The 115,343-nt window shown below is 44.5% G+C and carries 102 protein-coding genes, 5 tRNA genes, 1 riboswitch and 1 other annotated feature (1 of these 109 cut by a window edge); of the genes, 86 read left to right on the top strand and 21 right to left on the bottom strand.

Going from position 1 to position 115,343, the window contains the following annotated elements:
• The coding region (locus AC787_RS34205; RefSeq protein WP_200930765.1) for a hypothetical protein at positions 1 to 222 on the top strand (222 nt) is incomplete at its 5' end.
• 120 nt (positions 223 to 342) lie between these two features.
• Here the strand turns inward: AC787_RS34205 and AC787_RS26355 are convergent.
• Together AC787_RS26355 and AC787_RS26360 are read right to left on the bottom strand one after the other, a co-directional pair.
• Positions 343 to 1,200, bottom strand: coding sequence for an SDR family oxidoreductase (locus tag AC787_RS26355; protein ID WP_054027915.1), 858 nt, complete (start codon positions 1,198 to 1,200; stop codon positions 343 to 345).
• Between the two features lie 96 nt (positions 1,201 to 1,296).
• A complete protein-coding gene (locus AC787_RS26360) occupies positions 1,297 to 2,316 on the bottom strand; it encodes an alpha/beta hydrolase (protein ID WP_235561126.1) in 1,020 nt (339 codons plus the stop codon).
• A gap of 373 nt (positions 2,317 to 2,689) precedes the next feature.
• Here AC787_RS26360 and AC787_RS26365 point away from each other — a divergent pair, with 373 nt between their 5' ends.
• Positions 2,690 to 4,141, top strand: coding sequence for an amidase family protein (locus AC787_RS26365; protein ID WP_152970754.1), 1,452 nt, complete (start codon positions 2,690 to 2,692; stop codon positions 4,139 to 4,141).
• 73 nt (positions 4,142 to 4,214) lie between these two features.
• Here AC787_RS26365 and AC787_RS26370 read toward each other — a convergent pair whose 3' ends face one another.
• The 5 genes from AC787_RS26370 to AC787_RS26390 all read right to left on the bottom strand — a co-directional run bounded on the left by AC787_RS26370 (position 4,215) and on the right by AC787_RS26390 (position 9,844).
• Positions 4,215 to 4,430 carry a YrzA family protein gene (locus tag AC787_RS26370; RefSeq protein WP_054027917.1) on the bottom strand — a complete coding sequence of 72 codons (216 nt, stop codon included), beginning with the start codon at positions 4,428 to 4,430 and terminating at the stop codon, positions 4,215 to 4,217.
• Positions 4,431 to 4,483: 53 nt separating this feature from the next.
• Complete coding sequence (locus tag AC787_RS26375; RefSeq protein ID WP_054027918.1) at positions 4,484 to 5,857, bottom strand: sugar porter family MFS transporter; 1,374 nt, start codon at positions 5,855 to 5,857, stop codon at positions 4,484 to 4,486.
• Between the two features lie 225 nt (positions 5,858 to 6,082).
• The gene (locus tag AC787_RS26380) at positions 6,083 to 7,426 is read right to left on the bottom strand and encodes an AraC family transcriptional regulator (protein WP_054027919.1); all 1,344 of its coding nucleotides are present in this window, start codon (positions 7,424 to 7,426) and stop codon (positions 6,083 to 6,085) included.
• Entirely contained in the window at positions 7,401 to 8,852 is a 1,452-nt protein-coding gene (locus tag AC787_RS26385; RefSeq protein WP_054027920.1) for a sensor histidine kinase, read from the bottom strand. Before AC787_RS26385 ends, AC787_RS26380 begins: the two co-directional genes overlap by 26 nt.
• Positions 8,849 to 9,844 (bottom strand): sugar-binding protein, encoded by a 996-nt coding sequence (locus tag AC787_RS26390; RefSeq protein WP_054027921.1) that lies wholly within the window; start codon positions 9,842 to 9,844, stop codon positions 8,849 to 8,851. Before AC787_RS26390 ends, AC787_RS26385 begins: the two co-directional genes overlap by 4 nt.
• Positions 9,845 to 10,003: 159 nt before the next feature.
• Here AC787_RS26390 and AC787_RS26395 point away from each other — a divergent pair, with 159 nt between their 5' ends.
• From AC787_RS26395 to AC787_RS26405, 3 genes are all read left to right on the top strand, one after another.
• Positions 10,004 to 11,731 carry a hypothetical protein gene (locus AC787_RS26395; protein ID WP_054027922.1) on the top strand — a complete coding sequence of 576 codons (1,728 nt, stop codon included), beginning with the start codon at positions 10,004 to 10,006 and terminating at the stop codon, positions 11,729 to 11,731.
• Between the two features lie 255 nt (positions 11,732 to 11,986).
• The gene (locus AC787_RS26400) at positions 11,987 to 14,743 is read left to right on the top strand and encodes a glycoside hydrolase family 2 protein (protein ID WP_054027923.1); all 2,757 of its coding nucleotides are present in this window, start codon (positions 11,987 to 11,989) and stop codon (positions 14,741 to 14,743) included.
• Between the two features lie 422 nt (positions 14,744 to 15,165).
• On the top strand, positions 15,166 to 16,551 hold the full coding sequence (locus AC787_RS26405) for a M48 family metallopeptidase (protein ID WP_054027924.1): 1,386 nt from the start codon (positions 15,166 to 15,168) through the stop codon (positions 16,549 to 16,551).
• A gap of 66 nt (positions 16,552 to 16,617) precedes the next feature.
• Here the strand turns inward: AC787_RS26405 and AC787_RS26410 are convergent.
• Together AC787_RS26410 and AC787_RS26415 are read right to left on the bottom strand one after the other, a co-directional pair.
• Positions 16,618 to 16,694: transfer RNA gene (locus AC787_RS26410), tRNA-Pro, on the bottom strand.
• 8 nt (positions 16,695 to 16,702) lie between these two features.
• A tRNA-Thr gene (locus tag AC787_RS26415) sits at positions 16,703 to 16,778 on the bottom strand.
• Between the two features lie 93 nt (positions 16,779 to 16,871).
• Here AC787_RS26415 and AC787_RS26420 point away from each other — a divergent pair.
• On the top strand, positions 16,872 to 17,993 hold the full coding sequence (locus tag AC787_RS26420) for a glycerate kinase (protein WP_054027925.1): 1,122 nt from the start codon (positions 16,872 to 16,874) through the stop codon (positions 17,991 to 17,993).
• A gap of 66 nt (positions 17,994 to 18,059) precedes the next feature.
• On the opposite strand, the gene AC787_RS26425 is transcribed toward AC787_RS26420, so the two are convergent.
• Positions 18,060 to 19,379 (bottom strand): hemolysin family protein, encoded by a 1,320-nt coding sequence (locus AC787_RS26425; RefSeq protein ID WP_054027926.1) that lies wholly within the window; start codon positions 19,377 to 19,379, stop codon positions 18,060 to 18,062.
• 254 nt (positions 19,380 to 19,633) lie between these two features.
• Between AC787_RS26425 and AC787_RS26430 the strand changes: the two genes are divergently transcribed.
• The 14 genes from AC787_RS26430 (at position 19,634) to thiI (ending at position 35,847) form a co-directional block, all read left to right on the top strand.
• Entirely contained in the window at positions 19,634 to 20,404 is a 771-nt protein-coding gene (locus AC787_RS26430; RefSeq protein WP_054027927.1) for a DUF1836 domain-containing protein, read from the top strand.
• A 74-nt stretch (positions 20,405 to 20,478) separates the two neighbouring features.
• Positions 20,479 to 20,563: riboswitch (cyclic di-GMP riboswitch) on the top strand.
• Between the two features lie 1,264 nt (positions 20,564 to 21,827).
• On the top strand, positions 21,828 to 22,406 hold the full coding sequence (locus tag AC787_RS35450) for a methyl-accepting chemotaxis protein (RefSeq protein ID WP_414731007.1): 579 nt from the start codon (positions 21,828 to 21,830) through the stop codon (positions 22,404 to 22,406).
• Positions 22,407 to 22,558: 152 nt separating this feature from the next.
• Entirely contained in the window at positions 22,559 to 24,340 is a 1,782-nt protein-coding gene (locus tag AC787_RS26440) for an HSP90 family protein (protein WP_063847674.1), read from the top strand.
• Complete coding sequence (locus AC787_RS26445; RefSeq protein ID WP_054027929.1) at positions 24,337 to 25,392, top strand: hypothetical protein; 1,056 nt, start codon at positions 24,337 to 24,339, stop codon at positions 25,390 to 25,392. Before AC787_RS26440 ends, AC787_RS26445 begins: the two co-directional genes overlap by 4 nt.
• Positions 25,393 to 25,453: 61 nt before the next feature.
• Complete coding sequence (locus AC787_RS26450) at positions 25,454 to 26,365, top strand: prenyltransferase (RefSeq protein ID WP_054027930.1); 912 nt, start codon at positions 25,454 to 25,456, stop codon at positions 26,363 to 26,365.
• Between the two features lie 29 nt (positions 26,366 to 26,394).
• On the top strand, positions 26,395 to 27,123 hold the full coding sequence (locus AC787_RS26455; protein WP_054027931.1) for a DUF6081 family protein: 729 nt from the start codon (positions 26,395 to 26,397) through the stop codon (positions 27,121 to 27,123).
• Between the two features lie 23 nt (positions 27,124 to 27,146).
• The gene (locus AC787_RS26460) at positions 27,147 to 28,550 is read left to right on the top strand and encodes a sensor histidine kinase (RefSeq protein WP_054027932.1); all 1,404 of its coding nucleotides are present in this window, start codon (positions 27,147 to 27,149) and stop codon (positions 28,548 to 28,550) included.
• Positions 28,543 to 29,241, top strand: coding sequence for a response regulator transcription factor (locus AC787_RS26465; RefSeq protein WP_054027933.1), 699 nt, complete (start codon positions 28,543 to 28,545; stop codon positions 29,239 to 29,241). Before AC787_RS26460 ends, AC787_RS26465 begins: the two co-directional genes overlap by 8 nt.
• A gap of 84 nt (positions 29,242 to 29,325) precedes the next feature.
• Positions 29,326 to 30,036 carry a TIGR02206 family membrane protein gene (locus AC787_RS26470; protein ID WP_054027934.1) on the top strand — a complete coding sequence of 237 codons (711 nt, stop codon included), beginning with the start codon at positions 29,326 to 29,328 and terminating at the stop codon, positions 30,034 to 30,036.
• 51 nt (positions 30,037 to 30,087) lie between these two features.
• Positions 30,088 to 31,692, top strand: coding sequence for a DUF2339 domain-containing protein (locus AC787_RS26475; protein WP_054027935.1), 1,605 nt, complete (start codon positions 30,088 to 30,090; stop codon positions 31,690 to 31,692).
• A 170-nt stretch (positions 31,693 to 31,862) separates the two neighbouring features.
• Positions 31,863 to 32,465 (top strand): nitroreductase family protein, encoded by a 603-nt coding sequence (locus tag AC787_RS26480; protein WP_054027936.1) that lies wholly within the window; start codon positions 31,863 to 31,865, stop codon positions 32,463 to 32,465.
• A gap of 240 nt (positions 32,466 to 32,705) precedes the next feature.
• Complete coding sequence (locus tag AC787_RS35235) at positions 32,706 to 33,383, top strand: lytic transglycosylase domain-containing protein (protein WP_054027937.1); 678 nt, start codon at positions 32,706 to 32,708, stop codon at positions 33,381 to 33,383.
• Positions 33,384 to 33,475: 92 nt separating this feature from the next.
• Positions 33,476 to 34,624 carry a cysteine desulfurase family protein gene (locus AC787_RS26490; protein WP_054027938.1) on the top strand — a complete coding sequence of 383 codons (1,149 nt, stop codon included), beginning with the start codon at positions 33,476 to 33,478 and terminating at the stop codon, positions 34,622 to 34,624.
• Between the two features lie 2 nt (positions 34,625 to 34,626).
• Positions 34,627 to 35,847: a tRNA uracil 4-sulfurtransferase ThiI gene (gene thiI, locus AC787_RS26495; RefSeq protein ID WP_054027939.1), complete on the top strand. Its 1,221-nt coding sequence runs from the start codon at positions 34,627 to 34,629 to the stop codon at positions 35,845 to 35,847.
• A 110-nt stretch (positions 35,848 to 35,957) separates the two neighbouring features.
• On the opposite strand, the gene AC787_RS26500 is transcribed toward thiI, so the two are convergent.
• Positions 35,958 to 36,653, bottom strand: coding sequence for a TerC family protein (locus AC787_RS26500; protein ID WP_054027940.1), 696 nt, complete (start codon positions 36,651 to 36,653; stop codon positions 35,958 to 35,960).
• 139 nt (positions 36,654 to 36,792) lie between these two features.
• Here AC787_RS26500 and AC787_RS26505 point away from each other — a divergent pair, with 139 nt between their 5' ends.
• From AC787_RS26505 to AC787_RS26535, 7 genes are all read left to right on the top strand, one after another.
• Positions 36,793 to 37,455, top strand: a complete 663-nt coding sequence (locus AC787_RS26505) for a TerC family protein (protein ID WP_054027941.1) — start codon at positions 36,793 to 36,795, stop codon at positions 37,453 to 37,455.
• A 167-nt stretch (positions 37,456 to 37,622) separates the two neighbouring features.
• Positions 37,623 to 38,105, top strand: coding sequence for a hypothetical protein (locus AC787_RS26510; protein ID WP_054027942.1), 483 nt, complete (start codon positions 37,623 to 37,625; stop codon positions 38,103 to 38,105).
• Between the two features lie 39 nt (positions 38,106 to 38,144).
• Positions 38,145 to 39,986 carry a translational GTPase TypA gene (gene typA, locus AC787_RS26515; protein WP_054027943.1) on the top strand — a complete coding sequence of 614 codons (1,842 nt, stop codon included), beginning with the start codon at positions 38,145 to 38,147 and terminating at the stop codon, positions 39,984 to 39,986.
• Positions 39,987 to 40,166: 180 nt separating this feature from the next.
• A complete protein-coding gene (locus AC787_RS26520) occupies positions 40,167 to 40,478 on the top strand; it encodes a YlaH-like family protein (protein WP_054027944.1) in 312 nt (103 codons plus the stop codon).
• The gene (locus AC787_RS26525; RefSeq protein WP_054027945.1) at positions 40,475 to 40,747 is read left to right on the top strand and encodes a hypothetical protein; all 273 of its coding nucleotides are present in this window, start codon (positions 40,475 to 40,477) and stop codon (positions 40,745 to 40,747) included. The genes AC787_RS26520 and AC787_RS26525 overlap by 4 nt, the downstream gene beginning before the upstream one ends.
• Positions 40,748 to 40,764: 17 nt before the next feature.
• Complete coding sequence (locus tag AC787_RS26530; RefSeq protein ID WP_054027946.1) at positions 40,765 to 41,814, top strand: LCP family protein; 1,050 nt, start codon at positions 40,765 to 40,767, stop codon at positions 41,812 to 41,814.
• Between the two features lie 81 nt (positions 41,815 to 41,895).
• On the top strand, positions 41,896 to 42,138 hold the full coding sequence (locus AC787_RS26535; RefSeq protein WP_054027947.1) for a hypothetical protein: 243 nt from the start codon (positions 41,896 to 41,898) through the stop codon (positions 42,136 to 42,138).
• A 39-nt stretch (positions 42,139 to 42,177) separates the two neighbouring features.
• Here AC787_RS26535 and AC787_RS26540 read toward each other — a convergent pair whose 3' ends face one another.
• The gene (locus AC787_RS26540; protein ID WP_054027948.1) at positions 42,178 to 42,717 is read right to left on the bottom strand and encodes a YhcN/YlaJ family sporulation lipoprotein; all 540 of its coding nucleotides are present in this window, start codon (positions 42,715 to 42,717) and stop codon (positions 42,178 to 42,180) included.
• A 119-nt stretch (positions 42,718 to 42,836) separates the two neighbouring features.
• Here AC787_RS26540 and AC787_RS26545 point away from each other — a divergent pair, with 119 nt between their 5' ends.
• Positions 42,837 to 44,168, top strand: coding sequence for a PhoH family protein (locus tag AC787_RS26545; protein WP_054027949.1), 1,332 nt, complete (start codon positions 42,837 to 42,839; stop codon positions 44,166 to 44,168).
• Positions 44,169 to 44,290: 122 nt separating this feature from the next.
• Positions 44,291 to 45,583 (top strand): extracellular solute-binding protein, encoded by a 1,293-nt coding sequence (locus tag AC787_RS26550; RefSeq protein WP_054027950.1) that lies wholly within the window; start codon positions 44,291 to 44,293, stop codon positions 45,581 to 45,583.
• A 70-nt stretch (positions 45,584 to 45,653) separates the two neighbouring features.
• On the opposite strand, the gene AC787_RS26555 is transcribed toward AC787_RS26550, so the two are convergent.
• The gene (locus AC787_RS26555; RefSeq protein ID WP_054027951.1) at positions 45,654 to 46,760 is read right to left on the bottom strand and encodes a coiled-coil domain-containing protein; all 1,107 of its coding nucleotides are present in this window, start codon (positions 46,758 to 46,760) and stop codon (positions 45,654 to 45,656) included.
• A 73-nt stretch (positions 46,761 to 46,833) separates the two neighbouring features.
• On the opposite strand from AC787_RS26555, the gene AC787_RS26560 reads away from it, so the two are divergent.
• On the top strand, positions 46,834 to 47,991 hold the full coding sequence (locus tag AC787_RS26560; RefSeq protein WP_161807575.1) for a class I SAM-dependent methyltransferase: 1,158 nt from the start codon (positions 46,834 to 46,836) through the stop codon (positions 47,989 to 47,991).
• A 185-nt stretch (positions 47,992 to 48,176) separates the two neighbouring features.
• Here the strand turns inward: AC787_RS26560 and AC787_RS26565 are convergent, their stop codons facing one another.
• Positions 48,177 to 48,413, bottom strand: coding sequence for a DUF2626 domain-containing protein (locus AC787_RS26565; protein WP_053375484.1), 237 nt, complete (start codon positions 48,411 to 48,413; stop codon positions 48,177 to 48,179).
• A gap of 276 nt (positions 48,414 to 48,689) precedes the next feature.
• Between AC787_RS26565 and AC787_RS26570 the strand changes: the two genes are divergently transcribed.
• From AC787_RS26570 to ftsZ, 21 genes are all read left to right on the top strand, one after another.
• On the top strand, positions 48,690 to 49,340 hold the full coding sequence (locus AC787_RS26570; RefSeq protein ID WP_054027953.1) for an RsfA family transcriptional regulator: 651 nt from the start codon (positions 48,690 to 48,692) through the stop codon (positions 49,338 to 49,340).
• Between the two features lie 179 nt (positions 49,341 to 49,519).
• Positions 49,520 to 50,521, top strand: coding sequence for a ketopantoate reductase family protein (locus tag AC787_RS26575; RefSeq protein ID WP_054027954.1), 1,002 nt, complete (start codon positions 49,520 to 49,522; stop codon positions 50,519 to 50,521).
• Positions 50,522 to 50,533: 12 nt separating this feature from the next.
• Positions 50,534 to 50,923 (top strand): DUF3397 domain-containing protein, encoded by a 390-nt coding sequence (locus AC787_RS26580; protein ID WP_054028210.1) that lies wholly within the window; start codon positions 50,534 to 50,536, stop codon positions 50,921 to 50,923.
• Between the two features lie 148 nt (positions 50,924 to 51,071).
• Positions 51,072 to 52,712, top strand: a complete 1,641-nt coding sequence (gene bshC, locus AC787_RS26585) for a bacillithiol biosynthesis cysteine-adding enzyme BshC (protein WP_054027955.1) — start codon at positions 51,072 to 51,074, stop codon at positions 52,710 to 52,712.
• 20 nt (positions 52,713 to 52,732) lie between these two features.
• Entirely contained in the window at positions 52,733 to 53,995 is a 1,263-nt protein-coding gene (locus AC787_RS26590) for an adenosylhomocysteinase (RefSeq protein ID WP_054027956.1), read from the top strand.
• Between the two features lie 190 nt (positions 53,996 to 54,185).
• Positions 54,186 to 55,190 (top strand): DUF4349 domain-containing protein, encoded by a 1,005-nt coding sequence (locus tag AC787_RS26595; protein WP_054027957.1) that lies wholly within the window; start codon positions 54,186 to 54,188, stop codon positions 55,188 to 55,190.
• 145 nt (positions 55,191 to 55,335) lie between these two features.
• Entirely contained in the window at positions 55,336 to 55,773 is a 438-nt protein-coding gene (mraZ, locus tag AC787_RS26600; protein WP_054027958.1) for a division/cell wall cluster transcriptional repressor MraZ, read from the top strand.
• A 30-nt stretch (positions 55,774 to 55,803) separates the two neighbouring features.
• Entirely contained in the window at positions 55,804 to 56,754 is a 951-nt protein-coding gene (rsmH, locus tag AC787_RS26605) for a 16S rRNA (cytosine(1402)-N(4))-methyltransferase RsmH (RefSeq protein WP_054027959.1), read from the top strand.
• Between the two features lie 23 nt (positions 56,755 to 56,777).
• Positions 56,778 to 57,170 carry a cell division protein FtsL gene (ftsL, locus tag AC787_RS26610; RefSeq protein WP_235561141.1) on the top strand — a complete coding sequence of 131 codons (393 nt, stop codon included), beginning with the start codon at positions 56,778 to 56,780 and terminating at the stop codon, positions 57,168 to 57,170.
• Between the two features lie 99 nt (positions 57,171 to 57,269).
• Entirely contained in the window at positions 57,270 to 59,519 is a 2,250-nt protein-coding gene (locus AC787_RS26615; protein WP_235561127.1) for a penicillin-binding transpeptidase domain-containing protein, read from the top strand.
• Positions 59,520 to 59,655: 136 nt separating this feature from the next.
• Positions 59,656 to 61,596: a stage V sporulation protein D gene (locus AC787_RS26620; protein WP_054027961.1), complete on the top strand. Its 1,941-nt coding sequence runs from the start codon at positions 59,656 to 59,658 to the stop codon at positions 61,594 to 61,596.
• A 74-nt stretch (positions 61,597 to 61,670) separates the two neighbouring features.
• Positions 61,671 to 63,158, top strand: a complete 1,488-nt coding sequence (locus AC787_RS26625) for a UDP-N-acetylmuramoyl-L-alanyl-D-glutamate--2,6-diaminopimelate ligase (protein ID WP_054027962.1) — start codon at positions 61,671 to 61,673, stop codon at positions 63,156 to 63,158.
• Positions 63,155 to 64,570, top strand: coding sequence for a UDP-N-acetylmuramoyl-tripeptide--D-alanyl-D-alanine ligase (locus AC787_RS26630; RefSeq protein WP_054027963.1), 1,416 nt, complete (start codon positions 63,155 to 63,157; stop codon positions 64,568 to 64,570). Before AC787_RS26625 ends, AC787_RS26630 begins: the two co-directional genes overlap by 4 nt.
• 4 nt (positions 64,571 to 64,574) lie before the next feature.
• A complete protein-coding gene (gene mraY / locus AC787_RS26635; protein WP_054027964.1) occupies positions 64,575 to 65,531 on the top strand; it encodes a phospho-N-acetylmuramoyl-pentapeptide-transferase in 957 nt (318 codons plus the stop codon).
• A gap of 78 nt (positions 65,532 to 65,609) precedes the next feature.
• Entirely contained in the window at positions 65,610 to 67,049 is a 1,440-nt protein-coding gene (gene murD, locus AC787_RS26640) for a UDP-N-acetylmuramoyl-L-alanine--D-glutamate ligase (RefSeq protein WP_054027965.1), read from the top strand.
• A gap of 46 nt (positions 67,050 to 67,095) precedes the next feature.
• Positions 67,096 to 68,193, top strand: a complete 1,098-nt coding sequence (spoVE, locus tag AC787_RS26645) for a stage V sporulation protein E (RefSeq protein WP_054027966.1) — start codon at positions 67,096 to 67,098, stop codon at positions 68,191 to 68,193.
• Positions 68,194 to 68,795: 602 nt separating this feature from the next.
• Positions 68,796 to 69,701, top strand: coding sequence for a UDP-N-acetylmuramate dehydrogenase (murB, locus tag AC787_RS26650; RefSeq protein WP_054027967.1), 906 nt, complete (start codon positions 68,796 to 68,798; stop codon positions 69,699 to 69,701).
• 15 nt (positions 69,702 to 69,716) lie between these two features.
• A complete protein-coding gene (gene murA, locus AC787_RS26655) occupies positions 69,717 to 70,985 on the top strand; it encodes a UDP-N-acetylglucosamine 1-carboxyvinyltransferase (protein WP_054027968.1) in 1,269 nt (422 codons plus the stop codon).
• A 111-nt stretch (positions 70,986 to 71,096) separates the two neighbouring features.
• Complete coding sequence (locus AC787_RS26660) at positions 71,097 to 71,849, top strand: cell division protein FtsQ/DivIB (RefSeq protein ID WP_054027969.1); 753 nt, start codon at positions 71,097 to 71,099, stop codon at positions 71,847 to 71,849.
• 237 nt (positions 71,850 to 72,086) lie between these two features.
• Complete coding sequence (ftsA, locus tag AC787_RS26665) at positions 72,087 to 73,328, top strand: cell division protein FtsA (RefSeq protein WP_054027970.1); 1,242 nt, start codon at positions 72,087 to 72,089, stop codon at positions 73,326 to 73,328.
• A gap of 119 nt (positions 73,329 to 73,447) precedes the next feature.
• Positions 73,448 to 74,563 (top strand): cell division protein FtsZ, encoded by a 1,116-nt coding sequence (ftsZ, locus tag AC787_RS26670; protein WP_054027971.1) that lies wholly within the window; start codon positions 73,448 to 73,450, stop codon positions 74,561 to 74,563.
• 1,434 nt (positions 74,564 to 75,997) lie between these two features.
• Here ftsZ and AC787_RS26675 read toward each other — a convergent pair.
• Positions 75,998 to 76,681 (bottom strand): hypothetical protein, encoded by a 684-nt coding sequence (locus tag AC787_RS26675; RefSeq protein WP_063847676.1) that lies wholly within the window; start codon positions 76,679 to 76,681, stop codon positions 75,998 to 76,000.
• Between the two features lie 440 nt (positions 76,682 to 77,121).
• Here AC787_RS26675 and spoIIGA point away from each other — a divergent pair, with 440 nt between their 5' ends.
• The 3 genes from spoIIGA to sigG all read left to right on the top strand — a co-directional run bounded on the left by spoIIGA (position 77,122) and on the right by sigG (position 79,687).
• Positions 77,122 to 78,039: a sigma-E processing peptidase SpoIIGA gene (gene spoIIGA, locus AC787_RS26680; protein ID WP_054027972.1), complete on the top strand. Its 918-nt coding sequence runs from the start codon at positions 77,122 to 77,124 to the stop codon at positions 78,037 to 78,039.
• A 38-nt stretch (positions 78,040 to 78,077) separates the two neighbouring features.
• A complete protein-coding gene (sigE, locus tag AC787_RS26685; protein WP_054027973.1) occupies positions 78,078 to 78,800 on the top strand; it encodes an RNA polymerase sporulation sigma factor SigE in 723 nt (240 codons plus the stop codon).
• Between the two features lie 104 nt (positions 78,801 to 78,904).
• Positions 78,905 to 79,687 carry an RNA polymerase sporulation sigma factor SigG gene (sigG, locus tag AC787_RS26690; RefSeq protein WP_054027974.1) on the top strand — a complete coding sequence of 261 codons (783 nt, stop codon included), beginning with the start codon at positions 78,905 to 78,907 and terminating at the stop codon, positions 79,685 to 79,687.
• Between the two features lie 54 nt (positions 79,688 to 79,741).
• Here sigG and AC787_RS26695 read toward each other — a convergent pair whose 3' ends face one another.
• Together AC787_RS26695 and AC787_RS26700 are read right to left on the bottom strand one after the other, a co-directional pair.
• Entirely contained in the window at positions 79,742 to 80,170 is a 429-nt protein-coding gene (locus AC787_RS26695; protein ID WP_054027975.1) for a DUF3995 domain-containing protein, read from the bottom strand.
• Positions 80,171 to 80,186: 16 nt separating this feature from the next.
• Complete coding sequence (locus AC787_RS26700; RefSeq protein WP_063847711.1) at positions 80,187 to 80,753, bottom strand: TetR/AcrR family transcriptional regulator; 567 nt, start codon at positions 80,751 to 80,753, stop codon at positions 80,187 to 80,189.
• Between the two features lie 231 nt (positions 80,754 to 80,984).
• Here AC787_RS26700 and AC787_RS26705 point away from each other — a divergent pair, with 231 nt between their 5' ends.
• From AC787_RS26705 to AC787_RS26745, 9 genes are all read left to right on the top strand, one after another.
• Complete coding sequence (locus tag AC787_RS26705) at positions 80,985 to 81,266, top strand: YlmC/YmxH family sporulation protein (protein ID WP_054027977.1); 282 nt, start codon at positions 80,985 to 80,987, stop codon at positions 81,264 to 81,266.
• Positions 81,267 to 81,410: 144 nt separating this feature from the next.
• Positions 81,411 to 82,262, top strand: coding sequence for a peptidoglycan editing factor PgeF (gene pgeF / locus AC787_RS26710; RefSeq protein ID WP_054027978.1), 852 nt, complete (start codon positions 81,411 to 81,413; stop codon positions 82,260 to 82,262).
• Between the two features lie 3 nt (positions 82,263 to 82,265).
• Positions 82,266 to 82,985, top strand: coding sequence for a YggS family pyridoxal phosphate-dependent enzyme (locus AC787_RS26715; RefSeq protein ID WP_054027979.1), 720 nt, complete (start codon positions 82,266 to 82,268; stop codon positions 82,983 to 82,985).
• Positions 82,986 to 82,988: 3 nt separating this feature from the next.
• On the top strand, positions 82,989 to 83,438 hold the full coding sequence (locus tag AC787_RS26720) for a cell division protein SepF (RefSeq protein ID WP_054027980.1): 450 nt from the start codon (positions 82,989 to 82,991) through the stop codon (positions 83,436 to 83,438).
• Between the two features lie 10 nt (positions 83,439 to 83,448).
• Complete coding sequence (locus AC787_RS26725) at positions 83,449 to 83,715, top strand: YggT family protein (protein ID WP_054027981.1); 267 nt, start codon at positions 83,449 to 83,451, stop codon at positions 83,713 to 83,715.
• Positions 83,716 to 83,733: 18 nt separating this feature from the next.
• Positions 83,734 to 84,516: an RNA-binding protein gene (locus AC787_RS26730; protein ID WP_054027982.1), complete on the top strand. Its 783-nt coding sequence runs from the start codon at positions 83,734 to 83,736 to the stop codon at positions 84,514 to 84,516.
• Between the two features lie 96 nt (positions 84,517 to 84,612).
• The gene (locus AC787_RS26735) at positions 84,613 to 85,110 is read left to right on the top strand and encodes a DivIVA domain-containing protein (protein ID WP_054027983.1); all 498 of its coding nucleotides are present in this window, start codon (positions 84,613 to 84,615) and stop codon (positions 85,108 to 85,110) included.
• Between the two features lie 78 nt (positions 85,111 to 85,188).
• Positions 85,189 to 85,491, top strand: a binding site (T-box leader).
• A gap of 46 nt (positions 85,492 to 85,537) precedes the next feature.
• Complete coding sequence (gene ileS, locus AC787_RS26740) at positions 85,538 to 88,636, top strand: isoleucine--tRNA ligase (protein WP_054027984.1); 3,099 nt, start codon at positions 85,538 to 85,540, stop codon at positions 88,634 to 88,636.
• 144 nt (positions 88,637 to 88,780) lie between these two features.
• The gene (locus tag AC787_RS26745) at positions 88,781 to 89,119 is read left to right on the top strand and encodes a DUF5665 domain-containing protein (RefSeq protein ID WP_235561128.1); all 339 of its coding nucleotides are present in this window, start codon (positions 88,781 to 88,783) and stop codon (positions 89,117 to 89,119) included.
• On the opposite strand, the gene AC787_RS26750 is transcribed toward AC787_RS26745, so the two are convergent.
• On the bottom strand, positions 89,120 to 89,851 hold the full coding sequence (locus AC787_RS26750; protein WP_054027986.1) for a TraR/DksA C4-type zinc finger protein: 732 nt from the start codon (positions 89,849 to 89,851) through the stop codon (positions 89,120 to 89,122).
• Positions 89,852 to 90,080: 229 nt separating this feature from the next.
• Here AC787_RS26750 and lspA point away from each other — a divergent pair, with 229 nt between their 5' ends.
• The 16 genes from lspA (at position 90,081) to AC787_RS26830 (ending at position 111,125) form a co-directional block, all read left to right on the top strand.
• Positions 90,081 to 90,602, top strand: a complete 522-nt coding sequence (lspA, locus tag AC787_RS26755) for a signal peptidase II (RefSeq protein ID WP_054027987.1) — start codon at positions 90,081 to 90,083, stop codon at positions 90,600 to 90,602.
• Positions 90,583 to 91,521, top strand: coding sequence for an RluA family pseudouridine synthase (locus AC787_RS26760; RefSeq protein WP_082361158.1), 939 nt, complete (start codon positions 90,583 to 90,585; stop codon positions 91,519 to 91,521). Before lspA ends, AC787_RS26760 begins: the two co-directional genes overlap by 20 nt.
• Before the next feature lie 118 nt (positions 91,522 to 91,639).
• On the top strand, positions 91,640 to 92,875 hold the full coding sequence (locus AC787_RS26765) for an LL-diaminopimelate aminotransferase (RefSeq protein WP_054027989.1): 1,236 nt from the start codon (positions 91,640 to 91,642) through the stop codon (positions 92,873 to 92,875).
• A gap of 341 nt (positions 92,876 to 93,216) precedes the next feature.
• Positions 93,217 to 93,792 (top strand): bifunctional pyr operon transcriptional regulator/uracil phosphoribosyltransferase PyrR, encoded by a 576-nt coding sequence (gene pyrR, locus AC787_RS26770; RefSeq protein ID WP_054027990.1) that lies wholly within the window; start codon positions 93,217 to 93,219, stop codon positions 93,790 to 93,792.
• A complete protein-coding gene (locus AC787_RS26775) occupies positions 93,789 to 94,688 on the top strand; it encodes an aspartate carbamoyltransferase catalytic subunit (RefSeq protein ID WP_054027991.1) in 900 nt (299 codons plus the stop codon). Before pyrR ends, AC787_RS26775 begins: the two co-directional genes overlap by 4 nt.
• 26 nt (positions 94,689 to 94,714) lie before the next feature.
• Positions 94,715 to 96,001: a dihydroorotase gene (locus AC787_RS26780; protein WP_054027992.1), complete on the top strand. Its 1,287-nt coding sequence runs from the start codon at positions 94,715 to 94,717 to the stop codon at positions 95,999 to 96,001.
• A 59-nt stretch (positions 96,002 to 96,060) separates the two neighbouring features.
• Positions 96,061 to 97,206: a glutamine-hydrolyzing carbamoyl-phosphate synthase small subunit gene (gene carA, locus AC787_RS26785; RefSeq protein ID WP_054027993.1), complete on the top strand. Its 1,146-nt coding sequence runs from the start codon at positions 96,061 to 96,063 to the stop codon at positions 97,204 to 97,206.
• On the top strand, positions 97,193 to 100,417 hold the full coding sequence (gene carB, locus AC787_RS26790; RefSeq protein ID WP_054027994.1) for a carbamoyl-phosphate synthase large subunit: 3,225 nt from the start codon (positions 97,193 to 97,195) through the stop codon (positions 100,415 to 100,417). Before carA ends, carB begins: the two co-directional genes overlap by 14 nt.
• Positions 100,418 to 100,556: 139 nt before the next feature.
• A complete protein-coding gene (gene pyrF, locus AC787_RS26795) occupies positions 100,557 to 101,294 on the top strand; it encodes an orotidine-5'-phosphate decarboxylase (RefSeq protein WP_054027995.1) in 738 nt (245 codons plus the stop codon).
• A complete protein-coding gene (gene pyrE, locus AC787_RS26800; protein ID WP_054027996.1) occupies positions 101,287 to 101,934 on the top strand; it encodes an orotate phosphoribosyltransferase in 648 nt (215 codons plus the stop codon). The genes pyrF and pyrE overlap by 8 nt, the downstream gene beginning before the upstream one ends.
• 179 nt (positions 101,935 to 102,113) lie before the next feature.
• On the top strand, positions 102,114 to 103,841 hold the full coding sequence (locus AC787_RS26805; RefSeq protein WP_054027997.1) for a methyl-accepting chemotaxis protein: 1,728 nt from the start codon (positions 102,114 to 102,116) through the stop codon (positions 103,839 to 103,841).
• A gap of 177 nt (positions 103,842 to 104,018) precedes the next feature.
• Complete coding sequence (locus tag AC787_RS26810; protein WP_082361159.1) at positions 104,019 to 104,750, top strand: ABC transporter ATP-binding protein; 732 nt, start codon at positions 104,019 to 104,021, stop codon at positions 104,748 to 104,750.
• Positions 104,722 to 105,786 (top strand): efflux RND transporter periplasmic adaptor subunit, encoded by a 1,065-nt coding sequence (locus tag AC787_RS26815; RefSeq protein WP_321166178.1) that lies wholly within the window; start codon positions 104,722 to 104,724, stop codon positions 105,784 to 105,786. Before AC787_RS26810 ends, AC787_RS26815 begins: the two co-directional genes overlap by 29 nt.
• 3 nt (positions 105,787 to 105,789) lie before the next feature.
• The gene (locus AC787_RS26820) at positions 105,790 to 108,708 is read left to right on the top strand and encodes an ABC transporter permease (RefSeq protein WP_054027998.1); all 2,919 of its coding nucleotides are present in this window, start codon (positions 105,790 to 105,792) and stop codon (positions 108,706 to 108,708) included.
• Between the two features lie 8 nt (positions 108,709 to 108,716).
• Entirely contained in the window at positions 108,717 to 109,607 is an 891-nt protein-coding gene (locus AC787_RS26825; protein ID WP_054028214.1) for an ABC transporter ATP-binding protein, read from the top strand.
• 6 nt (positions 109,608 to 109,613) lie between these two features.
• Positions 109,614 to 111,125 (top strand): ABC transporter substrate-binding protein, encoded by a 1,512-nt coding sequence (locus AC787_RS26830; RefSeq protein WP_063847678.1) that lies wholly within the window; start codon positions 109,614 to 109,616, stop codon positions 111,123 to 111,125.
• 67 nt (positions 111,126 to 111,192) lie between these two features.
• On the opposite strand, the gene AC787_RS26835 is transcribed toward AC787_RS26830, so the two are convergent.
• Positions 111,193 to 111,705, bottom strand: coding sequence for a 2'-5' RNA ligase family protein (locus tag AC787_RS26835; RefSeq protein WP_054027999.1), 513 nt, complete (start codon positions 111,703 to 111,705; stop codon positions 111,193 to 111,195).
• Positions 111,706 to 111,846: 141 nt separating this feature from the next.
• On the opposite strand from AC787_RS26835, the gene AC787_RS34525 reads away from it, so the two are divergent.
• The 4 genes from AC787_RS34525 to AC787_RS26850 all read left to right on the top strand — a co-directional run bounded on the left by AC787_RS34525 (position 111,847) and on the right by AC787_RS26850 (position 112,418).
• Complete coding sequence (locus tag AC787_RS34525) at positions 111,847 to 112,011, top strand: hypothetical protein (RefSeq protein WP_162839330.1); 165 nt, start codon at positions 111,847 to 111,849, stop codon at positions 112,009 to 112,011.
• 109 nt (positions 112,012 to 112,120) lie between these two features.
• Positions 112,121 to 112,197 (top strand) — tRNA-Met (locus tag AC787_RS26840).
• A gap of 37 nt (positions 112,198 to 112,234) precedes the next feature.
• A tRNA-Ile gene (locus AC787_RS26845) sits at positions 112,235 to 112,311 on the top strand.
• A gap of 21 nt (positions 112,312 to 112,332) precedes the next feature.
• Positions 112,333 to 112,418 (top strand) — tRNA-Leu (locus AC787_RS26850).
• A gap of 163 nt (positions 112,419 to 112,581) precedes the next feature.
• Here AC787_RS26850 and AC787_RS26855 read toward each other — a convergent pair.
• Positions 112,582 to 113,097 carry an RNase H family protein gene (locus tag AC787_RS26855; RefSeq protein ID WP_054028000.1) on the bottom strand — a complete coding sequence of 172 codons (516 nt, stop codon included), beginning with the start codon at positions 113,095 to 113,097 and terminating at the stop codon, positions 112,582 to 112,584.
• Positions 113,098 to 113,441: 344 nt separating this feature from the next.
• Between AC787_RS26855 and AC787_RS26860 the strand changes: the two genes are divergently transcribed.
• The 3 genes from AC787_RS26860 (at position 113,442) to AC787_RS26870 (ending at position 115,239) form a co-directional block, all read left to right on the top strand.
• Positions 113,442 to 113,837, top strand: coding sequence for an RDD family protein (locus AC787_RS26860; RefSeq protein WP_054028001.1), 396 nt, complete (start codon positions 113,442 to 113,444; stop codon positions 113,835 to 113,837).
• A gap of 168 nt (positions 113,838 to 114,005) precedes the next feature.
• Positions 114,006 to 114,494 carry a hypothetical protein gene (locus AC787_RS26865; RefSeq protein ID WP_152970757.1) on the top strand — a complete coding sequence of 163 codons (489 nt, stop codon included), beginning with the start codon at positions 114,006 to 114,008 and terminating at the stop codon, positions 114,492 to 114,494.
• A gap of 52 nt (positions 114,495 to 114,546) precedes the next feature.
• Positions 114,547 to 115,239, top strand: a complete 693-nt coding sequence (locus AC787_RS26870) for a uracil-DNA glycosylase (protein WP_054028003.1) — start codon at positions 114,547 to 114,549, stop codon at positions 115,237 to 115,239.
• 63 nt (positions 115,240 to 115,302) lie between these two features.
• Here AC787_RS26870 and AC787_RS26875 read toward each other — a convergent pair whose 3' ends face one another.
• Positions 115,303 to 115,343: the 3' portion of an S-layer homology domain-containing protein gene (locus AC787_RS26875; protein ID WP_054028004.1), read on the bottom strand. 913 nt of this gene lie beyond the right edge of the window; only the last 41 of its 954 coding nucleotides appear in the window; its start codon lies beyond the right edge, outside the window — the gene reads right to left on this strand; it ends in the stop codon at positions 115,303 to 115,305.

Genomic DNA, 115,343 nt, shown 5'->3' on the forward strand with positions numbered 1-115,343 from the left:
ACTGGCGGCAACCGTACAGGAGGAAACCGCACTGGCGGCAACCGTACAGGAGGAAACCGCACTGGCGGCAACCGTACAGGAGGAAACCGCACTGGCGGTAACCGTACTGGAGGAAACCAAACTGGAGGAAACCGTACAGGAGGCAACCGCACTGGCGGTAACCGTACAGGAGGAAATCGCTCGGGTGGCAATCGTTCAGGTGGTCCAGGCAATCGACCTTAATCGATGCAGAAGACGCAAAAGATTAGGATAAGCATTGCTTGATCAAGAAAGCAGCTCATGACTCTACGAGAAATGAGCTGCTTTTCTATTCAAAGATTCATTGGAATGGGGAGCGTAATCTCACCCCTTACCCTTGCGCGTCATTTCAGCCAGAGCATCCCATTGCTTGTCGGTCACGTCTACTAAGCTGTTGAACTGGCCTGCTCCTTGCAGCCACTCACCACCGTCAATCGTTACGACTTCACCATTCAAATATTGAGCGAAATCGGAAACTAAATATGCGGCTAGATTGGCTAGTTCTTCTTTATCGCCAACGCGGTTTAAGGGAATACGGCTTATCATCTTCGCTTCGAGCTCAGGAGTAGGAGAGAGACGTGACCATGCACCTTCTGTTGGAAATGGGCCTGGTGCAATCGCAACTTGACGAATTCCGTAAGGTGCCCATTCAACAGCGAGCGACCTCGTAAGTGCTAGAACGCCAGCTTTTGCTGCTGCGGACGGTACGACATATCCCGAGCCGGTTGAAGCATATGTCGTGACGATATTCAGCATCGTACCGCCTCTTCCTTGTTCTATCCAACGCTTTCCTACCTCTAGTGTCGTGTAGAAAGTACCATGTAAAACAATATGTAAGATGGTATCCACTGCTCTTGGAGAGAGCCTTTCAGTAGGACTGATGAAATTACCGGCAGCATTGTTGACGAGGATATCGATTTGTCCAAAATGATTTTCAACAGCTTCAATCAGCTCATGCACTTGTGCAGGATCGCGTACATCACAGCTTTTGTAGTACACGGTGTTTGTCGGCACACTCATTTCTTCAGCTGCCTGTTTGAGTACCGCCTCGCGTCGGCTGGCAATGGCGAGTTTAGCACCTAGCGCAATAAATTTCTCACCCATGGCGCGGCCAAGGCCTGTCGCTCCTCCTGTTATGAGAATGACCTTTCCTTGCAACAGATCGTTTGCAAAAGGTCCCATTCTATAACCTCCTCTGAATTAGAATAATTCTGTCTGTTTATTCATATCAAGGAGGGATATAGGTTATGTGCAAAATAAAGAAGATGCGGTCAGAAACTATCCATTCATAACAAAACGGCTTAGAAATGCCGCCACTTTCTGTTCATAGGTTGTTGTATCAGTGCCATAGGACATACCATGTCCAGCGCCCTCAGCGATATAAATATCTTTATCAGCTTTACAGGCATCATAAAGCCTCCACACCATTTCGGTAGGTACAAAAGTGTCCGCGGAACCATGAATGAAGAACATGGGCAGCTTGTTTTTATCCAACTGCTTAATCGCAGATGCCTCTTCAAAGCTGTAACCTGCTTTAAGGCGGGTTAATAAGCTGGTTGCAGGCAAAATAGGAAATGCAGGCAGCTTGTACATCCGCTTTAGTTGATAAGAAAGCTGATCGGCAACGGAAGTATATCCGCAGTCCTCCACGATGACCTTGACTTGCTTCGGAACGTCTTCTCCGCTGACCATCATAACTGTTGCTCCGCCCATTGAAATGCCGTGCAGCACGATTTGTACTTTATCACCGTGTTTCTCTAAGACCTTGCGTATCCAAAGAAGATAATCCTTTCGATCTGGCCAACCGAAGCCGATGTAATCGCCTTCACTATCGCCATGACCTCGATCATCGGGCATCAGCACGTTATATCCCAGCTTCTCATAATAAAACTTTGCGAAACTGCCCATATCTTTCCCTTGCGAAGAATAGCCATGTGCTAGAATAACGGTTTTGGAGGTTAATGTCTTTGATGCAAGGTAATAGCCAACTAAGGAGATGCCGTCATTAGAAGTAATGCGCCACGTTTCATAAGCTTGTTTTTCTACCCATTCCACACCTATCGCCTCTACTGGCGTAGGGCCAGTATCATCTGCTAATGCAATTGCAGCTTGATCGTCGGTGTCCTTATCGCCATGAACTTGTGCTAAATCCTGATTGTTGCTTAAGAATGCTTTGGAGTTTCGTTTAATTGCGATGTAATAGAAATAATAACTGATCGCGGCAAGTAAGCCGAAAAAAAGGACCGCAAAGCCACCTATTCCAATTACAACTTTACTCATCAGCATTGTCATAGTCATTCATTCCTCCAAGTAGGCGGTTTATCTGTGAATTTGTTCTATGTGTCTATCATACTGAAGAAAGCTGCTTAAAGGGAGAGGATTGTTGAAGTAATTGTTTGAGTGTGGAGAAGGCAAAGGTATTGCTGACTTCTTTGTGCTGATCATTCGTTATTAGTGTTTCATTTCTTATGAAAATCATTCCTTTTCTACAATATTTCTAGTTCGAGCTTAAAATCATTTGACAGCCTTGAAATGTTAATTATAAAACGTAGTGAAATGCGCGAGCGAAGAGGAGGTAATCATACCATCACTGATGATGTCCTTTACCAATAAATAGTATATACTAGGCTCATATCGTACATATTCGGGTCATATGAGGGGATTAAAAGTTATGGAAATCGTAGAGGCAACCATTTCGTCCATTCAAGCGGCTTTGGAATCTGGCGAGATCACATCTCGCGAGCTTGTACTATTTTATTTTGACCGAATCGCAGCTCATGATAAAGATGGACTCACGATTAATTCGGTGCTTGAGCTTAATCCCGATGCTTTATTTATTGCCTCTGCTCTAGATAGCGAACGTGCTGAACAAGGGCCAAGAGGGCCGCTTCACGGCATACCCATTTTACTCAAGGATAATATTAATACGGGCGATAACATGCATACGAGTGCAGGCTCGCTGGCGCTTGCAAATTCATATGCGGGAGAAGATGCTTTCATCGTGAAGCGGCTTCGAGAAGCGGGCGCTATCCTATTAGGGAAAGTGAATATGACGGAGTTTGCAAATTTTATGACAGACGGAATGCCTTCCGGCTATAGCTCACGAGGTGGTCAAGTTCTAAATCCTTATAATATTTCAACGCCGACAGGTGGATCAAGCGCAGGCTCAGGCGTAGCGGTGGCATGTAATTTTTGTATGGCTTCGATTGGCACGGAAACTTCAGGATCGATCTTAAATCCAAGTAATTTAAGTTCAACCGTTGGCATTAAGCCGACAGTTGGACTAGTGAGCCGATCAGGCATTTTACCACTCTCGAACTCGCAGGATACGGCTGGTCCGATGGCAAGAACCGTAATCGATGCCGTACACGTATTAAATGCTTTAGTGGAGCATGATGCTGCTGATGCAGCAATGGGCGCGGGCTATTGGTACAAACAAAAAGATTATAGTGTTTTCCTCGATCCTCGAGGTCTTGAGGGCGCACGAATCGGCATTCCTAGAGATTATTTTTTTGAGGAATTGACGGATGAGCAGCTTGAGATATTTAACAACGCGGTAGAATTGATGCGAAAGCATGGGGCGGTCATCATTGATCCGGCAAATGTGAGAACGGCTAGGCAGATTGTTTACTCCTCGGTTGTGTTGAATGAATTTAAATCTTCGATAAATGCTTATTTGTCCAAGCTGCCACCAGGAGGCAAAATTCACTCGCTTAAAGACATTATTGCTTTTAATAACGAGCATCCTGTCGAGACGTTGAAATATGGACAATCCACGCTGCTGCGTGCAGAGACAACGACTTCCGGCACGCAGACCGAGCTGCCTTATCTTCGTGATCGCATCGCTGATCTCCGTTTATGCAAGGACGAGGGGATTGATGCCACGATGAAGGAGCATGAGCTTGACGCATTGCTTTTTCCCGCTGACTTTGGGGCAAGAATTACTTCGCGTGCAGGTTATCCTTCGATTGTAGTTCCAGCAGGTTATACAGCAAAAGGCGTACCATTTGGTGTTACATTCGCGGCAAGAGCATTTGAGGAACCGATGCTCATTAAACTCGCTTATTCATACGAGCAGTATAGCAAGGTTAGGCGTCCGCCTTCATTAAAGAGTTTTATTTAATTGGACAGGTAGAGAGACCATTCATCACGAAAACTTAAAAAAGCCTCCCGACAGTTGAAGTCGGGAGGTTTTCCTATGTTAATTTTTTCGCTTTAAAGTGAACAACCGCGCTATAAAGCATTTTTTCGATTTTAGGATTAAATACAGCATGATGGCTGACGTGGAATACCTCTAACAACAAACCTTTATTATTTTCGATTTGCTGATCGATCTTACGCTCCAACGTTTTCAAATCATACGCTTCAAAAAATTCGATCTTATTTTCAATTAAATCTAATCGGAAGTCCATTTTGTTTATCCCCTAAACATAGATTTATAACATAAACCTATTATACAGAGATATTACTTCGCCCACAAAGATTCAATTTCTTCAAGTGATTTTCCTTTTGTCTCCGGTACAACACGCCATGTAAACAAGAAGGCGAGCAGCGCCATACTGCCATAAATCCAGAATGTAACGGCAGGACCAGCTGAACTTAGCATCGGAGGGAATGTTTGTGAAACGAGATAATCAGCTGCCCAGAGCGCCATAGCTGCAATAGCAGTCGCTTTTCCGCGAATACGGTTTGGAAATATTTCAGACATGATGACCCATACGACTGGACCAAGCGAGATAGCGAAAGAAGCAACATACAGTAAAATGAAAATAAGTACGAGCGGGCCGGCAGCATGTCCAGTTTGAAAAGCGATGCCTATAACCAACAAACAAATCGTCATCGAAGCGGAACCAACAAGCAGCAACGCTTTACGTCCTACTTTATCGATGAGCCATAGAGCAACGAGGGTGAACACTAAGTTGATGAAGCCAACCAAAATCGTTTGGATCAGAGAAGCGTTTGTGCCAGCACCTGTTGCTTTGAAAATTTCAGGCGCATAATACATGACAGCGTTAATGCCTGTTACCTGCTGAAGAACAGCGAGTCCAACGCCTACAATTAAAGCAATTCGGAGCGCAGGAGAAAACAGTTGTCGAATTGAACCGCTCTCTTGTTCGAACGATTGCTTAATATCGATCACTTCTTTTTTGGCGAGCTCTTCTCCATGAATACGCAATAAAATCGGAAGAGCTGCCGCTGCGCGTCCTTGCTTGATCAGCCATCTTGGGCTTTCGGGCACAAAAATTAGCAAAATTAAAAACAACAAACCAGGAACAGCGCCAACGCCGAACATCCAGCGCCAAGCGGAGGCGATAGCCCATGCTTCATCACCAGAGCCAGAAATCCAAAGGTTTACGAAATAAGTAAGAAAAATACCTGTTACGATGGCAAGTTGATTTAGTGCAACAAGTCTGCCGCGATATTTGGCTGGGGCAATTTCAGCATTGTAGAGCGGACATAAAGTAGAGGTAATCCCGATCCCGATTCCACCGATTATCCGAGCAATAATAAAGGCAGAAAAAGTGTCTGGTATAGCTGAGCCAATCGAACTGATAATAAACAAGATCGCCGCTGCTATGAGCACCTTCTTGCGTCCGAAGCGGTCGCCCAAAACACCCGACATAGCCGCACCTACAATACAGCCAATGATTAAACTCGATACGGCCCATCCAACCTGAAGTTTAGATAAGTCGAAGTGATCCTCCATAAAACCAACAGCACCTGATACAACCGCTGTATCGAAACCGAATAATAATCCGCCAAGAGCGGAAACAATGGAAACAAGCGTCACAAATTTCATGCTTACTTGTTCATTTTTGTTAGTAATCGGCAATCCCATATTCGTTTCTCCTCTCTGTCAAACCTATCCTGTATGAAAACGAACTTTATTATATCATGCAAAAAGAGCGAGTCCGCGCGTTATATCCTTCACTAATAAGTGTTATTCCTGCATTAATTTTGGACTATCGAAGCATAGCGATTCGAATGATGAGAACTAGCATTTTGTTGTCATCTAAACACAAAAAAGTCCATGTCAAAGCAACATGGACTTTACTATTTTTGTTCATTTCGTTTGACCACGGTAATCGGAGGGGGTAACGCCGGTTACTTTTTTAAAGACGCGGCTAAAGTAATTTGGATCGTTATATCCGACCTCGAAGCATACTTCCTTCAAGCTTAGTTGTCCCGTTGCCATTAACGCCTTCGCCTTATCAATACGGAGGGCAGTAACATAATCAATAAACGTCGTACCCACCTGTTGTTTAAATATTTTACTGAAATAGTGAGGATTTAGATGGACGGAATCGGCTACCTCTTCAAGTGAGAGATCCTCGGTATATTTGCTCTGAATAAAACGTTGTGCACGGTCCAAAACCGTTTGTGTTTGTTTCTCGCGCTGCTCTCGTATACGCTGCATAGCCGAGAGAACATACGCTTCTGGAATAGCTTCCATATTTTCAGGTTGCTTGTTCACACGATCTAGAGAAGGTACTGCTCCATGTATTAATTCATCGAAGTGGCATATCTTACCGCATTGCTCATAATAATTGGAGGCGAATACTGCCTCAAAATAGGATTTGCGCAGCCCTTCAACACCTGAGCGAGTTTTTCCGATACCGACTAGTATATCCGCCTCCAGCTGACGTTCAGCTATTGTGCTTAGCTCTTCACCTAATGCGGTTCCGGCTGCTTTCCAGTCTGCGTCCACAAAAGCTTCATCATGGTTGATGAAGATAGCCATGTGGCGATCAATGAAGGAGCTTACGATACTATTCTTTATTGTTGTTTTGACAAAGCTTCTAATTGTATCGTATATCTTTTGTTTATGATTTGTTTTGACTTGTTCGGGAAAAGCGATCACGATAGCGCAGCCTTGTCCTAGTGGAAAGCTGAGCCATTCTGATAATTGCTCGATATCGGTATTTGTAACGTTATCGACCATAAACATCATAGCTAGTTCATTTTCTGCTAAGGGCATTAATTGAGAAACCTTTTGCCTCAGCTCTAATTCATCCGAACGTTTCCGTTTTTCTAGCTCGAGCTCTTGTATTAGCTGCTGAAGCGTATGCACCACCTGCTCGCGTTTGGCAGGCTTGACTAGATATTCCTTAACTCCAAGGGAAAGGGCTTCTTTGGCATAAGCAAAATAATCATAAGCAGTCACCATGACGAATTTCGCATCCGGCAATGTAAGCTTGATTTCGCGGATGGCTTCTAAGCCTTGAATGCCTGGCATATTTACATCCATGAGTACGATATGCGGGCGGTATTCCTCCGCCATTTCAATCGCTACACGTCCATTTTCGGCATGGATAATTTGAAAGGTATTTGGAAGCATGCGTTCAACGATCAATTCCAATCCTTCTCGTTCTAGTGCTTCATCATCTGCGATTAACAGTCGGTACATATACGTGGTTACCATCCTCTCTAGCAGGTATTCGGATCGTGACCGTCGTTCCTTTACCCAGCTCGCTTTCAATATCGATTAATTCATTTACACCATAAAATAATTGAAGACGCTTAAACACATTTTTTGTGCCAAGGCCAGTTGATTGTTCTGTGAATGCGCCAGATTCCATTCGCAACAACGATTGTCGAACCTCATCAGTCATTCCGCTGCCGTTATCGGATATTGAGATGTGTATATTATTCTGATCATGCTTTATTTCAAGACGGATAATCGCACCTTTCTCCATACGTTCAATGCCATGCACAAAAGCATTCTCTACGATAGGTTGAAGTGTGAGCGCTGGTATGTGATATTTCATCGCAGATGGATCGATATCCTTCACGAGCTGAATGCGGTCGCGAAAGCGCGCTTGCTGAAGGGTGAAGTATTCTTCGACATGAGCAACTTCGTCCCTGAGCGTGACCGCATGATCTAGATTGCGTAAGTTATATCTTAATAAATTTGACATCGAGACGATCAGATCGCTTGTTTTCTCGGCTCCTTCAATAAGTGCCAGCTTGGATAACACATTGAGCGTATTAAAGAGAAAATGTGGATTAATTTGGCTTTGCAACGCCTGAAGCTCTAATTCCTTGACGAGTCGATCCTTCTCCAAGCTTTCTTTTTCCTTCTCCATTAATCCGAGGAGATCGCTCGACATTTGCTCGAATGCGCCTGATAACACGCCAAGCTCATCCTTGGCTTGCTGCTGGTTTGAACTTTGCAGTAAGTGACCCTTTGATATCTGCTTTGCACGTGAAACGAGACTGCTTACAGGTCCGGTAATGCTGCGTGATATCCATATGGCAAGTAAAATGCTTAGCAGGGTGTTGGTTATGAAGACGGCGGCTCCGAGCAGGTACATGCGCTTATTTTCAGCTTGGATCTGTTCATAGATAGGTTCATAGATGTTTAATTCCATTTCGACCAGCTGTTGACTGTCCTCTCGAATGAAGTTTGCTGTCCTTTCGGCATTTTCGTAATGGATTAGCGAAGCTTTTGAACTCTCGGCTGAGACGGCAGTTAAAGCGGATTGCTGCTGCTGTAAGAAAGTATCTAGCATATGGGTATAGCTCGTTATGGTAGATGAGCGAGTGGAAGCCTCCGAATGAACTTGGAGCTTTAGGCGCATTTCCTTTAGCTCAATCAGATTTTGTTCATACAGCTCATAATTAATGTCACCAGGATTAAGTAAATAGTTATATAGCGCACTTAAATTGTTTTCAACAGACTTGGATGACTGGTTGTACAAGAGGATCCGATCCATCATTTGATTATAGCTTTGCTGAACCATGTTTCCACTTTGAAATAAAAAGAAGGTAATCAAATTAACGAGCAGAACGAGCAATGGTATGAAGATGAGCAGCTTAGTACGAATGGTCATGGGCTCTTTTCTCCACTTTCTGGATTTAAGGTTTGCTGGCCCTGGACAGTTGTTTTTGTAAAATGCTGCTCGGAAAGCACCTTGCCATGGAGGTAATCATTCAGCTGCGAAATGGCTTCATTGCCCATGTCGTAAGGCTGCTGGACGATGGTAGAATGAATGATTCCACTGCGGATAAGCTCTAATGTTTCATCTAACGCATCAAATGCAAATATTTGCAAGCCTTTTGGCCGAATGCTCTTGACAGCCTCCGAAATGCCTATCGCATCGAGTGCGCTTAAGCCAACCATTACATTCAGCTGCGGATATTGATTCAGCAGCTCCTCCGTTTCTCCTGCAGCCTGAAGACGTGAAATATTCGAGGAGCGAACCTCAACAAGGGTTAGTTCGGGATAACGTGAGATTACCTCTCGCAATCCTGCTAACCGCAGCTGTTGATTTGGCGCTTGCTCGTTTCCGATTAAAGCGGCGATTTGCCCACGATTTCCGGTTGATTTCGCAACCAATTCACCCATAACTTTGCCAGCATCCAAATTGTTTGTGCCGACATAAGAGAGCCGTCGACTGTTCGGAGCATCCGTATCGATCGTAATGACAGGAATACCGTAGTTTATAGCTTTATCGATCAATGCAGTATACTGGGGGTCGCTTAGCCCTTGCACGAGCAGTGCATCAGCTTTGGCTGCGATAGCTTTCTCTAGCAGCTTGATTTGCTCCGCCGGATTAATACGGAATGGTCCTGTATATTCAAGCTCCATCCCATATACAGCCGCTGCATCTTTTGCGCCTCGTTCAATCGATCGCCAATAAGGATTATCGATCTCTTGTGAAATGAGAACAACATGATAAGGAGGTTTCGGGTTGACCTCGCTTGTGAGAATAGGCTGCAACAGCGCTCTTATTCGCAGCGTAGAGAGAAAGAAGCTTAGCAGCAAGCTGGAGAATACGATAAACAGAATGGTTATGCCAATGTTCCATTTTCGATTGGACATCATACAACTCCCTTACAGCGTCCATTGATATCGGATTATTATACAAGAACAAATGAATAATCAAAAGTTGCTGCGGCATAGAAGGATATTGTAACTATACAATTTATAAGTAAATCATTATAATTTAGTAAAAATTAGGAAACTGGAAAGGGGTACATCATGGAGCATCAACCGCCGTCTACTCAAAGCAAGCTGCATAACCATTCGACTGATCCGGCCAGCCTGCCACAGAGAATATGGAAATTCAAGCTGCACTATCTGATCGTTATTCCTGCTCTCATGCTTATTTTTATATTTAAGCTGCTTCCATTTGCAAACGGTATAATGATGTCTTTCGTCGATTACAAAGTTTTTGTTGGCTTATTTGAGAGCACGTGGGTGGGCTTTAATCATTTTGCCCAATTATTTGACGATGAGATCTTTCGAAGGACGATTGTAAATACATTTGTCATAAAAGCGGGTTATATATTAGTTAGCGGTTGTATAGCATTCCTCTTGGCGCTTGCTCTGAGCAGTATTCGCTACAAGCTGTTGAGAGAGCTGTTCTCGTCTTTATTTCTTGTTCCTTTCTTTATTCCTTCTTTTGTTTTTGCGTTCATATTTGTTTATATACTGTCGGAAAGTACATCCCCATTTATAACCTCGGGGACACTAATCTTGGCAGATGCATCGTACATTCGTCCTACAATCGTGTTTATTGAAGTGTTGAAAACATGTGGTATTCCTATCGTCATTGCTCTAGCAGCAATTGCATCAAAGCATGCCTCAGTGAAAAGACAAAACAGTGAGCTTAAGAGCAGCATTAGCTACAGTGCGATGAATGTGATTCCAGCGCTTAAAGCAGTTGCTGCCTTTATGGTATTGCAGCTGTCTGCTATCATGTCCACTGATTATGAGCTAATCAGGAGTTTATTGAATCCATTGGTATCCGTGACAGGAGAGACGCTTGATTCCTATATCTTTAAACTCGGCTTTTTAATGATGAACGTAAGTCCTTCCGCCGCAGCTGGTGTTTTTCAATTTGTTGTTCAACTACTTTTTACGATCATCGCTTATTTCATTGTGAAAAAATTGTTTTTGAAACAATTATTTAGTGAACACACAGATGCTGTTATTAAAACAGCGAATAAAGGAAGAAGCTTAATCGGGATTGTAACAGCATGCCTTTACTCGATAGCTGTTCTATTTTCACTATATATGTTGTTCATCTACCCGTTTACGGGAGCGCGAGAAGCAGGGCAATCGGTGTGGAACTTCATATCCTTCTGGAATGTATTTTCCTATACAGTTATCAATTTTGTTGCTGTCATTATCTTTTTGTTGATGACCGTAACCCTTGCATATCCGCTAACAGTCAAACATTTGCCTGGACGCAGCCTATATAAGCTGTTTCTTCTTATTGTGATTTCGATGGGAAGCGGAATGATTAATGAGTATATATTCATACGGAACTTAGAGTTGGTCAATACGATTTTTCCGCAAATGTTTTTAGGATTTTTTAATCTAGCTGCGGTATTTGTTCTCAAAAGTATTTTCAACGGAAGGCATGCTGATTTGAAGGCTCAAGCCGAGGCGTCGGAAAAAGGTGAATTGCATACGTTCTTTACGCTCTTTATTCCGAAAATATGGAAGCCGCTGCTTGCGCTTGGGGTGCTTCAATTTGTGGCACTTTGGAACTCTTATTTACCATCATTCATCTATACCTCTCAACTCGAAAAGCAATCACCGATCATGAAATTAGTACAGTTAGCGAGTTCAGGCGAAATGGACAGCACATTAATGCTGCAGCTCGGCGCATTGTTAAGCTTGCCTTCGGTAATTTTATTTCTTGTATTTCGGAAATGGCTGACGTCCGAGGTGTTTATCGGACAGATAAGAAAACTTTAGAATCATGCTTAAAGGGAGCTGTGCTGAGGCCAGCTTCTTTATTTTGTTTTAATTCATGTTTCCTCATGCATTAGAGTAACTTAACAGTTAATCATATAACGGATAATTGAGGTGTTTTTAAAGTAATGGTTGACAAACGAGTTAATGAAGACGTATTCTTGTTACGAAATGGTTGTCATTTCAGTTTATTATTAACTTTATAATTAATCTTAATGAACGAAACCAAAATATCAAATGGAGAGGCAGTGATTAATAATGGCTTTAAATACGGTACATGCTTCACAGGTCAACATTCCCCGGGCTGAGTTTCCTCGGCCAGATTGGCAACGCTCGGAATGGTTGAATTTGAATGGCACCTGGTCATTTGAATTTGATCACGAGAACCGTGGCCTAAGTGCAGATTGGCAGAAGTCGAAGGGGCAATCCTTGAACGCGGAAATAACAGTTCCTTTCTCATGGTCAAGTCCTTTGTCGGGAATCGGAAGCAATGACAAAGGAATCGCTTGGTACGATAAGGAAGTGGAATGGACACCAGCTCTAGCTGATGCTAGAGTATTCCTTCGTTTTGGTGCGGTCGATTTTAAGTCCGACGTTTGGGTAAATGGGATCTCAATGGGTTCGCATGAAGGCGGTTACGGCAATTTTGAATTCGATGTAACAGATGTATGGTTAGTAAATAGCACGAACTCGATTACGGTTCGTGTTGAAGACTTTGATCATTCTTTCCAAGGCCGCGGTAAGCAAGGTTATGGAGAAATTCGGGGCATTTGGCAGCCTGTATGGCTCGAGGCTCGTCCACAAAACTATGTTCAGGATTCGAAGTTTAATACGAAATTGGATGGGACCGTTCAAGTAACGACAAGAGTTATGGCAAGCAGTGCAGGTCATGCGCAGCTTTCCTTCTCATTTGCAGAGGGTGAAGTATCACATCAATTCGAAGCCGAGCTGACAGAAGGAAACAATACGATCAGCACTTCATTTGTTGTCGCAGACCCAAAGCTGTGGAGCCCAGAATCGCCTTTCTTATATGAAGGCGAAGTGTCCTTGTCCAGCAATGGTCAGACAGATGCCATCAGCACTTATTTCGGTATTCGTGAAATTTCAACTGCAATCGTTGGCGATCGAAACTATCGCTGGATAACGCTGAATAGCAAGCCTGTTTATTTGAATGGAACATTAGACCAATCCTTCCATCAAACCGGATTTTTCACCTATCCATCCGATCAAGAGATGTTTGATGAAATTTTTCTTTTGAAACGTTTAGGATTGAATTTCGTTCGGATTCACATTAAACCAGAAGAGCCGCGCAAGCTGTACTGGGCTGACAAACTTGGAATCCTCGTGATGGAGGATATGCCATGTTTTTGGGGAGACCCGGATGAGCAGGCAAGACTTGCTTACGAGAGTGAAGCGCGTGAAATTATAGATCGTGACTACAATCACCCGTCTATTTTCTCTTGGGTCATGTTTAATGAGACATGGGGCTTGAAGACGGAAAGTGAATCCGCTTCCCTCACAACAGACGCTGCACATCCGCAAAATTATTTGCCGCAAACGCAGGAGTGGGTACGCTCAATCTATCAATGGGCCAAACAGGTTGATCCAACCCGGATTGTAGAAGATAATTCTCCATGTAACTATGATCATGTGGAATCGGATATTAACACTTGGCATTTCTATATCAATGGTTACAATGAGCTCCGCAACCATGTAACGGAGGTCGTTGATAAAACGTTCGTAGGCTCTACATTTAACTATACTGCTGGCAACGTGCAATCGGATGCTCCTCTAATGAATAGCGAATGCGGCAATGTATGGGGGATCGAAGGCGGAGCAGGAGATAGTGACTTAGCGTGGCATTACAGGTATATGATGAATGAGTTCCGCCGTCATGATAAAATGTGCGGTTTTGTATTTACAGAGTTTCGTGATGTTGTAAATGAATTTAACGGTTATTACCGCTTGGACGGCACCGACAAACATTTTGGTTACGAGTGGTTCGTTCCAGGCATGACGATTGCAGATTTGCATTCACCTGATTTTATCGTCATCGATGCACCTCCTTGTCAAACACTGGATAAAGGTGTTTCTGTTACCTTAGATCTACTGCGTTCTAGCTTCTCGGATCGTTACCATGGTCAATCGCTTCAGCTGGCATGGGAGCTGTCCTATGACAATTTAGGTGAGCGTGTCGTCGTACAATCAGGAATTGAAGCTGTGGACTGGAACGGATATGGCGTGAGCGCATTGCAGCCACTTACCTTAAAGATGCCTCAACAAGATGCTGTTGCGGTGTTTGCGGTACGTCTATTTTCTTCCGATAACAAAACGATTACACGCAACTTCGTTACGTTCGATGTTCGCAGCGGCCAAACAAATGGAAAATATGAGGTCGACGGCCAAATTATAAGCGTGCCGGTTGCAAGCTTCGTTGGTAGCGAATGGCCGCATAGCTGGAATTCGTTGCAGGATCATAAAGTGAATGGCGGTATAGCGGGTCAATTTACGTATGATGTGCAGCTTCCGTCCATTTCGGAGCAAACGATGATTTATGATATCGAGCTGTTTTTTGAAGCGGGCTCCAAGCGTCTGCTAAAACGCGATCTTGAGGAAAGCGTTCAGAAAAAGCTGGACATCTCCTTTATGCATGGTGCGCTTTCTGATCCGGAGTACAACATGAATTCTTATTTTATGACGGATTCGGATCGCCATGAAGCTAAGCTGAACGTCCTCATTGACGGACAGCTGGTTGACACGATTGTACTGACAGATGATCCAGCGGATAGCCGCGGCGTTCTGTCATGGCACTATCAAGCGGTTTCCAACAAGCTGGAGGATGCAGGATCATACGGCTACCTCTGCAAAATCATTCTGCCGAGCTCTCTTACGGCAAAGCTGAACAAAAACCGCAGCTTTAAGCTTCAGTTAGAAGTTGAGCAGGGCGGGTTGACGCTTTACGGACGCAATGCCGGTCGTTATCCGATCGATATTATCGTTCACCACAAAGGTTAATTCATCCCATATGAACCGTCATTTGCTACTCCTTCCATGATGATTTATGATAAGAAAAGTTACGAATTTGTTAACGGATCTGTTGAAAATAATCAAATTGGATCTTGTAAAATAGAGGGAGTAGACGAAGAGGGGGTATATATAGATGAACGTTCCTGCAGGTGTTTGGATTTTTTCGGGTATTATCGTTGTATTGCTCACATGGTTGACACTATGGGTCACGAAGAAAGCCTATTCGAAAAAATGGGATGAATCGGATCATTAGTTTTAATGATAAACTAATATTAGTTATGGATAAATCAAATGAAAGACTCTTTGGCTAAGTTGCTGAAGAGTCTTTATTTATGTCTGGAGGAGGTTATATAATAACTTTGGGAATTCGTGTATAATGTGGGTATTATTTTTGAAGGGGATGCCATTCATTGAATTCGATTGATTTGGAAACGTCACTTGTACATAAGAAAGAGAATCGTTACTTTGTACTTGCGCTCATTTTTAGTGTTTTAGTTTATTTGGGACTGTTTTTTTCTATTATTTTTATGTTCATCATACCGATTCTTATACTTCTGCCCTTGTTTGCTCAAGCGGTTATGATGGCAAGCATTCGAACGAATGGCGTCCGAATAACACCGAGACAATTTCCAGAAGTGTTTGCAATAGCACAAGAGCAGTGCGAGCGGATGGGCTTTACTGTTGTACCGGATCTATATGTCATGGAGTCGAGCGGTATATTAAATGCGTTTGCTTCGCGCTTTTTTGGCCGAAATATGGTGGTGCTTTATTCCGACCTGTTCGAAATGATTCAGATGGGTGGAGAGAAGGAACTTACCTATGTGATTACTCATGAGCTTGCCCACATCAAACGAAATCACTTGTCGAAGCAGCTGCTAATAATACCGGCATTATGGCTTCCATTTCTTGGCGAGGCTTACTCACGAGCTTGCGAATATACATGCGACCGTATGGCTGCTTATTACACCAATGATGCCGAAGCCGCTATGAATGGTTTAACGATATTAGCGATCGGTAAAACACTCTATAAACGTGTAGACCGTGAGGAATATTTACTGCAGAGCAGTTATGAGAGAGGTCTTTTTGTATGGCTAGCGGAGAAGCTTTCGACCCACCCGCCATTACCGAAACGTATTCATGCCATTCAGCAGTTTGCAGGCATCTCATCGAGTATCGTCTTTAAGTCGACGTCGTCGCGGATAGGACTAGTCATCGCTTTAGTTGTTTTTCTTGTAGTAGGAGGCTCTATTTCAATCGGAGTGATCTTCTCGAAATCGATCGATACCTTTATGACTTCTCTTGGAGATCCACCGCCTGGTGATAAATTGCTTGGTGCAGCCTCAGAAGCTGATTTGGAGCTCGTTCAATCGCTGCTTGATGCTGGAGTAAATCCAAATGCAGCTGACGAAGAAGGCTGGACAGCACTCATGTGGGCAGCCCAACTTAATGAAACAGCAATCGGTTCATCATTAATAGAAGCGGGTGCACAGTTGGATTCAGTAGAGCAGAGTTATGAAGAAACGGCATTAACGATTGCGTTATATAATGAAAGCATAGAGATGGTTGCGCTATTGCTAGAAGAAGGAGCTAACCCTAATTTACAAGATAGTACCGTATGGACGCCACTAATGACAGCAGCAAGGAATGGTGACATGGAGTCAGCGGAATTATTGCTAAAAGCAGGGGCTGATCCGATGAAAGTTGACGAAACGGGATTTACCGCAGAGGATTACGCGTTAGATTCTGGGTTTGAGGAGCTTGCTGAGTTGTTGCGAGATTTGGGAGAGCAAATATAAAAGAAAAGAAGCTTGATTGCTCAAGCTTCTTTCTTATATGTATATTACAAGTCTTTATGTTTAGGATGGTCGGGACGACACGATTTGAACATGCGACCCCCTGGTCCCAAACCAGGTGCTCTACCAAGCTGAGCTACGTCCCGAGAAAAGATGGTGCCGTCGAGAGGACTTGAACCCCCAACCTACTGATTACAAGTCAGTTGCTCTACCAGTTGAGCTACAACGGCAAGATATATTCGCTAAACACAAGATGTATTATCGCATATAAACAGAAATAATTGCAAGTGTTTTTTTATTTTTTTTCTGAAAGGATGAGTAGGGTGAAAATTGTAATTGCACCGGATTCCTTTAAAGGATCTAGAAGCGCTTTGCAAATAGCAAGCGTAATGGAAGAAGGCATTCGTAAAGTACATCCGCATGCTGAAATCGTACAACTCCCAATGGCGGATGGCGGTGAAGGTACGATGGAGATTTTGGTGCGAGCTACTGGCGGGAGCTTTGTCGTTGTACCTGTCCACGACCCAATGAATCGGATCATCCATGCAAGATATGGCGTAATGGGGGATGGTCAAACCGCGGTCATTGAGCTTGCTGAAGCATCGGGTCTTGTTTTGCTAAAAAGCGAGGAAAAAAATCCTCTTTATGCTTCAACATTCGGCACCGGTGAATTGATTCGGCATGCGCTCGACTTTGGTTATCGTCATTTTGTTATTTGCTTAGGAGGCAGTGCTACTAATGATGCCGGCTCGGGCATGCTTCAGGCGCTCGGAATGAAGTTATTAGATGAAAGTGGAGCCGAATTGCCGCAGGGTGGCGTTCATTTGTCGAAGCTTGCATCGATTGATGCTGCTGGCTTCCATTCGAGTATTCGGGAGAGCAATTTCATCATCGCAGGAGATGTGCGAAACCCATTATGCGGGGAGCATGGAGCATCTGTTGTTTACGGTCCGCAGAAGGGAGCATCACCTGAAGCAGCAGCTCAGCTTGATCATGCGTTATTTCATTTTGCTGCAGCTATATACAAGCATACGGGGGTGGATGTGGCGAACCTGCCCGGCAGCGGAGCAGCTGGAGGAACAGGTGCCGCACTTTTAGCTTTTTTTGAAGCCAATATGCACGCTGGAGCAAGACTTGTGATGGACAGGATCGGATTTGATGAGCATATACAGGGCGCTGATTGGATTTTGACGGGCGAGGGAAGATTAGATCGTCAAACCGGTTCCGGCAAGGTGATCAAGGCTGTATGCGAGGCAGTTGGGCTGAAGCATATCCCTGTTATAGCCGTTTGCGGGTCGATTGACGCAAGTGCATCCTACACGTTGGAGCTCGGTTTGCATGCATGCTTCTCGCTCGTGCCGGGGCCTTGCACGGTGGAAGAAGCGATAGCTCATACGGATGAGTGGATGTATGATCGTATAGTTCATATATTCAGCCTGCTATAGAGACATCATAAGAAAGAAGCAGCCTATGCAATGAGCAATGGCTGCTTCTTTCTTGTTAAACGATGGTTATGCAGTTTCGCCTTCAACGGCCACTTCATTATGCTGAATCAGCATCTCGACCTTGCGAATTCGGTTTTTGCTTGTCTCACGGATGATAAATTTATACTTTTCGTAAAAATGCTCTTTGCCTGGCTTTGGATCAGTCACTTGACTGTACAACCAGCCGCCGACCGTATCAACATCCTCTTCCTCGAAGTTCATGCCGGTTAGATCACTCAGCTCACTTAGCGATACTTTACCGTCGAGAAGGTAGCAATTGTCCGCCAGTTGTTCGATTTCCTTACGTTCGTCAGCATCAAATTCATCTCGTATTTCACCGACGATTTCTTCCAAAATATCTTCAATCGTAATTAGACCGGAAGTACCGCCATATTCATCGACGAGAATGGCGATGTGAACACGTTCTAATTGCATCCGCTTTAATAGCATTTTGACTGGCGTAACCTCGGATACACTCAGTACAGGATGAACAAGCTTTTTGAAATCCAAATCACGATCTGATTCATACTCTAGGAAAAGCTGCTTCGTATTTATCATGCCGACAATGTTATCCTTGCTCTCAAGTGCGACAGGGAAACGTGTATATTGTTCCTTACGAATAATTTCCATGTTCTCTGCTAATGATTTGTTTGTGTATAAGCAAATCATATCGGTGCGGGGCACCATGATTTCTTTGGCCAGCAATTCGTCAAATGCGAATATGCGGCTTACATAACCGTATTCTGTATTGTTAATCTTTCCGCTTTGGTAGCTCTCGTTAAGAATAATTTGAATTTCTTCTTCCGAATGCGCTTCTTCATGCTCTGTAGCAGGCTTTAAACCGAACAAGCGAACGAGTGCGTTAGCCGAGCCATTAAGCAACCAAATGAAAGGATATAAGATTTTGTGGAATAAAATAATCGGTTTTGCTGTTAAGAAGCTAATAAATTCAGCTTTTTGGATCGCCCACGTTTTTGGTGCGAGCTCACCGACAACTACATGCAGGAATGTTACTGAAATAAATGCGATTAAAAAGGATAGAATATGACTGATGTCATCGTTAATAGCAAAACGTTCAAACAAGGGTAAAAGCATTTTTTCAACTGTCGGTTCTCCCAGCCAGCCCAGCCCGAGCGCTGTAATAGTAATACCTAATTGACAGGCTGACAAGTAGGCATCCAGATTACTCGTAACCCGTTGAACGGCAAGTGCGTTCTTCCGGCCCTCAAGCACTAACTGATCGATCCGACTGGAGCGAAGTCTGATGATGGCGAACTCCGTTGCGACGAAAAAAGCAGTTAATAAAATAAGAAGAGCAATCATGAATAAATTGAATCCTATACCCATTTTCGTTTTTCACTACCCTTTTATGTTTATATTTTTTTTTCTTATGATCTACTATAACGAATGATTACATGATATGACAAACGCCATTTGCAACGGTAACAGCCTTATATGCGCTTTAAAAGCGATTTAACGAGATGGAAAGGCTTATTCTCATTGATTTTCGAGCCTTTACAAGCGTCATTCTCCGGCATATGATGAGTTCATATGAACTTGTAATATAGGAATGTAAGACGAATGCGCGAGGAGGAAGCGATATGGAGTCCTTTACGCTTACTCGAAAAGAGATGGCTTGCTTGCTGCTAGCTTTGGACGGAAAGCATAATTTGAAGCCGTTGCAAGTGCTGCAAGCCGCATGGACCAAAACGCATCAATTTGATTTGGAGAAAGGCACAGGATTGCCTGCATTTCTATCTACGCTGCTGCCTCCAATTATTGAGAAGCTAATCAAAGGCAATGAGTTGAAGGGCTTTTCACTTCATGAAATTGCTGCGTTAGGCCAACTAATCGAATATTCGAATCTGTCGATTACCTCCATGCAAAATTGGGTAAAGCGAGATTTTAAACCTTATTTCGATTGTCCGAAGGCTGGAAAAAAATATTCTCTGAACCAAGCTGCGTTATTGTTCATTATTGATGATTTAAAGTCAAATCTTGATTTTGAATCCATACGCAAGCTTTTTGAGATTGTATTCAAAAAGCCAGAGGATGAATCAGACGATTTAGTTGGGCCTATTGAATTATATGCGTCTTATACCAGTATGTTTGAGGAGCTCGACGCCAATAACGATCAACTGCTCGATATTTCCGGTCATTTGAAGGAAAACCCGCATCAAGATTTATTGACTGAACATGTGATTCGCTCTTCAGCGAATCAATTTGCAAGCAGATTGCCGAATTTAACGGAAAAGCAATGGGAAGCGGTGCGAAATATTTTGCTCGTAGCGGTTATTTCGATTCAAACTTCCTATTTTCATTCGTTAGCGCGGCGTTATTGCAATGCAACCTTATTCCTAGCCACAGAATGATCATAGTTCTAAGGGATGACAGATTCGCTAAATAGTCCTATACTGGTTTAAGTTGTAAATACAAAAATAGACAAAACTGAAAAAGGCAAACTTGTCGAAAGACAAGGACGCAAAGTTATGGGCCTAATGTGTACGCACTATGGCTGCCAGACCGCCGGAAGGATAATGAGCTAAATAAGCTGTCCGCCTCCTGTGGCTGGATAGCTTTTTTTGTTTTCAGGAGACAGAGGAGAGAGCAAGCAACATGGTTTTAAAGGATAGGCTAGAGAGAGCAAACAAACTGTTAAAGCAATGGAGTTTAAAAAAAATAACGAGCAAATTAATGCTTGTTACCGCAATCATCACACTTTTTAATGTAGGTTCTGGCGTTTTGATTTATTTTCAGAATCATTCGGTAGCAAGCTCGGTCGCGGATTCAGAAGAATTGCAGCGTACTGAGCGCAATTATCAGAGTATCTCTAATCGATTGTTAAAAGGGATGCTGCTTATGGTTGATGCGATTGAAAACGGCAAAAGCGATGCGACGCTTATTATGAAGGATTTGGAATCATTGCCCGCTAACATTGATGAACTAGAGACTCAGCTTATTGAAATGGATAAGAAATATCCGCCGGCAACGGAAGATGTTCCTTTATATGCGAATCAGATCGGTGTTCTTAAGCTTGCATTAGAAAACTTGAACAAGACGGATACCGATGTCTCAGGATTGTCTTCAGATGAGAAATCGCTCCGCATAAGCAATCTAATTAGCGTATATACCGTCATTCTGAGCTATTCGAACGATATGATGAACGAGCGCTTAACCGAAGATGCCAACTCGACGCAGAAGCTTTTAGATAGAGACATATCTAGTGCCAACCTTATTGTGCTTATTAATGTCATTTTGCTCGCTCTACTGCCTGCCATTATGATTTTTGGTATTTCACAATCGATCAGAACAGGTCTTGTAGGCATTACGAAAAGAATTAAGCTATATGGCAATAATGATTTTACAAATCAAGAAAAACTCGTTCGCTCCGACGAATTCGGCGATATCGACCAGGCCTTGGCCAATATGGGCGATCAGCTGAGAGATACGATTAAAGCTACGCTTGAAGTGAGCGAATCGGTACTTCATGTATCAAATAATATGGATAAAATGATTGGAATCAACCGAAAAGCATCGGAGGATGTGAACGGACAGGTTGAACTCGGCAGAAAAATTTTACTATCACAATATGACGATGCTTCATCCATTTCGGCAGTTACGGAACAAATCTCTGCGAGCTCTGAGCAAATTGCAGCTTCGAGTGAGTATATAAACAATGATATGCAAAATATGAAGCAATCCTCTCATAACGGCACGCAGCAGATGGCTGGCGTTGTTCTGATGGTAAATGAAACAGTGGACCAGTTTACAAAGCTGACTGAAGCTTTTGAAACGATGAATGAACGATATAACAATGTCTCTAAGTTTTTGAATGGTATCCAGGATTTAAATACACAGACAAATTTATTGTCACTGAATGCATCCATTGAGTCGGCAAGAGCGGGTGAGCATGGCAGAGGTTTCGCGGTCGTTGCGGATGAAATTCGGAAATTATCCAGTCAGACTAATATGATCTCGAAGCAGATTACGAAGGAACTGACACTTATCCAAACCGACGTAGCAGCAAGCAGCCGTACGATAGGAAGCTTCGCTAGTGTCATTAACACGACGCGTCAAGCCTCGGAAACGGCAAGCAGCACGTTCCAAGCGCTAGAATCGCAGAGCAGCATGCTGTCAGACCAAGTGAGCGAAATCTCCACTGCCATTAGTGAAATTACAACCGGCATGACACACATCGTATCCGCGGTAGACAAGCTGCTGACTACATCATCGGATGTGAATGGCAAAATGGAGCATATGAGCGAGCTTTCTGTTAAGCAAAATGATATTTCCGATGATTTGCGCACGCTTGCGGAGAAATTATCTCTTTCCTCCCAAGATTTGAAGGAGAAAGCTTCTGTTTTCAAAGTGTAAGGGGGAATAAACAGTGAAGTGAGAGCAGGCAGCATCCGTATCATTAGGAGGCTGCCTGCTTCTTTGTGTAGATAAAGAAGGATAAGCGTATATCATGCCGAATCAATGAATGGAATAGACGAATACATGACAGATCCACTATGGGAGACAATATGAGCGATATGAATTTTCAAGTTAATTTACAAGGGATGATAGAGCTTCTCTCGAAGCATTTGTATTCAAGCCCAGGCGTGTTCATGAGGGAATTGCTGCAAAATGGCGTCGATGCGATTACAGCTCGCAAACGGCTGGGACACCGCTTTGATGCACGCGTAACGGTTGAAATTTACGGTTCTCGAACGATTGCCGTTCACGATAATGGGATAGGCTTGTCCCAATCCGAAATACAGCTTTTTTTGGCCCAAATCGGCAGCACCTCTAAGCGAGAGGATTTGGATTCATCGGATGACTATATTGGACAATTTGGCGTAGGCTTGCTCTCCTGCTTCGTTGTGAGCGGCGAGATCGTTGTCATTACACGTTCCGCACTGGAAGGAGATACTCTAGAATGGCGTGGGCGGCCAGATGGCACGTACACGATTCGGAAGCTTGAGAAGGATGCCCCAATCGGAACAACCGTATTTTTAACATGCAAGGAAGGTTATGAGGACTATTACGAATGGGATCGTGTTATGGAATTAATGAGTCACTACGGCCAGTTCCTGCCCGTTCCGATCCATTTATCCGAAGGAAAAACAGATGTGATTATTAACGAGGATACTCCTCCGTGGTCCATGAATACAAAAGATGCTTTGACATATGGAGAAAATCACATGTATCAAACCTTCCTGGATGCGATACCGTTAAAGTCGGTTATTGGTGAGCTTGAGGGGGTCGCCTATATTCTTCCTCATGCTGTTAGCCTGCAAGCAGAGAAAAAACATAAGGTGTATGCGAAGCGAATGCTGCTGTCAGACCAAGTCCATAACATGCTTCCAGATTGGGCTTTTTTTGTTACGTGCATCATGAATACGAACGGTCTTCGACCAACAGCGTCTCGCGAGTCGTTTATGGAAAATGAGCTTTTTCATACGGTAAAGGATGAAATCGGTTTAAATATTAAACAACATATGATTCATCTTTCAGAATCAAACCCTGAGTTATTCGGGAAAATTATTATTATTCACTCTGCTTCCATTAAAGCAATGGCTGCCGAAGATGATGAGCTCTATCGCTTGTTTATCCGTTTCTTGTCCTTTGAGACTTCATTTGGGATGATGAAGATGGGTGATATATTGGCACAGGACATGCGTATCGTTGTATCTTCTACGCTTGATGAATTCCGTCAAGTGGCACGCGTTGCCAAAGCGCAAAATGTAATGGTTATCAATGGCGGTTATGTCCATGATTTTGAACTTGTTCGCAAGCTGTCCGAGCTGGATGAGAATATCGAGGCGTTAGTTCTGGATCCGATTAATTTCTCGAACTTTTTCCAATCGATCACATCCGCTGAGCATAAAAGCGTTCAGTCTTTTCTGGAACTCTCAGATCAACTGCTAGCCCCGTTTCAATGCAGGAGTGTAGTGAAACGTTTTGAACCAGTCGATTTAGCGGCACTTTATAATACGAATAATGAAGTGAACTTTCTGCGAATGGCAGAGCAAACGAAGGATGCAGCAAATGATTTGTTCGCAGACATTGTAGATATTGTCATCCATGAGCTGTATGAAGTTCCTTTTGCGACTATTTGCTATAACTTTAATAACCTGCTTATACAGAGGGCAATGACTTGTCAGAATGCGGATATGCAGAAACTATGCATAGAGACCGTTTATACGCAGGCCTTGCTGCTTGGCCAGTATCCACTCGGCCCCGAAGAGCTCAAATTAATGAACCATTCGTTTATGCAGGTGCTTGAAATCGGGCTCAGTCAGGCTGGTGATCGGAAGTTATGATGCAGAGATATGATCTATTGCAATCCGAGGCTTGGGGTTTGCCGCAGGGGAAACAGAAGCTAGCGGTTCTTGAAGAAGCGATCCGAATAGCTGATTTGTATATGACGAAGGAAGATTCTTATTACGCCCGAATGTCTTATTCTGAGGCGGCACTTGACTCGGGGTACCAAGAAAGGTTTCTTGTTACGTTTGCCTGGTGCTTAGCTCAGTTTGAAAAAGACCCTGCTGCCTATTCAAGCTTCTCTATCATTTGGCATTATAAATGGTTTATTAATCAAATTTGGCGGTTTCCGCAATTTGGAGAAGCTCAAATCACTTCCATTTTTAATGATTTTAAGGTGAAATGCTTACAATACGGTCACAGCCTGCGCCCTTATTATCAATGTCTTCATCGGTACGCGCTTTCTCGAGGTGATCAAGCAGCAGCTCAAGCCAATTATGAGCTATGGCGCAAAACACCAAGGGACGGTATGTCAGATTGCAGCGCCTGCGAGCAAAATGGCTTTGGCTACTATCATTTTACAGCTGGGAGATACCGGCGCGGATTGCAATTGATGAAGCCTATTATGGACGGCCTCATGACTTGCAAATCTATTCCCCAAAATACATACAGCCATTTGCTTCTCCCGCTGCTTGAGACGGAACAAGCGGAAGAGGCTGTTAAAATGGCAAAGAAGGGTGCAAGGTTGTTAAAGGGCCCCGGTTACTTAAGTGAATACGGCAGCTTCCTTGCTTATTACACAGCAAAGGATATTCATAAAGCCGCCAAATGGTTTGAGCAAACAGTCCAATATGCACTGGATACAAAAGTAGGATGGGATCGTTTCTTGTATATGATCTCAGCGAGAGCATTTCTTCAGATGTGGCAGGCGAATAAACGTCGGAGAAAACTAAATGTTAGCAGTGATATTACGTACGAGATGATTGTAAGGGATACCGAGCAGTTGGCGAGTGCTTTTGACCAGAGAAATCATAATCATTATTGCACAGAGCTGCTCAAACAGAAGCTTAAACAAGTTCAGAAACTGAGCCATTTTAAATCCATGAGTTGACGTAAAGCAAATGGAAGTGGTTCAATTGAACGATCGACATCAGAGAGGGCAGTGGCATCTTATGTTTGAACAATTTATGAAAGCATCCAGGCTAAGAGTTATTCCTGTTATGCTTATTCCTGTAGCGTTAGGTGCGCTTGGGGCTTTTGTTTGGAATGGCATTTTCGATCCTTTTTTATTCATCATCACCTTAGTTGGGGCAGGAACGGCTCATTTATTTTCTAATATGATTAATGATTTATGGGATTATTATAATGGTACGGATTCGGCCGCTCAATCGACGGAAGGTGCAATTGCGACCAATTCTGGCTATTTAACAAAAGGGACTTGGAGCATTCGCACCTTTGCAGCTGTAACATGGACATTATTTGGCATTGCGGCGATTTGCGGCGTTATACTTAGTTTAACCAGCGGCTGGCCGGTGCTCGTATTTGGCGGGCTTGGGGCGTTGATCGCTTATTTCTATGTAGCTCCACCGATTCAATTCGGATATCGCGGCAAAGGCTACAGTGAAGTGGCGATTTTGATCTCCTTTGGCATACTGCCTGTCGTGGGTGCGTATTTCGTACAAACGTCACAGTTAGATTATCGCGCATTATTGCTATCGCTGCCGATAGGACTTTTGACTACCCTTATTTTGTTCAACCATCATTTCTTGCACTGGCAGGCGGACCGACAAGCAGGGAAGAGAACATTAGTCGTGGTTTGGGGAGAAAAAAGAGCGCTTTTATTTTCACGAGTTCTGCTTTTTCTCGCCTATATCACACTTGTCATTTGCGTAGCGGCGGATGCTTTGCCCGTTTACGCGCTGCTTGCTTTGCCGACGGCAATTCCGCTTTATTTGGTTTATGGCAGGTTATCCTCGAGCAATGCTTCAACTGCCTATGTACCGCTTATGGCAGCTTCACTGAAGGCAACGATGCGATGCGGAGCGATTTTAATCGTTACTTTAATCATTCAAGGGCTTATTTAAAGCATACAACTTAGAAAGAGGTCATGGAAATGGAGAAGCAATGGACTTTAGGAGATTTTCACACGATTCTAAATGAAGGAGAAGTTTGGAAAATCGGTGGTTTTCCTTTGCAAGACGGAACCTTTTGGCAGTACCGTGAGCCGAATGCCGTTGTCATTGTACGTAACGGTTTATTATATGTAAGAGCGCCACTTAGCCGCTCGAACGATCAAATTCAAATTCTTGATAATGCAAAACATATGTATTATTCTGCTGAACCTGTCCTTGTGCCTGAGTCAGGTGAGATCAGCTTCGAGCTTCAAATTCGCGCACGCACGCAAAATACAGCACAAGATGATCTTTATGATGGTTTTGTTTCTTTGAATCTGCTTGATTTCACAACGGGCGGAGCGCTCGATTTCTTTGCGGGAAATGACAAATATGCGAGTGTATATGCCGTACTTCCTTTTCCGGGAGTAAAGGTGCCTGAGACGGATAATACGAGATATTTCTGTGTATTTAAGGAAGATACGAATTTTGAAGCACGGGAGTTTAATACGTACAAAATTACGTATAACCGCACAAATGATGAAGTTGTGTTTTATGTGAATGGCCAAGAGGTGCGGAGAGAGAGAAACGTTCCGGTTAAGTTCAATCAATTTATCGTTGCTTTAGGTATTATGACTGAAAAGGATTTGACGCCGGAGGGCAGCGTATCGGTACATGGCCAGACTGTTATTGGAGAATGGTCTCCGATAACGATTGAAATAAAAGAGTAAAGCTGTTGTGAAGGAGCTGCGTTATGCTATTCGTTCTTATTGCTTTGTGGGCTATTGCAGCCATTATATGGCTCTCCGATCGGCGAGCATCCGTTAATCATTGGTTAGGCGCTGTAGCGTTTAGCGGAGGAGCTGGTGCGCTTGCTGCCGTACTTGACATGCAATGGCTGCCAGCTGCAGCGGAAGCAGGAATGAATCAAGTAGCGCAGCAGCTGCTTTACCGCCTGCAAGCGTTCTCCTCGTTGACCTCATACTACGGCTTGCCCTATTCCTTTGCGCTGTTTGCTATTGCCTACAAACCGGTTCGGCTTCCAAAACGTCTGCAGCAGCTTTTGCCCTTCTTACTGTTAATTCCGATTGTTTTATGTATTGTGTTTACACCTTTCTATACAACGGTATACCCCATCTCGTTCAAAATCGTCGTATGGTGGGCGGTACCCTATATTATGTATGGGGCGATACAGGTGCTGCTTAAGCGGCAGCTGCACGCGTCTTTTTCTCGCACGCATTGGATTATCTGTTCTACGGTGCTTCCGCCGATCATGTTCTGTATGATAATGAATTACGTATTTCCAAGTTTCGGAATGCTGCGGATGTGGGTCTATAATACCTGGATCGTTGGTTTAGCCGTTACTGTATTTGTTATTGCGTTGTTCACATATGGCTTTATGGGCGTACGGGTTAAGATCGATCGCCGCAGGTACGACTCCACGCTCAGAGCAGTCACCTCGGGAACGGCAATTCTTAATCATGCGATCAAAAACGATGCGGGAAAAATGCGGCTTTTTTCGGAGAAAATGAAGGCTTATGCTATCGAAACGGATCAGCAAGAGCTGCTAGCGGATGTTGAAACGGTGCTGAACGCGTCTCGCCATATGCAGGAAATGCTCCAGCGGGTTCATCGCCGAACAGAGGATTTGGTGCTGCGTGTTGAAGGGACTGATATCGCAGCGCTTATCGAGAAGACGATGGAAGGGTATGCCCAAAGTCTGGGCAATATCAAGCTGCAAAGCATGTTAAACGAGGGCTGGAATTGTCGCATCGATCCAGCGCAAGTAGGCGAGGCATTAGGCAATATTATAGCTAACGCTTTGGAGGCTATGCAAGGCAAAGGAGTACTGTCTATCCTGTTAAGCGAGACCAAAAGAGAGCTTGTTATTGAGATAAGAGATACGGGTCCGGGCATGAATAAAAGTGAGATAACGAAGGTATTAGAGCCATTCTATACGACAAAAAGCGGCAGCGACACAAATTTTGGGCTCGGACTGCCTTATGCATACCATGTTATGCGCAAGCATAAAGGAATGTTAGGTTTACGAAGCGTGCCAGGTGTTGGAACTTCGGTCTACATGACTTTTCCGAAACGAAATGTTCACGCCACGAAAATAGATGTAAATCTTTCGAAGGGGAGAGAAGCAAATGGATAATATCCAGGTGTGGATCGTAGAGGATGACCGTGATTGGCTTCGCGGTCTTATCGCCTATTTAAACAAGGAGCCGGATATTGAAGTGGTATGGACTGCCAGTAGGGCTGAAGATGTTAGACAAGCGCTGCTTGAAGGGAAACAGCAATCCGTGCCTGCTGATGTGGTATTGATGGACATCATGCTTGAAGGAAGGCCGGAGGGTGTTCTACTCGCCGAGGAGGCAGCTATAGCAACCGGAGCTAGGGTCATCATGCTTACGTCAATGGAGGAGAAGGAGCTCATCTTTCGATCTTTCCAAGCTGGAGCCATCGATTATCAAATCAAATCTGATTTTGAAAGCTTGCCGGATGCTGTACGATCGGCTTATCGCAGTCAATCGCCAATTAATGCAGCTGTAGCAGAGCGGATGCGTGAGGAATTCCGCCGACTGAAGCAGATGGAACGCGAGTTCGAGGCGAAGAAGCTAGGCGATCTTATTACGCCATCGGAGCTGCAGCTGCTCGATTTAATTGATCAGGGATATACGCAGCCGCAAATTGCCGACAAGCTGGTTGTATCGATTCGCACAGTCAAAAACCATGTCAATCATATATTGAAAAAGCTGAATCTAAGCGGATCACGCGAAGCGGCAAATAAGGCCAAAGAGATGGGCTTATTTCATAAGAATAAAGACGAGGATAGTACCATGTAAAGTTGGTACTATTTTTTTTATGTCATTTTTCACAAAATAGACATTAGAAGATCGCTTACAAAAACAGATTGGAGGGCTATAGCGATGGATTTCGAAATGTTCTCGGCTGCGCATTTTGGGGGTTTGGCGGTACTTGTTATCGTAACGGTTTGTATGATTGTTTTCCGGAAGCGTATGGGTGAGCCGAGAATTAACAAAAGTGTACGGATTGGGCTGGCCATTTTGTTGTTATGCTGTGAGCTCTCGCTTCAGCTTTCTTACATCCTAAATGATAACTGGGGTGTAGGCTCGCTGCCATTCCAGCTTTGCAGCTTAATGCTTTTGGTTAGTGCGGTCGTGCTGCTTCGGAATCCGAAAAATCTGTATGATGCTTTATTTTTTCTTGGGAGTATGGGAGCGTTGCAAGCGCTGCTAACGCCAAATTTAGATGAAGCATTTCCACATTTTCGTTATTTTCATTTTTTTATAGCACATATCGCAATCATAAGCGCAGCCTTGTTTATTGTCGTTGTGGAGCGCTATCGACCTACTTTTGGTTCTGTAGTGAGGGCTCAAATTTGGCTGCATGTATTGGCTATCCCGGCAGCGATCACGAACATGGTAACGGGGAACACAAACTTTATGTTTTTGGCGAGAAAACCCGGAACAGCCTCCTTGCTTGATATGCTTGGTCCTTGGCCTTGGTATTTGATTCAGCTGGAAATTATTGCTTTTGCTATATTCTGCTTGCTATATGCGGCTGTTAGGTTGGTCGATCGTTTGATACAAGTTAAACCAAGCAACTCAGCGCAATAACACATTGACTTGGTTATTTATAAGTAGAGAGTAGGTGCGGAGGTGAAAGAGATGAAGGAAATGGTAAATAGACACTGGACTTCGCTGCTTGGGGTATTGTTCGTCATGGCTGCTTTTATTACGTTGTTCAAATATTCAATGGACCAAGGCTGGATTACCGAGTCGATAAAAATTGGTTTTGGTTTGTTAAGTGGAGTAGGTGTGGGCGCTGTAGGCTTGAAGCTTGCAAGCCGGATGCCGCGCAATCCGATTTGTGAAATCTTGATTGGTTTGGGAGTTTGTATTTTATATGCCACTTTTTCTTTTGCGGGCATTTTTTATCGGGTGTGGGACCCGATGACCATTTTACTTGGAATGAGTTCAGTAACCATTGGAATTTCAGTGTACGCTTACAAGTTCATGTCAAGGCTGCTAATGAATATAGCAATGCTGGGCGGTCTATTATGTCCGCTGCTTATGCGACCGGAAACAGATCAAGTATTTGCTTTGTTTCTTTATCTGCTTGTATTGAATGTTGCTTTCCTTTTTCTTAGCATCTCACGGAATTGGCATGAGCTTCGTATCGTAAGTTTCATCGGATCATGGCTGTTATATATCGTTTATTTTATTCACTATAATCCATCGACAGAAGGCTTTTGGAGCATGCCGTTTCGATACGCACTCGCTGCCTTCCTATTCTATACAATTGGACTTATGGTCTCTTCATGGAGCAATAAGTTATCCTTTGACGGTATGGACTTGTACGTGAACGCGATGAACGGCATCTTGTTCGGATTTTGGGCGCTTTTCATTTTAAATGGTGAAATAGCTTATGGATACATACTCGCTTTTATCGGAATCGTTTATTTAATCGGTGGTTTCGTTATTTATTTATTAACAAACAAGATTACGCCTTCTTCTGCAGTCTTCTTCCTTGGCGGCTTTCTGTTGATTCTCGTGTCGGTTAGCAGTATTGGAGGAGGTTATGAGTCAAAGCCTTTAGTTACGGTGCTGCTATGGGGCTTCATTGCGGCGATTGCAGGAGCAATCGGTCATATGAAGCGTTGGCTGCTGCTCAGCATTAGCTCGCTAGCCATCTGGTTTGTTGTCGGATGTTATTGGTATGCGGTAACTTGGGACACTCCGCGCGGCGAGTGGTTCGGGATGTATATCCCATTTTTGAATTGGGGAGCTGTTGCTTGGATGGTGCTTGCTGCACTCGGCTTCTTTTTTTCAAGGCAGCTTGTTATTCCCCATTTCTCTGATCAAGCAAACCGGATGCTTAGCCGCGTTTATGCACTGTTATCCCATTTCATCGTTGGTGGATTATTGACCAGGCAAATTGAAAATATATTTACGGAATATATGCATGAATCCGCTTCTAATTATTTGGGTTTGGCGTTGTCAGTCTCATGGGGCTGCTATTCGCTTCTGCTTATTTTGTGGGGAGCTTATTATCGCGAGATGCTGTTCCGGTGGTTCGGTTCCGTGGTGCTTGTTATTGTTGCAATCAAAGCGATATTTATGGATTTAAGCGGGCAAGAGGCACTTTATAAAGTGGGCGTATTGTTAATTCTGGGAGCCATCTCGTTTTTTATTACATGGATAAATGGCAAATGGCGTATAAGGGATGGAGAAATTCAGGACAAAGGTGAAGAGGCGGCTACAGAATCATAATTATGAACACAAGGGGAATAATGAATCTGTTGATCTTGACAATTGAGTTTGAATATAATAAAGTTACTTTCTAAAAGTAATTAAATTAATTGAAGTTGTAGTTGGCTTCTTAGGTTTATGCTTAAGTTCAATCGAAGAAGACACACAACATCTGAGAGGCAGGAGAACCAATGACATCACAGGCTTTTTTGGACGCAGTAAGTAAAAGACGCTCGATTTACGGTATTAGCAAGGAGGCCGTTATCTCCGATGACAAAATTGTAGAATTGGTACAAGAAGCGGTCAAGCATACGCCATCATCTTTTAATTCGCAGAGTACACGAGTAGTCGTATTGCTGGGAGAAAATCATAATAAATTGTGGGATATTACGACAAATACGCTTCGCAATATGGTTCAAGCAGATCAATTCGAGCCTACAGAGCAAAAAATGGGAGCATTCAAAAGCGGATACGGTACTGTATTGTTTTTCGAAGATAAACAAGTCGTTGATGGCTTGATGGCAAACTTCCCGGCTTATGCTCACAACTTTCCGATCTGGTCGCAGCATACTTCCGGCATGCATCAATTCGTAGTGTGGACAGCACTTGAAAATGAAGGTTTCGGCGCTTCACTTCAGCACTACAATCCGCTCATTGATGAAGAAGTAAAAACAACATGGTCTTTACCTGATTCTTGGCAGCTGATTGCACAAATGCCGTTTGGCAAACCAACAGCAGCACCAGGCGAAAAAACGTTCCAACCGATCGATGAACGCGTGAAAGTATTTAAATAAGCACTATTTTAAATATTAGAATTAAGCAAAAGATCGTTCCAATTTATTGGAGCGGTCTTTTTTAAATGCTGCATATAGCAATTTTTTATATTCGTGCTTTAAACCTGCAAATACCTTTATAATAAAATGGAAAGGATCCTTGAGGGGAAACTGGCTGTTTGCTCTAAAAACATGTACAATTAAAACCGATATACTTAATGTACACACGACAAATATACATAATGATACAGCTAGGAGGACATGATGAGTATTGACCCTCGGATTATAAAAACATTATTGCAGCTTCAGCTTTCACCAAGCATAGACCTACAAGCAGCCTCTAATCCGCTGCAAGCGACTACAGGCGATGGCTCGGCATCCTTATTTGATACTCTTTTATCCCAATATATGTCCGATACTTCTTCTGAAAATAATGCTTTGGCGCAAGTCATGCCAGCAGATGCGCTCTCACAGCTGAGTTCACTTAGCGGCTTGACTAATATGTCATTTAGCAGCGAAAGCGTGTCTGATAGAGCTCCATCTGCTTATGACGAGCTTATTCAACAGGCGTCAGCCAAATATGGTGTAGATTCTTCTTTAATTCAAGCGGTAATCCAAACCGAATCCGGCTTTAAAGCGGATGCGCAGTCGGGTTCAGGTGCTAAGGGACTCATGCAGCTAATGGACGGAACGGCGAGAGGACTTGGCGTTAGCAATTCATTTGATCCCGCCCAAAATATTGATGGCGGAACAAAATATTTATCGATGCTGTTGAACAAGTATAATGGTAACGAGCAGGTTGCTCTGGCTGCTTACAATGCAGGGCCGGGCCGAGTGGATCGTGCAGGAATACGAACGAACGAGCAGCTAATAGAAAATCTTGAAGCGTTGCCGGAAGAAACACAGCGCTATGTTGCCAAGGTGCTTCAAGCCAAGTAGAACGACAGCAATAAGATCACGATTTAGCGAACCGTCGTACAGGCGTGAGCGATCGATGATCTTTTTCTTTTTGAAAAGGAGATTATACAACTATGTTATATTTTGATCATTGTGCCTCATCCCCGCCGTATGAAGAAGTCGTACAAACGATGATGGAAGTGATGAAGTCGCAGTATGCGAACCCTTCATCACTCCATCGTGCGGGCACCGATGCAGATAAATTGATTGAGCGCTCGCGTGCCGTTCTATCCGAGCAGATGCAAACCTCAAAGGGGAAATGGGTATTTACTTCGGGCGGCACGGAGTCTAACAATATTGCGATAAAGGGTGTGGCTCGCCAGTACGCTGGACGGGGCAAACATCTGATAACGACGCAAATTGAACATGCTTCCGTTTACGAATCTTTTGCGCAGCTCGAGCAAGAAGGCTTCAGGGTCACTTATTTGCCAGTAAGCAAGTCGGGGCATGTAGAGATAGAGCAATTGGAAGCGGCCATTACAGATGAGACGATTCTCGTAAGTGTGATGCATATCAACAACGAGATCGGTTCGATTCAGCCAATCGAGAGCATTGCAAATTTGCTCAAACGTTATCCAAAGGTCATATTTCATGTGGATGCCGTGCAGAGCATCGGGAAGCTGCCGATTCATTTGGAGAATTGGGGCATCGATTTGCTTAGCGGTTCAGCGCATAAGCTGCGAGGGCCTAAAGGTGTAGGTTATTTGTACGTTCGTGATGGCATTACGCTGTACCCTTTGTTTACTGGAGGCTCGCAAGAGTATGGACATCGTGCTGGAACGCAAAACGTGCCGGCTATTGTTGCGTCAGCGAAGGCGCTGCGCATGTCGCTTGCTTCGATGGAGCAAAGACAAGGGCGAATGAAGGTGCTCAAACAGCAGCTAATTACGCTTATCGAGCAAATTCCAGAGCTGAAGCTGAATGGAGCGGAACCGGCAGCTTCCCATATTATTCATTTCTCATATCCGGGAATGAAGCCTGAGGTTGTCATTCATATGTTAGAGCAACGTGGTATAATGGCTTCAACGAAATCGGCCTGTTCTTCAAAGGATGACAAGCCGAGCCGCGTGCTTCTTGCCATTGGTGCAAGTCATGAGCAAGCGAGCGGTGGCGTTCGAATTAGTTTTGGGGATGAGCATGAAGAGCGAGATATTACAGCCTTAGGAGCTGAACTGCGTCATGTTGTCGCACAACTTAAGCCGCTTGAGAGGAGATTGACTTAACTTTGTTTTATGATCAGATCGTGCTCCGTTACGGAGATTTAATGGTAAAAGGAAGAAATCGGAATAAATTCGAGAAGCGAATGCTTGATCAGGTAAAGCAAGCATTAATTTCTTACGATAATATTACTTATTTCAAATCGTTTGGTCGACTTTACGTCAAGCTGAATGGACACGCTTATGAGCCTATTGCGGATCGCTTGAAGGATTTGTTCGGCATTGTTTCTTTAAGTCCGGTTGTCAGCACAGAGGCTGATCTTGAGAAAATAAGAGCAGCGGCGCTTGCTCTTATGCAGTCTTTGCCAGAGCAGCCGAAAACGTTCAAAGTGAGCGCGAAACGTGCTTGGAAAGAGTTTCCTCATACTTCGCAGGAAATGAATCACTTGGTGGGCGGGCATGTACTGCGTGCGATGCAGGGTCTTAAGGTAAACGTCAGCAAGCCAGATATTGAGCTGCGGGTAGATATTCAAGCGGAAGCGACTTACGTATTCTACGATGTCATACCGGGCGCTGGCGGGTTTCCGTTTGCATCGAATGGCAAAGCTATGCTGCTGCTGTCTGGAGGCATTGACAGTCCTGTAGCGGGCTGGCTCGCTTTACGCAAAGGCCTTGAAGTGGAGGCTGTACATTTTCACAGTTACCCATTCACAAGTGAGCAAGCTAAAGATAAGGTGATCGAGCTCGCTAAGCGTTTATCCTATTTCAGCGGTGAGCCGATTAAGCTCCATCTTGTGCCGTTTACCGAAATTCAAACGACAATAGTACAAGCGAAAAGCGACAACCTCATCATTACGTTAATGAGAAGAGCAATGCTTCGGATAACAGAGCAGCTGGCGGAGCGTAATGGGGCAAATGGGATTGTTACTGGCGAGAGCTTAGGCCAAGTGGCGAGCCAGACGCTGCCGAGCATGAATGTAATCGGACGAGCAACGGAGCTGCCGCAGCTTAAGCCGTTAATTATGATGGACAAGCATGAAATTATTCGGATGGCGGAGAGAATCGGAACGTTCGAAACATCGATTTTGCCTTTTGAGGATTGCTGCACATTATTTTTGCCTAAATCGCCAAGCACGAATCCGAATCTTCGGATCGTCGAGAAGATTGAGGCTTTAATTCCTAATTATAATCAATTGCTCACTGCCGCTGTTGAAGGAACTGAGGAAATTCTGTTGTCACCACAGCTTCAAACCGCTGCCCTAACAGCAGGAGAAGATAGCTGGTTCTAATTTTAGCGGAAACCAAGTTATGAATGAAGAAGCTTTGCAGGGCGTATGTCTCCTGCAAAGCTTCTTTTTTTATCACTATTATTTTACTAAGCCTTTTTCAATACTCTTCCTTAGTGGGATTCACTATCTAATTGTTCTGCTTTTTGTTTTTTACGTTTATTGGTCAATAAACCAGCTACGATTGTAAGGATAACCACCACGATAACAAAGGACCAAAAAATGAGTTGATTCTCGAAAAAGTGTTTAAACGATTTTTCATGAGTAATCATCTTCGCAGCGGTGTATGCAAGAACTGCTGAACCTACATAAACGATCCAATTGTAGCGATTGATTAGCTTGATGAAGATCGTACTGCCCCATACAACGACAGGTACGCTGATGAGAAGCCCGAGAATAACGAGCAAAGTGTCTCCATGGGCTGCACCGGCAACCGCGATTACGTTGTCAATGCCCATTGCCGCATCGGCAATAATGATTGTTCGTATCGATTGCCAAAGCGTATTACCCGATTTTATGCCATCATGTGCATCTTCTTGTACGAGAAGCTTGTATGCGATCCATACTAAGAGAAGGCCTCCAATAAGATTTAGCCAAGGAACGTTTAGAAGTTGAACAACAAGCAAAGTGGCGATGATTCGTATGCCAATAGCTCCAACTGTTCCCCATAAAACGGCTTTCTTTTGTTGCTCCTTAGGTAGGTTTCGTGCTGCCAGCCCAATAACAATGGCGTTATCTCCGGCCAATATAAGGTCGATGAAAACGATGGTCAGCAGGGCGGAGAAAAACTCGACAGAGAACAGTTCCATAAGTAATTTCCACCTTCCATAAAAAGGAATATCTTGAGGTCTACAATAAATACGTTTTACAGTGAAGAGTGATTCAAAAATTTTTTTGGACATATTCCTCACAGCTTGTTCATACAGCTGATTAGAGGGGGTATGTATCTTGGACAGCCTTATTATATTTATCGAAATTGTATTAATTAATGTATTGCTTAGCGGAGATAATGCAATTGTTATTGCCATGGCAAGTGGTCAACTGCCGCCAGAGCAGCGTAAACGTGCTGTATGGTGGGGCGCAATGGCTGCAGTAGGCTTAAGATGTCTGTTGACTTTGGTTGCAATTAAACTGCTACAGGTGCCTTTTTTGCAAGCCATTGGAGCGTTGTTGTTGTTCTACATAGCGGTTAAGCTGCTTGCAGAGGCAGGCAGTCAACAGGAAATGCATACAGTGAAAAAAGCGAAAACGATTGGTCAAGCGATTTGGACAATCGTTGTAGCTGATTTCGTGATGAGTCTGGACAATGTTCTTGCAATTGCAGCGGTAGCTGAAGGGGATTCTGTTCTTATTTTGCTCGGAATTGCGCTAAGCATACCTATGATTATTTGGGGAAGCCAGATACTGGGAACTCTTCTGCAAAGATTTCCTGCTCTTTCCTATATTGGGGCTGCATTACTTGCATATGCAGCAGGTGGCATGCTCATGCATGACCCTGGCATGGATCAATGGCTGTTCCACGGATCAAAAACGCTTGCTGAAGCGATTCCTTTGCTTTGCGTCCCGCTTGTCATCGCACTTGCAATTGTCAAAAAAAAGGCGGTTTTATAAGGATTATGACTTGCTCCGTTCACGCAAAATATTGCTGAACGGTTTTTTTTTGTTCAGACCCTCGCAACGTACTGGTATTTTTGTCTCAGTTCCTATAAACTAATATAGATAAAAACTGTCGTCTTTCGTCAACATATGCGAATGACGCTGTAAGGAGCGGAACGCGAATGCCTAATAACAAATATTCCGCTGGAATCATTTTGCTGTTAGCCGGGGTCGTTATTTTGTTGGGCAAGTTAGGTGTATTCAGCTTTCTGGGCGCAATCTTCTGGCCGCTGCTCGTCTTAATTCCCGGCGTGCTTCTGCATGTACTCTACTTCGGCAGATTAGTTCCGGCGGTCGTGCTCGTCCCAGGTGGAATGCTCGTCGTATATGCCCTGCTGTTTGTCGTTTGCAACCTTTTTGGATGGGATAGTATGAAATATTTGTGGCCGCTGTTTATTTTTGGAGTGGCAGCTGGTCTTTACGAATATTATTTGTTCGGTTCATCCAGACCGCGTGTTGTACTCACGGCATCGATTGCGCTTGCTGCCGCATCGGCTGTGTTTGTCATTCTTGTGCTTTTGTGGAGCTGGGGGATTTATGCGATTGCTGTTGCGTTAATTGCAGCAGGTGTTTGGATGATGCTAAGCAAACGCAAGCGTTGGTAAAAGATTTAAATAAAAAACAATTGGAGTGGATTACAAGTTATGCAAGCAAGAGAGAACTTACGGAATATCGCAATTATTGCCCACGTTGACCATGGTAAAACGACATTGGTTGACAAACTGCTACAACAATCAGGCACGTTTCGCGATCATGAAGCAGTGCAAGAGCGCGCAATGGATTCAAATGACATTGAGCGTGAACGCGGTATTACGATTTTGGCAAAAAACACAGCAATCAATTACAAAGACTATTTGATCAACATCGTTGATACGCCTGGACATGCTGACTTCGGTGGCGAAGTTGAGCGTATTATGAAAATGGTTGACGGCGTTCTTTTGGTTGTTGATGCGTTTGAAGGCTGTATGCCGCAAACAAAATTCGTTTTGCGCAAAGCGCTTGAATCGAACCAAACACCAATCGTTGTTGTAAACAAAATTGACCGTCCAAATGCAAGACCTCAAGAAGTTGTAGATGAGGTTCTTGATCTATTTATTGAATTAGGAGCAAATGACGCGCAGCTTGAGTTCCCAGTTGTTTATGCTTCTGCATTGATGGGTACTTCAAGTCTTGATCCAGAGAAGCAAGATGAGAACATGGAAGCACTTTACGAAACAATCGTAAGCAACATCCCGTCTCCAACTGAAGACACGGAGCAACCGTTGCAATTCCTTGTTACTTTGCTTGATTACAACGAATACCTTGGTCGTATTGCAATCGGTCGTGTTAACCGCGGCATGATTAGACAAGGTCAAACCGTTGCAGTTATGACTCGTGAAGGCGGAATTAAACAAGCAAGAATCGAGAAACTATTTGGTTTCGTAGGTTTGAAGCGTGTTGAGATCGAAGAAGCTGGAGCGGGCGATATCGTAGCGATTGCCGGTATCCGTGAAATCAACATCGGAGAAACGATTGCTGATCCACAAAATCCAGAAGCGTTGCCGGTTCTAAAAATCGATGAGCCAACACTTCAAATGACTTTCCTCGTAAACAACAGCCCGTTTGCAGGCCGTGAAGGAAAATGGGTAACTTCCCGTAAACTTCGTGAGCGTCTATTCAAAGAGCTTGAGACAGACGTAGCACTTCGCGTTGACGAAACAGACAGCCCGGATGCTTTTGTCGTTTCAGGTCGTGGCGAGCTTCATCTTGGTATTCTTATCGAGAACATGCGTCGTGAAGGCTTCGAGCTTCAAGTATCCAAACCTGAAGTAATCATTAAGGAAGTAGATGGTTCGAAGGTAGAGCCTTACGAGCGTCTTCTTATCGATTTGCCTGAAGAGAGCATGGGCGCAGTTATGGAGAGCCTAGGAACTCGTAAAGCAGAAATGATTAACATGATCAACAACGGCAACGGTCAGGTTCGTCTTGAATTCAAAATCCCTGCTCGTGGTTTGATTGGATACCGCACACAATTTTTGACATTGACACGCGGTTACGGCATTATGAACAATGCTTTTGACAGCTACGGTCCACTAGCTGGCGCTGGCGTAGGCGGCCGTCGTCAAGGCGTGCTTGTGGCAAGTGAGAATGGTGTATCGACGTTCTACGGCATGATGGGCGTAGAGGATCGTGGTATTCAATTCTTGGAGCCAGGTACAGAAATTTACGAAGGTATGATCGTTGGCGAGCACACTCGCGAGAACGACATCATTGTAAACATCTGTAAAGTAAAACAACTAAACAACATTCGTTCTGCAGGTAAAGACGATACTGTAACATTGAAGAGCCCACGTCTATTCTCACTTGAGCAAGCACTTGAGTACTTGAATGATGATGAGTATTGTGAAATTACACCTAAGACTATTCGTCTTCGTAAGAAAATTTTGAACAAAAGCGAGCGCGAGCGTGCGGACAAAAACCGTAAAAATGCTCAAGCAAGCGTGTAAGATCAGATTTCTAAATGAACGTAAGGTTTTGCTCGTGCAAAGCCTTACGTTTTCTTTAAAATATAAGTGGGATTATAAGTTGCTTAACTTATAATCCCACTTATATTTCACAGTGTTACTCGTGCTGTGCAACTAAAGTGCGGCGAAAGCCGTTTACAATCAATGAAGGAGGAATGCGGTATGCAAGCATGGCTAAGCGATCATAAGTTAGTCTCTTATTTGATCATTCTGGGTTTTACGATATACATATTCAATAAAGTATTTCGTGCACAGCAAAAGCTTCCCTTATTAAAAGAAATTTTAGTGTATGCATTGATTGCCTTCGGTTCTTTCGTTCTAATGATTTTACAGGTGGATAAGCTGCCGATCATTCAATGTATGGGAGTAGCGGTACTTATGATGCTTATGCTCCGTGGTCGTCAATTGTACGACAAATGGAAGGGCAATAAACCAAATGACAGTCAATCTCCAAATGCGGAATCTGGCAAATGAAGTTCGAGGACGCACTATTCAACTGGCTACAAATTAAGCTGGTTGCTGATGCTCGTCCCGATGACAATGCAGCATTTGAGACACTATCGTTTTTTGAGCAAATATTAACTGAGGATCATGGATTGACGGAATACGTCATAACGAAGACCGACGACACGATGATACATGTGAAGTATGAGAAGGATGGCCGTACCAAGCTTCAGCTTTACCCCCGTGAGCTGGGCGAACAGCTCCTAACGGATATAGAATCCAATCCCAAATACAACTGAACTTGAAGGTGGATCATATGAGTAAAGGATCAACAGCATTACCACCAAGAACGGGCTCTCGTCCACCAGCAAAACCCAAAAAACAAAAGCCGCGAAAAAAACGATCGGTAATGAAAATCTTTTTTTTATTGTTGTTTGCAATACTTCTCATCGTAGCTGCGGGTTTAACTTATTTGGTATTGCAAGCGGATAAAGCCATAGATGAAATCTCATCGCCAGTTGATAAAGAAGTCGTTATACCGCCCGGAGAGGCAGTAAATGAGAAGGCAGTAGCCATGCTGCTGATGGGCATTGACGCGCGTGCTCATGGAGGCGGTTTAAATACCGACGTTATGATGGTGGCTGTATTTAATCCCAATTCGAAGACGGCAACATTGGTTACGATTCCTCGGGATACTAACATCGATGTAGAGGGATATAGAGCGCGTAAAGCCAATAGCTTTTATGCTGATTTTTATATGAATGCGCTCAATAAGAAGAAATTAAGCAAAGAAGCAGCTTATGCAGATGCGAAGCAAGAAGTGCGCAACGTAATGAGTGAACTATTTGACATCGACATTAAATACTCAGCAGTCATTAATTTCCAAGGATTTGCAGATGTGGTGGATGCGATTGGCGGCGTGTCAGTGGATGTTGATATGCGTATGAAATACAAGGACTCCGCTGATGGTACAAATATCGATTTGGAACCAGGAGTTCAAACGTTAAGTGGTGAGAAAGCATTAGACTTTGTTCGTTACCGCAAGTCCAATAATGGGAAAAATATGTCAAGCGACTTCGAGCGCAATGCACGGCAAAGCCAAGTTATCGGAGCACTAACGGACAAGATGAAATCATTTGACGGTGTTACGAAGATTGGGTCTGTTATGCAAGCAGTAGGGAAAAACTTGACGCTGGATATGCCTTCCAAAGAAATTAAAAATATGATGACCACATATTTGGGCTTAAGTCGCGATGATATTACGTTCATACCTCTTGAAGGAACTTGGAGAAGTCCTTATGTTTATTTGGACGAAGCGAAGCTGAAGGAAGCAAAGGCTGCGCTCCAATCAAAAATGGCTGAATAACCGTAGACTATAGTTAATATTATAGCTATAATAAATCTACAGAGGCCATTTTTGAAATCTGTTCAGAAGGAGGTCATGCGAATGACCAATACCGTATCCTTAGTATCCGAGCTACCGATCGAAGTTTTGCATAAGCAATCTATCGTTCTATTGCACAAGATTGATGCGGTTTCTGACGGGCTGGCCTTGAACTTTTCGAGTGGGCTCATTGCGATCAATAACGACGTGTGCTTGTCCACTACCCTTGCGTGCGAGGAGCCGAATACGAATATTGCTGCGAACACCTTTGTTGTACAGGTTCTCGCAGCTATGAAGAAAGCCTAGTGATAGCTCACTAGGCTTTTTGTGTCTTGAGGGAGGCTTTTACAATTTCTTATTCATTTTTGGAGCTACCTGTTTCTCGAGTTCCTGAGGGATGACGTCACGCGGCATTTGTGGAATTAACCTGCCGATAATATCGGCCATCTCCTCGGCAAAGCCGGATATCGGTTTGCCTCGTCTTATATCGGCGCCGATTTCATTGATTCTCTGGGACATATCGATATCCGCGGTTACAAGTGCATCTATGCCATATGGATCTTTGTGGAATGCTTCGGCTACGGCATATTTGATTGTACCGACTCTTGAACGCTCCATCTTGGCGTCAACATCGATGCCAACAATTGCAGTATTCCCGAACACGACACAGTGCGCGTTCGTTACTCCGTCAATTCCTTTGGCCAACTGCTCCAGATGTACCGCAACCTGCGCCGAGTTTTTGATTTCTTTTTTCCTTGGCTCAGTTTGCTGCGTATGGACACGGCCATCATTTCGTGGAGAGGGTGATGTTTCATTACGTGCGACGGTGCTGCAACCTGTCGCTACAATCACAACAATGATCGCTGAAGTAAGCCATTTGTACATGTTTGACACCTCTTTTTTCTCGATGAAAAGCTGATAGTCACCTGTCCGCCATAGTTTACCCGCAGCAGCGATATGCTATGTATGGCCTCTAATGAATATCCAACACCGGGAGGGTTCTCATGAAAAAAATATTCGTGCTCGATACAAATGTGCTGCTTCATGATCCGCAAGCGATTTTTGCTTTCGACGATAATGAGGTCATAATTCCCGCGGTTGTGTTGGAAGAAATTGATTCAAAGAAGAGGTTGGCTGATGAATTAGGACGAAATGCACGTTCAATCTCACGTCTGCTCGATAAGATGAGAGAAAAAGGGCACTTGCATGAAGGAATTGTGCTGCCAAGCGGCGGATTGCTTAAGGTGGAATTAAATCACCGCAGCTTCATGCGAGTACAAGAAATGTTTGGGGAAATGTCCAATGATAATCGGATTTTGGCGGTTGCGCTGAATTACCATATAGAGCAGGAAAATGAGCCGGAGAAACAAAGCATTGTGTTAGTAAGCAAAGATGTACTTGTTCGCATCAAAGCCGACGTTCTTGGCTTACAAGCTCAAGATTATTTATCAGATAGAGTTGTTGTGTCGTCGGATTTCTATGCGGGGTATATGACGCTATTTGTTCATCCAGCAGTCATTGATGAGTTTTACACCTATCGTTTTCTTACGGTAAACAACATGCATTTGAACATTCGATTGAATCCGAATGAATTTGTTATTTTACGGGATGAAATGGGCACCTCGAAATCTGCACTGCTGAAGGTTAGTCAGGACGGAGCAAGGCTTGAGCCTTTATTTTTAAGCAATGATCCAGTTTGGGGAATTACTGCTCGCAATGCTCAGCAGCGTATGGCGCTTGAGCTGCTCCTAAATGACGATGTACCGCTCGTGACGCTAACCGGTAAGGCTGGTACGGGCAAGACGCTTCTTGCGCTGGCGGCTGGTCTTCTGAAGACGGAGGATGAGCATAAGTACAAGAAGCTCTTAATTGCAAGGCCAGTTGTTCCTATGGGAAAAGATATTGGGTATTTGCCAGGGGAGAAGGAAGAGAAGCTGCGACCATGGATGCAGCCGATTTACGATAATCTGGAGTATTTGTTTGATACGAAGAAATCGGGTGACATCGATAAAATTTTGATGGGAATGGGCAGTATTCAAGTCGAGGCTCTAACTTATATTCGCGGCCGCTCCATTCCGGGACAATTCATTATTATTGATGAGGCGCAGAACCTTACGAAGCATGAGGTGAAAACGATCGTATCGCGGGTTGGAGAAGGAAGCAAAATTGTACTGATGGGTGACCCTGAGCAAATCGATCATCCTTACCTTGATTCCATCAGCAACGGCTTGACACATATTGTGGAACGCTTCAAAGGAGAAGGAATCAGCGGCCATATGACGCTTGAGAAGGGTGAACGCTCCAAACTAGCCCAATTAGCAGCTGATTTACTATAAGATTTGCGAGCCCCTCACCAAAGAGGGGCTTTTTTTATTTATAATATAAGGTTCATTTGGACAAAAAAACAAATTATTGTTATCCTATTTTTAGTAGATTCAAGGATGAAAGGAAGAAGGCTGTGACTCCCAGAAAATACGTGCTGGTTTTATTCGGCGCATTACTGTTAGCAGCATTATTACTTATCCCATTCTCACGAAATGCAAATCCTACAAGCATCGGAAAGCCTGACGGTAAATCAAATGTTCAGCCGGCGCCTGGTGCTCTTGTTGTTGATCAGCTGTCAGACATTTCTGTAAGCGTTTCCTTGCCACATATGCAATATCAACAGCTGCAGGAATTAAATCGGAATTTTATGATGAAATATCCTCATATTCAAGTCGAGCTGTCTAATGAGCCGAATAAGGAAAGAGCTTATGATCTGTGGGCGCTTGAGAGCCAGCAGAGAGAAGCCGCAGATATTATGCTGTTAGATAATGGATGGGTTAGATCATTTGCCGTACGGGGGTTTCTAAAGCCTGCAGACAGCATTATGACAGGCGATACGCTCACGGATCAAATGACGGGATTGTTAGATTCGCTCAAATGGAACGGTTATTTGTGGGGCGTGCCGAAGGATTTGAATCCCTATATAATCGTTTGGAACTCTGCACTGCTTAAGGAGGCAGGTTTTAAGGAACCGCCTTCTGACTTTGATTCCTTACAGACCGCTGCGTTAAAGACACTTGAGCTTCATCCGCAGGCGAGCATCTTAAACTTAAGTGCAGGCGATTTGCATCAGCAACTAATATGGTTAGCAGCATTCCAAACGAAACCATCCAACTTGTTAAAAATGCTGCCTTTAAACGAGCAGCAAGCTCAGCAGTTGGAATGGTTGCAGCAAATGGAGGCGAATTTGAGCAGGATCGATGTTGATGCAATGAGTCAATTAACAGAAGCGTTTCAAAGTAATGGTCTGCTTGCGGCTGTTATTCCGTGGAATCAATACGAGAGCATAAATGAGGATTTGCGGATGAAACTAAGCATCGATCATGAGCAAGTTTATTATCCTTGGTTGAACGGACGCAGCTACACCATCTCCTCGAACAGTGATAACGAAGAGGAGGCGATGCTGTGGATTGGGGAAATGACTGATTTGATGAATCAACAGATGACTTATGATCGCCTTGGCTATTTACCTGCGAGGTCTTCGTTATATTCATTCAACAGCTCGCTTCAAAGCGAGCAAATTCATATTCCGCCTGCCTGGTGGAAGAAGGTGCTGAATACTAAACTCTCAGACGAAAATATTCCGATTTCTGATCCGCTCTGGCCTGAAAAATGGTTGCAAAGGGAGCAATTGTGGAAAAAGCATTCCGAAGGTGCTTTTCAAATGGCAGCATACATCGATTCGCTTGTTGTACTTGAGAAATAAGCAAATAGCCTGCCTCATTTTGTAATGGAGGCAGGCTATTATTCGATTAAAAATGGAATGAAGGTAGAAGCTATAACTTAAGGCTAAGCTTGATGGTAAGCTCCTCGTCTTTCATATCAACAGCATTCGCTTTGAGAAAGGATACGATTAAATCGGGATAAAAACCGAGATCAAATTCTTTCTCGAGAGCACTGCGGGTGGTGTCCGGGAGGGCAAATCCGTTAAAAATGAGTTCGTCTACATGAAATAGGATGGCGTTTTTGGGATCATTCTCAATCGTATAGTGACCGCTAATTTTTATTTCCATGTTGTCGCGTTTTCCTTGAGCAATCACTTTGCCGTCAATGAATTCAAATGAAAAATATTTAAAAATATCGTTTTGCTCACGCAAGAATGAATTTAAATCATCCTCCGGCACTCGAATCGTGTACTGAAAACCTTTTATTTCTAGCAGCTGCTTATTTTCTTGCACCCAGCTTGGCAGCTTCTGCATCGCCTTTGAGAGTGCACGGAAATATTGCTTGACCTCATCAATTCCTGCTGTTTCCCAGTATGATGTAAGCTCCTTCATCAAAATCCGAATCCGATCGGAATCTGACCTTCCTGCAAGCTGTTCGTCGAGCTGCTTCTCAAGTGCAACTACGCGCTCTCTCTGTGTTCGGAGCTGCTCTTCCATGGCATTAAGCTCATTTCGCCTCACTCCAAGCTTCTCGTAACCCTCTTTCACTTTCTTATATTGCTCGACATATGTATTCAAGGTATGCTTGTCTTGAGTAAGGATGATTTCGGCGTAATCAAGCATTTGAAACAATTCCGATAATGAATTAAACGATAAAAGAGCACTAAGCAAAAAGTCTCGTTCTCCCATATAGTAAGCACGCAGCACATTTCCTGCTTCTTCCTGCTTGTCCGCTATTTGCTGTTCCTGTACGAGCAGTTGCTTCTCTGTATCCGTCATCGTTTGCATGAGCTGCTGCTTTTGTTCTTGTATGCGGATGATTTCTTTATCAATTTCAACGACAGACAAGCTTTTCTCAAGCAGCGAATGCATATCCTCCTCATCAACCGGAAGAGGCTCAGCCCACACGGGAAGCCGAAACAGGAACAAAGCGATGAGTAGCATCGAAGTGGCTGCTATAGAAAATCGATTGCGCCTGGCTGGCAATGTCAACGGCATCGTCCCTCCTCAGCATTCATTTTATGCGGCAATCCATTCTATTATATCTTACATTTGGAAAAGGATGAACCTTATGATGATGGAAAACCGACTTGCAGCCTTAATAGCGGAAAATATAGCAAGTGCAAATACATATGGCAGCAGTGTGGATGAGAATGATAATTCGAAAAAGGTTAAATGTATTACGTTTTTACAATATATGCAGGCATGTTTATACGATGAGCAGTATGGTTATTACCGTTCAGGGCCGGTTAGAGTCGGCAAGGAGGGCGATTTTTATACAAGCTCAGGAATCGGGCAAGTGCTAGCAGAAGTTCTCGCGAAATATGCGCTCGCCTATGAGACTAGGGAGGATGTAACGCTTAAACTGATTGAATGGGGAGCAGGAACGGGCAGATTGTCAGCTCAAATTGCTGCTGCAGGCTGTGAGCGTGACGTCGAATGGAATAGGAAAATGCAATCCATCCTGATCGAGGATCATCCAGCTCATAGTCAAGCAGCACAGAATTCTTTTGCCCATATTAGCTGCCTATCCGGTACAACACCTTTGGTTGTCTCCTCAGATGATGCCTGGGACTCAAGCTTGCTCAGAGAGCTTGCGCTTGTGCTCGCAAACGAGCTGCTCGATGCCTTTCCTGTGCACCGGGTGCAGCTTGTGAATGGGGAATTGGTGGAGCTAGGTGTTGCTGGCAATGACGTGCATGGTTTCTATGAAGTACAGATGCCGCTTACGGATACGCGAATAATTGATTGGCTTATCAGGGACGGCATTCAATTGCTGGAGGGGCAACAAATAGAAGTGCATGCAGGAGCATTTGATTTTCTCAAACGGTTGGGAGCTGTTATGACTAGAGGACGTATTGTCATTATTGATTATGGTCATGAAGCTGAGGAATATGCCGCTGAGCACCGGATGCTTGGTACTCTTATGTGTTATTCGCATCATCAAACTAACACAAATCCGTATAATCGAATAGGGGAGCAGGATATAACTTCACATGTACCTTTTACTTTTATACGTCATGCAGCTGAAGAAAGCGGATTTCAGGTTGCGAGCTATATGACGCAAAAACAATTTTTAATTGAAAACGGTGTAATGGATATGCTTCAAAATCACAACAGCACCGACCCTTTTAGTAAAGAGGCGCGGATGAATCGAGCGATTAGGCAGCTGCTGCTCAGCGATCAAATGAGTGAGGCGTTTAAGGTGATGGTTTTGGATAAAGTATAAATTTTGTACAAAAAAAGTGTCAGCCCCATAAGGGCTGACACTTTTTTGTTTAAGGAAAAGAACTCATATGTAATCTTGTCTGTTCTTACCCTAAATCGCATAACGAACCTTTGTCAATAGGACAAAGGCTGCTCTTTCGTGGCTTTGATTAAAGCTTGCCTTGGCGTATTTCGCTGACGCCTTTGTTAGAAAGGCAAGTCCATCTTGAAGACCGACCAATACGTGAAACCCACGAATGAAATGATCATATATCCCCAGAACATTACGATGTAAGTTCTCTCGGAGAAATTCAAGTAGCCTAGAAATACGAAAGCAACGGCTTGTGCAAAAAACAATAGCGCAAATTCCGTCATATGGCCTGCGAAAGCCATAAGTCCGATTACCAGGGTCCAAAAGCCAAGTACCCGATACATACGTGCCATAATAACATCCCCCTTTCGCTGCGACCCGATTTTCTAATGATCATTATAACGTTTGGTGTAATAAGTGTAAACCAAAATACGTGAAGAAATCGCAAATTTTTTGTTTGCATGTCATTAAATCATGTTGAGTTGGATATAGTTTGCTCAAATATAAGAGCTAACATGTATGAGCAATTGAAAATTTGGTTATACAAATTAGTATCCAATAGATTCTATGAACTCTACCAAGGGCATAGAGATAAAGTAAGCGCCTTTACGTTAGGAGGTTTTTGTTGCATGACAGCAATTAGACAAGATGCGTGGAGTCCGGACGATGATTTAATTCTCGCCGAGGTTACACTACGCCATATTCGCGAAGGTAGTACTCAGCTCGCAGCATTTGAAGAGGTGGGCGAACGCATTGGGCGTACATCCGCAGCATGCGGGTTCCGCTGGAATAGTTGCGTTCGCAAAAGGTATGAGGATGCAATACAAATCGCAAAGCAGCAGCGCCAGAAGCGTAATTATTTAAAAAAACAAACGATTATTGCAACGCCGCATGTTTCATCGATTGCCGTTTTTGAAACGGAAGAACGTGGTTTTAAGCAAGAGAGTGGTGCAATCGAGGAAAGTTTATCGGTAGATGCTGTTATTCGTTTTCTCCGTGGATGGAAGACGACCTATCAGGATTTAACACGCCAACTCAAATGGTATGAGAAAGAACTGAAAGACAAAGAAGATGAGCTATACCGTTTGCGTGATCAGAATGAGAGATTGTCCAAAGAGGTTAACAATGTTCAAACGGATTATCGCGCAGTGAACGACGATTACAAAACACTTATTCAAATTATGGATCGTGCAAGAAGGCTTACTGTTTTAACAAATGATGACGAGGCTAAGCCAAGATTCAAGATGGATGCTAACGGCAATTTGGAACGGATTGAATAAGCTATAATGCTTAAATAAGAGGAGCAGGCCTGCAATGCGGGCTGGCTTCTTTTTATTTTGTGCATTTTTATAGAAAGAATTCGTCGGCTAAACTTGTATCTGTTGCAATATTTTCGGAAAATTTGATACGATGATTGCTAATATAGCGATGAGCAGCGGTTGTTCGGAAGGGGTATAAGATGCAAATAGATGTAGTAGGAGGGGGCTCGCTTGGACTGCTCTATGGGGCGAAGCTAGCAGAAGCAGGGGCGCATGTTACGATATGGACGCGCAGCGAGGAACAGGCGGCATTACTTGAGAGTCAAGGAGTGAGGCTTAGGGAGCTCGCAGGAACGAGTGAGAAATTGATTCGTGTAAAAGGATCGTGGAGCGGATCTGTTTCTGAACATCGTGAACTGCAAGACACAAAAAAAAATCATACTGACTTTCGATGGGTGCTGCTTACGGTTAAACAATCGGATTTGGATGAAGCTTTTCTAAATATACTTGCATTACTTTTGTCCAGTTACGAGGGAGAGAGTGCGGCAGTCGTTTGCATGCAAAATGGAATTGGACATTTAGAGCGAATTAAAAACAGGTTTCCTAACTATCCGCTTTTTGCAGCGGTAACGACTGAGGGGGCGAAGCGACTTGATTCTCGTTCCGTTGAGCATACGGGAAAAGGGCAGCTTTGGCTTGGAGAATGGGACGGAAATGAGCGAAATCGAGATGAATCTCTCGATATCTCGCAAAAAATGTTGATTTCATTGCTGGAAACGGCAGGATTTACCTCTTTTCTGTCGAAAGATTTGGAGAATCGAATTTTTAATAAGCTGCTTATTAACGCAGTAATTAATCCATTGACGGCATTATTGGATGTGGAGAACGGTCAATTGCCTCTCCATACTTCCGGCGTGAAGCTAATGCAAGCGCTGTATGAGGAAACCGAGTTCGTATTAGTACATGCTGGAATGACCTTGCCGGGGAACGGCTGGGAACTCATTATAAATGTTTGCAGGCAAACCAGCCGTAATATTTCTTCCATGCTTAGTGATGTAAGGGCGGGCAGAACGACAGAAATCGAAGCGATTAATGGTGGGGTCGTGTGGCTAGCCGAGAAGAACGGGCTGCAAGCGCCGTTAAACCAAGCCGTAGTAAAGATGGTTCAAGCGCTGCATCTAAAGCCGACTATGAGGGAGTGAGTGCGAGTGGTAATGATTTGGGAAAGCATCAAGCTTGCATACGCTTATTTGGCTGTGATTCCAATCATACCCTTCACCATCATCTTATTTGGATATGGGGCGTATATTCAGGATCGAAAGAAAGCATTCCGATTGGCTATGGACATTACAACAGCTTTTTTAATTGGCTGTGTTGCAGTATTGTTTGATGAATTGTTTAACAGCAGATTTGGGATTTACGGTATATTACTGTTTATGCTTCTAGGCGGAGGACTGCTTGGAAATGCTCAATTTCGCAAACGCGGCGCAGTTGATGCCAAAAAGGTGTTTCGGACAATATGGCGACTTAGTTTTTTTATGATGAGTGTGCTGTATATCTTATTTATGTGCATCGGTATCGGTAAAATGGTTCTGACAGCATAACTGAAATGACAAATTGCTAAACGCCTCTCATAAGTAGAGGTGTTTTTATTTTGACGGACGGCTTCACCTTTGTGTACAATTAAAATGTTCAGTTTTATAATATGAAGTCGCATTGACGACTATTAAGCGGGAGGTTACGGGCTGCGCTATGAGAACAGATACTTATGCATTGCCTATTGCACAGCCTTTGACAGAGGCTTATATACATCAAAACGATCACCGTCTTGAAGCTTTATATGGCTATCATGCGGGAGCGGATCAAGATTGGGTTAGACGTTTCAATCGTTTGGAGCAAAGCGGAGACGTTAGAGCTGAGGCTGCTCAGGTAGCACGCGTGCTTCGTGCATACAATGAAGGGATTAATGCTGCTCCGGAAGTGTTTACTTCGATTTCTGCGATGGCAGAGGGGGCTCCGGTTGTGGTTGGGGGCCAACAAGCTGGTTTGTGGACGGGTCCGTTGCTTGTCATACATAAGGCGGTATCCATCATTGGTGCTGCCAAATCCGCGAGTGAGCAGCTGGGGCGGACGGTTATTCCGGTATTTTGGGTTGCCGGTGAGGATCATGACTGGGACGAAGCGAACCATGCTTACGTCCTAACGGCCGAGCAGGAGCTTCGCAAGCTGTCCATTGTGCGTCCTGAAGGTGCGCGCACAGCTGTGAGCCGCACGACGATTGCAGCAGAAATATGGGAAGAGCTGCTTGCAGAGCTCGAACAAGCGCTGCCGCATTCTGAGTTTAAGCCAGTCATGCTAGAGGAACTGCGCCAAATGTCAAAGCAGTCCAAATCATTATCTGATTTTTTTGCTATGATTTTGAGTCATTTATTTGGGAAACACGGCTTAGTTCTAATTGATGCCGATCATGAGGACATCCGCCGTATAGAAGCACCTATGTTCAGGAAGTTGATTGAGAAGAACGATGAATTGGAAGGAGCTTATGCTGCTTCTGCAGCACAGGTGAAAGAGCTTGGTTATAGCCTTCAAGCGGATGTAACAGCTGGCAGCTCAAATCTTTTTCTCTTCAATCCAGATAATGGCGAAGAAAGAACGCTTCTTCACAAGAAGGATGGAAAATTTCAAGATCGGAAAGAGCAAGTGTCGCTAACTGAGGCACAGCTCCTTCAAATTGCTGACGAGCATCCGCAGCAGCTTAGCAATAACGTTCTGACGAGACCGCTTATGCAGGATTATTTATTCCCTGTCTTAGCTACTGTACTTGGTCCTGGGGAGATAGCGTACTGGGCTTTAACGGGAGAAGCATTCCGAACGCTAAATATGGAAATGCCAATTATCGTGCCGCGTATGTCCTATACTTTAATTGAAGGAACAGTAGCCAAGCATATGGATAAGTATGAACTTTCCTTTGAGGATGTTATGGAACACTTCGAAGATCGCAAAGGGAAATGGTTGAAGGCGCAAGATGGACTGTCCATAGAACAGCAATTTGCAGAAGCAAGAGATACGTTCGAGCAGCTTTACAAACCGCTCCTTGAGCTGGCAACGTCCGTTCAACCATCGCTCTCTAAGCTTGGGGATACGAATTTGCAAAAAATAGTAGAGCAAATCAACTATATGGGCTCAAAAACGGTTGATGCCTTCAATAAACAATTTGAAGCGTCAACACGACAGCTTGATCGTATCCATCTGTCGATTATGCCGCAGAACAAGCCGCAAGAGCGCGTACTTAACATGGCTGCCTATTGGAATCGTTACAGCTTGATTTGGCTCGACAAGCTGCTAGAAGCGCCGTATAGTCGAACTGGCGGACATGAGATTGTTTATTTATGAAATATGAGGAGGCAATTGGAATGAGTACAGCAAATAAAAGCATTGTCGCAGATTTATCATTGGCACCCGAAGGCCGTTTGAAGATTGATTGGGTAGCTGCGCATATGCCGGTATTGAATACGATTCGCGAGCAATTCGAGAAGGAACAGCCTTTTAAAGGGCTTAAGGTTACAATCGCTCTTCATTTGGAAGCAAAAACAGCTTATTTGGCAAAGGTTGTCAAAGCAGGCGGTGCTGATGTTACAATCACAGGCAGCAATCCCCTTTCTACACAAGATGATGTTTGTGCTGCTCTCGTTGAGGATGGCATTACGGTATTTGCAAAATATAATCCAAGTCCTGAGGAATTTAAAGCACTTAACGTTAAAGCGCTGGAGTGGAAGCCTGATCTTATTATTGATGATGGCGGCGATCTTGCTACGATTCTGAATTCGGAGCATCCGGAGTTTGGTGAAAACCTGCGTGGCGGAGCGGAAGAAACAACGACTGGCATTATTCGATTGAAAGCGATGGAGAAGGACGGCTCATTGAAGTTCCCGATGGTCGCTGTGAACGACGCTTATTGCAAACATCTTTTTGATAACCGCTACGGTACGGGGCAGTCTGTGTGGGACGGAATAAATCGTACCACGAATCTTATGGTTGCTGGTAAAACGGTTGTTGTTGTTGGTTATGGCTGGTGCGGAAAAGGCGTTGCCATGCGTGCGAAGGGTCTTGGCGCAAATGTTGTTGTAACTGAGATTGATGCCATTAAAGCGGTTGAAGCTTATATGGATGGTTTTGCCGTTATGCCGATGATCGAAGCGGCAAAGGTTGGCGAGTTTTTCGTGACGGTTACAGGGAATCGCGATGTTATTCGCGGGGAGCACTACAAAGTAATGAAGGATGGGGCGATTATTTCCAACGCTGGCCACTTTGACGTAGAAGCGAACAAACCAGAGCTTGCAGCATTATCTTCAAGTGTACGGACCGTTCGTCGCAACATCGAAGAGTATAAGCTGGAGGATGGACGCAGTATTTATTTGCTGGCAGAAGGCCGCTTAGTTAATCTGGCTGCTGGCGACGGTCACCCAGCGGAAATTATGGATATGACATTTGCGCTGCAAGCTGTTGCGCTGAAATACGTAAATGAGCAATACAAAGCGATTGGCAGCAAGGTTGTCAATGTCCCTTATGAGCTTGATGAGCAGGTGGCTAGATTGAAGCTGAAGTCTCTCGGCTTTGGCATTGATAAGCTGACTGCGGAGCAATCGGCATACTTGGACAGCTGGAAAGAAGCATAATAGAGCATTGGAGAAGCCGCGAGCAATCGCGGCTTTTTTTGTTGCATCACCCTTTATAAGCATCCAATTAAAAAATACATTATATATTTTAGAAACGAACGCCGTCCCTTTGCACTTTGAGCAAGAACATAGTTGTAACCTTTTATTCCCAGCCTGCGTCTAAAGGTAAATAAAAGTAGGGGGGATTTTCTTGTATAGATATAAAAAAGGAATACTTTCATTCATTTCAATCATTGTTTTAATTGGTATGCTGGTTGGCTGTGCTTCCTCTAATATGGATTCTAGCAGCTCTAAAAGCTCGGAATTAGCACAGACGCAGTCATCGGCTGCGGGGAACTTTGACAGTGAGACGAGCTACGTTGTAAATGAAACTGCCGCAAAGGGTGAATCGGCGCCTACCGAGGGAGAAGGTCAGGGCGAGGCATTAGGTGGGGGTATAGATTCTCAGCTGGCGATCGGAACAGATGAATTCAACCAGAAAATTATTTATACCGCGACTTTAAGTATGCAAGTGGACGAACTAGCTTCCGCAGCAACCTCGCTCCGTAATGCCATTCACCAAAGCGGTGGTTATCTTTTGCAATTTCAAGATACGAAGCATGAGGGAGAAATCGGTTCAAGTTACACAATCAAAGTGCCCGCTGCAGGGTTTATGTCGTTCATTGATCGGATTGAGCAAATTAAACATAATGAATTTGAACGCAATATCGGCGGCAAGGACGTATCAGAGGAATATGTTGATCTCGAATCAAGGCTGAAGGCGAAGCAGCTAGTAGAGGCTAGACTGCTTACAATGATGGAAAAAGCGACTAAGGCTGATGATCTGTTAAAGTTTTCTCAGCAGCTATCAGGGGTGCAGGAGGAGATTGAACGAATCAAAGGACGAGTTCGATATTTGGATAACAATGTAGCTTTCTCGACTGTGGAGCTGCGGATGTACCAAACGAATCAAACGCTAAAAAATAAAAGCTTGGAACAACCTCATCTAGGAGGCAGAATGTCAGATGCATTGGTTAACAGCACGAAAGTGGTTTGGGATGCCATTAATTTATTGCTCGTTGTTTTAGCAGGCGCTTTGCCTGTATTAGCTATACTAGCTGTCATTTTGATCCCTTCAATCTGGCTTTATCGAAGAAGGAAAGAGAAGGCACCGAAGCAAACCGTTCCTGATGATGAGCAGCCGCCAGTGCTGTAAACATTAATAATCATTAATACTGTGAATTATTTTAGAAAATCCTGCTCATTGAGCAGGATTTTTATTTTAGGTGGCGAACTACTGTATCTAGGTGGGGAAAAGTGGGGCAAAGTGGTGAGAATAGGGGAGAGGGTGGTGCAAAGTCATGTTTATGGGTGAATATCAACATAGCATTGATGAGAAAGGCCGCATCATCATACCTTCGAAATTCCGCGATTCGCTTGGAGCCTCGTTTATTGCCACTCGTGGTTTAGATAATTGCTTATTCGTATATCCCATGAGTGAATGGAGCGTTTTAGAGCAAAAACTAAAAACGCTGCCGCTTATGAAATCAGATGCTCGTGCGTTTACTCGGTTTTTCTTTTCTGGAGCAACCGAATGTGAGCTGGATAAACAGGGAAGGGTAAACTTACCTAGCCATCTTCGCGAATATGCGAAACTGGATAAAGACTGCATGGTGCTCGGCGTTTCCAGTCGTGTTGAGATATGGAGCAAGCAGACATGGGACGGTTACTATGAGCAATCGGAGCAAACCTTTAACGAGATCGCCGAGAAGCTCGTCGATTTCGATTTTAACTTCTAGAATGGACAACAAGAATGGGAGGGCTTTGGCGTGTTTCAGCATGTAACAGTACTTTTGGAAGAAGCGGTTGACGGTTTGGCTATTAAGCAGGACGGCATCTACGTCGATTGTACGCTTGGGGGGGCAGGTCACAGCGAATTAATTGCTTCAAGGCTAGGCGAAGGAGGGCGGTTAATCGCATTCGATCAGGATGACTTGGCGCTGGATAATGCAAGGGTCAGGCTCGCTCCTTATTTAGATAAAGTAACGCTTGTAAAAAGTAATTTCCGTGATTTGGAGCAGGAGCTTAGAAACTGCAACGTACCCATGTTAGATGGCGTTCCGCAAGTCGATGGCATATTATTCGATCTTGGCGTATCTAGTCCGCAATTAGACGAAGCAGAGCGCGGCTTTAGCTACAATCATGATGCTCCGCTCGATATGCGTATGGATCGAGAAAGTGATCTGACTGCACATGAAATCGTAAATACATGGGATGAACGTGATATTTCACGCATATTGGATCGTTACGGCGAAGAAAAATTCGCTCGTTCCATCGCCAGAAATATTGTGAAGGCACGAGAGAAGGCACCAATCGAGAAGACGGGTGAGCTAGCCGAGTTAATAAAGGTTTCGATACCAGCAGCAACTAGACGTACAGGTGGTCATCCTGCCAAACGATCCTTTCAAGCGCTTCGTATCGCAGTAAATGATGAGCTGGGAGCAGAGGAAGAGGCTTTGGAGCAAACCATTCGTTGTTTAAAACCTGGCGGCCGAGCTTCCGTGATTACGTTTCACTCGCTTGAAGATCGCATCTGCAAGCAAATATTTGCGAAGTTTGTGGAGAAATGTACTTGTCCGCCTGATTTTCCGTTATGTGTATGCGGAAATACCGGCAAAGTGAAATTAGTTAATCGCAAGCCGGTAGTACCTTCAGAGAGAGAGCTAGAGCTCAATCCGCGTGCAAGGTCGGCAAAGCTTAGAGTTGCAGAAAAATTGTAAGAGGGGGATTTGAATTGGCGTATGTGAATGGCAATTTAGCGCTGCAGCCTAAGCGAAAGCAGGGTCAGCAACCGGTTATCAAGGAAACGAAACGACTTGTTAAAACTCGTAAATCATTACCGGTTCAGGAAAAGTTATTGTATATGTTCACCGTATTAATGTGCGTTGTAGTTGCTGGTGTCATTATTTTACGCTATGCGCAAATCTATGACATGAGCCTCGAAATTAAGAAGTTGAATAGCGACTACCAATCGATGAATGTAGAGATGGAAGACTTGAAGAAACAAGTAGAGATGTTAAGTGATTCTGAACGTATACGCAAGCTTGCAGAGACCCAAGGGATGGTCAGCTCAATTGAGGGTGGAATTACCGTAAATACAGGTGACGACGCGATAAAATCGGCAATGAGTGAATAGGGTGAGCAGATGATGAAAAAAAGAATTAGATTGCGGACAATGTTGTTTGGAGGGGTAATGACCCTCCTTTTTCTCGTTTTAATAAGCAGAATTTATGTAGTGCAAGTAGTAGAAGGCGCCAAATGGTATGGACTAGCGAAGGAAAGATGGTCCACTGAAGAAAAGATGCTGGCTAAGCGAGGAACGATAGCCGACCGTAACGGAAGCGTTCTGGCAATGGATACGATCGCTTATAATGTAACTTTAAATCCAAAGCTGATTAACGAAGAGGACCTTACTGAAGAAATCATAAATGGTTTGCATGATATCCTTGGCATTTCTAAGGAAGAGCTTCGTAAAAATGTATCTGCCAAAAAAGATGACGGGAATTATTATGTATATCGGGAGGTGCGTAACGGAGGCTGGCAAATAGACAAAGCACATGCCGATAAAATTAAACAGTTCCGTGAAGATTTAGCTAAAGAAAAGGAGGTATATAGCGTTGGCATCGATTTGCAAGAAAATTTGAAACGTTATTATCCTAGAAAATCTTTAGCAGCACAGCTTGTAGGTTATTTGGACAAAGATGGTGTCGCGATGACCGGTGTCGAAGCCTCCTTTAATGAGCAGCTCAAGGGCGAAGACGGCTATATCAAGTACGAGAAGGACGGGAAACGCGTTCAGCTCGCTGAGGGAGAAGTAGACTACAAGCCAGCCAAAGACGGGCAATTAGTACAGCTCACTATCGATAATGAGATTCAGCATTACGTTGAGGAAGCACTGCAGGAAATAATGAAAAATTATTCTCCTAAGAGTGCTACAGCGATTGCTGCTGACCCGAATACAATGGAGATTTTGGCGATGGCAAACATGCCGCAATATGACCCCAATGAATATTGGAAAAACAATTCGAACTCATACAATCATGCGATTAAGTCTTTATATGAGCCTGGTTCAACTTTCAAAATCGTAACGTTAGCCTCCGCAGTTGAAGAAGGTGTATTCAATCCGGATGAATTATACAAATCGGGTCAAATCAAGATCAAAGGTGTACAAAGCCCGATCCGCGATATCAAACGAGAGGGATGGGGTACAATCTCGTTTTTGGACGGGTTGAAGTATTCTAGTAACGTTGCATTCGTCAAGCTTGGATATGAAAGGTTAGGCGCTGAGAAGCTGAGAGAATATTATACGAATTTTGGTTTTGGGCAAAAAACAGGAATTAAGCTTGGAAATGAGCAAAGCGGCACGATTAACTTTAAATACCCGAGTGAAATCGCGAATGCTACCTTTGGACAAGGGGTTGTTACGGTCACACCTATTCAACAGGTGGCGGCTGTCGCGGCTGTAGCTAACGGAGGAAAGCTGTTTCAACCGCAAATCGTAAAAAGTACGACGGACCCGTCGACCAAAACGACAACAACTTTCGAACCGAAGATGGTTCGTCAAGTCATCTCTGAGGAAAGCTCTCGTAAAGTCGGCGAGTATTTGGAGCAGGTCGTATCGGATCAGGATAAGGGCTCCGGTAAAAACGCTTATATCGAGGGCTACCGCGTAGCGGGTAAAACAGGAACAGCCCAAAAGGTTACTACTGTAGATGGGAAAAGCGGCTATTCTGATTCCAAATACGTTGTTTCCTTTATTGGTTACGCGCCAGTTGACAATCCGAAAATCGTCGTTTATGTCGTCGTAGATGAACCGAATACTACATTTGCTTCAGGGGGAAAGATTGCCGCTCCGGCATTTAAACAAATCGTCCTCAAAAGCTTGCGTAAGATGGGGGTAGCTCCTAACTATCCGGCTGGTTCCGAAAATTTGAAGAAGGAAGCGACGATAACGGTTCCAGATTTGACAGGGCTTAATGTTCCACAGGCCAAAGCGGAATTAAAAGCAAAGGCGATGACATTTGAATTAATCGGAAATGGTAAAACCGTGCTGCAGCAAATTCCTGCGGCAGGTTCAGCCGTACACCCGACACAGCGTATTTATTTGATAACGGAGCAGCGAGAGAAGCTGGCTATTCCAGATTTAACCGGTGTGTCGCTGCGGGATGCTTTAGAATTAACTTCGCTCATCGGCATTCGCCTCATACCCGAAGGGCAAGGGTTTGTCGTTTCTCAGAAGCAAGAGACATTAAACAAGGTAAGGGTGTTAAAGGTCGTACTAGCTCCGCCGAAAGGTACGGAAGGCCAATCCGGCAATACGGATACAAGCCCCGATGCGAAAGAAGCGGATAATAAGGGAAGTGAAGCTGGTACCGAAGGTGAAGCTGGTTCGGAAGGTGGAACAACCAAAGGTCAATCAACATCAAATGGTGAACAGGAAGCTAATTCCAATACAAGCAGTAATGGAAACGCAACGCCGGAATAAACATATATCTTTAATTTAGAGTAAGTCGTGTGCCGTTGTTCAAAGCTTGTTCTATCGTCCGCTTGTCCCGAATAATCTGGGAATGAGCGTAATTGAGCGCTCCTTTCGAAACAGTTAAGCGGAGGGGGAACAAGTTATGAAGGTATCCAATGTAACGGTTAGACGACGTTTATTTATCGTGCTTATACTTGCTGGGGTGTCATTCCTGGCTTTATGTGTGAGACTTAGCTTTGTACAACTATGGCAGGGTGAGAAACTGGCAGATAAAGCAGAGGATTCTTGGAGACGCAACATCCCATATGTGGCCAAACGAGGCGAAATTGTTGATCGCAACGGTATTCAGCTCGCCTACAACGTAAGCTCTCCTACGGTATATGCGATACCTGTCCAAATCAAAGATCAACAAGCTGCGGCTGCGGCACTTGCTCCGCTGCTCGACATGTCGCAAGAAACGCTTTATAAAAAAATTAAAACAAGAGCGTTAATTGTTAAACTTGGCCCAGGCGGACGCAAAATTACGATTGATAAAGCTGAACAAATTCGTGAGTTAGGTCTTGATGGCATCGTTGTTGCCGAAGACAACAAACGATTTTATCCATATGGCAGTTTAGCAGCGCATGTGCTCGGTTTTACGGGAATCGATAATCAAGGCTTAACGGGTATTGAAGCGAAATACAATTCAGAGCTTAGCGGAATTGGCGGCAGCGTATCCTTCTTGTCAGACGCAGCGGGAAGGCAGATGCCTAATTCTTCGGACACTTATGTGGAACCAAAGGACGGGCTTACGATGCAGCTTACGATCGATAAGCAAATTCAGACGGTTATGGAGCGAGAACTTGATCAAGCAATGACGAATTTGCAGCCAAATGGTATAATCGCGATTGCGATGGATCCGAATAACGGGGAAATTCTTGGCATGGCGAGCAGACCTACCTATGAACCAGACAAGTATCGTGAGGTTCCGACTGAAGTATACAATCGAAATCTTCCAATATGGATGACATACGAGCCCGGTTCCACCTTTAAAATTATTACGCTTGCTGCAGCACTAGAGGAAAAAAAGGTTGATTTGAAAAACGAACGTTTTTTTGATCCAGGTGCTATTGAGGTGGGCGGTGCTAGGCTTCGCTGCTGGAAAAAGGGCGGACATGGCAGCCAGACATTTCTAGAGGTTGTTGAGAACTCCTGTAACCCAGGGTTTGTAACGCTTGGTCAGAGACTTGGCAAGGATAAACTATTTGAATATATTAAAAACTTTGGCTTCGGGACGAAGACAGGCATCGATATCGGCGGCGAGGAAAATGGGATCTTATTTAAGCTCAGTCAGGTTGGACCCGTGGAACTTGCCACAACTGCTTTTGGTCAAGGGGTTTCAGTTACACCCATTCAGCAAATAACGGCGGTATCCGCAGCAATTAACGGCGGTACGCTGTATAAACCCCATGTAGCAAAAGCATGGATAAACCCGGAGACGGGAGCGACCGTAGAAACAGTAGAATCGGTTGCGGTAAGAAAGGTAATTTCCGAGGAAACGTCCAAGCAGGTGCGTGAAGCGCTTGAGAGCGTCGTTGCCAAAGGAACAGGCCGCAATGCATTTATTGATGGTTACCGTGTAGGAGGCAAGACAGGTACTGCGCAAAAGGTTATTAACGGACGTTATTCTCCCAATGAGCATATCGTATCCTTTGTTGGCTTCGCTCCTGCAGATGATCCGAAGATCGTCATTTATGTAGCGGTTGACAATCCGCAAGGTATTCAGTTCGGAGGTGTCGTTGCAGCGCCGATCGTTCGCAATATGTTGGAGGATGCGCTCACCATTCTTGAAGTTCCAGCTCGTGAGAAGCAGATCGACCGCATTTATAAGTATGGTGAAACGCCTATTGTAACGGTACCGAACTTGATTGGCAAAACGGTGTCCGATTTGTATGAGGATATGAATATGAATTTCAATCTGAGTACAGCTGGTTCTGGAAAAACCGTCATACGCCAAGCTCCAGCTGCTGGAACCCGTGTGGATCGTGGATCGACGATTCGGATCTATTTGGGTGAAGAAGATAATATATCCCACTCGCATTGACTATAATGGTAGTTAACGAGGGTGCCGCAGGCGGGTAAGTTTGTACGTCGGCGCTTAAGGGAGGAGCTGGGCAGATGCGATTAAAGGATGTTGCGGAATTGCTTATAGCCTCACGGCTGATAGGCGATGGAGAAACGGAACTGACTGGCATTGAGACGGATTCACGAAGCGTAAGTGAGGGGCAATTGTTTATTTGCTTGAGAGGACACACCGTTGATGGACATTCGTTTGCCCCCCAAGCGGTTGCCTCCGGAGCAGCAGCGCTAATAGCGGAACGGAAGCTGGACCTGCTGGTACCGCAGATTATTGTAAGAGATTGCCGTCTTGCCATGGCTGTAATTGCTAATTATTATTATAGACAGCCAAGTCAAACACTTAAGCTGATCGGTGTAACGGGGACGAATGGGAAGACAACAACAACTTATTTAATTGAACAAATTTTAAATGATCAGTGCAAGCCTACAGGTGTCATCGGTACGATAGAACGTCGTTACGCAGGGCAATCGTTCCCTATGACAAGTACGACGCCGCAAACACTTCAACTGCAAAGTTACCTCGGTGAGATGCGGGATGCGGGCACGCAGTATTGTGCGATTGAAGTGTCTTCTCATGCACTCGAGCAAGGGCGGGTGAAGGGTTGCCGCTTCCGCACGGCAGTATTTACAAATCTAACGCAGGACCATCTGGATTACCATGAAACGATGAGTCGATATGCGGCGGTGAAGGGATTGTTCTTCTCGAGGCTTGGCAATGTGTATGCTTCTGCGGAAAGCGATCGATCCTATGCGGTTCTTAATGCGGACGATGCCTTATCAGCAGAATATGCAGAGCTCACAGCGGCAGAAGTTATAACCTATGCGATCGATAAGGAAGCTGATGTACGCGCAACGAATATTCGAATAACAGCGCAGGGAACAACATTTCATGTTCATACATTCCGAGGCGAGACGGATATAACACTGCAAATGGCTGGCAAGTTCAATGTTTACAACGCTCTTGCCGCAATAAGCGCTGTACTTCTTGAAGGCGTGGAACTAGAGGCGATTGCCCACAGTCTAAGCATCATTCCTGGCGTTCCCGGAAGAGTCGAAGCGGTTAATGCCGGGCAAGCATTTGCAGTAATTGTAGATTATGCTCATACACCGGATGGTTTGGAAAATGTACTCAGAGCTATTCAGCAGTTTGCGGAAAATCGGATTATTTGTGTGTTTGGCTGTGGTGGTGATCGCGATCGCTCCAAGCGGCCGCTAATGGGAAATATTGCAGTGAAGTACGCAGATTACGCTATCATAACATCAGATAACCCGCGCTCGGAACCACCTGAGGCGATATTAAAGGATATTGAGGATGGGTTAATAAATAGCAAAATTGATCCTTCAACTTATGAATTAATTGTTGATCGTAAAGCAGCCATTCAAAAAGCGGTTGAAATGGCAAGCCTCGGCGATGTAGTATTGATTGCGGGGAAAGGTCATGAAACCTACCAGGATATTAACGGAGTCAAATATCCATTTGACGATCGAAAAGTAGCGAAAGCAGCGATAAGGGGAATCATACATTGATTAAACGTACCATCAAACAAATTGCCGAAATGAGCGGCGCTAAATGGAATGGAAATAATGCAGATCTTAATATAACGGGTGTAACAACTGACTCGCGGCAGGCTGCTGCGGGCCAGTTGTTCGTACCGCTCGTCGGCGAGCTATTTGACGGGCATGCCTATCTGGAGCAAGCTATTGCTAACGGAGCGGTTGCTGCCCTTTGGCAGAAAGGTCGCGAGGTGCCGGCCACTCTTGAGGGTGTGCCACTGCTCATCGTTGGAGATACGTTAGTCGCTTTACAGCGGCTCGCAACCGCCTATCGCAGTGAGCTTGTCACTCGTGTTGTCGGCATTACAGGCAGCAACGGTAAAACGACGACAAAGGATATGGCAGCTGCAATTCTCGGCACTTCCTATAAAGTCCACAAAACAGAAGGGAATTTGAACAATCATATCGGCTTGCCGCTGACTGTGCTCCAGCTTGATGAGGATACGGAGGTAGCCGTGCTCGAGATGGGGATGAGCGGCTTCGGTGAAATTGAGCTATTAACAAAGATAGCACAGCCTGACGCTGCAATTATTACAAATATCGGTGACGCGCATTTGCTCCACCTCGGATCAAGAGCCGGTATTGCGAAGGCAAAGCTTGAAATTGCACTCGGACTCAGCGAGGATGGTTTGCTGCTATTTAATGGCGACGAACCGCTTCTCGAAGCAGAGCTTGAGCGTTCAATACTTCCAGCGGGCATCGTACGCCGCACTTTTGGGTTAGCCCAGCAAAATGAATGGTCAGCGACAGACATTATCATTGAATCAGAAGCGGTGACGTTCACTGCTGTTTATAATGGAACGGCTAGTGGACTCGGAACCGTTCGAATACCTGTTCCAGGACAGCATAATGTCAGCAACGCGCTTGCTGCGATAGCAATAGGTCGTTTTTTTGGAGTTCCGGCTGCAAAAATTATTGAAGGTCTGAGCAATCTTAAGCTGACGGGCATGCGCATTCAGCCTGTTCGTGCGTTTAACGGCGCCATGATATTGAACGATGCGTATAACGCCAACCCTACTGCCGTACGCGCGGCGATTGATCTGGTGGAGCAGTTGGATGGGTATAGCCGCAAATGGATCGTACTTGGCGATATGCTTGAGCTGGGGCCGGAGGAGCAGGCACTTCATTTCGAGATTGGAGCCTATATTACGCCAAGCAAAGCGGATACGGTTCTCACATTCGGACCATTAGCAAAGCATATTGCTGAAGGAGTAAAGTCGCGCTTCCCTAACGCTGCCGCGAAGGATGCTATTAAACATTTTGAAGACAAAGAAGAGCTAGCTCTGTGGCTGAGGGGTCAGATGCAGCCAACTGACATCGTGCTCATAAAAGGTTCACGCGGCATGCAGATGGAACAGATTGTCCAAGCATTGGAAGTGGGGTGAGGAAATGGATATGATGGTCATTTTATTTTCGATTGGCGCTTCATTCCTGCTAGCGGTTCTGCTCGGGCCATTGTTCATTCCAGTGCTTCGCCGCTTAAAGTTTGGTCAGCAAATCCGTATGGAAGGTCCGCAAAGCCATCTGAAGAAAAGCGGTACTCCAACGATGGGCGGCATTATCATTATGTTTGCCCTCATGATTGCGTTCTTGAAGTTTTCTGATAAAACGGCTGAATTTTGGGTGCTGCTGACAGCATCGCTTGGTTTTGGCCTTGTGGGCTTTTTGGATGATTACATCAAGATCGTATTTAAAAGATCATTGGGTCTAACTGCAAGACAAAAGCTATTTGGTCAACTGCTATTTTCGATTATCGTGTGTGCAATGCTCTACAATATGAACCACAGCACTGAAATTACGGTACCTGGTACAGGCTGGGGATTTGATCTAGGCTGGTTTTATTATCCTCTTGTTGTCATTATTCTTTTTGCAGCGAGCAATTCAGTGAATTTCACCGATGGACTTGACGGTCTGCTAGCTGGGACGAGTGCTATAGCATTTGGTGCATTTACAGTGGTTGCTCTGCAAACCTCGGCTCATGAATCAGCTGTTTTCTCTGCAGCAATGGTTGGCGCGGTTCTAGGTTTTCTAGTATTCAACGCACATCCAGCAAAAGTGTTTATGGGAGATATGGGATCACTAGGTATCGGAGGCGGTATTGCAGCAGTCGCTATTTTGACAAAAACGGAGCTGCTGCTTATCGTTATCGGAGGCGTTTTTGTACTTGAGATGCTTTCTGTTATATTACAGGTAGGCTCCTTCAAGCTAAGAGGGAAACGTATTTTCAAAATGAGTCCGATTCATCATCATTTCGAGTTAGTTGGCTGGTCGGAATGGAAGGTAGTTACTGTGTTTTGGCTTGTTGGCATCGTGTTTGCAGCAATTGGTTTGCTATTTGTAATATAATAGAAAGAACAATAAGAAAAAAAGCGGCTTTTATCGATTAAGAGCCGCTTTATGCATACATAGAAGGGACTGTCAGTTATGAATCATCCGGCATCTTATGAGGGCCGCCGAGTTGTCGTGTTAGGCTTGGCTAGAAGCGGGGTAAGCGTTGCGAAGGTATTTCATCAATTAGGTGCAGAAGTTGTTGTGAATGACATGAAGGATCGTGAATTATGCCCCGAAGCGGACGAATTGACTGCTTTGGGCATTTCTGTGCTATGCGGTTATCATCCAGATGATCTGATTACAGAGGAGACAGCGCTCCTTATCAAAAACCCTGGTATTCCCTATACGTCCCCTCCTGTTCAGCGGGCAGAGGAGCTTGGCGTTGAAGTTATTACAGAGGTGGAAGCAGCCTATTGGCTTTCTCCTGCCCCTATCATAGGGATTACGGGTTCAAACGGCAAAACAACAACGACGACGTGGATCGGCGATATTTTAAGCGCTGCAGGCTTAAATCCTATAGTGGCCGGAAATATCGGACGTCCTCTATGCGAAGCAGCGGTGGAAGCAACGCCCGACCAGTGGATCGTTGCTGAGCTTAGCAGCTTCCAGTTGAAGGGAACAAGCGAGTTCCGTCCGCATATCGCGCTTTTGCTTAATATTGCAGAGACTCACTTGGACTATCACGGCGATATGGATGACTATGTCAATTCAAAAGCAAAACTTTTTGATAATCAAACCGAAGATGATGTTGCTGTCATCAACTGGGATGACCCTGAGTGCAGGGCGCTATCTGAGTTCCTTATTGCGCAGCTTCTGCCTTTCTCTCTCTATGAGCGCCTGGATGCGGGCATTTATATCGATCCTCCATATGAGCGGGACAATGTTGATGCACAAGATGATGAAGCCGCTATTGAAAGGCAAATCGTATTCCGCCAGTCTGAAGACATGGTAATTACGATTTTACCAGTATCAGAGCTAGGCATACCAGGCCGACACAACGCCGCTAACGCGCTTGCTGCCATTGCGGCGTGTTTGGCTGCTGGAGTTGCACCAGAGCGTCTTGTAGAACCACTGCAGCTGTTTAGAGGCGTTGAACACCGTCTGGAGTTCGTGCGTGAAGTAAACGGCGTCAAATATTATAATGATTCGAAAGCGACTAATCCAGTAGCAACGACGATGTCGGTTCGCTCGTTATCAGCACCGATAGTACTCGTTGCAGGGGGACTCGACCGTGGATCTGACTATATGGAGCTCGTTCCATTATTCCGTGATCGTTTAAAGGGACTAGTCGCATTAGGCGAGACTAGAGAAAAGCTATCCCGCGTGGCTGAGCTGGCAGGTTTAGCTAAGGTGGAAATCGTCGAACCTAGTGAGGACGCCGAGTCCGTCCTTAAGCAAGCGGTGAAACAAGCTGCAGCAATCGCTGAGCCGGGAGATATCGTTTTATTGTCGCCGGCATGTGCAAGCTGGGATATGTTTGCATCGTATGAGCAAAGAGGGCGCATTTTTAAAGATTCGGCGCATACCTTGTAAGTAGGGGGCATGTCCCTACTTTTCCATGCTAAGAGGTGTGTTCGCTATGGCCAAAGCGCGTTCTGCCCCGGATATTTGGATGCTGACTGCAATTGGGCTCATTCTTGCTATCGGGTTAATTATGGTGTACAGCGCTAGCGCAGTGCTTGCTTTTCATGAATTCGGCGATCGTTTCTACTTTGTAAAACGACAGCTACTATTCGCCGGACTAGGAATAGGCGCGTTGATATTTACGATGAATACGCATTATACCGTTTGGAAAAAGTGGGCGCCGCTGGCTTTATTGATTTGCTTCGGCCTGCTATTACTCGTACTAATACCTGGTGTTGGCGTCGTTCGCGGTGGCGCACGAAGCTGGCTTGGTATTAGTTCTTTCGGTATTCAGCCTTCTGAATTCATGAAGCTGGCGATGATATTATTTTTAGCTAAATGGCTCTCAGAGAAGCAGCAAACGATTACGCAGTTTACAAAAGGGCTTATGCCGCCGCTAGGTCTAGTTGGACTAGCCTTCGGACTGATTATGCTGCAGCCTGATCTGGGTACAGGAGCGGTTATGGTAGGCGCCTCCTTACTGTTGATTTTCACAGCTGGCGCTAGATTGACGCATTTGGGCGGCTTGGCGCTTATCGGTATTGCAGGTTTTGTTGGTCTAATCATAGCTGCGCCTTACCGATTGAAGCGGATTACGAATTTTCTTGATCCATGGGCAGACCCGCTTGGCGGAGGTTATCAAATTATTCAATCCTTATATGCGATCGGACCAGGTGGACTAGTTGGGCTTGGTCTAGGCATGAGCCGTCAAAAGTTCAGTTATTTGCCTGAGCCGCAAACGGATTTCATCTTTTCGATATTAGCAGAAGAGCTCGGATTTATTGGAGGGGTAACTCTAATATTGTTATTTCTAGTCGTTGTATGGCGTGGGATACGTGCAGCCATTGCATCAACAGATACTTTTGGAAGCTTGCTTGCAGTCGGTATTACGGGTATTATCGGTGTCCAGGTATTGATTAACATTGGTGTCGTAATTGGCATGATGCCAGTAACGGGAATCACTTTACCGCTCGTTAGCTATGGTGGCTCATCCCTAACGCTTCTTTTAACCGCACTAGGTATTTTACTGAACATATCTCGTTATTCGAGGTGAGGCTTCATGCCTAGGAGATCAACCAGCCAATGCTTGTTTTTAGAAAAGAAACAATAAATGTCCGGCTTCAGAAGGGCTTGCAGTTTGCTTAACAGCAGCTGCAGCTATTCAAGCCGGATATTGTTGTTGGTAGGGGACTTACGCGTTTATTAGAAGGATACGTAAGTTTGCCTGATCTTGAGCCGCATTAATAATATTAAAAGTCATAGGTTAAAATCGTACTTTTAGTGGCACGTTGACGCTCGAATTGCGCTTTCAGTTTCTTGCACAGTACTTTCATTGAGCCAATTGGCTCTATTTAGGCCTTTGTCACACAAGAGCCTATGTAGGCATAAGATACACTATATTCGTGACCGTCACCCGAAAGGAGCGGTTATTTGCAACAGAAGAACCGGCAGCAGCGCTTCAGTTTGCTAAAGGGATTGCGAATCACTTTTATTCTTACTTTTTTTACAGCTAGGCATATGCTTGTGCTTACGAAGTAGGCTTTGCTGCACAAAGCCTTAAGCGAATGCTTACGAAGTGGGTTTTGCTACACAAAACCCTAAGCGAATGCTTACGAAGTAGGCTTTGCTGCACAAAGCCTTTGGGAGGTTCAACTAATGGAAGCATTTAAAGCGGAATTGGAACAAGCTGATCTTGGCGAAGTTTTGTACAACGAACCGCTCTCGAACTATACGACCTGGAAAATCGGCGGCCCCGCTGATATTTTGATCCTTCCTCGAAGCAAAGATGAATTAGTATCGGCGGTTTGTTTGATGCAAAAACATCAAATACCCTGGACTAATTTGGGCAGAGGCTCAAACATGCTGGTAAGTGATAAAGGGATTCGTGGAGTTGTAATTAAACCGCACAGAGGGCTCGATTACTTGCGTTTTGAAGGGCCGCTAGTAATAGCTGGTGCTTCATATTCTTTAATAAAGCTATCAGTCATGGCTGGCAAACAAGGTCTGACCGGACTTGAATTCGCGGGGGGAATCCCAGGTACGGTTGGCGGAGCCGTCTATATGAATGCTGGCGCGCATGGATCAGATGTGTCACGTATTTTCAAGTCAGCTGATATTGTACTGGAAACAGGAGAATTGGTTCGCTACGATCGTGAGGATATGAGATTCTCTTACCGCCATTCTATTCTTCACGAGCAAAAAGGCATTGTCATTCAGGCAACCTTTGAGCTGGCAGAAGGGAATAAGCAGGAAGTACTCGCTATGATGGCCTCCTACAAAGAGAGAAGATTGAGAACGCAGCCGTTGCAGCTTGCTTGTGCAGGCAGCGTGTTTCGCAATCCACCTAATGATTATGCCGCTAGACTCATTCAAGAGGCTGGATTAAAGGGTGAATGCCTCGGAGGAGCGCAAGTATCGGAGCAGCACGCCAATTTTATTGTGAATACCGGGCAAGCGACAGCTGAAGACGTTCTCGCCCTCATGACTCATATAAAAAGCACTGTTCAGGACCGCTATGGCATCCTGTTGGTGCCGGAAGTATTGGTGGTGGGTGAGCGGTAATTCGGAGGTGATACATTGGACAAATTGGTGATTGAAGGTGGGAAACCTCTCTCAGGAACCATAGTTATCCAAGGAGCGAAAAATGCCGCTTTGCCGATTCTGGCTGCCAGTCTATTGGCCGATGGCACAACAACGATAGATCATGTGCCTGATTTGCTAGATATCGATGTCATGCTAAACATTTTACGCGAATTAGGATGCCGCGCTGAGCATACGGGAGGAACTGTTGTGCTGGATACTGAAACTGCACATACATCCCACGTGCCGGAATCGTTAATGAGACAGATGCGATCTTCTATTTTTTTAATGGGGCCTTTGCTTGCTAGGTTTGGCGAGACGCAGGTATATCAACCAGGTGGATGTGCAATTGGTGAGCGGAAAATTGATCTTCATTTAGAAGGTCTTCAAGCTCTTGGTGCAGAAATAGAAGAACTGGGTAACCGGATCATATGCCGTGCCGAGAAATTAAGGGGAGCTGATATTCACTTAAGCTTTCCAAGTGTAGGAGCAACTGAAAACATTATGATGGCCGCTGCTTTAGCAGAAGGCCGAACTACGATCAGCAATGCCGCAAGAGAACCAGAAATTCAAGACTTGCAAGGCTTTTTAAATGCAATGGGTGCGAAAATAATGGGGGCCGGGACCGACACGATAACGATAGATGGGGTACAGTCGCTAACACCTTGTCGTTATAAAGTTATTCCGGATCGGATTGTAGCAGGAACCATCATGGTTGCCGCAGCTGCAACACGCGGTCAAGTAACGCTCCAAAATACAGAGCCAGCGCATTTAACCTCCTTGATTCATGTTCTGCGCCGAGCAGGTGTTCAAATTGTTGTCGACGATGATATAATTAAAGTTGGCAGTGCAACAAGGCCTAGAGCGGTTGAAAGAATCGTAACCTCTCCGTACCCGGCGTTTCCTACCGATTTGCAGTCTCAGGTTATGGTGCTGCTTTCACTTGCAGATGGTGTGAGTGTATTGAAAGAAACGATTTTTGAAGGTAGATTGAAGCATGTGGATGAGTTGTCACGCATGGGTGCAGACATTCGCGTAGATATGAATGCGGCATTCATTCGCGGCGTGCCAAGGCTTTATGGCGCGACGGTAGAAGCAACTGATTTGCGAGCGGGTGCTGCCCTTGTAATAGCTGGCCTAGCAGCGCAAGGAAGAACAGTCGTGGAGCAAATTCATCACATTGATCGTGGCTACGAAAAAATCGAAACGATGCTGTCAAGGCTGGGTGCACGGATTTCGCGTTATTCGCCAGTGCCTAATAACTAATACTATGCGCATGAGCTGCAAGATAGAAACAGCCGGTACCCTTTTGATGCTAAGCGAAGGCTGATGCGGAGAGGTTAGCCGGATGTTTTTTGGGGAAAGAAGGGACAAGTTATGAGCGCACAGATGCCAGTGCTGAAGGAACCAACAAAAAAAAGAATGGGTAGTCGGAAGCTGTTGACCATCCTTATATTATTGTTTCTGGCTCTTTTGGCCGTATTATTTTTTAATTCCTCTATCAGCAAAATCTCAGAAATACAAATTGAAGGAACTAGATTCGTTACTCGAGAAGAAATAGGCAAGTCAGCCGCTATTTTGGTTGGCGATGCGTTCTTTCGTACTTCGTCTTCTACTATAGAAGATCGAATTCTCACATTGCCGCAAATTAATGTGGCTAAAGTTACGAAAGTATTTCCTGGCGTGGTAAAGATTTCTATCGAGGAGTATCCTGTTGTTGCTTTTGAGCTCTCCAAGCAAGGGGAAATGACAGCGCTTTTGTCAAATGGAACGACTGTAGAGGCAGACAGTGATGAAATGCAGCTTGTGGACAAGCCGGTACTGTCAGGATGGACAGATGGAAATTCCGTTAAGGCAGAGCTAACAAAGCAGCTTGGCAAAATGACAACTAAGCAACTTTCCGATTTATCGGAGATTATACCTTATCCATCAGCAGCATATCCCGATCGGATACTTATGTATACTCGTACAAAGTTTGAGGTGGTAACTGCGGTCTCTGTTCTTAATGAAAAGATTGAAGCGTTGAACGCGGTAATCGAGACACAAGAGCCAGGTAAGATCACGATGTTACTAGCGGATACATATGTGCCTTTTGAGAGTGATAGTCCAGAAAATATAGATTCTGAGTAAAATTATACTACTCAATAGTCTGAAAGAATGGTAGAATTTTATTTATCGCATTATTACTCGATGAAGCTGGATAATCATAGGAAATAAAGAGATTCGCAAGGGGCGACGCTCGACACAAAGCGAGAAACAATGAAAAATTTGTTGAAAAAAGAGGGAAAATAATAAAAGCGTTGAATATGTAGGAAGACCTTAACATGTGATAAAATAATTAATTATTTGAAACGGAGGTGCCGCAAGATGAGCAGCAACGACATCATCGTCAGTTTGGACATCGGTACATCCAAAGTTCGTGCTATTATTGGTGAAGTGAATAATGGAGCCATTAATATTATTGGAGTTGGATCTGCCGACTCAGAGGGTATTCGCAAAGGAGCAATAGTAGATATTGACCAGACTGTGCAATCGATCCGTAATGCAATAGAGCATGCGGAGCGCATGGTAGGCATTCAAATATCAGACGTATATGTTGGTATTCAAGGCAATCATATTGCTTTGCAAACCAATAGAGGCGTCGTTGCAGTATCCAATGAGGACCGTGAAATTGGTGAAGAAGATATTGAACGAGTTTTACAAGCTGCTAAAGTAGTAGCGCTCCCTCCAGAGCGAGAAATCATTAACTTGGTTCCAAAGCAGTATCTAGTAGACGGTTTGGAAGGTATTTCCGATCCGCGCGGTATGATTGGAGTTCGCCTTGAGGTTGAAGCGACGATCGTCACGGGGACGAAGACTGCTATACATAACCTTATGCGTTGTGTAGAGAAAGCAGGCCTTCGTATTTCTGGTGTCATTTTGTTATCACTCGCTTCAGGAGTGGTTTCGTTGACTAAAGATGAGAAATCGATAGGCACTGTTCTTACTGACATAGGAGCAGGATCATGCACGATTGCGATCTATGATCAAGGCGGCCTAGCTGCTACGTCAACGCTTCCAATCGGTGGCGAATATGTAACAAATGATGTTGCTTATGGTTTGCGTACGCAAAGCGATCAAGCTGAGAAAATCAAACTTAAATATGGATGTTCCAATGTAATGGATGCAGCCGAAGATGTGAAGTTTAAAGTAGTACGAATGGGCAGCAATGTGGAAAAAGAATTTTCACAGGTTGATCTTGCTAGTATTATTGAGCCTCGCATGCAAGAGATTTTCCATTTAGTTCGTCAAGAAGTGCGTCGACTCGGTTATGGTGACAAGGTTAACGGTTATGTGTTGACCGGTGGCACCGTATCGATGCCAGGAACTCTCGCTTTGGCCCAGGCAGAGCTTGAGTCTTCGGTCCGAATAGCACTCCCTGATTATATTGGGGTAAGAGACCCGGCGTATAGCAGCGGCGTTGGCATGATTCAATATGTGTCAAAATATATGGGAGCTCGTGGAACTGGAGCAGTGAAGAAAACGGCAAGCCGCAAAGCAAGTCCAGCACCTTCAACTAAACCCGGTATGTTCGAGCGGATTAAAAGTATGTTTAATGAATTTATTTGAAGATCTAAGATAATATAAGTTTCACCTTGTGTACGATACTTATATTTTACCGCGAAACGTTGCTGTGCCGTCTCATAGATGCTATCAGCAGTTTACGCTTGACTGGGGGAAAATGAAAGATGTTGGAATTCGACTTTGAGCTTGAGCAGCTTGCTCAAATAAAAGTAATAGGTGTTGGCGGTGGCGGTAGCAACGCCGTTAACCGAATGATAGAAAATGGTGTTAAAGGCGTAGAGTTTATTACAGTAAACACAGACGCTCAAGCTTTGCATTTGGCTAAATCTGAGCATAAGCTGCAAATCGGTGATAAGCTGACGCGTGGTCTTGGTGCAGGAGCTAACCCAGATGTAGGCAGCAAGGCAGCAGAAGAATCTCGCGAAATTATTATGAACCAGCTTAAAGGTTCAGACATGGTATTCGTTACTGCTGGTATGGGCGGAGGAACAGGAACAGGCGCAGCGCCAGTAATCGCAGAAATTGCACGCGAATGCGGTGCATTGACAGTTGGTGTTGTCACTCGTCCGTTTACCTTTGAAGGCCGCAAGCGTTCGGGACAAGCTGAGCTTGGTATCGAAGCGCTTAAAGAAAAAGTAGATACGCTAATCGTCATTCCAAATGACCGTTTGCTTGAAATTGTTGATAAGAAGACGCCGATGCTAGAAGCATTCCGTGAAGCGGACAATGTTCTTCGCCAAGCCGTTCAAGGTATTTCGGATCTAATCGCAGTTCCAGGTCTAATCAACCTTGACTTTGCGGACGTAAAAACAATTATGACTGAACGAGGCTCCGCTTTGATGGGTATCGGTATTGCTACTGGCGAGAACCGTGCTGCTGAAGCAGCGAGAAAAGCAATTATGAGCCCGCTTCTAGAAACGTCAATTGACGGCGCACGCGGTGTTATTATGAACATTACTGGCGGCAGCAACCTTTCACTCTATGAAGTGAATGAAGCGGCTGAGATCGTCATTTCGGCGTCTGATCCAGATGTTAACATGATCTTCGGTGCGATCATCGATGAAGATTTGAAGGACGAAATTAAAGTTACCGTTATCGCAACGGGCTTTGAGCATAAGTCTGCAGCAGCTCGTCGTGTTCCGCAACAGCAACCGGAAGCGGTTGATACAAGACAAACAGGCAGCTCCAATGCAGTTAAGCCTTTTGGCGCTAGCAACACTTCAAGCGATCAGCTTGAAATCCCAGCATTTTTGCGCAATCGCCCGCGCAGCGATCGCTAAATCTTTTTCGCACTAAGCCTCACCAATTATGGTGAGGTTTTTTTTTATGTGAATGATTGAAAATAGTGATAGCAAAGCGGAGAAGCTGCTATAAGCACACATATGTTCTTACAGCGTGAAAGTAACCCAAGTTAGCTGCCTATAAGCACCTATATGTTCTTACAGCTTACGATAGGCGAATGAGCAAGGTAAGAAGTCGCTGTAAGCACGCATATGTTCTTACAGCGTGAAAGTAACCCAAGTTTGCTGCCTGTAAGCACCTATATGTTCTTACAGCCTAGGATTGGCGAAAGAGCAAGGTAGAATAGTCGCTGTAAGCACCTATATGTTCTTACAGCGTGAAAGCAGCCATAGTTTGCTGTCTGAAAGCACCTATATGTTCTTTCAGCCTACGATTGGCGAATGAGCAAGGTAGAGAAGTCGCTGTAAGCACACATATGTTCTTACAGCATGAAAGCAGCCATAGTTTGCTGCCTGAAAGCACCTATCTGTTCTTAAAGCCTAGGATTGGCGAATGAGCAAGGTAGAATAGTCACTGTAAGCACGTATATGTTCTTACAGCGTGAAAACAGCCATAGTTTGCTGCCTGTAAGCACCTATATGTTCTTACAGCCTACGATAGGCGAATGAGCAAAGTAGAATAGTCGCTGTAAGCACGTATATGTTCTTACAGCTTACGATTGGCGAATGAGCAAGGTAGAGAAGTCGCTGTAAGCACGCATATGTTCTTACAGCGTGAAAGCAGCCATAGTTTGCTGCCTGTAAGCAGCTATATGTTCTTACAGCCTACGATTGGCGAATGAGCAAGGTAGAGAAGTCGCTGTAAGCACGCATTTGTTCTTACAATGTGAAAACAGCCATAGTTTGCTGCCTAAGCACCTATATGTTCTTACAGCCTACGATAGGCGAATGAGCAAGGTAGAATAGTCGCTGTAAGCACGCATATGTTCTTACAGCGTGAAAGCAGCCATAGTTTGCTGCCTGTAAGCACCAATATGTTCTTAAAGCCTAGGATTGGCGAATGAGCAAGGTAGAATAGTCGCTGTAAGCACGTATATGTTCTTACAGAGTGAAAGCAGCCATAGTTTGCTGCCTGTAAGCACCTATATGTTCTTACAGCTTACGATAGGCGAATGAGCAAGGTAAGAAGTCGCTCTAAGCACGCATATGTTCCTACAGCGTGAAAGTAACCCAAGTTTGCTGCCTGTAAGCACCTATATTTTCTTACAGCCTACGATTGGCGAATGAGCAAGGTAAAATAGTCGCTGTAAGCACGTATGTGTTCTTACAGCGTGAAAACAGCCATAATTTGCTACCTGTAAAGCACCTATATGTTCTTACAGCCTAGGATTGGTGAATGAGCAAGGTTGAAAACATGCTGTAAGCACGCAAATGTTCTTACAGCGTGTAGGCGACCTCGGTTTGGTTGTCCAGTCAATGGGAGCTAAACAAAGTATTGTGCAGCTTTTCTTGGTTGACTTTGTAGCAGCAAATACGCTTTGTACCTCTTCCGGCAGGAAGCAGTATTTGTTTGAGAACCATGTTATGCAGCAGCTTTTGCGCATCACGCTTTTTGATTTTTAAGAGATCGATTACGTCGGATGGGCGAATCGGATGCTGTAAATGGGTTGCAAATCGTAACACTTCTTTATGCAGAAACGTCTCAGCACTAGTATCGTTGTTTCTACCAACTAAGCTCCTGCCCATAAATTGTTGGAGCAACTGCTGGCACATACGCGGCTTCTCTTTTATATGATCATATGAGAACCGTAATATTTTCCAATTATCGAGTATGAGATGGTTTTGTCGCATTAAGGAATCTGAAAACTGCCAGCGACTGGTTTCTGAAGAATGGGTACGAAAGCCGTCAATTTCAATGGCTAGCCTCAAGCCAGCTTTTAAATAAGCAAAATCCAAAAATCGAGTGCCGTCACGGAAATCGGATATCTCATACTCTGGAAATAATCCATCCAATTCATTAAAAGCAGGATACCAAATGGTCTCTAAGAAAAGTTTTTCAACATGACCATGCCCTTCATTCATTTTTCGTTTACTTTCCCCTTTGATTTCCTTCAGATGCGCTTCGAACCAACGTTCATAGACCGCTTGATACGACAAAAAAATCAGCCTCCCCCATAAAATGAAAAAAACCGCATACTGCGGGAGAGATGTTCTCCCGAGTAAGCGGTGTGCTTCACTGCTTAAATCTATTTAAAATCATAATCTAAATACCAATGTTGAACAAGACCCATTTTCATGTTTAGTACAGAATGAGTCAGCTTCGTCTTGAATAGGTGTTTCCTTCGTATCAATAAACTTATGATTAGACGCTGCAACAAATCCAATAACAAAGCATGACAAAATGAGATTTATAACTTTTTGCAAAATTAAGCGTAAAAGACTTGCCGTTTTTTATACTCCTACTCGACAAAAAAAGATATGTCATGCCGTCATGAATAGACAGACTTTGAAATAGGATTTTAATATACTAGTCTCAATCGTTCTCCCGGGTGCCGGCTGCAGGCCCGTTTACCGCCAGTTGCAGGAAGGTGACCGAAGTGGCTATTTATGTTGATGTTATGTTTTTGCGAGAGCTGCTCGTTGACGGTGCAATTCTATTAACTACCGCTTGGGCACGTCATTTAAAACCGAAGCCTTGGCGGGTATTATTGGCTTCTGCTGTCGGAGCTTGTTATGTCGTTTTGATGCTTTTTCCACATTTATCTTTTTTATTCACGTTTGCCGTAAAGGTTGGTATGTCGTTATTGATTTTATGGATTGCTTTTGGTTTCGCCTCTATTCAGCACTATATGAGGAATGTCGCGGCGTTCTATGCGGTTAACTTTGTAGCTGCCGGAGCTGTTCTTGGACTTTATTATTTGTTCATGCAAGGATCCCGTGAGGTTTGGAAAACGATGATGTTCGTAAACGGAAACATGCGTGTGGAGCTTAAGATGGGACTATTTTATTTAATTGCTGCGTTATGTATCGGATTGTATATATACCGTGCCGTATTGACGCAAAAAAGAGAAAGGGAGCTGGTGCAAACTCATTTGGCAGAAGTGAAAATTATGATTGGAGAACGCATACAAACCTGCATAGGCCTGATCGACACCGGCAATCAGCTTTATGATCCACTTACACGGACACCGGTCATGGTGATGGAGGCATCCTTATGGCAAGATGATTTACCTGAATCGTGGTTGAATAGCATACGAGATGCACAAGTAGATCGTCTTGTAGCGGGAATGGATGAGCACACCTTTGTATGGCAAGATCGACTTCGTCTTGTACCATTCAGAGGTGTCAATCGAGGGTCACAATTCATGCTTGCGATAAAGCCGGATGCGGTTGAAATTACTAGGGAAGGACAAGTTTTTGAAACGCGGAAGGTGCTTATCGGGCTTGACGGCGGAAAGTTAACGTCTGATGGGGCATATCGAGCCATTATCCATCCGTCTATGGTACAACAGTAACGAACGTATGCTCATACAAACGAGGAGGGATGGGCAAGATGCTCGTCAAGTACAAACTGATCCTTCAGTTATATTATTATCGTGTGATGTTTTTATTCGGATTAAAAAGTGAAGAAATTTATTACATTGGTGGAAGTGAAGCGCTGCCGCCTCCCTTAACACGTGAAGAAGAAGAATATTTGCTGGAAAAACTGCCTACGGGCGATACGGCCATTCGCGCTATGCTTATCGAACGTAATTTAAGGCTTGTCGTGTACATCGCTCGTAAGTTTGAAAATACTGGCATTCATATTGAAGATCTCGTATCAATTGGCGCGATTGGTCTTATAAAGGCGGTTAATACGTTTGATCCTGAAAAAAAGATTAAGCTTGCCACCTACGCCTCGCGTTGTATTGAAAATGAAATATTGATGTACCTGCGCCGCAACAGCAAGACGCGTACCGAAGTATCATTTGATGAACCGCTAAACATCGATTGGGATGGAAATGAACTGCTTTTATCGGATGTGCTCGGAACAGAGAATGACACCATTTACCGCAATATTGAAGAGCAGGTAGACCGCAAGCTGCTTCACAAAGCGCTTGATAAATTATCGGAACGTGAACGAATTATTATGGAACTTCGGTTCGGTCTTGCCGACGGTGAGGAAAAAACGCAAAAGGATGTCGCTGACCTTCTTGGCATTTCCCAGTCCTACATTTCACGTCTGGAGAAGCGAATTATAAAAAGACTTCGCAAAGAATTTAATAAAATGGTTTAAAATCCGCATCCCGCTTGCAGTTGTCGAACGATGTCACAATAGGAATAAAAAGGACTCCTGAGGAGATAATGTACAGTAATGTTTCTCCTTGGGAGGTAATCACGTTGACCCGAAATAAAGTCGAGATCTGTGGAGTGGATACCGCGAAACTGCCTGTCCTAAATAATGTGGAAATGCGAGAATTGTTTACGGCATTGCAAACCCGTAACGAGTGGGCAGCAAGAGAGAAATTAGTAAACGGTAATCTACGGCTAGTGCTTAGCGTTATACAACGGTTTAACAATAGGGGAGAGTTTGTAGACGACTTATTCCAGGTCGGATGCATTGGACTTATGAAGGCGATAGATAATTTCGACCTTAGCCAAAATGTCAAATTTTCCACCTATGCCGTACCGATGATTATCGGAGAAATACGCCGTTACTTGCGTGACAACAACCCTATACGCGTATCGCGCAGCTTAAGAGATATCGCCTATAAGGCACTTCAGGTTAGGGATAGTTTGACGAACAAAAATTCACGCGAACCGACGATTTTTGAAATATCGGAAGCATTAAACGTTCCGAAGGAAGACGTCGTATTTGCACTGGACGCCATTCAAGATCCTGTTTCGTTGTTTGAACCGATATACCACGACGGTGGCGATCCTATTTATGTTATGGATCAGATCAGTGACGAGCGAAACAAAGATGTATCGTGGATTGAAGAAATTGCGCTTCGGGAGGCTATGCATAAGCTGAACGACCGTGAAAAAATGATTTTGTCGATGCGCTTCTTTGAGGGCAAAACGCAAATGGAGGTGGCCGATGAAATCGGCATCTCACAGGCACAGGTATCTCGTTTGGAAAAGTCAGCTATTCAGCAAATGCAAAAGCATGTAAAAACATAAAAAAACGGTGCCGAGAGGCACCGTTTTTTATTTATATGTCATGATTGAAAGACACTAAGCAGTATTCATCAACCAGAAAGTTAAGAAGCTGATAACGAGGCAAAGCGGGCAGTAAACATACGTATCCATCCGTGCAAAAGGCGTGTTTCGAATCGTTTTGAAAAACCCGACAGCTCGAAATTCTCCTATAGCTCTAGCCAAAAAAACAATGGCAAGCGCCCAACCTGCAAAGGACGGCAACGACGCTGGTCCGGTGACAGGGATAATGTCAGCAAACATGAAGATAAATACAGCAGCCGCCAAGAAGAGCAGAGCAACAGCTGCCGTCCCTATAGGACGGGGAATAAAAATAGGTTGACCAGTGTGGTTCTTCGTCGGGACAGCAATGGAAAATCCACGCCGTCCTCCAAAAAGCCAGTATATATGTATACCGCTGATGATGAACAACACCGTACCAATTAAAGTTGCTAGTAATATTTGCACCTCATGTCCCTCCGTTTCATGAATGAGTTTTTTCAATAAATGGCATGAGCAGGTCAATTTGTTGCCGGGCTTTTTCAGGATTGAGAGTACGGTGCTTATTTCGTTCATACCAGCCCAAATAATAACTATACAAGAGCTCAGCGGTATTTCTGGCCTCATCTTCTAATAATCCACTCGCAACAAGCAGATTTCTCATGTAATCCAAACGTTGCTGCTCTATTTGATGTAATAGCTCTGCATATGCAGACGAAGTCGTTCCTAATTTTCGGAAATGATAGACGAAATCTTTTCCTTCAACGGTGCTGAACATGACGCTTAGCAAACGTCGTACCTTTTGCATCGGTTCCAAATTGTCATGCTGCTGAATATGAGCAATGATTGAAGTGGTTGTTTGTTCGTGCCAATAATTTACGATACGTTCTACATATAAAACGCGATTTTTGAAGTACCAATAAAAGCTGGTTTTACTGCTGCTTAGCTGCTTAGCCAGCTGTTCTACAACGAGAGCCTCGACACCTCCTTCAGCAAATTTTTGCATACCGAGCTTGATCCAATCGAGTTCTGTTGCGACGATTTTTGGCATGATATCCTCCATATGTCGATCCTCTGATATTGTTTTTATTGTACGATACCGTACAGAAATTATATCATGCAGATCAGATGGTGAAAAGTATTGTACACTGACGTACATAAAAATACATTTTGAAATAAGCGTCTCGTTTTCTTCATAAGAAGGACATTTTGGGCGATTTCCACATATAGTTATAGGAGAGACAAACGGGTGATCACTCTACTTGAAAAGTGGTGAGCGGAAATGAAAATATCTGATTTTCAGACGAAGGATGTAATAAATATTGTGGACGGAAAAAAGTTAGGCCAAATAACTGATTTGGAGCTTGATCTACGGCAGGGGCGGATCGATTCTATTGTGGTGCCGCAATTTACTAAGTTTTTGGGGATGTTTGGCGGTGGCGGTACAGAGGTCGTTATCCCATGGCGTAATATTGTTAAAATAGGGGCGGATGTTGTGCTCGTTCGAATGGATGACACTAAACAGCTTCGTTCTGAGGAAGATGATTTGCACGCTCGCTCATAAAACGCTAAACTGTGTCTATACAAGCAAGTTGATTTGCTTTGCAAACCAGCTCTTTTGCTAACGAAGTAGGTTTGCTGTGCAAACCTTAGCAAATGCTTACGAAGTAGGTTTGCTGTGCAAACCTTTAAATAGAGGTGATATCAAATGGAAGCTTTTGAACATAATCAATCAGCGAAGGGACCTTCGCTTTTTTTATTGTCCGAATGGATAACACGTTATGAGCATTTAAGCGTGGGGTTTACAGGACGACAAGGCGGTGTAAGCGAAGGCCATTGGTCATCTTTAAACATGGGCTTGCATGTTAAGGACGAAGATGATGCGGTTATTTCGAATAGACGATTAATGACCGATGCCATCGGCTGGCCTTTTGAGGCGTGGACATGTGCTGAGCAGGTGCATGGGAATCGTGTATGGCAAGTGACGAAAGCAGATAGCGGCAAGGGTAGAGAGAGTCTTGACGATGTGTTGAAGGATTGCGACGCTATTATGACAGATGTACCAGGGGTGCTGCTGACTTCTTTTTACGCAGATTGTGTCCCATTGTATTTCTATGACCCAGAGCATGATGCGGTTGCGCTCGCGCATGCCGGTTGGAAGGGAACCGTCCAGCAGATTGCTGTAGAAACGGTACGAGCAATGGAGAAAGCTTATGGAACTAATCCTGAGGCGCTTGTCGCAGCTATAGGGCCTTCCATAGGCGGCTGCTGCTACGAGGTGGATGGTCCAGTCATTAATCAAGTACAGGCTCTATTGAATGAGCTGAGCTTGACTGGAGAAAAAGCGGAATCAATGCTTAAGCTAGCCGATGACGGCAAAGCGAACTTAGACTTGAAAGAAATAAACCGACAGATTATGATAAAAGCAGGAATTTTGCCGATATGTATCGAATTAACAGAGTGGTGCACTGGTTGCAGACGGGATTTGTTTTTTTCTCATCGCAAAGAAGGTGGCTTAACCGGCCGAATGGCCAGTTGGATCGGCATTCGGGAGAGGTGAAACATGTCATTAACATTAGAGAATAGAATTGAATTTGTGGAAGAAAAAATTTTGAAGGCTTGCGAGCGAGCTGGCCGCAGTAGAGATGATGTACAAGTTATCGCAGTTACGAAATATGTGTCTTTAGATACTACGAAGTCTGCCCTCGAGCAAGGCTTACTTCATCTAGGAGAAAATCGTTGGCAGGACGCGCAAGCGAAATGGGAAGCGATAAGCGACAGTGTTGATCTAGTAACAGAGGATCAGCCTATCTGGCATTTTATCGGTTCATTGCAGACGAATAAGGTGAAGGACGTCATTGGGAAGTTTACATACATACACTCGTTGGACAGGCTATCTCTTGCCGAAGCCATTAATAAACGTGCTTCCCAGCTTGGTATTATAGTTCCTTGTTTTATTCAAGTAAACGTCTCTGGGGAAGACTCTAAGCAAGGCATTGAGCCAGAAGAGCTCATTCCCTTTGTAGAGCAGCTTGCAGAGCTTCAGTCGATTAAGCCAATTGGTTTGATGACGATGGCTCCTTATGAAGCGGAACCAGAACAAACGCGAACCGTCTTTAGAGCACTTCGAGAGCTGAGAGATGAATTAGGGCGGCGCTCGAAACATCCACACACCATCACCCAGTTATCAATGGGCATGTCGAATGATTTTGAAGTTGCTATCGAAGAAGGAGCGACATGGATTCGCCTTGGTACGATATTAGTAGGGAAAGAGGAGGAATAAGGGATGAGCGTCATGAACCGCTTTATGAGCTTTCTTGGCTTGCAAGATGAAGAAGAAGTAGTAGAGAGAGAGCGTGTTGTACAACAAGAAGAACAAGAAGCTGAAACTTCTCCCTTCGAGGCACGTAAAAACACGAAGAGCAACAATGTCGTCAGCATTCACTCGCAGAAAAATGTTCGTGTAGTGCTAAGTGAGCCTAGGTCTTATGATGAAGCACAAGAAATTGCCGATCATTTGCGTTCACGCCGTGCTGTGATCGTTAATCTACAAAGAGTCCGTAACGATCTTGCCGTTCGGATTGTTGATTTTCTAAGCGGTACCGTGTACGCTTTAGGCGGAAGCATTTCTAAGCTAGGACCCAACATTTTTCTTTGCACGCCGGATTCAGTCGAAATTCAAGGTGCTATAACGGAAATGCTGGCGGAGGAGATAGACTACAACAAAATGAGGTGACCTTGAGTTAATGGATGAAGTTTATAGTATTGTGATGCTGGTGCAAAAAATTTACACATTTATGATTATTGGTTATGTGCTGCTTTCTTGGTTGCCTAACGCTCGTGAAAGCTTTATCGGCGTATTTCTAGGTAAGCTGGTTGAGCCATACTTAGGTATTTTCAGAAAGTTTATTCCGCCAATCGGCGGCATGCTTGATCTTTCTCCGATCCTTGCCGTATTCGCTTTGCAGTTTGTAGCGTATGGCCTGATTGCAGTAATCGGATTTTTTATTTGATTAAAGGAATGAGTTCAAATGAAACAAGGAATATATGATCATTTCCATCCCGATGAGAAACCTTTCGTAGATCGGGCGGAGGAATGGATAGAGCGGTCCGCACAGCAGCATGAGCTGAAGCGGACCGATTTTTTAGACCCAAGACAAGCACAAATATTGACTATTTTGGCAAATCGCAACCCTGACGTTAATGTCCGTTTTGATGGCGGATATGATCAAGCTGAACGTAGACGGGCTATTATTGGCCCAGATTATCGAAGTTTAGATGATGAAAGTGCAGGTATATCTGTTCTTGCGGTAAATGGACCGGGACAAGCCCAGATGGAACTAGATCATGGTGATTTTTTAGGGGCACTGCTTGGACTTGGTATTAAACGTGACCGAATTGGTGACATACATGTGCATGAGCATTTTTGTCATATCATTGTTATGGATGAAATTGCTGATTACTTGAATATCCATCTGAGACAGGTTCATCGGATTAATGTGCTGACAGACGTGTTTCCTCTATCCGAGCTGCAGACCGCTATGGTTAAGCTGGAGGAAATGAGTTTGTCAGTCGCTTCCATGCGATTGGACGGGATTGCAAGCGATGTATATCGCATAAGCAGATCCAAAATTGTTGATCCGATTCGGGCAGGAAGATGCAGGGTGAACTGGAAGTCAAAAGAAGACCCATCCGAGCAACTTCGAGCGGGTGACGTTGTGTCATTCAAAGGACTCGGCCGCTTTAAAATACTAGAGGTGGATGGCGTGACAAAAAAAGGCAGAATTCGAGTGAAGATCGGCAAATTTATTTGAATGATTGCAGGAATCTACCTGTAGTTGTCGAATTATTCTCATCAAATAGTGTAATTTCGGTTGCGAATGTTCCAAATACCATAAGGAGGTGCGCCAATGCCGTTATCGCCATTGGACATACATAACAAAGAGTTTGGTCGGAGATTACGTGGCTACGATGAGGATGAAGTTAATGAATTTCTAGATCAGGTCATCAAAGACTATGAATCACTCATTCGTGAAAATAAAGAGATGCAAAACCAGGTATTAGGCTTGCAGGAAAGATTGAATCATTTTACGAATATCGAAGAAACACTGAGTAAAACGATTATTGTTGCGCAGGAAGCAGCCGACGAAGTAAGAAACAACGCGAAGAAGGAAGCGCAGCTGATCATTAAGGAATCAGAGAAAAATGCAGATCGAATCATTAATGATTCGCTTGCGAAGTCTCGTAAGGTTTCTCTTGAGGTCGAGGAGCTTAAAAAACAAGCATCCGTATACCGCGCTCGTTTCCGTACACTAGTAGAAGCTCAGCTTGAACTACTTTCCGTAGATGGTTGGGATACACTAGAGCCACCAGTAAGACTAACAGAGCATGAACTGACTCGCGGTTAGTTTTTAATAAACAGGCTAAATGCCATTTGACATTTAGCCTGTTGTTACGCTATAACTAATAGTAATTAATTGATGATCTAAACTTCGTTGATGAGAACAAGTACGTTTTAAGTTCACTCCTCAGAGAGCCGGCGGCAGCTGAAAGCCCGGTGTGTGAGCTATTGCGGAATATCCTCTCTGAGAAGCGGCGCCGAACCTGCGTAAGCAGCAGTAAGTGCTGACGGCTGTCCCCCGTTACAGGGAACGCGAACATGATGTTCGCGACTAAGGTGCCGCATGAAGCATAGCTGAACTTAGCTGTCTGCTTTCATTAACTTGCTTGCTGGATTTCAGCAGCAGTGCGGAACAAGGGTGGTAACGCGACTAAGCCTCGTCCCTTCTCATAGGGATGAGGCTTTATTTTTGTTGAAATTAGGAGGCTGAAGCGATGCAACGCGTAGACGTTAAGGAACGTGCCCGCAGCCGTGAGCTGCGAGTGCTGGAGCAATGGAAAACAGATGAAACGTTTAAAAAATCAATAGCAAACCGGGAAGGCAAGCCGAATTTTGTGTTTTATGAAGGGCCGCCAACCGCTAATGGAGCACCACATATCGGTCATGTACTTGGCCGCGTAATTAAAGATTTTATTTGCCGCTATAAAACGATGGCTGGGTACCGTGTTATCCGTAAAGCAGGTTGGGATACGCATGGTCTTCCGGTTGAGCTTGGAGTTGAGAAGCAGCTAGGCATCTCCGGCAAGCAAGAAATCGAAGAATATGGCGTAGAGAAGTTTATAAAAAAATGTAAAGACAGCGTATTTGAATATGAGAAGCAGTGGCGTGAACTGACAGAAGGAATCGCTTATTGGACGGATTTAGATAATCCATATATCACGCTTAAAAACGAGTACATCGAGAGTGTATGGCATATTTTATCGACAATTCATGGAAAAGGTCTGCTGTACCGCGGTCATCGCGTAAGTCCTTATTGCCCGGATTGTCAAACGACGCTTAGCTCACACGAGGTAGCTCAAGGTTATGAGGATGTTAAGGATCTGAGCGCGACAGCGAAGTTTAAGCTAGTGGAATCTGGTGAATTCGTTCTCGCTTGGACAACTACACCATGGACGCTTCCAGCAAATGTGGCGTTAGCCGTAAATCCGGAGCTTGATTACATCCGCGCTTCCAAAAACGGTGAAGTCTATATCGTTGCCCAAAATCTAGCGGAGAAAGTTCTTAAAGATGACTATGAAGTTTTATCCGTATTGAAGGGTGCTGAGCTAGTTGGCCTTAGCTACGAACCGCCATTCCAATATGTTGCTGTAGAAAAGGGACATATCGTTATTGCAGGCGATTTCGTCAGCGACACTAGCGGTACGGGTATCGTTCATATCGCTCCGGCACATGGTGAGGATGACTATAGAGTTTCGCGCGAGAACGGAATTAGCATGCTGAGTGTTGTTGATTTGGCAGGTCGCTATACGGCAGAGGTTACAGACTTTGCAGGACGTTTTGTGAAAGACGCCGAGCTTGATATTGACATCGTCAAGAATCTAAGCGAACGCGGGCTTCTCTACTCGAAGGAGCGTTATGAGCATAGCTATCCATTCTGTTGGCGCTGCAAAACGCCGCTCATCTATTATGCGATGGAAAGCTGGTTTATCAAAACAACAGCCGTTAAGGATCAACTGATCGCTAACAATAACAGCGTTGATTGGTATCCTGGTCACATTCGCGAAGGCCGCTTCGGCAAGTTTTTGGAGGATTTGGTGGATTGGAACATCAGTCGCAACCGTTATTGGGGTACGCCGCTCAATGTTTGGGTTTGTGATGTTACAGGCAAGGAGTACTCTCCAAGCAGTATTGCTGATTTGCGCGCGATGGCAATTGGCGATGTGCCAGAGGACATCGAGCTTCATAAACCATATGTAGATGACATTAAGCTGAAATCTCCTTTCGCTGAGGGTGCTGAAATGACACGTACACCTGAAGTTATCGATGTATGGTTCGATAGCGGTTCGATGCCGTTCGCTCAGCATCACCATCCGTTTGAGAACGAGCAGCAATTCGCAGAACAGTATCCAGCAGATATTATCTGTGAAGGTATCGACCAAACTCGCGGTTGGTTCTACAGTTTGCTTGCAGTATCAACGCTCTACAACGGCAAAGCGCCATATAAAGCGGTTATCTCAACAGGCCATATTTTGGATGAGAACGGGCAGAAGATGTCCAAGTCGAAGGGGAATGTTATTGATCCTTGGGAAATCATTAATGAATATGGAACGGATGCGTTCCGCTGGGCATTGCTTGCAGACAGCGCGCCTTGGAACAGCAAACGCTTCTCACGCGGCATAGTTGGCGAGGCGAAATCGAAAGTAATCGATACGATCGTAAATACACATGCATTTTTCGCTTTGTATGCTTCGATCGATGGTTTCGACTACTCAGCCCATGAGGAGTCCAAATCAGACAACAAGCTGGACCGCTGGATCATTTCACGTCTGAACAGCTTGATCAATACAGTGAACAAGGGTCTTGAAGTAAATGACTTCCTAAATCCAGCCAAATCGATCGAGATCTTCGTTGACGAGCTGAGCAACTGGTACATCCGCCGTTCACGCGATCGGTTCTGGGGAAGCGGGCTTACAGATGATAAATTAGCCGCTTATCAAACGCTTCGCAGTGTATTGCTTACACTCTCGCGTCTAATCGCACCCTATGCGCCTTTGCTTGCGGAGGATGTATACGGAAACTTAGGCGGAGTAGGAAGCGTGCATTTGGCTGACTATCCGAACGCGGATGAGGCGCTCATTGACGAGACTTTGGAGCGTGATATGGAAAGCGCGAAACAAATCGTTGAGCTTGCACGCAACGTTCGTAACGAAACAGGAATTAAGACGCGTCAGCCTTTATCGGAGCTAATCGTATCGCTAGATCGTGATTTCAACGTGGCAGATTACGAGGATATCGTGAAGGATGAAATAAATGTAAAAGCTATTACAGTCCAAAATTCAGACAGTGGTTTTGTTGATTTCACCCTCAAGCTAAATCTTAAAGTTGCCGGTAAAAAATACGGTAAAAACGTAGGTCCGATTCAAGCACAGTTGAAGGGGCTAACGGCTGAACAAACCCGCAGCATCGTAAATGGTGGCAGCTTCGACTTCACAAGTGCAGAAGGCGAGCAGCTATCGATCACTGTTGATGAGCTATTGGTTGAGAAACAAGCGAAGTCAGGCTTTGCATCTGCATCTGGCAACGGTGTTACTGTAGCGTTGAATACGGATATTACGGCTGAGCTAGAGCAAGAGGGCTGGGTTCGTGAAGTGATTCGTGCCGTTCAAGATACGCGCAAAAAGCTGGATCTGCCAATTGAGAAACGAATTGATCTTGTACTAGATGTCGACGCAGAGCTTAAAGAGGCGCTGGTTGCGTTCGCGCAAGTGCTGCAAGACAACGTGCTTGTACAAACGGTAACCTATGGTGAGGAACCAGAGATGGAGAAAGTTGTGCTTGGCGAAAAAGTAATAGGGATTTTCATTCGCGGATAGGGTTATAGTATAAAGGAAATTAACAAGCGAAAAAACGAGGCCGTCGCCTTCCGACAGCTGCAGCAAGCGACTGAATAGTCGTGAAGCATGCAATGTCCGGCAGGTCAGGCCTCGTTTTATTGTTTGACAAAGGGGATGCCTCGTATGAACACAAATAACCCGGAACAGCCGAAAAATTTGAACGAGTTACAAACTTCGTTAAGCAAGCTTGATAAACGACTGCAAACTATAGCTACCGAGATGGAACATACCCAAATAGCGGACTACATTGATCTGTTAAACAGGCCATGGACAATGATTTGGAAAAACCTGCTTGCAGGGACAGCCAGAGGTGTAGGAATCGCCATAGGCTTTACTTTTTTTGCTGCGACCATTCTTTATGTTCTGCGTATATTAGGAGCACTGAACTTACCGATAATCGGCGACTATATTGCGGACATTATACGAATTGTCCAAATACAGCTCGAAGGAAAAGTTTATTGATTAAAGGTGTTGATCATCATTGTCCGTTTCTAATCCATGATCGCCTTCATCCGATTCCAAGTATTGTCTATACTCTCGGTTGCGGATTACGGAGACATGACGGCCAGTAATATCGGTCGCAAGAAAGCTTTCAATGGATTCAACGAAACCGTCATTCTCGAAAGCTTCAATACCTACATGCTCATAATCGGCGACATCACGATTTTCTGATGTGGCTGGTGAATCAGCATTGCCCCACTGCTCAACAATTTGCCAAGCATCCTCGCCATCAAAGCCATTGTAGGAATCATGTTCATCCATGCTGGTTCGACCAAATGGAGGATCGAGAACTAATTCTTCAACCGGCCTGCGGAAGGATAGTTGTTGTCTTGGCGCATGTTCAATGCAATAAAGAGTATCTGGAACGGCATCCAAACGCTCAAGCGGTATAGGTTCGTTGCACGTTTTACAAATGCCGTATGTTCCGTCAGCAATTGCGGTTAGTGCTGCATCAATGCGGTTCAGATGCAATTCCTCTTGTTCATGAAGAGCTACATCTTTCTCGCGTTCATAAAGCTCGGTAGCGACATCACCTGGATGATTGTCGATAGTGGAAAGCTCACCAGTATCGTCGCGCAGGGAATGCGCTAAGCCATAATGATCGTTTTCAGCGAGCCGTTTTTCGATTTCGCGTTGCTCATCTAATAATCTGCTTTGCAGCAGTTGAAAATGAGCGGTTGTTGGCTTTGTCATTTTGAGCACCCTCCTTAGCAGGGAACATAGTTGCGGTATTAGCTTTTGCCGAAATGCGGTTTTTCAGTATGGTCTTCAATGGAAGAACAAAAGGCGGATGCTGGCTCTTAATTAGCTCCGTATGCTACAATTGATTAGCAAACTTTCAGAAATACGTATGGTTTACTCCGGTTGGCCTAAAGTATTTTTGAATGGAGACGCTGCTTTACAAAAAATTAGGAGTGATTCGATGCGTTTTTATTATTACTGGATAGCGGTATTGGTGTTAGTCCTTGATTTTGTAACAAAGAAATTAATTGAAACAAAATTAGAGATCGGGGATCAAATTAGCGTTATCGGTAATTTTTTTCTCATCACATCGCATCGAAATCGTGGTGCTGCATTTGGCATCCTACAAGAACAAAGACTATTTTTTATTATCATTACCGTTATTATTGTACTCGGCATCATTTGGTACATACAGGCATCGCGTAAATTTGCTAAGCCGTGGCTGCTAGTCGGACTTGGTCTTGTACTTGGCGGCGCGATTGGCAACTTTCTTGACCGTGCGCGTTATGGAGAAGTGGTGGACTTTCTGCAGTTCAATTTCGGCAGCTATGGTTTCCCGATATTCAACGTGGCGGATTCGGCCATTGTCTGTGGTGTAGCATTAATTCTTATTGACACTTTGTTATCCGCTAAAGATGACAAGAATCGTTTGCAAAATGGAGAGGACAAGGATCAAAACAATCATGAGCAGCAACCTGTATAATGAAGAACCGTTGGAATGGATCGTAGAGGCGGAGCAATCCGGTGAGCGAGTAGATAAGTTTGTAACAGACAGTATTGACGATCAAGGCGTATCCAGAACGCAAGTTCAGGAATGGATCAAAGCAGGAGCCGTGCAGGTCGATGACAAAATCGCAAAAGCAAACGTGAAGGTGGCAGAGGGCAATCGTGTCGTTCTGCTTATTCCGGAGCCGGAAGAAGCGGCCATTGTGCCTGAGAATATACCTCTTGAGGTTATTTATGAGGATTCAGACCTCATTGTCATTAATAAAAAGCGCGGTATGGTGGTTCATCCTGCACCGGGACATTCATCAGGGACGCTTGTAAATGCACTGATGTACCATTGCAAGGATTTGTCCGGCATTAATGGCATGATCCGTCCGGGCATTGTTCACCGTATAGACAAGGATACAACTGGATTGTTGATGGCTGCCAAAAATGATCTTGCTCATATCTCGCTAGCCGAGCAGCTCAAGGATCATACGGTAACTCGTAAATATATCGCACTGGTACACGGTAATTTGCCGCATGACCAAGGAACGATTGATGCGCCGATCGGCCGCGACCTGAATGATAGGAAGTTGTTTACGGTAACGGAGCACAACAGCAGACATGCAGTAACTCATTTCCACGTACTGGAGCGCTTGGGCGATTACACCATTGTAGAGCTTCAACTAGAAACGGGACGTACCCATCAAATTCGTGTACACATGAAATATATTGGTCACCCGCTTGCGGGAGATCCAGTTTATGGCCGCAATAAGACCGTAGCCTTAAAAGGACAAGCGCTGCATGCTACATTGCTTGGCTTTACGCATCCGCGCAGCGGCGAGAGACTTGAATTCGAAATGCCTTTGCCAGCAGACTTCGAATATGTATTAAGCAGCTTGCGTTCAAGATAATGCTTTACGTGCAATAGTGCAAACTTTTCACCACATTATTCATTATTTCAAGCACATAAGTACGTTATTCTAATCAATAACAACTGAAGTAAATGAATATAAGGATAGGTGACGTGAAATGACTTCCATCAACCAAAACTACTTGGAGCTGCAAGGCAGCTACTTGTTTTCTGAAATTGCAAAACGCCGTACTAAATTCATTCAAGAAAATCCAAATGCTGAAATTATCAGCTTAGGAATTGGGGATGTTACGCGCGGTTTGCCGGATGCGGTTCTGAACGCTATGCATAGTGCTGTGGACGAGCTTGCAGCTCCAGGTTCATTCCGTGGTTACGGTCCTGAACAAGGATACGATTTTCTAATTAATGCGATTATCGAAAATGACTATAAAGCACGCGGCATTGACATTGCATCAAACGAAGTGTTTGTAAGCGACGGTTCCAAATGCGATGTCGGCAATATTCAAGAGATTTTCAGCGAGAACAGCATTGTTGCGGTTCAAGACCCGGTTTATCCAGTATACGTAGATACGAACGTAATGGCTGGCCGCTCAGGCAAATACAACCAAGATACAAAGCGCTATGAGAACATTGCGTATTTGGAGTGCACAGCTGAGAATGACTTCAAGCCTAGCCTTCCTGATCGTAAAGTAGATATTATTTACTTGTGCTACCCGAACAATCCGACTGGCATGACGCTTACGAAGGAAGAGCTTAAAGTATGGGTTGATTATGCGAAAGCTAACAACTGCATCATTCTTTATGATTCTGCATACGAAGCATTTATTCAGGAAGAGGATGTTCCTCACAGCATTTACGAAATCGAAGGCGCACGTGAAGTTGCAATCGAATTCCGCAGCTTCTCCAAAACAGCAGGTTTTACTGGCGTTCGCTGTGCTTACACGGTAGTGCCACGCGAGTTGAAAGGTTTCGATGCATCTGGCAATGAGGTGTTGATCAACGATTTGTGGAATCGCCGTCATACAACAAAATTTAACGGCGTATCTTACGTAACACAACGTGGCGCAGCTGCTATCTACTCGGAAGAAGGCAAAGCACAAATCAAATCCTTAGTTGATTACTACATGAAAAATGCAGCCATTATCCGTGACGGCCTTGCGTCGCTTGGCCTTGAGGTGTTTGGCGGCGTCAATGCACCTTACATTTGGTTGAAAACACCAAACGGCATGGATTCTTGGTCATTCTTCGATAAGCTTCTTACTGAAGCAAACATTGTTGGAACACCGGGTGTAGGTTTCGGTCAAAGCGGTCAAGGATATTTCCGACTTACAGCGTTCGGAAGTCTTGAGAATACAGAAAAAGCAGTTGAAAGAATTCGTAAACTAAGCCTTTAAGTAACTTGCGCTATCCTTGCATAGTTTATCTGGTTTGGTCCACACTAAGTTAAAGCGGAAATATTCGTTTTTACTTGACATCTTTTGTCGAACGTGGGATAATTCCTATGATATACATCAGTACCTTTAACTCAGTCCAGAGAGACTGGCAAGGTAGCGTGAATAACAGGTCTATAGAAGAGAAGAATAGGACAGCCTAATGCACTGCTTTCTGTGACGAGAGCTCTGTGCTTGCTTGCACCTATCTCTTCATGCCTTATCACAAGCTCCTTGCGATTTTTGCAAGGAGCTTTTTGTCGCAACCTGACAGTTTTGGGCGGTTATGGAAGGAGTCAGCGGAAATGACGGAAGAAGAGCATTTAGTCATCATGGATGAAACGGCGATTCGCCGCGCATTAACGCGAATTGCTCATGAAATTGTGGAGAAGAACAAGGGAATCGACAACTGTGTGATTGTCGGTATTCGCACGAGAGGGATATACCTTGCTCGTCGAATCGCAGAGCGCATCGGTGAAATTGAAGGAAAGCGAGTTCCTGTGAGCGAGCTTGATATTACTCGATACCGCGATGATCGCAAAGCAATCATTTCTGCAGACGTGGAGACAGCAGCTGCAATCGGCGATACCGACGGTGTACCTTTTACGGTTCAGGACAAACGCATTATTTTGTTCGATGACGTATTGTACACAGGACGCACGATTCGGGCGGCAATGGATGCGCTTATGGATTGCGGCCGGCCGCAAAGCATTCAGCTGGCTGTGCTTGTAGACAGAGGACATCGTGAACTGCCGATTCGACCTGATTTTGTCGGCAAGAACGTCCCGAGCTCAAAGCAAGAGCAGATCGATGTGGCTCTCACTGAAATCGACCTAATCGACCAAGTAACCATTATTAATCAGAGGGGGCAAGCCGGATGACAATAACAAAGCTTAAACAACGGAGTTTGCTCGGATTAAAAGAATTAAGCCAAGAAGAGATCGAATCGATACTTGATCGCGCTGCCTATTGGGAGAATCATTCAAACAAAGTACACACCACTATGCAGGGCAAATTTGCAGCAAATATGTTTTTCGAGAACAGCACGCGAACTCGCTTTTCTTTCGAGGTAGCTGAGAAACGTCTAGGTACGGAAGTGCTAAACTTCTCCGCTGCGGTGTCAAGTGTACAAAAGGGAGAATCGATCTACGACACGGTTCGCACGCTTGAATCAATGGGAATTGACGTTGGAATTATTCGTTTAAAGCCGATCGGGGTTCTCGCTGAACTGGCAACGAAGATCAATGTGCCGCTCATTAATGCCGGAGATGGCAATAACGAGCATCCTACACAAGCGCTGCTCGATATGTACACGATGCGCAAGCATTTTGGACAACTCAAAGGCTTGACGGTCTCGATTGTTGGAGACGTGCTGCATAGCCGCGTTGCAAGATCGAATCTATGGGCATTGCAAAAATTCGGTGTTAACGTAAACTTTTGCTCACCGCCAAATATGCAAGCCTCTGAACTCGATGTCTCTTATGTATCTATAGATGAAGCTTTAAAATCAGATGTTGTCATGATGCTGCGCGTCCAGCTGGAGCGTCATGAAAGCGGAATGTTGAACTCGGCTGAAAGCTACCGCGAGCAATACGGCTTGACGGTAGAGAGAGCTAGCAAATTAGCTAATCACGCAATTATTATGCATCCTGCTCCAATCAATCGTAACGTAGAAATTGACGATGAACTGGTTGAGCATCCACAATCACGCATTTTCCCGCAAATGGAAAACGGGGTTCCTATCCGCATGGCGGTAGTAGAACGCGCGCTAAGCTAAAACTAAATCCGGAGGGGAAAACTAAAATGTCATTATGGATTATAAACGGTAACGTATGGAATGAAACTTCGGGCAGCTTAGAAAGTAAGCATATTCGGATTGAAAACGGCAAAATCGAAGCAATCATAGACGGTTCCGAGTCAGTAGACACTGGAAGCGCAGAAGTCATTGATGCACAAGGCAAGCTAGTATCACCAGGCTTTATTGATATGCACGTTCATTTGCGCGATCCGGGTTTTGAATATAAAGAAGATATCGCTACAGGCACACGCTCTGCTGCAAAAGGTGGATTCACAACGATCGCTTGTATGCCTAACACTCGCCCTGTAACGGATACAGCAGAAACAGTACGCTACATTACGAACAAGGCTGCACAAGTCGGCATCGTGAAAGTACTGCCATACGCATCCATTACCAAAAATGAGCTAGGCCGCGAACTGACGGATTTTGCTTCATTGAAGGAAGCAGGAGCCATTGGCTTCACAGACGACGGTGTAGGCGTCCAAAATGCGCAAATGATGAAAAATGCCATGGCACTGGCCCATTCAATGGATATGCCGATCATCGCTCACTGCGAAGATGATTCATTGGTTGAAGGCGCTTGGGCATCGGAAGGTGAGTTTTCCCGCAAGCACGGCCTGAAAGCCATTCCGAATGAATCTGAAGCGATTCATGTAGGAAGAGATGTGCTGTTAGCAGAAGCTACAGGCGTTCATTATCATGTATGCCACGTCAGCACTGAGCAATCGGTTCGACTAATCCGCCTTGCTAAGCAAATCGGAGTTCGCGTTACAGCTGAGGTTTGCCCTCATCATCTGCTTCTGTCTGATGAGGATATCCCGGGACTTGATGATGCGAATTGGAAAATGAATCCTCCGCTTCGCACGCCGCGTGACGTTAAAGCAGTTATCGAAGCGATTGAAGACGGCACAATCGATATGGTCGTTACGGATCATGCACCGCACAGCGCGGAAGAAAAGGCTCGCGGCGTTCAGCTTGCACCATTTGGTATCGTTGGATTCGAAACAGCTTTCCCGCTGTTGTATACAAAGTTTGTTCAAACCGGCAAGTGGACACTCGGCTTCCTATTGCAGCGTATGACTGCGGATCCGGCTCGTGTTTTCCGACTTCCAACTGGACGTTTGGAGCAAGGCGCGCCAGCCGATGTTACGATCGTAGATTTGAACAGCGAACGTTCGGTTGATCCGAGCACATTTGCTTCAAAAAGTAACAATACGCCTTTCGGCGGTTGGAAGCTTAGCGGCTGGCCTGTAACAACCATTGTAGACGGCGCTGTCGTGTGGTCAGAATAATAACTTTTACTTACTAAAGCCTATATATGGGGATAATCAACACCTGAGGAGTGATACGGATGCAAGCAAGATTATTGTTGGAAGACGGTACGTTGTTTACAGGACTTTCGTTCGGTGCAGAAGCACAAATGATGGGCGAAGTTGTATTTAATACAGGTATAACTGGTTATCAAGAGGTTCTCTCCGATCCGTCTTACTGCGGACAAATCGTAACGATGACATACCCGTTAATCGGCAACTATGGCATTACACGTGATGATTTTGAGGCAATGCGCCCATTCATTCACGGCTTCGTTGTTCGTCGTCACGAGGAAGTGCCAAGCAACTGGCGCGCTCAATATTCGCTAGGTCAGCTTCTTAAAGAATACGGTATCCCAGGTATCAGCGATATTGATACACGGATGCTTACTCGTAAGCTTCGTAATTACGGTACGATGAAGGGTCTAATCACAACAGGCAACGAGCGTGTTGAAGAACTTGCTGAACGTCTAAATATCTCGAAACTAATGACAGACCAAGTAGCACGCACATCGACATCTCACGTATTCTCAAGTCCTGGTCAAGGCGAGCGCATCGTACTTGTTGACTTCGGTGCAAAAAGCGGTATTTTGCGAGAGCTTACAAAACGCGGCTGCGATGTGATCGTTGTTCCTCACGATACGACTGCAGACCAAATTCGTCGCCTAGCTCCAGATGGTATTCAATTGTCAAATGGTCCTGGGGATCCGAAGGATGTTCCTTATGCGGTGAAAATGATTTCTGAGCTGCTCGGCGAATTTCCGATCTTCGGCATCTGCTTAGGACACCAGCTGTTCGCACTAGCTTGCGGAGCAGAAACGACTAAACTTAAATTCGGACATCGCGGCGGAAACCACCCGGTAAAAGAATTGGCAACGAATCGTTGCTACATTACATCACAAAACCATGGCTACACTGTGCTTGAAGAATCGGTAGGCAGCACACCACTCGAAGTAACACATATTAATAACAATGACCGCACGATCGAAGGACTTAAACACAAAACATTCCCAGCTTTCTCGGTTCAATATCACCCAGAGGCTGCTCCTGGACCATACGATTCCAGCTATTTGTTTGATGAGTTCCTGCAAATGATCCGTACGCACAAGAAAAATAACCCACAAAAACCTCGTCAAGTTGTGTTATCGGAGACGTTGAAAGGAGAGCTTCAGTATGCCCAAAAATAATGAACTCAAAAAAATTCTCGTGATCGGTTCCGGTCCAATTGTCATCGGACAAGCGGCGGAATTCGACTATGCCGGTACTCAGGCCTGCCAAGCGCTCAAGGAAGAGGGCTACGAGGTTGTTCTTATAAACAGTAACCCAGCAACAATCATGACGGACACGAACATGGCTGACAAAGTATACATCGAGCCAATTACACTGGATTTTGTATCTCAAATCATTCGTCAAGAACGTCCAGATGGACTACTTCCAACGCTTGGCGGACAGACTGGCCTTAATATGGCGGTTGAACTTGCACGCGCTGGCGTTCTGGAACGTGAAAATGTAAAACTGCTTGGGACACAGCTCACAGCAATTGAGAAAGCAGAGGATCGCGACTTATTCCGTGACCTTATGCGTGAATTGGAACAGCCAGTACCAGACAGTGATATCGTAACGACTGTGGAAGATGCAGTTAACTTCGCTAACACAATCGGTTACCCGATCATCGTTCGTCCTGCTTACACACTTGGCGGAACTGGCGGCGGTATTTGTGCGAATGAAGAAGAGCTGCGCGAAACGGTTACTTCCGGAATCCGCTATAGCCCGATAAACCAGTGTTTGATCGAGAAGTCGATCGCAGGCATGAAAGAAGTCGAATATGAAGTTATGCGTGATGCGAACGACAACTGTATCGTTGTGTGCAACATGGAAAACTTTGACCCGGTGGGCGTACATACAGGCGATAGCATCGTCGTAGCGCCAAGCCAAACGTTGTCTGATCGTGAGTATCAAATGCTGCGTTCGGCTTCCTTGAAAATCATTCGCGCTCTTAACATCGAAGGCGGCTGTAATGTACAGTTCGCTCTTGATCCACAAAGCTATCAATATTATGTAATCGAAGTAAATCCGCGTGTGAGCCGTTCATCAGCACTAGCGTCTAAAGCAACGGGTTACCCAATTGCCAAAATGGCAGCAAAAATCGCAATCGGCTACACGCTTGATGAACTTGTGAACCCTGTTACTGGACAAACATACGCATGCTTCGAGCCAACTCTTGATTATATCGTATCGAAAATTCCACGCTGGCCGTTTGATAAATTCGTTAACGCGAATCGCAAACTAGGCACGCAAATGAAAGCAACTGGCGAAGTTATGGCCATTGGCCGTACCTTTGAAGAATCCATTCACAAAGCGGTTCGTTCACTCGAAATCGGGGCTCACCGCATTCACTTGAAAGAAGCTTCATCTTTAGAGGATGCCGTGCTTCGCACTCGTCTAGAGAAGCCGGATGATGAGCGTATGTTCCTAGTAGCGGAAGCGTTCCGTCGTGGCTATCAGCTTCAAGATATTCAAGATCTTACAAACATCGACTGGTGGTTCCTTGACAAAATTCAATCGATCGTAGCATTCGAGGATCGTATGCGCAGTGAATCAACGTTGAATCAACAAACGTTGTATGAAGCAAAACGCAAAGGTTTCTCAGATCGCTCCATCGCAGAAATCCGTCAAGAAGGTTTCCCGAACGGCAGTCATACGACTGAAGCTGATGTACGCGCACTTCGCGTTCAGCTTAACTTGAAGCCGGTATACAAAATGGTTGATACATGCGCAGCTGAATTTGAAGCTTCGACGCCATATTACTACTCCACATATGAAGTAGAGAATGAAGTAACGGTTACAGACAAACAGAAGGTTTTAGTACTTGGATCTGGACCAATTCGTATTGGTCAAGGCATCGAGTTCGATTACTCGACGGTTCATGCGGTATGGGCCATTCAAAATGCTGGTTACGAAGCAGTTATTATTAACAATAACCCAGAAACAGTTTCAACTGACTTCAGTACATCTGACAGACTCTACTTTGAGCCATTGTTCTTTGAAGATGTTATGAACGTTATTGAGCAAGAAAACCCGATTGGCGTAATCGTACAATTCGGCGGCCAAACGGCAATTAACCTAGCTGCTCCGCTTTCCAAAGCAGGTGTGCGCATTCTCGGTTCCAGCCTTGAGAGCATCGATGCTGCAGAAGATCGCAAGAAATTCGAAGCTTTGCTTCGCAGCCTGAACATCGCACAGCCTGACGGCAAGACGGTCATCTCTGTTGATGAAGCGGTTGTTACAGCACAAGGACTAGGTTATCCTGTACTTGTTCGCCCTTCATATGTACTAGGCGGACGCGCAATGGAAATTGTGTACTCAGATGAAGAACTGCTGAACTACATGGAAGTTGCAGTGAAAATCAACCCAGAGCATCCGGTTTTGATCGACCGTTATATGCTTGGTAAAGAAGCAGAGGTTGACGCCATTTGTGATGGCGAGACGGTTGTTATTCCAGGGATTATGGAGCATGTTGAGCGCGCTGGTGTTCACTCAGGCGATTCCATTGCGGTATATCCTCCACAATCACTTTCGGAAGACATTAAGCAACAAATCGTTGACATCACCATTAGCATCACTAAAGCGCTGAACGTAATTGGACTTGTTAACATTCAATTCGTCATTCATCAAGAAAAAGTGTATGTCATTGAAGTTAATCCGCGTTCATCGCGTACTGTACCTTTCCTTAGCAAAGTTACGAACATTCCAATGGCAAACTTAGCTACAAAAGCTATTCTTGGTACGAAGCTTGCTGATCTTGGTTATGTTGAAGGCTTGTGGCCTGAGGATGAATATGTATCGGTTAAAGTTCCTGTCTTCTCCTTCGCGAAGCTGCGCCGGGTTGACCCGACTCTAACGCCGGAAATGAAGTCAACAGGCGAAGTAATGGGCCGTGATGTTCAATATGCGAAAGCTCTCTATAAAGGTCTCATTGGCGCAGGAATGAAAATCCCAACATCAGGCGCTATCATCGCAACTGTTGCCGATAAAGATAAAGAGGAAGCAACCGAATTGCTTCGCGGATTCTTTAACCTTGGCTACAAAATTATTGCTACAGGCGGAACAGCGAAAGTATTGGAAGAAGCCGGCTTAATCGTTACGACTGTCAATAAGCTAAGCGAAGGCTCGCCGAATATTCTTGATCTAGTACGTGAAGGGCAAGCGCAATTTGTTGTCAATACGTTGACAAAAGGCAAAGCTCCTGAGCGTGACGGATTCAGAATTCGTCGTGAAGCGGTTGAGAATGGCGTCGTTTGTATGACTTCGCTTGATACGGTTCGTGCATTGCTTGTCATGCTCGAAACGTTGAACTTCTCCTCACGTTCTATGCCAGTGCTGCTACAAAAGAAATAAGCTCACGCGAGCTTAAAAGTACGGCCAGCGTTAATTGCTTCTTTATCGACCTTAGGCGATTTTGTCTTAAGGTCGATAGGATGGAGCAGACGTATGGCCGTTTATTTTGCAAATGAACAGAGAAATGGAGTGATTTCGGATGAAATTGACAAACGAGCAAGCAGCAGGACGGATTATGGTTGCACTTGATTATCCAGATGCAGCAGCGGCTGAACGTTTAATTGCCGAACTACAAGGCATTCCCTGTTATATGAAGGTTGGAATGCAGCTGTTTTATGCTGCAGGCCCGGCATTTGTACAAAGCTTGAAAGAGCGGGGCTACTACGTTTTTCTTGATGTGAAAATGCATGATATACCGAATACAGTCAAAGGCGGGGCAAACAGTGTAACGAAGCTGGGTGTTGACATGTTCAACGTACATGCCGCAGGAGGCAGTGATATGCTTGAGGCTGCGCTTGAAGGTGTAGATATTGCACTAACTGGCAGCGGACTTCGCAAACCTACGGTTATCGCCGTTACCCATTTGACAAGTACAAATCAGGCAATGCTTAACGAGCAAATCGGGATTAGCGGTACAGTAGAATCTGCGGTGCTGCGTTACGCGGAACTTACCAAAAAAGCAGGTTTGGACGGAGTTGTCGCTTCTCCTTCAGAGGTTGAGGCTATTAAAGCGCTTTGCGGCACTTCCTTCAAAACAGTAACTCCAGGCATTCGTCCAATTGGAGCGGATGTTAATGATCAATCACGCATTATGACGCCAAGCGAGGCATTGCGCCAAGGAACTGATTATATGGTTATCGGTCGTCCTATTACAGCGGCACCAAGCCCAAGAGCAGCATTAGAATCCATTATTGAGGAGCTGATTTCCTATGAGTAAACTATCTTTAGCTGAATTGCCTAATCAAATTGCTAAGAGCCTGCTTGAAATCGAAGCTGTAGCACTTCGTCCGAATGAACCGTTCACATGGACGTCAGGCATTAAATCACCAATCTATTGTGATAACCGTCTTACGATGACACACCCAGCGATTCGCGATCTCGTTGCAGAAGGATTCGCAACGATCATTCGTGAGCGTTATCCGGATGCGGAAGTTATTGCAGGCACATCAACTGCCGGTATTCCACATGCCGCTTGGGTTGCACAGAAGTTAAACCTGCCGATGGCTTATATTCGCGATAAAGCAAAGGGGCATGGCAAACAGAATCAAATCGAGGGTCGTGTGCTACCTGGTCAAAAGGTTGTCGTTATTGAAGATTTGATCTCGACAGGCGGAAGCTCGCTTAAAGCGGGGCTTGCGGTGAGAGAAGCTGGCGCAGAAGTGTTAGCGGTACTTGCTATTTTCACATATGAATTCGATTCAGCTATTCAAGCTTTTGCCGCTGAACAAATGCCGCTCATAACATTGTCGAGCTATAGCGCACTCATCCAAACGGCTGTGGAGCTTGGTAAAGTAGCTCCTGAAGATGTTGCTGCTCTACAAGCATGGAGACAAGATCCTCAATCTTTTGGAAAATAATTGTTGAACTAATAAAGCGTGCTCTTATTCTATGAGAGCACGCTTTTTTTTTTGCGAAAAATAATTCAAAATTCGACACAAAAATTTATCTTTTTTTGAAAGGGACTCTTCTTTATAGCCGTTTGTCTCCGATAAATAATTATAGAGAATTGTCATGAATTTGAGGGGCGGGGTTATTAATGAAATTATCTTTGCGTGCTAGGCTAGTCATGTTGTCTTTGGTTCCACTTTTGTTATATGCATTTACAGGACTTTATTTGCTCAAAGAGCAGCGGTCCGTTTTGAATGACATGACAGATCGTATTTTTGAGACTTCTAATCAAGTAGACACTTTAATCTTAAACGCGGATAGGGATATGTATCAGGCCTATCAAGCTTATTTGAGAGTGGAATCAGGTACTTTAGATCAAACAAATGCAGACGCTGCTCGAGCTGAATTGGCCGAAAATCTTAAACAAGTCGAGGATCGGGTAGGAGAAGCGCAAACCATTCTATACGAGAAAGGACTTCAGAATCTATCCTCGGGCGAGTCTGAGCGCAGTATTAATCAAATATTAATTGAGTTTAAGGCTAATTTTAATTTCTGGTCAGCCGCAGCGGTTAAAGCAGCAGCTGATGGAAAGAGCAATTTTCAAAATAAACAGATCGATAATAGCTTCCTAACAAGTAGAAAAAGTATTGATGAAATCGGTCAAAATACTAAAGTGTACGCACAATCAACGATTGCTAACATTACAGATGAATTAGATAAAACACAGCTTACTCTCTTTATCTCCATTATTGCGCTTACATTCGTTTTATTAATTTCTGTTTATTTTACAATTCGCCATATTATGAAGACGATCAAAAGCGTCGTGTTCAAAACACAGCGTGTAGCAGAAGGGGACTTGACCGTTCTCCCAGATCGGAAGTACAGCAAGGATGAGCTTGGCCGTATTTCGCAATCGGTCGATCATATGATCGAAGCTACAAAGCAACTTATTAGCGGAATTGCCGATAATGCTGCTGAAGTAACCAAATCGACAGAACAATTAACGACAGCTTCGAAGGAGTCGGCAGATGCAGCAGAACATGTCGCTCAAAATATTCAGGAAGTAGCCAATGGCTCAGAAGTACAAGCAAGAGGCGCAGAAGAAACATCTAGAGCGATCGAGGAAATGACAATTGGCATTCAGCGAATCGCAGAAAATACAGCCTCGATCGCCGATAAATCTTCTTCTACCTCAAAACAGGCCGACCTCGGCCATGAAGCTCTGCTTCGTTTAGTTGCTCAAATGGGCGAGGTGAGGTCAGTGATCAGCAGTCTATCGGATACGATTGAAACGCTTGAGCATCGTTCGAAGGAAATTGGTGCAATCGCCGAAAATATAACGAGCTTTTCTAATCAAACGAATATTTTGTCGCTTAACGCATCGATTGAAGCAGCGCGTGCAGGTGAACACGGCAGAGGTTTTGCTGTCGTTGCAGGAGAGATTCGCAAGCTGGCAGCGGGATCGCTGGCATCGGCTGATGGGATACACCAACTCGTAGACGTGACACGAAGCGAAATTGCGGGAGCTTCAGCGTACATGTCGCAAACGATTCTGGAAATGGAACGGGGCAGCGAGCGGGTAGGTGAGGTTCGTCAAAACTTGGATATCATCGTTGCTTCTATTGTACAGATGAGTGAGCAGATTCATGAAAATTCTGCGATTACGCAGCAAATGTCCGCCAGCTCCGAGCAGGTAAGTGCTTCAATGGAACAAACGGCTTCTACAGCTGCGGGTAACCTTGAGAAGACAGAAAACGTCGCCGCTGCAACGGAAGAGCAGCTTGCATTAATGGATAATATTTCTTCTGCGGCTGTTCATCTGAATGAAATTGTACGCGAATTGGATCTTGCTATTGCACATTTCAAAGTAAAGTAAGATAATGTAAAAGCTGCTTTTTATGCGAAATTTAAGCATTCGCTAAAAGCAGCTTTTTTTGCTATAAAAAGGTTTTACAAAGTTGTTTAAATTTGACGTAACTTTTTGAGCATGTCCTACGTCTATCATGTAAGATGAGAATTATGAAAGTTGGTTGAGGAGGGATCGGAAGCGCTAATGGCCATTCCGCAGGAAGAAGAACAGAGGATTGAAGAGCAGTTTGAAACGGCTGAAGAAAGACGCGATCTGCTAAAAGTTATCGATGTAGAGCGTACATTCCAAGTTGGCGGTTCTCCGCTGCCTGTATTGAAGGGCATTAATATGGAGCTTAAGGAGCGCCAATTAGTTATGCTCAGAGGGAGATCAGGCTCTGGCAAGACGACGCTGTTGAATTGCTTAGGTGGGCTCGATACACCTAGTAAAGGAGAAATCATGTTTAACGGTTTGCCTTTTCACAGCATGAGTGATGATCAACGCACATTAGTTAGGCGAAAGCATATGGGCTTTATCTTTCAGGCCTTCGCACTTATGCCGCTATTGTCCGCGCGAGAGAATGTCGAGCTGTCCCTTCGCATGGCTGGCGTTCCACGAGCGGAATGGAAGGATAGAGTTATGGAATGTCTTGAGCTGGTTGGCCTAGAGCGGCGTATGAATCATCGCCCTTTCGAACTCTCTGGCGGCGAGCAGCAGCGTGTGGCTATTGCCAAGGCGATCGCTCATAAGCCAATGCTGCTGCTTGCTGATGAACCAACGGCAGAGCTTGATACTGGAATGTCAGCTCAAATTATGGCGGTTTTCCAAAATATTATTCGCACTGAACAAGTTTCTATTTGTATGACTACACATGATCCTACGATTTTGGAGGTTGCTGACATTGTCTATGAAATGGTGGACGGAAAATTTATTTAAACGTTCAATGGTTGTTGTTTTAAGTGCTTCTTTAGTACTTTCAAGCGGGTGCTCCTTGCTTCCCGCGGAAGATGAAGAAGAGGTATTGCCAGAGATTGCCCCTGCACAAATATCGAAGAAGCCCGAGTATGAGGTAACGACTGCGACATTAGAAACGAAGATACCTTTGATCGGCAAGCTTATTTCTTTGGAAGAAGAGACGATGTTTTTCACATTGGACGGCAAGAACTTAAAGGAGCTGAATGTGAAAGTAGGATCAACGGTGAAAGCCGGTCAAGTGATTGGTCAGCTAGACGTTGATACATTGGTCAAATCTTTGCGACTCGAAAGACTTGCTTTTAGGAAAGTAGAAAATGAAATGAAAGACACGCTGCGTCAGCGTGATGAAATGGACCCTGTTGAATTCGAAGGGAAGTTAATCGCCTTTGAAGAACAGAAGCAGAAGCTTGTAGATATGGAAGAGGAAATTGCGAAAGCTACCTTAAAGGCTCCATTTGCAGGAACGATTGTAACGCTTAACGTGCAGAAGGGTGATTTGATCAAAGCCTATGCGCCGATTGCGATTGTAGCTGATACGAGTAAGATTACTGCTGCAGCAAAGATTACTAAGTCGGAGCTTGAAAAACTAGGCGTAGGCATGGAAGTAACTGCTAATATTACGAGCGTCGGTACTTTTAAAGGCAAGATCAAGCAGCTTCCATTCAAGACCGAGGAGCAGAACAACGGTGGCAATCCAGGAGGAATTCCTGGAGAAAAACCGGAGCGTCCGGAAGACTTCTTAATCGTTGATCTTAAAGATTTGCCAAAAAACTTAAATCGCGGTATGCCGCTTTCAATTAATGTTATTACGAAGCGTACTGAAAATGCTATTGTTATTCCTCCTTCAACGCTTCGTTCTATCGGATCCCGTACGTATGTGCAGGTCATAGAAGGCGAAGTTAAGCGTGAAGTTGACGTAGAGGTAGGCCAACAAACCTCGACGAATATCGAGATCCTACAAGGGTTGAAGCCGGGGCAGAAAGTTGTAGGTCGATAGCCAATGGGAATTCCGCTGTTTCGTTTTTTGTTCCGCAAAATGTGGAACACGCGCTGGCTAACCTTAAGCACGCTGGCCGGACTGACCCTGGCGGTTGCATTTGCAACGAGTATTCCCATGTATGCAGATGGCGCGCTCAAGAGAGTAGTAGCCGAATCACTGCAGCAGAAGAGTACCGGATTACCTGCGGGCTCCCTTCTCATGAGGTATCAATCACCTGCTGGCGGTAAAACGGATTTATCAGCGTTGTCGGAGCTTGAGCGTTATATTAAAGATGGAATACCCAAGGAAATTGGATTTCCTTTTGGTACGTATGTAAACAGCTATTCCATTCGTGGCGCTGAGGTTGTTCCTGAGGATTCAACCAAAGTAGACGCAGGACGCAACCGCCTACTGACGATTATGAACATGTCAGAACTAGAGAAAAATACGGAGCTAACCCAAGGTAGATGGTTTGTAAATACCGAAGGCGATGGAGAATTACTCGAAGCAGTCATGTTCGAGGAAGCGATGTATAGAAATGATGTACATATCGGCGATGTTTTTGAATATCCGATATACGGTGGACTAGATCTGACATTACGAGTGAAAATTGTCGGAGCTGTCAAACCGCTTACTGATACGAGTTCATACTGGTATCAGGGGATGGAAAGCTTGCTGAATACGTTACAAATAAGCGAAGCAGCATTTGAAAAGATGCTGTTAGCTAATAAGAAAATTCCGCTGCATAATGCAAGCTGGTACTACGCATTTGATTTATCGGAAGTAAAAACGAGTCAATTAACACCGTTAAGCAGGACACTTGAACGCTTGAATATTGAACTGTATCAACGTCTCAAGGACACAAGAGTAGAAATTTCTTTTGCATCCACGCTTACAGAATTTAAGAAACAAAGCTTGCAGCTGCAAACATTGCTGTTTACACTAGCTGCTCCCATGCTTGCAATGGTGTTTTTCTTCATTGCAATGAATGCAAGGCAGTCGCTGGATAAGCAGCGAAGCGACATTGCAGTGCTTCGAAGCAGGGGCGCCGGTACTCGGCAAATTATTTGGATTTATTTGCTCGAAGGTCTTTTGCTCGGTGGGATTGCGCTTGGAAGCGGTCCGTTTATCGGGTGGTTCATGGCGAAGAGCATCGGATCAGCTAATGGATTCCTTTCATTCGTGAATAGGAAGTCCATACCGGTCGGCTTCTCAACAGAGGCCATTATCGCGGGTGGCGCAGCTGTGTTGCTTGCGCTTATGGCAACTATTATTCCAGCGATTATTTATGCAAGATCTTCAATCGTAAGCTATAAGCAGGATCTGGCTCGCTCTGACCGTAAGCCGATTTGGCAGCGTTGGTATCTCGACGTTTTATTAATTGCCGCTGCGGGTTATGGCTGGTATATGTTCAATGAGCGCCAGATGCTGACATTTAAGACTGGCATGACAACGGATCAATTAAACGTGCAGCCATTTTTATTTTTTGTTCCTGCATTATCAATTTTTGCACTTGGGCTATTTTTCTTACGGTTATTCCCATGGCTATTGAAGGTGTTCACATGGCTTGGCCGCAAGTTCTTACCGGTTCCGCTTTATTTGACACTGACTCAGCTATCACGTTCATCCAAGGGATATTACCCGTTGATGATTCTATTGGTGCTAACGCTGGGCCTCGGTGTCTATAACGCATCGGCAGCAAGAACGATTGATTTGAACTCCACGGAACGTACGCTGTATAAGTACGGAGCTGACGTTACCATTCAAACGGTATGGGAAGGCACGGCGGAAATTACGACGAAGCCTGGCAACAACGGTGGAAATGGTGGAAACGGCGGCGGTGGAGGCAATGGCGGCGGTTCTGGCGGTGGAGGCAATGGTGGAGGCGGCAATGGCGGTGGTTCAGGTGGCGGCGGTGGCGGTCAAACTGTGCCTTCGAAGATGTTGTTCAGTGAACCGCCATTTGAGCTTTTCCGTTCCCTTGAAGGCGTAGAAGCGGCTGCTCGTGTATTGCAGACGAAGGGGAGCGTAGTCATATCAGGCAAATCGATTGGTCAAGGAACCGTAATGGGAATTGATAATGTAGACTTTGCTAAGGTTGGCTGGTTCCGCAACGATTTGTATCCCGTTCATCCGAATTATTATTTGAATAACTTGGGTAAATTTGAGCATGCAGCACTCATTCCTTCAAAAGTAGCAGAGAAGTACCAGTTGAAGCTAGGTGATCCCGTTTCCGTTGGATTCCCTGAAGGAAAAGTGGATTTTATGGTCGTTGGCATTTTGCCATATTGGCCTAGTCAATATCCGGATAAATCACCATTTATCATCACGAATTTAGATTATATTTATGACCAGCTTCCGCTTATTCCTTATGAGGTTTGGCTGAAGATGAAGCCTGATGCTAAGGTAGCTCCGATCGTTGAAGCGCTGCAGAAGGCAGGGGTAGAGATGGCAGCTATTAAGGATGTAAGAAGCGAGCTCATCATTCAATCGAAGCTTCCGACAAGAGGTGGCGTTTTCGGAATACTGAGCTTAGGTTTTCTTGTTTCGGTCGTCATCACATTAGCGGGATACGTGCTATTCTGGTTCTTTAATCTCTCCGGCCGTGTTGTCCAATTCGGGGTATTGCGGGCGATGGGATTATCGCGAAAGCAGCTTACAGGAATGCTGCTTCTGGAGCAGTTATTTACGGCAGGACTTGCGATTGGACTTGGTGTGTTAATTGGTAAGGGAGTGAGTTTACTCTTCCTGCCATTTTTGCAAACGACTGAAAACGTTGCTGAAACAGTACCGCCTTTCCGTGTCATATTCGAGTCTAGCGATACGAATCAATTGTTTGTAGTCGTCGGATTTATGATGCTGACCGGCGCACTGCTGCTCTTCCTGCACATTCGCAGGCTCAGAGTGCATCAAGCGGTCAAGATGGGAGAAGAACGATGACAACAGCGATGATCGATTGCGAAGGTCTGGTGAAAATTTACAAGACAGACGATCTAGAGGTCGTCGCCCTGCAAGGTTTGAACTTAAAGGTAAACGAAGGCGAGCTAATGGCCATTATTGGCAACAGCGGCAGCGGGAAATCGACGCTTCTGAATACGCTGGGCGGTCTTGACCGCCCTTCAGCCGGCCAGGTACATGTGGGTCCATGGGATCTGCTGAAAATTACCGAAGAGGATCTAGTGAAGTACAAGAGGGAGACGGTAGGTTTTATTTGGCAAAACAATGCTAGAAACCTGCTGCCATATCTCACTGCCCTTGAAAATGTGGAAATGCCGATGATGTTGTCGGGGAAGGTAGATCGCGCTTATGCGAAGCAGCTGCTTGAATGGGTAGGCTTGAAGGAGCGAATGCATAACAAGCTCCATCAATTATCAGGCGGTGAACAGCAAAGGGTTGCCATTGCCATTTCATTGTCGAATCGCCCGAAATTATTGCTGGCCGATGAACCGACAGGCTCGGTTGATACCGCAACCTCGGATTTAATTATGGGTATTTTTCGCAGATTGAATCGCGAGATCGGTATTACTATCGTCATCGTTACGCATGACTTGACGCTTGCCGGCAAGGTGGACCGAGTGGTTGCCATTCGCGATGGCTTGACGAGTACCGAGTTTATTAAACGCAATCCGAATATTACTCTTGATGGAGGTGAGGCAGAGCTTCCGGCTACAAGCAGCGGACTGCAGTCTGTACATGAAGCCTATGTCGTAGTAGATCGAGTTGGTCGTTTACAAGTGCCTAAGGAATATTTATCTGCTCTAAACATTAAAGACAAAGCAACTATGGAATTTGACGGCGAGCGGATTATTATCACTCCGCCTAAATCACTGGGGGGTTAAAACCGAATGAATAACAAACGATTGTCAGGAATGCGAATTCGCAAGTTTACTTTAGTTTCGTTGACACTTGCCTTGCTTATAGGCTTGCTTGCAGCGTGCAGCAGCGGCTCAGACAGCTCAACCGAAAAACGGGTTTTACGTATTGGCGTTCTTTATGGCGGTTCGGATAATGAGCCTTATTTCCGTCAGCAATACACGGATATGTATGAAATGTCTCATCCTAACATTGAGTTCCAAATCGTAGGCGCAATCAACTATGATGATCAACGCTTTGAGCAGCAAGATCCATCAAAGCCAACACCGCAACCAGATCCGTATGAGAAAATGAAAGAAATGATGACCGGAGCAAATCCAGTAGATCTTGTTGTACTGGATTACAATCTCCTTCGTCGCATGACACAAGACAATCTGTTACAACCGCTTGATCCGCTAGTGGCACAAGATAAATTCGACCTGTCGGATTATGTTCCAACTGTTATTGAAGGCATTAAGGCTGCTGGTGACGGCGGTTTGTATGCATTGACGCCAACTTTCAACTCCTCTGCGCTTTACTACAACAAAAAAATGTTTGCTGATGCTGGTGTAACTCCACCAACTAACAAAATGGAGTGGTCTGAAGTTCTTAACCTGGCGCGTCAAGTAGCTAAGGGTGAAGGCGAGGATCGTAAATTTGGATTCTCCTTCAACCGTTGGTCTTCAGATGGCTTTAGCAATGCGCAGTCATATAGTCAAGCATTGCAACTGAAAATGTGGGATGACAAAGGCGAGAAAATGCTCGTAAATAGTGATCAATGGGAAGATGTATGGAACACCGTTGCATCACTTTACCAAGAAGAAATTATTCCAACACAAGAATATATGAATAAAATATATGAGAAGCAAAGCGCTGAAGGCGGCGGCGGCAATGATCCTTTCTATGGTGATTTGTTCATTAAAGGCAAAATAGCTATGACAATTGGCGACTACGGTTATATCAACGAACTTAAGAGAGCTGCGGACAACGCATCGAAAATTAAGGATTTTGAACCAGTTGATTGGGACGTTGTAACAGTTCCCGTTTCTCCAAGCGATCCAGAAGTAGGCAGCAGTATTTTTCTAAGCCAACTTATGGGAATTAACAACAAAGCACAAAATGATAAAGATGCTTGGGATTTCATCAAGTTCTCCAATAGCAAGGAATGGGCTAAGCTGAAATCGAGAAGCCTTTATGAGATGGTTGCACGCAAGGAGTTTTTGACTCCAATCGGCGGTTTGCAATACAACATTGATGCATTTACTTCACTTAAGCCAATGCCAGCAGTGGATAATGAAAAAATCTTCCGTGAGAAACCAGGCGTTTGGGAAGCGCAACAGCCTGGTTATGAGATGTTCCAGGCAGTAATCGAAAAGAAAAAGTCTGCACGCGAAGCGCTTGCTGAGTGGGAGACGCGCGGAAACGCAGTTTTGGAGAAAATTAAAAACAATCCAACTGGTGAAGGCAGCGGTGGCGGAGTCGAAATTATGCCGATGCCTAGATAATAAGAAATAAGAAAGAAGCCCGTAATCGACCTGTGCGTCGTTTGCGGGCTTTTCCTTATACATTTATCTAACCTCGTAATAGAAATGACTGGTAGGCGGTCCAAGAGCCGTTCTCGGTCTGATACAACAGATGTATGCGATCAATTTTTGATGAAAGATCGATGGACTGCATGCGTAGGTTTCCAAATAAATCATGCAGCTCATCAGCTGAGATCTCTTGCCCTATCGTGACATGCGGGGTGTAAACATGTTTTGGTTCACCAATTGCCAGCGGACCGCTGCACACTCTCTCTTGGAGCTTCTGCATGGATGCTGTGTCTTCAAGCGCTAAATATAGTACATGACTTACAGGAAAAAAAGTAGATACGCGGTTCAAATGGATGGAGAAGGCAGGCACCTTAGATGTTATTTGCTCTAAATGAGCGACTACAAGCTGCAGCTCTTCATCTGACCAATCTTCTGCTTCTTTCACTGTTAGATGAGCTGGGATGGCTGTGTAATGCGGATCATGGCGTCTTCGCCAGCTATTAGCGAAGTCCTGTACATGCTTTTCGGGAAAAACAACAATTCCATATAACATGGTCTTCAGCTCCTTCGAAATGACCTATTTTGAGTATACCCCATTTGCATGTATGATCCCAATTTTGGGGTATTCTAATGTATACAACCTTAATTGGAGTCGTAAACATCAGTTTCTCCAATAAAATAGTGGAGGGATAACATGAGATGGGTATACTGGGTTCGCCTATATGAGACAAAATTTCAAGCAGGTTGTCTGGTTAGGAGAATGGAGAATGACGGATGGATGTATGGTTATGAAACTCCGCATGAGGTGGAAGTATTTCGATCCCGAAAAGGCCGCTACGGCGTAAGGTTTATACCATGAAAAATAAAAAGAAAATAAATTAGAATATTTTGCTTGACTTAAAACACACCTATATAGTATATTATTTTATGTCGCCAATTCAACTGGCTTTGCTCAAATGGATATACGTCGCGGGGTGGAGCAGCCCGGTAGCTCGTCGGGCTCATAACCCGAAGGCCGCAGGTTCAAATCCTGCCCCCGCAACCAACCTTTCGATGAATACGTTGAAATATACGTTTTTCGAGGGCCCTTAGCTCAGTTGGTTAGAGCGGTCGGCTCATAACCGATTGGTCGGGGGTTCGAGTCCCTCAGGGCCCACCATAAGCAAAACCTTTACAATATGCCGGGGTGGCGGAACTGGCAGACGCACAGGACTTAAAATCCTGCGGTGGGTGACCACCGTACGGGTTCGATTCCCGTCCTCGGCATACCTAGAAAGCCTTGAATGTTCAATGGTTTTCACGAAGTACATAAGATGTACGAAACATGAAAAAACCTCCTTTGTAGAATCTGACTAGTCAGTTCTAAACGAAGGGGGTTTTTTTATTGTTAATTAATTGATCATATTAATATCTAATGATGTTAATGCACTTATTGAACAGCAGCTTGTCTAGCAGCATTGTGAGCCAATCGGTGTAGAGAATTGTTTTTTTTGTGCTTACTCATGTACTTTATTTGTACTTCAACTTCGGGGTACATAACTTTCAAATGTTGTAGAGATGCCAATATTTCATCTCTTGCTTTTTCATAATGTGATTGTGAAAAGTAGTTTTTCGATAAAATCTTAGTGATTTGACTACAATCCGTAAAGATGATGGCGAGCTTCGGTTGATACTCCATAAGCGCAGTTGAGAGTATTTCTAGACTGTAAATGACAGCAAGTAATTCTCCGTAATTAGAACCCTCATCATGTTCAATTCGTATTTTTTGGGCGGTAACACGTATCGTTCTATTGAAGACAAAGCAACAACCTGCTCCATGATTATTTTGCGCAACGAAACCGGAATAATCGCAATACAAGCAGATCATACCCTTGTTAACTATGTTTTGTCTTAGGCCGGGATTAGCATATGCTTTTTTTATTAGTACATCCATTGTAGAATCCACTAAATTTAACCTCCAGATCGTATCCGTTATTTTAATCATAGTCAAAAAAGAGATTGGTTAATCTGATATGGGCTATTGTCTACATATTTTTGTTTGAGGATAGGTGAGGTGGAAATGAGAGGCGGGTAATGAGGAAACCTATCCTACAAGAGATGGTTTGGTTCAATGGGTTAGTGTAGAAAAGGAACAATACTTTAATGGTGCAGATTAAAAGACTGGCTCAATCAATTCACTCTAAAAAAGATGGAAGCCTGACCGTTATCGCAACGGGATTTGTTTATGGCATACATCTGAATTGATGCGCGTAAGTTTTATTAGGGAATGGACCCAAGGAGGGGGATAATATGAACGCAGGTTTTTGGATTCGATTAGGAGCTGGATTGTTGGACGGCATCATTATTGGAATTCCTCTCGCTGTTATTTCAATGTTGTTTACAGGAGGGTATGAAGGAAGAGACTTTTTCACAGATACGGTCTCATTTCTTTACTCGTTATTGGTTCCGGTATTTTGGAGCGGTTATACCATTGGAAAACGGATATGCGGTGTACAGATTAGAAAGCTGGATGGTTCTCCACCAGGATTAGGCACCATGTTATTGCGTAATGTTGTCGGTGGACTCATTTATGCATTAACGTTAGGCATTGCAGTGATCGTCAGCGCCTTTATGGTCGGTTTGCGCGAGGACAAAAGAGCTATTCATGATTTTATTGCAAGTACAGAAGTCGTGCATTCTAGATAATGTGCCTCATTAGCTCGTTGCGATAATACGCAGCGGGCTTTTTTTCTATTATGTGCTTGGCATCGGTCTCAAAATTTATGAGGAATCTTTTTTGCTTTCTCTATTTTGAATGAAGTAAACTAAGAGTTGTATTGAAATACCTGAGTGATATGGGAAGTAGGTGGATAGATGATGCAGCACAAGAACGAGGAGACTTCACTTAAGCTGAGCGCGCGTCGACTCTATGCGGAGATTTTCTCTTTAAAGGATACGCTGTATAATGATCTTCTTAATCGGTTTAAGGATGATGTTTCACTAACGGAAAAGGCAGAACAGTGGAAAACCGGCATAATGGCTGCTGCGATCTCTACAGCGCTTTATAGCTCCTCTCTAGCTGGAAACAAGGAGTTCCCGTACGTATATTCCTATTTGAAAATAAAGCTTAAAACACATCATCCTGAAGGGGAAGCCGCTATTGAGGATTGTATGTCCGTCATTTCAAGCCTATTAAATGAAGCTGATTATCAGCCTGAATCATTCTCCGAAGGGATTGCTTTATGGCTTTATTTTAGCATTCAGGGTAGGGAGTCATTCGTAGAAGAGGAGACGGTTCCATACTTGCTAGCTGGTCAATATATCAATCAATTTTTTTATAATTGGTTTGATAGGCAGGCTTAAAAGGTCTCTGCTTATTCGAAAATGTTAGTGTTTGAAGGAGATATTGAATATTATGAATACCTTGGTCAATGATTGGTCTCAGAAGTTACAGAATGAGCTTGAAGCACCTTATATGCAAGAGCTTGTTGCGATACTGACAGAGAAATATAAAACAACTACGGTTTATCCAGAAGAGAAAAATATATATAATGCACTTCATCATACATCGTATGAGCAGACGAAAGTGGTTATTTTAGGCCAGGACCCCTATCATGGACCTAATCAGGCGCATGGGCTTAGCTTCTCCGTGCAACCTGGATTAAAGGTGCCACCATCATTAAAAAATATTTACAAAGAGCTGGAGTCAGACGTGGGGGCGGATGTACCTGATCATGGAAGTTTGCTTTCATGGGCTAAGCAAGGAGTGCTGCTTCTAAATACAGTGCTAACGGTGGAGGACGGCAATCCTAATTCCCACCAAGGAATGGGATGGGAGCGATTTACAGATTCAATCATCGCTGCCCTAAATGACAGGGAGAAGCCGGTTGTTTTTATACTCTGGGGCAAGAACGCGGAGTCAAAAGCTAAACATATTAATGCGGACAAGCATCATCTTATTATTTCGCCGCATCCGAGCCCGTTTGCAGCACGCAAAGGTTTTTTTGGAAGCAAGCCTTTCTCAAGGGCGAATACTTTTCTAGAGCTGATCGGCAGCGAACCGATAGACTGGACGATTCCTATGCTGAATGAGCTTGATCACAAATAAAAAAAGACTTCTCATCTGTCTGAACGGTAGCTTGGACAGGTAGAGAAGTCTTTTTTTGTTGTTTTAATTTATGATGAACGCTTTGCCTGTCGATGATTCACTCG

The organism is Bacillus sp. FJAT-28004 (assembly GCF_001280845.1).
GTDB lineage: Bacteria > Bacillota > Bacilli > Paenibacillales > Paenibacillaceae > Pristimantibacillus.

Excerpts from the sequence above, each read along its gene's own strand:
- AC787_RS26355 (WP_054027915.1), bottom strand. The coding sequence starts at position 1,200 with ATGGGACCTTTTGCAAACGATCTGTTGCAAGGAAAGGTCATTCTCATA.
- AC787_RS26360 (WP_235561126.1), bottom strand. The coding sequence starts at position 2,316 with ATGACTATGACAATGCTGATGAGTAAAGTTGTAATTGGAATAGGTGGC.
- AC787_RS26365 (WP_152970754.1), top strand. The coding sequence starts at position 2,690 with ATGGAAATCGTAGAGGCAACCATTTCGTCCATTCAAGCGGCTTTGGAA.
- AC787_RS26370 (WP_054027917.1), bottom strand. The coding sequence starts at position 4,430 with ATGGACTTCCGATTAGATTTAATTGAAAATAAGATCGAATTTTTTGAA.
- AC787_RS26375 (WP_054027918.1), bottom strand. The coding sequence starts at position 5,857 with ATGGGATTGCCGATTACTAACAAAAATGAACAAGTAAGCATGAAATTT.
- AC787_RS26380 (WP_054027919.1), bottom strand. The coding sequence starts at position 7,426 with ATGTACCGACTGTTAATCGCAGATGATGAAGCACTAGAACGAGAAGGA.
- AC787_RS26385 (WP_054027920.1), bottom strand. The coding sequence starts at position 8,852 with ATGACCATTCGTACTAAGCTGCTCATCTTCATACCATTGCTCGTTCTG.
- AC787_RS26390 (WP_054027921.1), bottom strand. The coding sequence starts at position 9,844 with ATGTCCAATCGAAAATGGAACATTGGCATAACCATTCTGTTTATCGTA.
- AC787_RS26395 (WP_054027922.1), top strand. The coding sequence starts at position 10,004 with ATGGAGCATCAACCGCCGTCTACTCAAAGCAAGCTGCATAACCATTCG.
- AC787_RS26400 (WP_054027923.1), top strand. The coding sequence starts at position 11,987 with ATGGCTTTAAATACGGTACATGCTTCACAGGTCAACATTCCCCGGGCT.
- AC787_RS26425 (WP_054027926.1), bottom strand. The coding sequence starts at position 19,379 with ATGGGTATAGGATTCAATTTATTCATGATTGCTCTTCTTATTTTATTA.
- AC787_RS26430 (WP_054027927.1), top strand. The coding sequence starts at position 19,634 with ATGGAGTCCTTTACGCTTACTCGAAAAGAGATGGCTTGCTTGCTGCTA.
- AC787_RS35450 (WP_414731007.1), top strand. The coding sequence starts at position 21,828 with ATGAATGAACGATATAACAATGTCTCTAAGTTTTTGAATGGTATCCAG.
- AC787_RS26440 (WP_063847674.1), top strand. The coding sequence starts at position 22,559 with ATGAGCGATATGAATTTTCAAGTTAATTTACAAGGGATGATAGAGCTT.
- AC787_RS26445 (WP_054027929.1), top strand. The coding sequence starts at position 24,337 with ATGATGCAGAGATATGATCTATTGCAATCCGAGGCTTGGGGTTTGCCG.
- AC787_RS26450 (WP_054027930.1), top strand. The coding sequence starts at position 25,454 with ATGTTTGAACAATTTATGAAAGCATCCAGGCTAAGAGTTATTCCTGTT.
- AC787_RS26455 (WP_054027931.1), top strand. The coding sequence starts at position 26,395 with ATGGAGAAGCAATGGACTTTAGGAGATTTTCACACGATTCTAAATGAA.
- AC787_RS26460 (WP_054027932.1), top strand. The coding sequence starts at position 27,147 with ATGCTATTCGTTCTTATTGCTTTGTGGGCTATTGCAGCCATTATATGG.
- AC787_RS26465 (WP_054027933.1), top strand. The coding sequence starts at position 28,543 with ATGGATAATATCCAGGTGTGGATCGTAGAGGATGACCGTGATTGGCTT.
- AC787_RS26470 (WP_054027934.1), top strand. The coding sequence starts at position 29,326 with ATGGATTTCGAAATGTTCTCGGCTGCGCATTTTGGGGGTTTGGCGGTA.
- AC787_RS26475 (WP_054027935.1), top strand. The coding sequence starts at position 30,088 with ATGAAGGAAATGGTAAATAGACACTGGACTTCGCTGCTTGGGGTATTG.
- AC787_RS26480 (WP_054027936.1), top strand. The coding sequence starts at position 31,863 with ATGACATCACAGGCTTTTTTGGACGCAGTAAGTAAAAGACGCTCGATT.
- AC787_RS35235 (WP_054027937.1), top strand. The coding sequence starts at position 32,706 with ATGATGAGTATTGACCCTCGGATTATAAAAACATTATTGCAGCTTCAG.
- AC787_RS26490 (WP_054027938.1), top strand. The coding sequence starts at position 33,476 with ATGTTATATTTTGATCATTGTGCCTCATCCCCGCCGTATGAAGAAGTC.
- AC787_RS26500 (WP_054027940.1), bottom strand. The coding sequence starts at position 36,653 with ATGGAACTGTTCTCTGTCGAGTTTTTCTCCGCCCTGCTGACCATCGTT.
- AC787_RS26510 (WP_054027942.1), top strand. The coding sequence starts at position 37,623 with ATGCCTAATAACAAATATTCCGCTGGAATCATTTTGCTGTTAGCCGGG.
- typA (WP_054027943.1), top strand. The coding sequence starts at position 38,145 with ATGCAAGCAAGAGAGAACTTACGGAATATCGCAATTATTGCCCACGTT.
- AC787_RS26520 (WP_054027944.1), top strand. The coding sequence starts at position 40,167 with ATGCAAGCATGGCTAAGCGATCATAAGTTAGTCTCTTATTTGATCATT.
- AC787_RS26525 (WP_054027945.1), top strand. The coding sequence starts at position 40,475 with ATGAAGTTCGAGGACGCACTATTCAACTGGCTACAAATTAAGCTGGTT.
- AC787_RS26530 (WP_054027946.1), top strand. The coding sequence starts at position 40,765 with ATGAGTAAAGGATCAACAGCATTACCACCAAGAACGGGCTCTCGTCCA.
- AC787_RS26535 (WP_054027947.1), top strand. The coding sequence starts at position 41,896 with ATGACCAATACCGTATCCTTAGTATCCGAGCTACCGATCGAAGTTTTG.
- AC787_RS26540 (WP_054027948.1), bottom strand. The coding sequence starts at position 42,717 with ATGTACAAATGGCTTACTTCAGCGATCATTGTTGTGATTGTAGCGACA.
- AC787_RS26545 (WP_054027949.1), top strand. The coding sequence starts at position 42,837 with ATGAAAAAAATATTCGTGCTCGATACAAATGTGCTGCTTCATGATCCG.
- AC787_RS26555 (WP_054027951.1), bottom strand. The coding sequence starts at position 46,760 with ATGCCGTTGACATTGCCAGCCAGGCGCAATCGATTTTCTATAGCAGCC.
- AC787_RS26560 (WP_161807575.1), top strand. The coding sequence starts at position 46,834 with ATGATGATGGAAAACCGACTTGCAGCCTTAATAGCGGAAAATATAGCA.
- AC787_RS26565 (WP_053375484.1), bottom strand. The coding sequence starts at position 48,413 with ATGGCACGTATGTATCGGGTACTTGGCTTTTGGACCCTGGTAATCGGA.
- AC787_RS26570 (WP_054027953.1), top strand. The coding sequence starts at position 48,690 with ATGACAGCAATTAGACAAGATGCGTGGAGTCCGGACGATGATTTAATT.
- AC787_RS26575 (WP_054027954.1), top strand. The coding sequence starts at position 49,520 with ATGCAAATAGATGTAGTAGGAGGGGGCTCGCTTGGACTGCTCTATGGG.
- AC787_RS26580 (WP_054028210.1), top strand. The coding sequence starts at position 50,534 with ATGATTTGGGAAAGCATCAAGCTTGCATACGCTTATTTGGCTGTGATT.
- bshC (WP_054027955.1), top strand. The coding sequence starts at position 51,072 with ATGAGAACAGATACTTATGCATTGCCTATTGCACAGCCTTTGACAGAG.
- AC787_RS26590 (WP_054027956.1), top strand. The coding sequence starts at position 52,733 with ATGAGTACAGCAAATAAAAGCATTGTCGCAGATTTATCATTGGCACCC.
- mraZ (WP_054027958.1), top strand. The coding sequence starts at position 55,336 with ATGTTTATGGGTGAATATCAACATAGCATTGATGAGAAAGGCCGCATC.
- AC787_RS26620 (WP_054027961.1), top strand. The coding sequence starts at position 59,656 with ATGAAGGTATCCAATGTAACGGTTAGACGACGTTTATTTATCGTGCTT.
- AC787_RS26625 (WP_054027962.1), top strand. The coding sequence starts at position 61,671 with ATGCGATTAAAGGATGTTGCGGAATTGCTTATAGCCTCACGGCTGATA.
- mraY (WP_054027964.1), top strand. The coding sequence starts at position 64,575 with ATGGATATGATGGTCATTTTATTTTCGATTGGCGCTTCATTCCTGCTA.
- murD (WP_054027965.1), top strand. The coding sequence starts at position 65,610 with ATGAATCATCCGGCATCTTATGAGGGCCGCCGAGTTGTCGTGTTAGGC.
- spoVE (WP_054027966.1), top strand. The coding sequence starts at position 67,096 with ATGGCCAAAGCGCGTTCTGCCCCGGATATTTGGATGCTGACTGCAATT.
- murB (WP_054027967.1), top strand. The coding sequence starts at position 68,796 with ATGGAAGCATTTAAAGCGGAATTGGAACAAGCTGATCTTGGCGAAGTT.
- AC787_RS26660 (WP_054027969.1), top strand. The coding sequence starts at position 71,097 with ATGAGCGCACAGATGCCAGTGCTGAAGGAACCAACAAAAAAAAGAATG.
- ftsA (WP_054027970.1), top strand. The coding sequence starts at position 72,087 with ATGAGCAGCAACGACATCATCGTCAGTTTGGACATCGGTACATCCAAA.
- ftsZ (WP_054027971.1), top strand. The coding sequence starts at position 73,448 with ATGTTGGAATTCGACTTTGAGCTTGAGCAGCTTGCTCAAATAAAAGTA.
- sigE (WP_054027973.1), top strand. The coding sequence starts at position 78,078 with ATGCTCGTCAAGTACAAACTGATCCTTCAGTTATATTATTATCGTGTG.
- AC787_RS26700 (WP_063847711.1), bottom strand. The coding sequence starts at position 80,753 with ATGCCAAAAATCGTCGCAACAGAACTCGATTGGATCAAGCTCGGTATG.
- AC787_RS26705 (WP_054027977.1), top strand. The coding sequence starts at position 80,985 with ATGAAAATATCTGATTTTCAGACGAAGGATGTAATAAATATTGTGGAC.
- pgeF (WP_054027978.1), top strand. The coding sequence starts at position 81,411 with ATGGAAGCTTTTGAACATAATCAATCAGCGAAGGGACCTTCGCTTTTT.
- AC787_RS26715 (WP_054027979.1), top strand. The coding sequence starts at position 82,266 with ATGTCATTAACATTAGAGAATAGAATTGAATTTGTGGAAGAAAAAATT.
- AC787_RS26720 (WP_054027980.1), top strand. The coding sequence starts at position 82,989 with ATGAGCGTCATGAACCGCTTTATGAGCTTTCTTGGCTTGCAAGATGAA.
- AC787_RS26725 (WP_054027981.1), top strand. The coding sequence starts at position 83,449 with ATGGATGAAGTTTATAGTATTGTGATGCTGGTGCAAAAAATTTACACA.
- AC787_RS26730 (WP_054027982.1), top strand. The coding sequence starts at position 83,734 with ATGAAACAAGGAATATATGATCATTTCCATCCCGATGAGAAACCTTTC.
- AC787_RS26735 (WP_054027983.1), top strand. The coding sequence starts at position 84,613 with ATGCCGTTATCGCCATTGGACATACATAACAAAGAGTTTGGTCGGAGA.
- ileS (WP_054027984.1), top strand. The coding sequence starts at position 85,538 with ATGCAACGCGTAGACGTTAAGGAACGTGCCCGCAGCCGTGAGCTGCGA.
- AC787_RS26745 (WP_235561128.1), top strand. The coding sequence starts at position 88,781 with ATGAACACAAATAACCCGGAACAGCCGAAAAATTTGAACGAGTTACAA.
- AC787_RS26750 (WP_054027986.1), bottom strand. The coding sequence starts at position 89,851 with ATGACAAAGCCAACAACCGCTCATTTTCAACTGCTGCAAAGCAGATTA.
- lspA (WP_054027987.1), top strand. The coding sequence starts at position 90,081 with ATGCGTTTTTATTATTACTGGATAGCGGTATTGGTGTTAGTCCTTGAT.
- AC787_RS26760 (WP_082361158.1), top strand. The coding sequence starts at position 90,583 with ATGAGCAGCAACCTGTATAATGAAGAACCGTTGGAATGGATCGTAGAG.
- AC787_RS26765 (WP_054027989.1), top strand. The coding sequence starts at position 91,640 with ATGACTTCCATCAACCAAAACTACTTGGAGCTGCAAGGCAGCTACTTG.
- pyrR (WP_054027990.1), top strand. The coding sequence starts at position 93,217 with ATGACGGAAGAAGAGCATTTAGTCATCATGGATGAAACGGCGATTCGC.
- AC787_RS26775 (WP_054027991.1), top strand. The coding sequence starts at position 93,789 with ATGACAATAACAAAGCTTAAACAACGGAGTTTGCTCGGATTAAAAGAA.
- AC787_RS26780 (WP_054027992.1), top strand. The coding sequence starts at position 94,715 with ATGTCATTATGGATTATAAACGGTAACGTATGGAATGAAACTTCGGGC.
- carA (WP_054027993.1), top strand. The coding sequence starts at position 96,061 with ATGCAAGCAAGATTATTGTTGGAAGACGGTACGTTGTTTACAGGACTT.
- carB (WP_054027994.1), top strand. The coding sequence starts at position 97,193 with ATGCCCAAAAATAATGAACTCAAAAAAATTCTCGTGATCGGTTCCGGT.
- pyrF (WP_054027995.1), top strand. The coding sequence starts at position 100,557 with ATGAAATTGACAAACGAGCAAGCAGCAGGACGGATTATGGTTGCACTT.
- pyrE (WP_054027996.1), top strand. The coding sequence starts at position 101,287 with ATGAGTAAACTATCTTTAGCTGAATTGCCTAATCAAATTGCTAAGAGC.
- AC787_RS26805 (WP_054027997.1), top strand. The coding sequence starts at position 102,114 with ATGAAATTATCTTTGCGTGCTAGGCTAGTCATGTTGTCTTTGGTTCCA.
- AC787_RS26810 (WP_082361159.1), top strand. The coding sequence starts at position 104,019 with ATGGCCATTCCGCAGGAAGAAGAACAGAGGATTGAAGAGCAGTTTGAA.
- AC787_RS26815 (WP_321166178.1), top strand. The coding sequence starts at position 104,722 with ATGAAATGGTGGACGGAAAATTTATTTAAACGTTCAATGGTTGTTGTT.
- AC787_RS26820 (WP_054027998.1), top strand. The coding sequence starts at position 105,790 with ATGGGAATTCCGCTGTTTCGTTTTTTGTTCCGCAAAATGTGGAACACG.
- AC787_RS26825 (WP_054028214.1), top strand. The coding sequence starts at position 108,717 with ATGATCGATTGCGAAGGTCTGGTGAAAATTTACAAGACAGACGATCTA.
- AC787_RS26830 (WP_063847678.1), top strand. The coding sequence starts at position 109,614 with ATGAATAACAAACGATTGTCAGGAATGCGAATTCGCAAGTTTACTTTA.
- AC787_RS26835 (WP_054027999.1), bottom strand. The coding sequence starts at position 111,705 with ATGTTATATGGAATTGTTGTTTTTCCCGAAAAGCATGTACAGGACTTC.
- AC787_RS34525 (WP_162839330.1), top strand. The coding sequence starts at position 111,847 with ATGAGATGGGTATACTGGGTTCGCCTATATGAGACAAAATTTCAAGCA.
- AC787_RS26860 (WP_054028001.1), top strand. The coding sequence starts at position 113,442 with ATGAACGCAGGTTTTTGGATTCGATTAGGAGCTGGATTGTTGGACGGC.
- AC787_RS26865 (WP_152970757.1), top strand. The coding sequence starts at position 114,006 with ATGATGCAGCACAAGAACGAGGAGACTTCACTTAAGCTGAGCGCGCGT.
- AC787_RS26870 (WP_054028003.1), top strand. The coding sequence starts at position 114,547 with ATGAATACCTTGGTCAATGATTGGTCTCAGAAGTTACAGAATGAGCTT.